This is a genomic window from Jatrophihabitans sp. YIM 134969 (assembly GCF_054456675.1).
Genome location: NZ_JBTJEQ010000002.1, coordinates 172384 through 258634, shown reverse-complemented (window position 1 = coordinate 258634; position 86251 = coordinate 172384). Strand labels below are relative to the sequence as shown.

General features: G+C 73.1%; 81 protein-coding genes and 2 pseudogenes (1 of these 83 cut by a window edge). 44 read left to right on the top strand and 39 right to left on the bottom strand.

All coding sequences use genetic code 11. The features are described from left to right. The 4 genes from ACXR2U_RS02450 to ACXR2U_RS02435 form a co-directional block, all read left to right on the top strand. Positions 1–169, top strand: a 169-nt coding sequence (locus tag ACXR2U_RS02450) for a DUF4129 domain-containing protein (protein ID WP_458823334.1), incomplete at its 5' end; no start/stop codon positions are given. After that, positions 166–1299: a DUF4350 domain-containing protein gene (locus tag ACXR2U_RS02445; protein WP_458823327.1), complete on the top strand. Its 1134-nt coding sequence runs from the start codon at positions 166–168 to the stop codon at positions 1297–1299. The genes ACXR2U_RS02450 and ACXR2U_RS02445, both read left to right, overlap by 4 nt. Further along, positions 1287–2291: an AAA family ATPase gene (locus ACXR2U_RS02440; protein WP_458823326.1), complete on the top strand. Its 1005-nt coding sequence runs from the start codon at positions 1287–1289 to the stop codon at positions 2289–2291. Before ACXR2U_RS02445 ends, ACXR2U_RS02440 begins: the two co-directional genes overlap by 13 nt. A gap of 1 nt (position 2292) precedes the next feature. After that, complete coding sequence (locus ACXR2U_RS02435) at positions 2293–3585, top strand: DUF58 domain-containing protein (protein WP_458823325.1); 1293 nt, start codon at positions 2293–2295, stop codon at positions 3583–3585. Between the two features lie 56 nt (positions 3586–3641). On the opposite strand, the gene ACXR2U_RS02430 is transcribed toward ACXR2U_RS02435, so the two are convergent. Continuing rightward, entirely contained in the window at positions 3642–4652 is a 1011-nt protein-coding gene (locus ACXR2U_RS02430; protein ID WP_458823324.1) for a stage II sporulation protein M, read from the bottom strand. Positions 4653–4688: 36 nt separating this feature from the next. On the opposite strand from ACXR2U_RS02430, the gene ACXR2U_RS02425 reads away from it, so the two are divergent. Next, positions 4689–5438 (top strand): RDD family protein, encoded by a 750-nt coding sequence (locus ACXR2U_RS02425; RefSeq protein ID WP_458823323.1) that lies wholly within the window; start codon positions 4689–4691, stop codon positions 5436–5438. An 11-nt stretch (positions 5439–5449) separates the two neighbouring features. Then, entirely contained in the window at positions 5450–7147 is a 1698-nt protein-coding gene (locus ACXR2U_RS02420; protein WP_458823322.1) for a nitrite/sulfite reductase, read from the top strand. Here the strand turns inward: ACXR2U_RS02420 and ACXR2U_RS02415 are convergent. Next, on the bottom strand, positions 7144–7575 hold the full coding sequence (locus tag ACXR2U_RS02415) for a VOC family protein (RefSeq protein ID WP_458823321.1): 432 nt from the start codon (positions 7573–7575) through the stop codon (positions 7144–7146). The genes ACXR2U_RS02420 and ACXR2U_RS02415 overlap by 4 nt on opposite strands. 59 nt (positions 7576–7634) lie before the next feature. On the opposite strand from ACXR2U_RS02415, the gene ACXR2U_RS02410 reads away from it, so the two are divergent. Continuing rightward, positions 7635–8255, top strand: coding sequence for an L-threonylcarbamoyladenylate synthase (locus ACXR2U_RS02410; RefSeq protein ID WP_458823320.1), 621 nt, complete (start codon positions 7635–7637; stop codon positions 8253–8255). A 6-nt stretch (positions 8256–8261) separates the two neighbouring features. Here the strand turns inward: ACXR2U_RS02410 and ACXR2U_RS02405 are convergent, their stop codons facing one another. Then, positions 8262–9008, bottom strand: coding sequence for a class I SAM-dependent methyltransferase (locus tag ACXR2U_RS02405; RefSeq protein WP_458823319.1), 747 nt, complete (start codon positions 9006–9008; stop codon positions 8262–8264). 122 nt (positions 9009–9130) lie between these two features. On the opposite strand from ACXR2U_RS02405, the gene ACXR2U_RS02400 reads away from it, so the two are divergent. Both ACXR2U_RS02400 and ACXR2U_RS02395 read left to right on the top strand, forming a co-directional pair. After that, positions 9131–9328: a hypothetical protein gene (locus ACXR2U_RS02400; RefSeq protein ID WP_458823318.1), complete on the top strand. Its 198-nt coding sequence runs from the start codon at positions 9131–9133 to the stop codon at positions 9326–9328. Further along, positions 9312–9695: a hypothetical protein gene (locus tag ACXR2U_RS02395; RefSeq protein WP_458823317.1), complete on the top strand. Its 384-nt coding sequence runs from the start codon at positions 9312–9314 to the stop codon at positions 9693–9695. Before ACXR2U_RS02400 ends, ACXR2U_RS02395 begins: the two co-directional genes overlap by 17 nt. Here the strand turns inward: ACXR2U_RS02395 and ACXR2U_RS02390 are convergent. Next, entirely contained in the window at positions 9614–10015 is a 402-nt protein-coding gene (locus ACXR2U_RS02390) for an acyl-CoA thioesterase (protein WP_458823316.1), read from the bottom strand. The two genes, ACXR2U_RS02395 and ACXR2U_RS02390, sit on opposite strands and share 82 nt — an antisense overlap. A gap of 23 nt (positions 10016–10038) precedes the next feature. Further along, positions 10039–10929 carry a diacylglycerol/lipid kinase family protein gene (locus ACXR2U_RS02385; protein ID WP_458823315.1) on the bottom strand — a complete coding sequence of 297 codons (891 nt, stop codon included), beginning with the start codon at positions 10927–10929 and terminating at the stop codon, positions 10039–10041. A gap of 119 nt (positions 10930–11048) precedes the next feature. Between ACXR2U_RS02385 and ACXR2U_RS02380 the strand changes: the two genes are divergently transcribed. The 3 genes from ACXR2U_RS02380 (at position 11049) to ACXR2U_RS02370 (ending at position 15189) form a co-directional block, all read left to right on the top strand. Then, positions 11049–11147 (top strand): putative leader peptide, encoded by a 99-nt coding sequence (locus tag ACXR2U_RS02380; protein WP_458823314.1) that lies wholly within the window; start codon positions 11049–11051, stop codon positions 11145–11147. Between the two features lie 45 nt (positions 11148–11192). Continuing rightward, on the top strand, positions 11193–11927 hold the full coding sequence (locus tag ACXR2U_RS02375) for a phosphoadenylyl-sulfate reductase (protein WP_458823313.1): 735 nt from the start codon (positions 11193–11195) through the stop codon (positions 11925–11927). A 133-nt stretch (positions 11928–12060) separates the two neighbouring features. After that, a complete protein-coding gene (locus tag ACXR2U_RS02370; RefSeq protein ID WP_458823312.1) occupies positions 12061–15189 on the top strand; it encodes a fibronectin type III domain-containing protein in 3129 nt (1042 codons plus the stop codon). Between the two features lie 10 nt (positions 15190–15199). Here the strand turns inward: ACXR2U_RS02370 and ACXR2U_RS02365 are convergent, their stop codons facing one another. Continuing rightward, a complete protein-coding gene (locus ACXR2U_RS02365; protein ID WP_458823311.1) occupies positions 15200–15400 on the bottom strand; it encodes a hypothetical protein in 201 nt (66 codons plus the stop codon). Continuing rightward, the gene (locus ACXR2U_RS02360) at positions 15397–16194 is read right to left on the bottom strand and encodes a phosphotransferase (protein ID WP_458823310.1); all 798 of its coding nucleotides are present in this window, start codon (positions 16192–16194) and stop codon (positions 15397–15399) included. The genes ACXR2U_RS02365 and ACXR2U_RS02360 overlap by 4 nt, the downstream gene beginning before the upstream one ends. Before the next feature lie 206 nt (positions 16195–16400). Here ACXR2U_RS02360 and ACXR2U_RS02355 point away from each other — a divergent pair, with 206 nt between their 5' ends. From ACXR2U_RS02355 to ACXR2U_RS02345, 3 genes are all read left to right on the top strand, one after another. Beyond that, positions 16401–17576 carry a hypothetical protein gene (locus ACXR2U_RS02355; RefSeq protein ID WP_458823309.1) on the top strand — a complete coding sequence of 392 codons (1176 nt, stop codon included), beginning with the start codon at positions 16401–16403 and terminating at the stop codon, positions 17574–17576. Between the two features lie 179 nt (positions 17577–17755). Beyond that, complete coding sequence (locus ACXR2U_RS02350; RefSeq protein ID WP_458823308.1) at positions 17756–18085, top strand: hypothetical protein; 330 nt, start codon at positions 17756–17758, stop codon at positions 18083–18085. A 30-nt stretch (positions 18086–18115) separates the two neighbouring features. Next, positions 18116–18691, top strand: coding sequence for a hypothetical protein (locus tag ACXR2U_RS02345; protein ID WP_458823307.1), 576 nt, complete (start codon positions 18116–18118; stop codon positions 18689–18691). 72 nt (positions 18692–18763) lie between these two features. Here the strand turns inward: ACXR2U_RS02345 and uvsE are convergent, their stop codons facing one another. The 4 genes and pseudogenes from uvsE to ACXR2U_RS02325 form a co-directional block, all read right to left on the bottom strand. Next, on the bottom strand, positions 18764–19663 hold the full coding sequence (gene uvsE / locus ACXR2U_RS02340; protein ID WP_458823306.1) for a UV DNA damage repair endonuclease UvsE: 900 nt from the start codon (positions 19661–19663) through the stop codon (positions 18764–18766). A 113-nt stretch (positions 19664–19776) separates the two neighbouring features. Beyond that, the gene (gene ahcY / locus ACXR2U_RS02335) at positions 19777–21279 is read right to left on the bottom strand and encodes an adenosylhomocysteinase (protein WP_458823333.1); all 1503 of its coding nucleotides are present in this window, start codon (positions 21277–21279) and stop codon (positions 19777–19779) included. Between the two features lie 216 nt (positions 21280–21495). Then, positions 21496–21660 (bottom strand): annotated as a pseudogene (locus ACXR2U_RS02330) (helix-turn-helix domain-containing protein); the annotation flags it as partial. A gap of 112 nt (positions 21661–21772) precedes the next feature. Beyond that, complete coding sequence (locus ACXR2U_RS02325; RefSeq protein ID WP_458823332.1) at positions 21773–23374, bottom strand: chloride channel protein; 1602 nt, start codon at positions 23372–23374, stop codon at positions 21773–21775. Positions 23375–23572: 198 nt separating this feature from the next. On the opposite strand from ACXR2U_RS02325, the gene ACXR2U_RS02320 reads away from it, so the two are divergent. After that, entirely contained in the window at positions 23573–24031 is a 459-nt protein-coding gene (locus tag ACXR2U_RS02320) for a MarR family winged helix-turn-helix transcriptional regulator (protein WP_458823305.1), read from the top strand. A gap of 13 nt (positions 24032–24044) precedes the next feature. Here ACXR2U_RS02320 and manA read toward each other — a convergent pair whose 3' ends face one another. The 5 genes from manA to ACXR2U_RS02295 form a co-directional block, all read right to left on the bottom strand. After that, the gene (gene manA / locus ACXR2U_RS02315) at positions 24045–25241 is read right to left on the bottom strand and encodes a mannose-6-phosphate isomerase, class I (protein WP_458823331.1); all 1197 of its coding nucleotides are present in this window, start codon (positions 25239–25241) and stop codon (positions 24045–24047) included. A 14-nt stretch (positions 25242–25255) separates the two neighbouring features. After that, positions 25256–26419, bottom strand: coding sequence for an SIS domain-containing protein (locus ACXR2U_RS02310; RefSeq protein ID WP_458823304.1), 1164 nt, complete (start codon positions 26417–26419; stop codon positions 25256–25258). After that, positions 26416–26607, bottom strand: a complete 192-nt coding sequence (locus ACXR2U_RS02305) for a Trm112 family protein (protein ID WP_458823303.1) — start codon at positions 26605–26607, stop codon at positions 26416–26418. The genes ACXR2U_RS02310 and ACXR2U_RS02305 overlap by 4 nt, the downstream gene beginning before the upstream one ends. Further along, on the bottom strand, positions 26604–27995 hold the full coding sequence (locus ACXR2U_RS02300) for a phosphomannomutase/phosphoglucomutase (RefSeq protein WP_458823302.1): 1392 nt from the start codon (positions 27993–27995) through the stop codon (positions 26604–26606). The genes ACXR2U_RS02305 and ACXR2U_RS02300 overlap by 4 nt, the downstream gene beginning before the upstream one ends. Before the next feature lie 138 nt (positions 27996–28133). Further along, a complete protein-coding gene (locus ACXR2U_RS02295) occupies positions 28134–28592 on the bottom strand; it encodes a DUF3499 domain-containing protein (RefSeq protein WP_458823301.1) in 459 nt (152 codons plus the stop codon). Positions 28593–28673: 81 nt separating this feature from the next. On the opposite strand from ACXR2U_RS02295, the gene ACXR2U_RS02290 reads away from it, so the two are divergent. Further along, positions 28674–29177 (top strand): metallopeptidase family protein, encoded by a 504-nt coding sequence (locus tag ACXR2U_RS02290; protein WP_458823300.1) that lies wholly within the window; start codon positions 28674–28676, stop codon positions 29175–29177. Between the two features lie 45 nt (positions 29178–29222). Here ACXR2U_RS02290 and ACXR2U_RS02285 read toward each other — a convergent pair whose 3' ends face one another. Continuing rightward, positions 29223–29606 (bottom strand): WhiB family transcriptional regulator, encoded by a 384-nt coding sequence (locus tag ACXR2U_RS02285; RefSeq protein WP_458823299.1) that lies wholly within the window; start codon positions 29604–29606, stop codon positions 29223–29225. Between the two features lie 163 nt (positions 29607–29769). Between ACXR2U_RS02285 and ACXR2U_RS02280 the strand changes: the two genes are divergently transcribed. The 6 genes from ACXR2U_RS02280 to ACXR2U_RS02255 are packed head-to-tail and all read left to right on the top strand — an operon-like array spanning position 29770 to position 34374. Next, positions 29770–30057 (top strand): DUF4031 domain-containing protein, encoded by a 288-nt coding sequence (locus ACXR2U_RS02280; protein WP_458823298.1) that lies wholly within the window; start codon positions 29770–29772, stop codon positions 30055–30057. Beyond that, a complete protein-coding gene (locus ACXR2U_RS02275) occupies positions 30054–30725 on the top strand; it encodes a GPP34 family phosphoprotein (RefSeq protein WP_458823297.1) in 672 nt (223 codons plus the stop codon). Before ACXR2U_RS02280 ends, ACXR2U_RS02275 begins: the two co-directional genes overlap by 4 nt. 25 nt (positions 30726–30750) lie before the next feature. After that, positions 30751–31707: a 2-phospho-L-lactate transferase gene (gene cofD, locus ACXR2U_RS02270; RefSeq protein ID WP_458823296.1), complete on the top strand. Its 957-nt coding sequence runs from the start codon at positions 30751–30753 to the stop codon at positions 31705–31707. Further along, positions 31697–33019 carry a coenzyme F420-0:L-glutamate ligase gene (locus ACXR2U_RS02265; RefSeq protein ID WP_458823295.1) on the top strand — a complete coding sequence of 441 codons (1323 nt, stop codon included), beginning with the start codon at positions 31697–31699 and terminating at the stop codon, positions 33017–33019. Before cofD ends, ACXR2U_RS02265 begins: the two co-directional genes overlap by 11 nt. Next, on the top strand, positions 33016–33891 hold the full coding sequence (locus ACXR2U_RS02260; protein WP_458823294.1) for a serine hydrolase domain-containing protein: 876 nt from the start codon (positions 33016–33018) through the stop codon (positions 33889–33891). The genes ACXR2U_RS02265 and ACXR2U_RS02260 overlap by 4 nt, the downstream gene beginning before the upstream one ends. A gap of 15 nt (positions 33892–33906) precedes the next feature. Further along, positions 33907–34374, top strand: coding sequence for a DUF6941 family protein (locus ACXR2U_RS02255; RefSeq protein ID WP_458823293.1), 468 nt, complete (start codon positions 33907–33909; stop codon positions 34372–34374). A gap of 57 nt (positions 34375–34431) precedes the next feature. Here ACXR2U_RS02255 and ACXR2U_RS02250 read toward each other — a convergent pair whose 3' ends face one another. After that, the gene (locus ACXR2U_RS02250) at positions 34432–35097 is read right to left on the bottom strand and encodes a maleylpyruvate isomerase family mycothiol-dependent enzyme (protein ID WP_458823292.1); all 666 of its coding nucleotides are present in this window, start codon (positions 35095–35097) and stop codon (positions 34432–34434) included. Between the two features lie 38 nt (positions 35098–35135). On the opposite strand from ACXR2U_RS02250, the gene ACXR2U_RS02245 reads away from it, so the two are divergent. Both ACXR2U_RS02245 and ACXR2U_RS02240 read left to right on the top strand, forming a co-directional pair. Beyond that, positions 35136–37496, top strand: coding sequence for an FUSC family protein (locus ACXR2U_RS02245; protein ID WP_458823291.1), 2361 nt, complete (start codon positions 35136–35138; stop codon positions 37494–37496). An 81-nt stretch (positions 37497–37577) separates the two neighbouring features. Further along, on the top strand, positions 37578–38441 hold the full coding sequence (locus tag ACXR2U_RS02240; RefSeq protein WP_458823290.1) for a hypothetical protein: 864 nt from the start codon (positions 37578–37580) through the stop codon (positions 38439–38441). Positions 38442–38511: 70 nt separating this feature from the next. Here ACXR2U_RS02240 and ACXR2U_RS02235 read toward each other — a convergent pair whose 3' ends face one another. The 4 genes from ACXR2U_RS02235 to ACXR2U_RS02220 are packed head-to-tail and all read right to left on the bottom strand — an operon-like array spanning position 38512 to position 42543. Further along, positions 38512–39429, bottom strand: a complete 918-nt coding sequence (locus ACXR2U_RS02235; protein WP_458823289.1) for a DNA-3-methyladenine glycosylase family protein — start codon at positions 39427–39429, stop codon at positions 38512–38514. Positions 39430–39431: 2 nt separating this feature from the next. Continuing rightward, positions 39432–40505 (bottom strand): mannose-1-phosphate guanylyltransferase, encoded by a 1074-nt coding sequence (gene manB, locus ACXR2U_RS02230; RefSeq protein ID WP_458823288.1) that lies wholly within the window; start codon positions 40503–40505, stop codon positions 39432–39434. Next, positions 40502–41434 carry a glycosyltransferase family 2 protein gene (locus tag ACXR2U_RS02225; protein ID WP_458823287.1) on the bottom strand — a complete coding sequence of 311 codons (933 nt, stop codon included), beginning with the start codon at positions 41432–41434 and terminating at the stop codon, positions 40502–40504. Before ACXR2U_RS02225 ends, manB begins: the two co-directional genes overlap by 4 nt. Beyond that, positions 41431–42543 (bottom strand): glycosyltransferase family 4 protein, encoded by a 1113-nt coding sequence (locus tag ACXR2U_RS02220; RefSeq protein ID WP_458823286.1) that lies wholly within the window; start codon positions 42541–42543, stop codon positions 41431–41433. Before ACXR2U_RS02220 ends, ACXR2U_RS02225 begins: the two co-directional genes overlap by 4 nt. Before the next feature lie 107 nt (positions 42544–42650). Between ACXR2U_RS02220 and ACXR2U_RS02215 the strand changes: the two genes are divergently transcribed. The 3 genes and pseudogenes from ACXR2U_RS02215 to ACXR2U_RS02205 all read left to right on the top strand — a co-directional run bounded on the left by ACXR2U_RS02215 (position 42651) and on the right by ACXR2U_RS02205 (position 44525). After that, positions 42651–43733 (top strand): glycosyltransferase, encoded by a 1083-nt coding sequence (locus ACXR2U_RS02215; RefSeq protein ID WP_458823285.1) that lies wholly within the window; start codon positions 42651–42653, stop codon positions 43731–43733. Beyond that, positions 43730–44134: pseudogene (locus tag ACXR2U_RS02210) on the top strand (class I SAM-dependent methyltransferase); the annotation flags it as partial. The gene ACXR2U_RS02215 and the pseudogene ACXR2U_RS02210, both read left to right, overlap by 4 nt. A gap of 103 nt (positions 44135–44237) precedes the next feature. Further along, entirely contained in the window at positions 44238–44525 is a 288-nt protein-coding gene (locus ACXR2U_RS02205; RefSeq protein ID WP_458823284.1) for a hypothetical protein, read from the top strand. On the opposite strand, the gene ACXR2U_RS02200 is transcribed toward ACXR2U_RS02205, so the two are convergent. Next, on the bottom strand, positions 44513–45091 hold the full coding sequence (locus tag ACXR2U_RS02200; protein ID WP_458823283.1) for a hypothetical protein: 579 nt from the start codon (positions 45089–45091) through the stop codon (positions 44513–44515). The genes ACXR2U_RS02205 and ACXR2U_RS02200 overlap by 13 nt on opposite strands. Before the next feature lie 529 nt (positions 45092–45620). Here ACXR2U_RS02200 and ACXR2U_RS02195 point away from each other — a divergent pair. Then, positions 45621–46937: an HNH endonuclease gene (locus ACXR2U_RS02195; protein ID WP_458823282.1), complete on the top strand. Its 1317-nt coding sequence runs from the start codon at positions 45621–45623 to the stop codon at positions 46935–46937. On the opposite strand, the gene ACXR2U_RS02190 is transcribed toward ACXR2U_RS02195, so the two are convergent. The 11 genes from ACXR2U_RS02190 to ACXR2U_RS02140 all read right to left on the bottom strand — a co-directional run bounded on the left by ACXR2U_RS02190 (position 46889) and on the right by ACXR2U_RS02140 (position 61655). Beyond that, positions 46889–47212, bottom strand: coding sequence for a hypothetical protein (locus ACXR2U_RS02190; protein ID WP_458823281.1), 324 nt, complete (start codon positions 47210–47212; stop codon positions 46889–46891). The two genes, ACXR2U_RS02195 and ACXR2U_RS02190, sit on opposite strands and share 49 nt — an antisense overlap. Then, positions 47209–48195, bottom strand: a complete 987-nt coding sequence (locus ACXR2U_RS02185; RefSeq protein WP_458823280.1) for a lysylphosphatidylglycerol synthase domain-containing protein — start codon at positions 48193–48195, stop codon at positions 47209–47211. The genes ACXR2U_RS02190 and ACXR2U_RS02185 overlap by 4 nt, the downstream gene beginning before the upstream one ends. After that, a complete protein-coding gene (locus ACXR2U_RS02180) occupies positions 48185–49174 on the bottom strand; it encodes a glycosyltransferase family 2 protein (RefSeq protein WP_458823279.1) in 990 nt (329 codons plus the stop codon). The genes ACXR2U_RS02185 and ACXR2U_RS02180 overlap by 11 nt, the downstream gene beginning before the upstream one ends. Before the next feature lie 88 nt (positions 49175–49262). Beyond that, the gene (locus ACXR2U_RS02175; protein ID WP_458823278.1) at positions 49263–50396 is read right to left on the bottom strand and encodes a glycosyltransferase; all 1134 of its coding nucleotides are present in this window, start codon (positions 50394–50396) and stop codon (positions 49263–49265) included. 16 nt (positions 50397–50412) lie between these two features. Next, positions 50413–52551 (bottom strand): hypothetical protein, encoded by a 2139-nt coding sequence (locus ACXR2U_RS02170; protein WP_458823277.1) that lies wholly within the window; start codon positions 52549–52551, stop codon positions 50413–50415. Between the two features lies 1 nt (position 52552). Beyond that, complete coding sequence (locus ACXR2U_RS02165; protein ID WP_458823276.1) at positions 52553–53614, bottom strand: class I SAM-dependent methyltransferase; 1062 nt, start codon at positions 53612–53614, stop codon at positions 52553–52555. Positions 53615–53663: 49 nt separating this feature from the next. Further along, positions 53664–55883: a hypothetical protein gene (locus tag ACXR2U_RS02160; protein WP_458823275.1), complete on the bottom strand. Its 2220-nt coding sequence runs from the start codon at positions 55881–55883 to the stop codon at positions 53664–53666. A 101-nt stretch (positions 55884–55984) separates the two neighbouring features. After that, positions 55985–57316 (bottom strand): transglycosylase family protein, encoded by a 1332-nt coding sequence (locus ACXR2U_RS02155; RefSeq protein ID WP_458823274.1) that lies wholly within the window; start codon positions 57314–57316, stop codon positions 55985–55987. Positions 57317–57510: 194 nt separating this feature from the next. Beyond that, entirely contained in the window at positions 57511–59628 is a 2118-nt protein-coding gene (locus ACXR2U_RS02150) for a hypothetical protein (RefSeq protein ID WP_458823273.1), read from the bottom strand. Between the two features lie 64 nt (positions 59629–59692). Next, positions 59693–60646, bottom strand: coding sequence for a GDP-mannose 4,6-dehydratase (locus tag ACXR2U_RS02145; protein ID WP_458823272.1), 954 nt, complete (start codon positions 60644–60646; stop codon positions 59693–59695). A 4-nt stretch (positions 60647–60650) separates the two neighbouring features. Then, positions 60651–61655, bottom strand: coding sequence for a GDP-mannose 4,6-dehydratase (locus ACXR2U_RS02140; RefSeq protein WP_458823271.1), 1005 nt, complete (start codon positions 61653–61655; stop codon positions 60651–60653). A 134-nt stretch (positions 61656–61789) separates the two neighbouring features. Here ACXR2U_RS02140 and ACXR2U_RS02135 point away from each other — a divergent pair, with 134 nt between their 5' ends. From ACXR2U_RS02135 to ACXR2U_RS02095, 9 genes are all read left to right on the top strand, one after another. Further along, complete coding sequence (locus tag ACXR2U_RS02135; protein WP_458823270.1) at positions 61790–62743, top strand: FkbM family methyltransferase; 954 nt, start codon at positions 61790–61792, stop codon at positions 62741–62743. Continuing rightward, positions 62740–64272, top strand: coding sequence for a glycosyltransferase (locus ACXR2U_RS02130; protein WP_458823269.1), 1533 nt, complete (start codon positions 62740–62742; stop codon positions 64270–64272). The genes ACXR2U_RS02135 and ACXR2U_RS02130 overlap by 4 nt, the downstream gene beginning before the upstream one ends. 1 nt (position 64273) lies before the next feature. Continuing rightward, entirely contained in the window at positions 64274–65869 is a 1596-nt protein-coding gene (locus tag ACXR2U_RS02125) for a glycosyltransferase family 4 protein (RefSeq protein ID WP_458823268.1), read from the top strand. After that, complete coding sequence (locus ACXR2U_RS02120; RefSeq protein ID WP_458823267.1) at positions 65866–66813, top strand: ABC transporter permease; 948 nt, start codon at positions 65866–65868, stop codon at positions 66811–66813. Before ACXR2U_RS02125 ends, ACXR2U_RS02120 begins: the two co-directional genes overlap by 4 nt. After that, positions 66762–68009 (top strand): ABC transporter ATP-binding protein, encoded by a 1248-nt coding sequence (locus tag ACXR2U_RS02115; protein ID WP_458823266.1) that lies wholly within the window; start codon positions 66762–66764, stop codon positions 68007–68009. Before ACXR2U_RS02120 ends, ACXR2U_RS02115 begins: the two co-directional genes overlap by 52 nt. Further along, a complete protein-coding gene (locus ACXR2U_RS02110; protein WP_458823265.1) occupies positions 68009–69103 on the top strand; it encodes a glycosyltransferase family 4 protein in 1095 nt (364 codons plus the stop codon). The genes ACXR2U_RS02115 and ACXR2U_RS02110 overlap by 1 nt, the downstream gene beginning before the upstream one ends. Positions 69104–69285: 182 nt before the next feature. Continuing rightward, a complete protein-coding gene (locus ACXR2U_RS02105; RefSeq protein WP_458823264.1) occupies positions 69286–71349 on the top strand; it encodes a hypothetical protein in 2064 nt (687 codons plus the stop codon). After that, entirely contained in the window at positions 71346–72005 is a 660-nt protein-coding gene (locus tag ACXR2U_RS02100; RefSeq protein ID WP_458823263.1) for a DUF4232 domain-containing protein, read from the top strand. Before ACXR2U_RS02105 ends, ACXR2U_RS02100 begins: the two co-directional genes overlap by 4 nt. Positions 72006–72145: 140 nt before the next feature. Next, on the top strand, positions 72146–73951 hold the full coding sequence (locus ACXR2U_RS02095) for a hypothetical protein (protein ID WP_458823262.1): 1806 nt from the start codon (positions 72146–72148) through the stop codon (positions 73949–73951). A 205-nt stretch (positions 73952–74156) separates the two neighbouring features. Here the strand turns inward: ACXR2U_RS02095 and rfbD are convergent, their stop codons facing one another. From rfbD to rfbA, 4 genes are read right to left on the bottom strand one after another with little or no spacing between them, the layout of a single operon-like run. Then, entirely contained in the window at positions 74157–75032 is an 876-nt protein-coding gene (rfbD, locus tag ACXR2U_RS02090; protein WP_458823261.1) for a dTDP-4-dehydrorhamnose reductase, read from the bottom strand. Then, a complete protein-coding gene (gene rfbB / locus ACXR2U_RS02085) occupies positions 75029–76027 on the bottom strand; it encodes a dTDP-glucose 4,6-dehydratase (RefSeq protein WP_458823260.1) in 999 nt (332 codons plus the stop codon). Before rfbB ends, rfbD begins: the two co-directional genes overlap by 4 nt. Beyond that, positions 76024–76602, bottom strand: a complete 579-nt coding sequence (locus ACXR2U_RS02080) for a dTDP-4-dehydrorhamnose 3,5-epimerase family protein (protein WP_458823330.1) — start codon at positions 76600–76602, stop codon at positions 76024–76026. The genes rfbB and ACXR2U_RS02080 overlap by 4 nt, the downstream gene beginning before the upstream one ends. Next, positions 76599–77492, bottom strand: coding sequence for a glucose-1-phosphate thymidylyltransferase RfbA (rfbA, locus tag ACXR2U_RS02075; RefSeq protein ID WP_458823259.1), 894 nt, complete (start codon positions 77490–77492; stop codon positions 76599–76601). The genes ACXR2U_RS02080 and rfbA overlap by 4 nt, the downstream gene beginning before the upstream one ends. Positions 77493–77606: 114 nt before the next feature. On the opposite strand from rfbA, the gene ACXR2U_RS02070 reads away from it, so the two are divergent. From ACXR2U_RS02070 to ACXR2U_RS02050, 5 genes are all read left to right on the top strand, one after another. Beyond that, positions 77607–79148 (top strand): LCP family protein, encoded by a 1542-nt coding sequence (locus ACXR2U_RS02070; RefSeq protein WP_458823258.1) that lies wholly within the window; start codon positions 77607–77609, stop codon positions 79146–79148. After that, the gene (locus tag ACXR2U_RS02065) at positions 79148–79885 is read left to right on the top strand and encodes a TIGR03089 family protein (RefSeq protein ID WP_458823257.1); all 738 of its coding nucleotides are present in this window, start codon (positions 79148–79150) and stop codon (positions 79883–79885) included. Before ACXR2U_RS02070 ends, ACXR2U_RS02065 begins: the two co-directional genes overlap by 1 nt. 181 nt (positions 79886–80066) lie before the next feature. Further along, positions 80067–81581, top strand: coding sequence for a DUF1800 domain-containing protein (locus ACXR2U_RS02060; RefSeq protein WP_458823256.1), 1515 nt, complete (start codon positions 80067–80069; stop codon positions 81579–81581). Positions 81582–81628: 47 nt separating this feature from the next. Then, entirely contained in the window at positions 81629–82951 is a 1323-nt protein-coding gene (locus ACXR2U_RS02055; protein WP_458823255.1) for a DUF1501 domain-containing protein, read from the top strand. Between the two features lie 47 nt (positions 82952–82998). Beyond that, the gene (locus ACXR2U_RS02050) at positions 82999–84750 is read left to right on the top strand and encodes an FAD-dependent oxidoreductase (protein ID WP_458823254.1); all 1752 of its coding nucleotides are present in this window, start codon (positions 82999–83001) and stop codon (positions 84748–84750) included. Positions 84751–84771: 21 nt separating this feature from the next. Here ACXR2U_RS02050 and ACXR2U_RS02045 read toward each other — a convergent pair whose 3' ends face one another. Continuing rightward, positions 84772–85197, bottom strand: coding sequence for an ATP-binding protein (locus ACXR2U_RS02045; RefSeq protein ID WP_458823253.1), 426 nt, complete (start codon positions 85195–85197; stop codon positions 84772–84774). Between the two features lie 46 nt (positions 85198–85243). On the opposite strand from ACXR2U_RS02045, the gene ACXR2U_RS02040 reads away from it, so the two are divergent. Next, positions 85244–86251, top strand: partial view of an MFS transporter gene (locus ACXR2U_RS02040; RefSeq protein WP_458823252.1) — the 5' portion only. 309 nt of this gene lie beyond the right edge of the window; 1008 of the gene's 1317 nt are visible here — the first part of the coding sequence; the start codon lies at positions 85244–85246; its stop codon lies off the right edge, out of view.

The following is an 86251-nucleotide window of genomic DNA, read 5'->3' as shown; positions in this document are numbered from 1 at the left end:
CGAGGGCGGGGCGGCCGTCCCCGACGCCGCCGGTCCCCTGGGCGGGGCGGCGCGGGTGTTCGACGAGACCTGGTTCGGGGCCCGCCCGGCGACCTCCGCCGACGTCGAGACGGCCCGCGCCGGCCTCGAGGCGGTCCGCCGCACCCGCGCGTCCTCAGAACGCCCGTGACGACCACGCTCGAACGTCGCCCCACCCGGGCTCGACGCGGGCTGGTCGTGCTGGTCGTGGTCGTGCTGCTGGCGGTGGCCGCGATCGTCCTGCTGGGCCGCTCCGACACCGACGGCGACGAACCGCTGTCGATCACCAGCACCCGACCCGACGGCGCCCGGGCCCTCGCCCGGTTGCTCGACGCGCGCGGCACGAACGTCCGGGAGGTGGACTCGCTCGCCGACGCGCGCGGCGGTGGCGACGCCCGCACCGTGTTCGTCCTCGCCTCCAACGACTACGCCCCCGACCGGCTCGCCGCCCTCGCCGCCGACACCTCCGGACCGCTCGTCCTGCTCGCGCCCGGGAACGCCGCGCTCGCCGCGGTCCGGTCCGACCTGGTGCGCACCACCGACACCCTGCCCGTGACGGGAACGGTCGCACCCGGCTGCGACGACCCGGCCGCGGCGGCCGCGGGTCCGGTGGCGTTCTCGTCCGCCTCGACCTACGACGGCCCCACGCCCGCGACCGTCTGCTACACCGGCGCCTTCGCCCGTGACGGTCGGGTCTCCGTACTGGGCGACCCCGGAGGGTTGGTCAACGCCCGCCTGGACGCGACCGGTACCGCGGCACTCGCTCTCGACGTGCTGGGGACGACCTCGGAGCTGGTGATCGTGCGCCCGGGTGCCGACGCCGACACCGGGCCCACCGGCTCGGTCTGGTCGGCCCTGCCCGACCACGCCGAGACCGCTGCCTCGTGGCTACTGGGGGTGGGGCTGCTGGTCGTGCTGTGGCGCGGCCGGCGCCTGGGGACGCCGGTGGCCGAACCACTGCCGGTCGTCGTGCGGGCCGACGAGATCGTCCGCGGCCGCGCCCGGCTGTACGAACGCACCGGCGACACCGCCCGCGCGGCGGCACTGTTGCGCCATGCAACGACGACCCGGCTGCGACGCCAGCTGACCTTGCCCCCGGGAACCCCGCCGCCGGTCGTGGCCCACGAGGCTGCACGGGCGCTCGGCGCGCCGGTCCCCGAGGGCCTGCTCGCCGGCCCGCCGCCCGTGGACGGCGACGACCTGCTGCGCCTCGCCCGTGACCTCGCCGACCTCGAGGACCGCCTCCGCACCGTGGGCGGTCGGGCAGGATGGACGTCGTGACCGGCCCCGCGACCACCGCGACCACCGAGACCCCTCACGACCCCGCCACCGCCGCCGGGCCGTGGCGGGCCGTGCACCGCGAGGTGGCCAAGGTCGTGCTGGGCCAGGACGGCGTCATCAGCGGCGTGCTGGTCGGGCTGCTCGCAGGTGGTCACGTGCTGCTCGAGGGGGTCCCGGGCACGGCCAAGACCATGCTGGTCCGCGCGCTCGCCGTCGCCAGCGGGCTCGGGACCAGCCGGGTGCAGTTCACCCCCGACCTCATGCCCTCGGACGTCACGGGTTCGTTGGTGTTCGACCAGAGGGCCGGCGCCTTCGAGTACCGGCCCGGTCCAGTGTTCACCAACCTGCTGCTCGCCGACGAGATCAACCGCACGCCGCCCAAGACCCAGGCCTCCCTGCTGGAGGCGATGGAGGAGCGGCAGGTCACGGTCGACGGCGTGTCCCGCCCGCTGCCCGACCCGTTCTGCGTGGTCGCGACCCAGAACCCGGTCGAGTACGAGGGCACGTACCCGCTGCCCGAGGCGCAGCTCGACCGTTTCCTCGTGCAACTGACCGTTCCGCTGCCCGATGCCGCCGCCGAGCGCAACATGCTCGCCGCGCATGTCGCCGGGTTCGACCCCCGTGACCTCGCCGCCGCGGGCGTGCGGGCGGTCACGGGGCCGGAGGAACTGCGCGCCGGCATCACCGCGGTGCGAACGTTGCACTGTGCACCGGAGATCCTGGACTACGTCGTGGCGCTGGTCCGGGCCACCCGTGACGCCCCGGCCGTCGCCCTCGGCGTGTCACCCCGGGGAGCCACGGCCCTGCTGGCCGCCGCCCGCGCGTGGGCTTTCCTCTCCTCGCGCGCCTACGTCACACCCGACGACGTCCAGGCCATGGCCCGGCCGGTGCTGCGGCACCGGATGGTGCTGCGGCCGGAAGCCGAACTCGAGGGCGCCACCACCACCGCCGTGCTCGACGCGGTCCTCGCGGCCGTCCGCGCGCCGCGCTGACGTGCTGCTGACCGGCCGGCTGGTCGCGCTCGCCGCGCTCGGTGTCGTCGCCGCGTTCTGGTCGCCGATCGCGCTCGGCGTGTGGGCCAGTGTCCTGGTACTGGCCGTCACCGTCGACCTCGCCCTCGCCGCGCCGGTGGCCCGGATCGCCGCCGAACGCCGACCCGCCGGCCCGACCCGGCTCGGCGAGCTCACCACCGCGACCGTTGCTGTGCGCAACGGATCGCGTCGCACCGCGCGGCTGCGGCTGCGTGACCGGTGGGTGCCGTCGGCCGGCGCCGACCCGGCCGTGTCGCGGTGGCGCCTCGCCGCGGGCGAGACGCGTGAGCTCACGACCGCGCTGCGTCCCACCCGCCGCGGCCGTCGACCGGCCGTCGAGGTCGCCGTGGCCTCCCTCGGCCCCCTCGGCGTTGCCGGCCGCCAGCGGCGCCGGCCGCTGCCCGGGGCGGCGCTGGTGCTGCCGGCCTTCCCCTCACGACGTCTGATCCCGGCCAAGCTCGCCCGGCTGCGCGAACTGGAGGGCAGCGTCACCGCCCGCCGGGCGGGGCGCGGCACCGAGTTCGACGCCCTGCGCGCGTACGTGCCGGGCGACGACGCCACGGCCGTCGACTGGCGCGCCACCGCCCGCTCGACCGGCGTCGTGGTGCGGACCTTCCGACCCGAGCAGGACCGCCGGGTACTGGTCGTCCTCGACACCGGCCGGGGTTCGGCGGCCCGGCTCGGCGACGAACCCCGCCTCGACGCCGCCATCGACGCCGCGCTGCTGCTCGTCGCCGTCGTCACCCGTGCCGGCGACCGGGCCGGGCTGGTCGCGGTCGACCGCGAGACCCAGGCGAGCCTCGGGGTGGCGGGCGGCCGTGACCGGCTGCGGCGCGCGTCGGCGCTGACCGCGGGCCTCGAACCGCGGCTGGTCGAGACCGACCCCACGGCCGTGCTCGGGGCGGTGTCCACGGTCGCGGGCCGGCGGGCACTGGTGGTGCTGTTCACCGCGCTCGACGAGGGCCCGCGTGCGGCCACCACCGCCGTCGTGCGGGGTCTGGTCCGCGACCACACCCTGGTCGTCGCCGCGGTCACCGATCCGGTCGCCGACCGGGCCGCGGCCGCCGTCCGCGCCGACGGCGCCGAACCCGCCGACGCCTACCTCGCCGCGGCCGCGACCCTGCAGGCCGAGCAGCGGGCGGACTTCGCCCGGCGGTTGCAGGCGCTGGGCGCCCGGGTGGTCGAGGCGCCCCCCGACACGTTCGCCGGGGCCGTCACCGACGCCTACCTCGACCACCGCACCGGCCGCCGCTGACCAAATTCTGTGTACTCCTGCGGCCACAGGCTGCAGAAGTACACAGGACTTGGTCGTCAGGCGTGGGCGACGACGTCCTCACGTTCGCCGGCGGCGACGTCGGCCGACTCGCCCCGTAGGGCGGCGCGGCGACCGAGCACGAAGACGTAGACGAGGAACGCGAGTTCGACGGCGATGCCGGTGCCGATGCGCGCCCAGGTCGGCAGACCCGAGGGCGTCACGAAGGCCTCGACCGCACCGGACACCGCCAGCACGCCGACCAGCCCGAGCGCGACGACCAGGGTGCTGCGACCGGTCTCGGCCAACGCCTGGGCGCGGCTGCGGGCGCCGGGTGCCACCCAGGCCCAGCCGAGCCGCAGACCCGACCCGGTCGCGACGAACACCGCGGTGAGCTCGAGCAGGCCGTGCGGCAGGATCAGGCCGAAGAAGACCTCGCCCTTGCCCGCGGCGATCATCGCCCCGCCGATCAACCCGACGTTGGAGATGTTGGCCCACAGCACCACCACGGTGCCGACGAGCGTGACCCCGAGGACCAGCCCCAGTGCCGAGACCAGGGCGTTGTTGAGCCACACCTGCGCGGCGAAGCTCTGCGCCGGGTTGGCCGAGTAGTAGTCGGCGAAGTCGTGGTCGACCAGCTGCCGCACGTTCTCGCTGGGGATGGCGCGGTAAAGCCGGTCCTGGTGGCCGCTGACGTACCAGATCATCGCGGCGGCCACGACGACGTTCGCCGCCGCCGTGCCGACCCACCACCGCCACGACTCGTAGACCGCCAGCGGGAACGCGACGGTGACCCCGTGGCCGAACGCCCGCCAACCACGACGGCGCGGGGCGCCCCCGAGGACCGCCGCCCGTGCGGTGGCGACCGTGGCCGAGAGCAGGCGGACGGTCTCCGGGTCACCGCCGTGGGCGCGGACCTGCAGCAGGTCCGAGCTCGCCTGCTGGTAGCGGGCGACCAGTTCGTCGGCCCCGTGGGCGTCGAGCGAGCGGGCGGTGGCGAGCTGACGCAACCGCTCCCACCCGCCGGCGCGGGCCGCGACGAAGGCGTCGAGGTCGAACGACGCCACCATGGGCCAGAGAATAGGTGCCTGCGCGAGGATGGGTGGGTGCAGACTCTGGTGTCCGGAGAGGGCGTCGAGCTCGACCTGCCGCTCGCCGGACCGGGCTCGCGGGTGGTCGCCGGGGCCATCGACCTCGCCGTCCAGGTCATCGCGCTGTTCGTGGTCGTCACGGTGACCCTCGCCGCGGCCTCGCGGGCCGACGGCGCGGCCCTCACCGCGTTCTTCATCCTCGTGACCGTGGCGGTCTTCGGCGCCTACCCGATCGTCGCGGAGTGGCTGTCCCGGGGACGCACCCTCGGCAAGCTCGCGATGGGTCTGCGGGTGGTGCGTGACGACGCCGGCCCCATCGGCTTCCGCCAGGCCTTCGTGCGCGGCGTGTGCTCGCTGGTGCTGGAGAAGCCCGGGTTGCTGGTGCCGCTGGGGACGGCCGCCGGGCTGGTGACGGCGTCGTCGTCACCGTCGTGGAAGCGCATCGGCGACCTGCTCGCGGGCACCGTGGTCGTCCAGGACCGGCGCACGGTCATCCGGCCGGCGGTGCCCGTGGTCCCCGACGCCTACCTGTGGCCGTGGGTCACCTCAGCCGACCTCTCCCGCATCGACGACGACCTCGCCCTCGCGCTCCGCGCCTTCGTCACCCGGGCGACCGGCTACCGCGCGCCGGCGCGCGCCGCGGTCGAGGCCGACCTCGCCCGACGGGTGGCGGCGGTGGTGTCACCGCCCCCTCCGCCCACGCCGCCGGGGGTGCTGCTGGTGACGGTCCTCGCAGAACGACGGCGCCGTGCGGGGTCTCTGTAACCTCGATCGTCGTGTCGACCGATGCGCCAGCCGCGCCCCGCACCCCCCGCGCCGGCCGGGCGGCCAAGCCCCGGGCCCAAGGCCAGTGGGCGCTCGGCTACCGCGAACCGCTGAACCCCAACGAACGCACCAAGCGTGACGACGACGGTCTGAACGTGCGGGCCCGGATCGAGCAGATCTACAGCAAGCGCGGGTTCGACTCGATCGACCCGTCGGACCTGCGCGGGCGGATGCGCTGGTACGGCCTGTACACCCAGCGCGCCGAAGGCATCCCGGGCGGACGCACCGCCGTCCTCGAGCCCGAGGAACTCGACGCGCCCTACTTCATGCTCCGCGTCCGGATCGACGGCGGGAAGCTCACCTCCGACCAGTTGCGCGTGATCGGCGAGATCTCCACGCGGTACGGCCGCGACGTCGCCGACGTCACCGACCGCCAGAACGTCCAGCTGCACTGGATCCGCATCGAGGACGTCCCCGCCATCTGGGAGGCGCTCGAGGGCGTCGGCCTCTCCACCACCGAGGCCTGCGGCGACACCCCGCGCGTCATGCTCGCCTGCCCGTTGGACGGCGTGGCCGCCGACGAGATCCTCGAGGCCGGTCCGGCCCTGCGCGAGACCGTCGACGCCTACCTCGGTGACCCGCAGTTCTCGAACCTGCCGCGCAAGTTCAAGACCTCGATCTCCGGGTGCGCGCACCACTGCACGAACCACGAGATCAACGACGTCGCGTTCGAGGGCGTGCGCCTGCCCGACGGCACCACGGGTTTCGACCTCTGGGTCGGCGGCGGCCTGTCGACCAACCCGATGTTCGCCCAGCGGCTCGGGGTGTTCGTGCGGCCCGACGAGGTGCGTGAGGTCTGGGCGGGCGTGTGCGGCCTGTTCCGCGACTACGGGTACCGACGGTCGCGCAACCACGCCCGCATCAAGTTCCTGATGGCCGACTGGGGTCCGGAGAAGTTCCGGCAGGTGCTGCAGGACGAGTTCCTCGGCCGCGAGCTCCCCGACGGCCCCGCGGTGGAGATGCTCCCCGGCCCGCGCGACCACGTCGGCGTCACCGAACAGAAGGACGGCCGGTTCGCCGTGGGCGCCACCGGTCAGGCCGGTCGCTCGTCCGGCGCGACCCTCACCGCGATCGCGGCGCTCGCCGACCGCTACGGCTCGGGTCGCATCCGCACCACGGCCCAGCAGGGCCTGGTGCTGCTCGACGTCGAGGCGGCCGACGTCGACACCGTCGTCGCCGAACTCGACGCCCTCGGCTGGGCGGCCCGGCCGTCGGCGTTCCGACGCGGCACGATCGCCTGCACCGGCATCGAGTTCTGCAAGCTCGCGATCGTCGAGACCAAGGGCCGGGCCAACTGGCTGCGCGGCGAGCTCGAGCAGCGGCTGCCCGACTTCGACACCCCGGTGACCGTCAACGTCAACGGCTGCCCCAACTCCTGCGCCCGGTTCCAGGTCGCCGACCTCGGCTTCAAGGGCCTGGTGGCGCGTGGGCCGGACGGCGAGGACGTCGAGGCGTTCCAGGTGCACCTCGGCGGCGAGCTCGCCGGCCGGGCCGCACTCGGTCGCAAGTTCCGCGGCCTGAAGGTGAACGCCGACGACCTGCCCGACTACGCCGAGCGGGTGCTGCGCGGCTACCTCGAGCGCCGCACCTCGAGCGACGAGACGTTCGCCGACTACGTCGGCCGCGCCGACGAGGACTGGCTGCTCTAGGAGATCCAGCGGTAGAACTCGACCAGGTTGCCGTCCAGGTCCAGGGTCGAGAACTCGTAGGTGCCGAAGTCGGTCGTCGTGATGCCGTCGCCGGAAAGTCCGTGCAGCACGGCGGTGCGGCGGTACTCGGCGAACAGGGCGTCGACGTCGGCGGTCTCGACCCGGCAGCTCGCGGTGCCCGCCAGGAAGCTCTCGGCACCCGAGCGCACCGGTCGCTCGCTGAGGTCCGACCGCTCCTGCCAGCTGGCGTCGTCGGCCCGCCACAGGTGGATGCGGGCGGCGTCGCGGACCAGCACCGCGAACCCGTCGTCGCGGTGCACGCACTCGAAGCCGTAGCGCTGCTCGTAGAAGTCGACCGCCGCCGGGATCTCGCGCACCGGCAACGCCGGCACCGTCTGTCCGAGACCCGCCGCCGCCCGGTCCGCCACGGCCCCAGCGTGGCAGAACCCGCCCCGCGGCGGAACCGCCGCGTCCTACGCTGACCGGCGTGGCCCGCTACCTCGACGTGCACCCGCGCGACCCGCAGCCGCGGCTGATCGCGCAGGCGGTGTCCGTGCTCCGGGACGACGGCCTGCTCGCCTACCCCACCGACTCCGGCTACGCGTTGGGCTGCACCCTGGACAGCCACACCGGCACCGAGCGGATCCGGCGCCTGCGCGATCTCGACGACCGGCACCACTTCACGCTGGTGTGCTCGGACTTCGCGCAACTCGGCGAGTTCGTGCAGATGGACAACCCGGAGTTCCGCGCGGTGAAGGCGGCGACACCCGGGCCGTACACGTTCATCCTGCGGGCGACCCGCGAGGTGCCGCGCCGGTTCGCCCACCCGAAGAAGCGCACGGTCGGCGTCCGCATCCCCGACTTCCCGGTCGTGCAGGCGCTGCTGCGCGAACTGGGCGCACCGCTGGTCTCCAGCACGTTCATCCCGCCGGGCTCGGACGAACCGCTGACGGACGGCTGGACCGTGCAGGACGACTACGGCCACGCGCTCGACGCGGTCATCGACTGCGGCGAGTGCGGGCGCGAGCCGACCACGGTCGTCGACTGGTCCGACGGCACCCCCGAGGTCACCCGGGTCGGTGCGGGCGATCCCGACCGGTTCGGCTGAGGCGGTTCACCCGCGTTTGCGGGCGCAGACCACGAGAACCAGGTGAGCCGACTGCGGCAGGAACTTCTCCACCACCGACACCGTGCTGGCCAGGGCGGGCCACGGCCGGACGTAGGTGTCGAGGCCCGGTCGGTGCACCGAGGTCCACGTGAACCGGTCGTCGAGCAAGGCGGCGAGGTCCGCGCGCCGGTTCATCCGGTAGCGGGTCGGGAACGTGTCCTCGGGTGCCTTGGTGGGCTGCAGCCGCCGCAGCGCACCGACGTGCATCCGCTGCGGCACGGTGCGCGCCGCGAGCGCCATCGGCGACCACCGGGACACCGTGCGGGCGAGGAACACCCCACCGGGGCGCAGGACCCGGTCCAGTTCGTCGACGAAACCGTGCGGGTCGTCGACGTGCTCGAGGACCCAGTCGGCGACCACCAGGTCGGCGCTCGCGTCCTCCGCGGGCCACGCGCCGCCGGTCATGAGACGGAACTCGTCGACGACCCGGTTGGCGGCGGCGTCCGGGTCGACGTCCATGCCCACCACGTGTCGGCCGGGGGCGCGCAGGTCGTGCAGCGACCGGCCGGCGCCCCACGCGCCGACCATCGCGCCGCGTCCGCACCCGACGTCGTAGATCGTCGTGCAGTCCAGCGCGACGGTCTGGGCCATGGTCCAGAACGTCAGCGAACTGTCGGTCGTCGCACGCGGGTTGTCGAACATCAGCCCGGCGCCCGCGGGCGGGGCGGACGGGCGGTCGGTCGTGGCTGTCACCGGTTCTCCTCGCACGCACGGTTGAGACGCACGCGAAGTTAGCCGCGATCCGGCGATCCCGATATTCGGTCCGGCAGACTCTTCCGGCCGGGCCGATGCGGCGGTTCTCTACAGTCGCGCGGGTGAGTGAACGCGCGGCGCCGTTCTACTGCCCGTACTGCGGCGAGGAGACCATCCGACCGTTCGGCGGCCTCGAGGACCCGCACGGTCAGTGGCGGTGTGACTCCTGCCGCCGCGCGTTCCGGTTGCGGATGATCGGGCTGACCCGTTCCGGTTCGGGCGACGACGCGGCAGGATCGGAGCATGAGCCCACGCCCTGACTGGCGACTGTTGCGCGATGCACTGGTCGACTCGTACCGGCGGTCCTGGGACTCCGACGACGGCTCCTGGCTGTCGATCGGGTCGAAGCGTTCGGCGCTGTCGATCGGATCGGTCGGCTCGTTCGGGTCCGTCGGATCGGTCGGGTCGTTCTGTTCCGTGCTCAGCGTCGGGTCGTCGTTCTCGATCGGTTCGATCGGCAGCTGGCAGTCGTCGTTCTCGATGCTGTCGGCCCAGTCGCGCGGTTCGACGTTGTCGTGGCGGTCGAAGGGATCGGTGCTGAGCGCTCAGTCGTCCGACGCCGTGAGAGCCGACCGGATGTCGTCGGGCACCGGCACCGGGGTGCCGTCGGAGCCGACCGACACGTAGACCGTCTCGACCTCGCAGCAGACGCGCTCCCCGACGCGGATGGTGAACGACAGCGTGAGGCTGCTGCGCCCGATCCTCGTGCAGGTCACGTCCACGGCGACCGTCTCCCGCCACGCCACCGACGACCGCCAGGTCAACGTCGTGGTGACCAGCCGGACGTTGCGGGTGAACTCGACCAGGTCGCGCCCGGCTGCGGGCAACGCGGCGAAGTACGCCGCCATCGCCTCGTCGCACCAGGTCAGGTAGTGCGCGTTGAAGACGACCTCCTGCGCGTCGACCTCGACGAAACGCACGGGAGCGGACCAGGTGGCGGTGGGCACCGCCCGATCCTGACAGCCGGCGCCTACCGCACGGTGAGCAGTGCCCCCGGTGCGATGCCGATGGTGACGTCGGCGCGGGCGGGGAGCTCGCGCACCTCGCCGTCGAGCTGCAACGGGGTGACGTCGGTGGTGCGGAACGCGTACCGCTGCATCCCCCGCCGCCCGGGCAGGCGCCCGGTCGCGGCACGCACGAGCACGCCCGGGTACCGCCACACCGGCAGGTGGCCGAGTTCGATCACCTCGAAGCGACCGTCGTCGGGTTCGGCCTCGGCGTCGAGGGTCACGTACTTCGCCATGCCGCTCACGGTCGAGGCGACGATCGCGTCGAACTGACGGCGACGGCCGTCCCGTTCGAGGACGACCGGCACCAGCCGGCGGAGCACACGCAGGGTCGTGAGCACCTCACCGATCGAGCCCTTGCCACCGCTCTCCTCGAGCCCGACCGCCACGGCGGCCGTGACCCCGATCCCGATGTAGGAGTGCGCGTACTCCGTCGACGCGTCCGACCGTTGCACCGTGAGCAGGTCGAGCCGGCTGAGGTCGTCGTCAGCGACGGCGTCGACGAGCGGACGCCTGGCCGTCGTGCGCCGGTGGTCGTTGGCGTTGCCCGCGGGCAGCACGGCGGCGGCCACCCCGGCGGCCGACCCACCCGCGTCGAGCACGCCGTTGACGACGTCGTGGTAGCCGCCGTCCCCACTCGCCGAGACGACGAGTACGACGGCGTCGGGTGTCCCGCCCGCCCCGTGCCGGGCGGCGAGCTCCCGGCCGTGGCCCGCCCGCTCGGTGGCGACCAGCTCGACCGGCAGGTCCGGTCGGGCCGTGTGCAACCGTTCCTGGAACTCGCGGGCCGACCGTTCGCCGTCGCCTGAGCTGTGCGGGTTGAAGACGACCACGACGCGTGCGATGCGAGCCACGGACCGCAGCGTAGAGGGCTGATTCCCGGCCAGAACGACCGGAAACACAGGGATCGGGTGGCGGCGTGACCTGCTGCACCGACCCGTGACGCGGGCCCCGGTTGTGGAACACTGGAGTCGTGCCTGCCGACGTCGCCCCCACCAGCACCATGCTGGTCGCGCGTCTGCACGTCGATCTCCAGCGTGTGTCGAGCGCGGTGTGTCGACCGGTCTCCTGACCGGTCCACCCGTCCCCTCGCACCCCTCCCGGAGATCCACCCCTCATGACCGCCGTCATCGCGCCTGCACGTCACTCCCCCGTCACCGGATTCGACACCGAGCAGCTGCGCGCCTACGCCCTGCAGGCCGGTGAGCGCCTCGACGGCGCCCCGGCCCGGACCGTCCTGGAGTGGGCCGCCGGCACCTTCGGCGAGCGTCTCTGCGTGACCGCGTCCATGGCCGACGCCGTGCTGTCGCACCTGGCGTCCGAGGTCATGCCGGGCGTGGACGTCGTGTTCGTCGACACCGGCTACCACTTCGTCGAGACCATCGGCACGCGCGACGCCGTCACCTCGAGCCTGCCGATCACGCTGGTCACTGCGAAGCCCGACCTGACCGTCGCGGAGCAGGACGCGCAGTTCGGAGCGCGGCTGTTCGAGCGCGACCCCGACGCCTGCTGCACGATGCGCAAGGTCACCCCGCTCAACCGCACGCTGCGCGGCTACACCGCGTGGGCGAGTGGCGTGCGCCGCGACGAGTCGCCGTCGCGCGCCGGCGCGAAGGCCATCGAGTGGGACGCCAAGCGCGACATGGTCAAGATCAACCCGATCGTGGCCTGGACCGAGGCGGACGTCGACGCCTACATCGCCGCGAACAACATCCTGGTCAACCCGTTGCTGTCCGACGGCTACGGCTCGGTCGGCTGCGAGCCCTGCACCCGCCGCCTGCAGCCCGGGGAGAGCGCTCGCGACGGCCGCTGGGCCGGCACGACCAAGACCGAGTGCGGCATCAACCTCTAGCCGCGTGACCGGGTTGACACGACCCGAACACGACTGACGCCGAAGCGTCGGTGGCCGCTGTTAACGTCGCGGCCGCTCACGCCACCGGCTGTTCCGGGGTCCCCAGGCGTGCTTGGAGTCTGGAGTCCCACCCGTGGTGCGCACGTCCCGTCCCGTCCTCCTGGTGGTCCTCGCCGCCGTGGTCGCCGCCCTGGTCGGAACGGTGACGGCCACGCCCGCCGCGGCCGCGCCGCCGGTCCCGTCCACGCCGGGTGCGTTCGTCGGTCTCACGCCCAGCCGGGTCCTCGACACCCGCTCCGGCCTCGGCGCCCCGCAGGCCCCGGCTGTGGGCGGTCGCGCGCTCCACGTCAGCGTCGCGGGCCGCGGTGGCGTGCCGACCGGCGCCGGCGCCGTCGTCCTCACCCTCACCGTGGTCGGCAAGGCCGCGGGTGGCTACCTCAGCGCCTACCCGACCGGCGCCGCCGTTCCGACCGCCTCGGTCGTCAACTGGACCACCGGTCAGGTCGTGGCCGGGCAGGCCACCGTCACGCTCGGCACCGGCGGCGCGGTCGACCTGCTGGTGAGCAGCGGCAAGCCGGTCGACCTCGTCGCCGACGTGTCCGGCTACTTCCTCGGGGGCACCCCGAACGCGCCCGGGGCCTACGTCGGCCGCACCCCCACCCGTCTGCTCGACACCCGCGCGGGCGTCGGCGGCCCCCGAGGCGCCCTCGCCAAGGGCGCCACGACCACCGTCGCGATCGCCGGACGGGGCGGTCTGCCCGCCGCGACCGGCATCAGTGCCGTCACCGGAACCCTCACCGCCGTGCGGTCGACGACCTCGGGCTACCTCACCGTCTGGGGCGGCGGCGACAAGCCGACGGTGTCGTCGCTGAACTTCGCCGCGGGCCAGGTCGTGTCGAACCAGGTCACGGTCCCGGTCGACGCCTCGGGCGCGGTCCGCGTGTTCGCCGGCGGCGGCCCGGTCGACGTCGTCCTCGACGTCACCGGGTTCGTCATCGGCGGTGCGGCCACCGAGCCCGGCACCTTCGTCGCACTCCCGCCCGCCCGCGCCTTCGACTCCCGCACGTCGGGGCCGCTCCCGATCGACCAGGAGATCCCGCTGACCCTGCCGGGCACGGGCGGGGTCCCGACCACCCGTGTCGCGGCCGTCGTCGCCAACCTGACCGTGACCAACGCCGGGGCGACGGGCTACCTGACCACGTACCCCGCTGGGGGTGCGCGGCCGGCCACGTCGAACCTCAACTGGACTGCGGGCCGCACCGTCGCGAACCAGGCCACGCTGACGGTCGGCGACGGCGGCGCGGACGTGCTCTACCTCGCGACCACCCGCGGGGTGTCGGTCGTCGTGGACGTCTCGGGCTACTACCTCCCGGCGCTGCCGGCCACGCCCCAGGACCTCACGGCCACGCCGACCACCACCTCCGTGACGTTGCAGTGGACCGAGCCCGGCGCCGACGTCGGCTACCCGGAGTCCTTCGACGTCCGCCGCCTGCCCGGCAGCGTGCCGCCCGCCTCGCGCACCGACGGCACACCCGTCTCCGGCGTCCCGAGCGACACGGGGGTGGTCGACACCGGGCTGACGCCCGGAACCACCTACAGCTACGCGGTCTTCGCGGTCGACCGCACCCACGTGAACTTCTCGGCGCCGGCCACCGTGACCGTCACGACCCTGCCGCCGGACCTCACTCCCCCGGGTCCGGACACCGCGCTCATCACTTCATCGGTCGGCACCACGACCGTGACACTGCACTGGACGCGTCCGGCCGACGCCGACTACGCGGACACCGTGCTGCGGTCCGCGGTCGGGACGACCCCGCCCGGTCCGCCCACCGGCAACCCTGTCGGCGTCGGCGGTCGTACTGACACCGTGATCGTCCAGAGCCTCGCGTCCGGAGCGACGTACACGTTCGCCGCGTACGCCCGCGACTCGTCTGGCAACGTCAGCCCCACTGCTTCGACCACGACCTTCACCACGGCTGGTACCCAGGGCGTTGTCGGGACCACAGTGCCGGTGCCGCCTGGTGCCTTCGACCCGCAGAAGCAGGTCACGGGCCAGGATTGCCCGCCGTCTGGGTCGTGTGTGGTCGTTGCGGGCTACTACGACGAGACCGCCGCGCGGCACGGACTTCTCCTGATCGGCGTGGTGGGCGTCGACGGCACGGTGAGCTCCACCCCGGTGCCCCTGCCGTCCACCGCGGCGTCGTTCACCAAACCGGTCGCCGCCGTGTCCTGCGCCGCGGACGCCGACTGCGAGATCGTCGGGACCTATGTCGACGACGCGACCGGCGATCGCCGCGCATTCGCGGCGCACTGGAACGGCGCTGCCGCTGCGTCTGCCCTGCTGCCCACCGTGGATGTCGACGCGCGCGCGATCGACTGCCCCGTGACGGGCAACTGCGTCGCAGTGGGCGGCCGGAGCGCCGCCTCCGCCGAGCAACCGTGGGCCGCTCGGCTCGCCGGCGGAGCGTGGACCGACGCGACGTTCAACACCAGCGCCGCATCGGTGACCTACGCGCTCGGCTCGGTCGCGTGCGCCACCGCCACATCGTGCGCGGCCACCGGCGACAGCGCCTCGACCTCCGGGGCGCCCGCGGCGCTCGTAGCGTCGACCACCACCGGCGCGAACTGGACCGCCCGCACCCTGCCTGCTCCCTCGGGCTCGACGGGGTGGACGGGCCTGGGTCGGGTCACCTGCCCTGTCACCGGCATCTGCGCCGCCGGCGGCCGCTACGCGTCCCCGTCGAGCTCGACCACCAGCGCACCTGCGTTGTTGAGTTGGCGCGCGGGCACCTGGTCGACGGAACTGTTGCCCACCACCTCCGCCGATGCAACCGACGTCACCGACGTCGCGTGCAGCAGCGCCCTGTGCTCGGTCCTCGTCGGGTTGGGGACCGCGTCAGTCCTGCTGACCCGCCCGGTGACGGGCGGAACGTGGACGATCCGAACCCAATCCGCTTTGCCGGCCGGTGCCACCACGGAGACAAAGGGGCTCAGCGGCATCGCTTGCACCGCCGACGGCCGCTGTGGCGGCGTGGGTGCTTGGACGGACAGTGCCCATGTCAGTCACGGCTTCGTCGCCGCACTGTCGACGAACTCGTCGAATTCGGCCACCACGGTCGAGCCCTCCGTCGCCGCCCGGCTGGGTGGGGCCGCTCTGAGCGACCCGGTTTGTACCGCGGACGGACAATGCGTCGCGACCGGCAACTACCTGGCCACCACGGAGGACGCGTGGGTTGCGTCGTTCCGGATTGTCGGAGGGTGAGGCGTCGCGGTCAGACGCCGCCGCCTCCGCCGCCCATGCCACCGATGATGTTGGCGGCAGCACCGCGTTCGATGAGCCGGGCTGTCTTCTCCTGGTCGGTGAGTTCGCGGAGCGGGATCTCGATGTCCCGCTCGCTGCGCCGGGTCCAGACGTAGAGACCGACGAGCAGGGCGAGCATGACGACCCCGCCGATGATGCCGAGCACGATCACGACGACCTCCGCTTGACGCTGGGCGTCTGACCGTACGCCTGCCCGCTCGGTGCGTCTCCCCACAGCGCGCGGTAGTACCGCATCCGCACGGGATCCGCCTCGACGCCGTACGCGGCGAGCAGCGGCACCTCGTAGCCCGGACCGAAGTTCCAGACCGTGCTCCAGGTGGCGACGGCGAGGTCGGCCCACCTGTCGGCCACACCGAGCGCGCCGAGGTCGACGTGACCGGTCACCTCGCCGTCCTCGTCGAGGAGCGTGTTCGGCACGCACGGATCGCCGTGGCACACGACCAGCCTGTCGACCGGCGGCGTCGGCCCGAGCTCACGCTGCAGGTCCTGGACGGCGCGGCCGGACTCGGCCGCGAGGCGCGGCAGTCGGGTCGCAGGGCCCCAGTCGTAGAGGCACTTCTCGACCGGCAGGGCGTCGTGCAGCAGCCGCAGTCCGCGGCCCACGGCCCGGGCGGCGGCGCGAGGGTCGGACTTCCAGCGGGTGGCAACCGCCGACTTCCCCGGCAGACCGGCGGTGTGCAACCAGGCCGCCGTCTCGTCGCGTCCGGTGCCGAGCACCTTCGGCACGGCGGTGTACGGCGCCGCCCACCGCAACCGTCGGACCTCCGCCCCGATGTCGGCGAGCGGGTGGTGCGGCTGCCACTTGACGAACTCGCGGCCGTCGCCGTCGCCGACCTCGAACGTCAACCCGCCGAGCTGGTTGCGCCACACGCACCGGGTGGGACGGCCGGCCGCGATCGTGGTGACCGCCGGCGGGACCTCGACGTGCGTGCCCGGGAAGCTCATCGACCTCCACGCTAGTCATCGACGGCCGGCCACCCGATCGTTGCACCCTGCAACCAGCGGGTGCCGGCGATGTTCGGGTTCGATCTGGCAATCGTGTGCCACGCCGGATGAGGTCACGAATCGGACACGGCGTGGAACGGGACGGCCGGCCTCGGCGTCTACCGACGTCTCGCGCACCGCGGGACCACGACCAGGAGGACCCGCCAGTGCTCACCTCAGCTCGTCTCCGCGCGACCCTCGTCGCGTCCACCCTCGCGGCCGTCGCCGTGACCGGCCTCGTCGAGGCGCCGTCCAGCTCGGCCGCCGCACCACCGCCCGGCGGCTCGATCGTGCCCATCGCCCCGGTCCGGGTGCTCGACACCCGCGCCAGCACGGGCCTGCTCACCCGGGGGACGATCAGGCCGCTCCAGGCCCTGCCCGGCGTCGCCCGCGCCGACGTGACCGCGGTGCTCATCAACGTCACGGTGGTCAACGCGACCGCCCCCGGGTGGATCCGGGTCGGCGAGGGCGCCGGAACCTCGAGCAGCAACTTCGTGGCGGGGGCACCGTCCGCCACCCTCGCCATGGTGCCGATCCCGACGGCGTCGCCCTCCGGGAACGTAGCCTTCGTCGCCTCGACGGGGGTCGACGTCGTCGCCGACGTCGAGGGATACGTCACCAGCGCGAGCGCCGCCACCACGTCGACGTTCACCCCCGTCGCCCCGAAGCGCATCGCCGACACCCGGTCGGACACCGGGCTGGTGCCGTTCAGCGCGAACGGCACGCAGCTCCTCGACGTCCGTTCGCGTGCCGGGCTGCCGGCGAACGCCACCGCCGTCGTCGCGAACCTCGTCGCGATCAAGCCGACCGCCACCACGACCTACCTCACCGCGTACCCCAGCGGCATCGCCCGTCCCACCGCCTCCACCCTCAACCTCTCCCGCGGCACGACCGTGGCGAACCGCGTCGTGCTGCCGCTCCGCGCTGACGGCCGCGTGGCGATCTACAACTACGCCGGTCGGACCGACGTCCTCGTCGACGTCAACGGGTACCTCGCTCCGGATGGGACCGGCTCGTATTTCGTGCCGTCCCCCGGCATCCGGATCGACGACACCAGCGGCGAGGGTGCGAACGTCAAGCTCCCGGCCCACGGCTCGGCCACGACCACCGGCGCCTGGGTGACACTCGCGTCGGCCTCGGACTTCGACGGCTACCTGCTGGCCGGCCCCACCCTGACGCTGCCGGCGAAGTACTCCGACCTCAACACCATCCAGGGCCGGGCGGTGGCCAACTCCGGCCCCGTGAGCCTGGCATCGGACGGCTACTTCCGCGTCGCGTCGGTGCCGACCAGCCGGTTCGTCGTCGACTTCAACGGTTGGTTCCAGAAGGCCGCTGGCGCCTGATCGTTGCATGAACCAACGGTGCCCGCGGCCTCCGGACCGCGGGCACCGTTGCGTTGTGCAACCGATCGCAGCACGAGTTCGGTCACGAATCAGCAACGCAAGCAACGGATTCGCCTCGAGCGCGACTCTCTGCTGACGGCCTCGCACCACCGCGAGCCGCAATCCCGGGAGGACCCGCCGTGAACCTGCTCCGCCGCCCCGTCACCCTCTTCGTCACCGCAGCCGCCGCGTCGATCACCCTCGGCTCGCTGCTCGGTGTCGCCGCCCACAGCGACGCCGCCACACCCACGCCATCGGCTGCCACCGCGGTCACCGCCGGCAACCCGAAGGTGCCGAACGCGACGTCAGCAGCCGGACCGGTGTTCCTGCGCCCGGGCGAGAGCCTGCGCTCCGACGACCGGTCGCGTTCGTGGCTGGAGAGCGGCGGCCTCGCCGCCGGCTCCGAGAACGTCCTCGCCACGACGACCGGTTTCACCCTCGAGCTCGAAGGCAACGGCGACCTCGTCTAATACCAGCTCACCGCTACCGGACGGGCCGCGGTGTGGTCGGCGGGCACCCGCTCGGCCACACCCACCAGCCTGCAGTTCCAGCGCGACGGCAACGTCGTGCTGCGCGACAGCGCCGGTAAGGCCTTGTGGGCGACCGGAACCGCCGGGAAGCCTGCGGCGTACTTCGATGTCTACGGCAACGGTCAGGTCGTCACGCAGGACGTGGCCGGCCACATCCTCTCGGCACACGGTCGAGCGGAGACCGGCATCCCCGGCGTCGTCATCAACCGGGCCAGCACGCCGGCGACGTTCACCGACGCCGGACCGTTCCGCTCGCTGGCGGTCCAGTCCGACGGGAACGTCGTCGTGTACGACGTCGTCACCCCGCGCCACGTGGTGTGGTCGACGGGCACCGCGGGTGCGGGCCCGGTGCGGCTGATCGCGCAGAACGACGGCAACCTCGTCCTGCGTCAGATCGCGACCGGCCGCGCGGTGTGGGCGTCGGACAGTCACGGACCTCAGGCTTACTACCAGTTCGACCTCCAGGACGACGGCAACATCGTCCTCTACCGCACCGACGGCATCCGACGCGTGCAGGCCGTCTGGTCGACCGGCACCCGTCGCTGATCGCGGCACCTGACACCACTCACGCAGAGGACCCGCCATGCTCGCACTCCGCTCCGCTCGGAGTCCGGTGGACTACCCCGCGTGGCGCTGCACGAGGTCCATGGCGACGAGCGCGCTGCGTTCCTTGTCCTTGATCTCCAGCACCACGTCGACGTCCACGCCCGCGGTGCGGACCTGGTGCAACCAGGCCGAGAAGTACTCCGGGACGATCTCCGCGGCGTGCGTGCCGAGCCGTTTCGAGAGGTCCTGCGAGGAGTAGTCCACCAGAGGCGGGCCGTCATCCGTGCCCCACGTCGCGGCGGCGCGGGCGACGGCCCCGCTCACGTCGTAGACCTCGTCGGTCACGGCCAGGTGGAGGTTGTCGAGCAGGACCGGGACACCGCAGCGCTCGGTGATCCACACGACCTCGGACCAGCCGATCCCGAAGTCGTCGTTCTCCAGCACCAACCGGTCCCGGATCCGCTGGGGCAGCGCGTCGTACCGCTCGACGAACCGGGACAGCGACGCCGCCATGTCGCCGTACGCGCCGCCGCCGTGGATCTGGAACTTGTGCGTGGCGTCGAGGCCCATCGCCTCGAGGACGTCGCAGTGGTAACCGAGGTCGTCGACGCTGCGGGCGTGGGTCTGCTCGTTCGGCGAGTTGATCAGGGTGTACTGGCCCGGGTGGAAGGACAGTCGCATCCCGTACGCCTGGACGTACGCCCCGATCTCGGCGAACACCTCGGCGAACTCCGTGCGCCAGTCGACGTCGACGACCGGGTGCGCACCGAACGGCACGAGGTCGGAGGTGACGCGGTGCATGAGCAGGCCGTGTTCGACGTTCCACTCCAGGATCGCCTGCAGGCCCGAGAGGTTCGCGGCCAGCGTGTCGCGGAAGCGCTGCGGTGACCACGACTTGAGCATGAAGCGGGCGTGGCTGCGCACACCTTCGTCGGCCAGGGTCCGGTTGATGGCCGCGTAGCCGATGCGCACGCCTCCCACGGTAGGACCCCGGGAACACCGCCGCGCCCGACCCCTCGGGAGGGGCCGGGCGCGGCGGCGGTGTGGTGCAGGGTGCAACGGTCAGTCAGACCGAGGCGGGCGACTCAGTAGCGGTAGGTGTCCGGCTTGAACGGACCCGCGACGTCGACGCCGATGTACTCGGCCTGCGCCTTGGAGAGCGTCGTGAGCTTGGCGCCCACGGCGTCGAGGTGCAGACGGGCGACCTTCTCGTCCAGGTGCTTCGGGAGGACGAAGACCTGCGGGGTGCCGCCGTCGGCCGGCTGGTACTGGTCGTTCTTGGTGATGATCTCGATCTGCGCGATGGTCTGGTTCGAGAACGACGCCGACATCACGAAGCTCGGGTGACCGGTGGCGTTGCCGAGGTTCAGCAGCCGACCCTCGGACAGCACGATGATCGTGTGGCCGTCGGGGAAACGCCACTCGTGGACCTGCGGCTTGATCTCGTTCTTGACGATGCCCGGCACCTGCGCGAGGCCGGCCATGTCGATCTCGTTGTCGAAGTGACCGATGTTGCCGACGATCGCCTGGTGCTTCATCCGGCCCATGTGCTCGGCCATGATGATGTCCTTGTTGCCGGTCGTGGTGATGAAGATGTCGGCGCGGTCGACGACGTCCTCGAGCCGGACGACCTCGAGGCCGTCCATGGCCGCCTGCAGCGCGCAGATCGGGTCGACCTCGGTGACGACGACTCGGGCGCCCTGGCCACGCAGCGACTCGACCGAGCCCTTGCCGACGTCGCCGTAGCCGCAAACCACGGCGAGCTTGCCGGCGATCATCGTGTCGGTGCCACGGTTGATGCCGTCGATGAGCGAGTGGCGGCAGCCGTACTTGTTGTCGAACTTGGACTTGGTGACCGAGTCGTTGACGTTGATCGCCGGGAACAGCAGCGTGCCGTTCTTGGCGAACTCGAGCAGGCGGTGGACACCGGTGGTGGTCTCCTCCGTGACGCCGACGACGCCGCGGGCCATGGTGGTGAACCGCTGCGGGTCGGAGGCGAGGCTCCGACGCAGGGTCTCGAGGATCACGCGGTACTCCTCGGAGTCCGACGCGTCGGCCTGCGGAACCGCGCCCGCACCCTCGAACTCGACGCCCATGTGGATGAGCAGGGTGGCGTCACCACCGTCGTCGACGATGGAGTCCGGGCCGGAGCCATCGGGCCAGCGCAGCAGCTGCTCGGTGCACCACCAGTACTCCTCCAGCGTCTCGCCCTTCCAGGCGAAGACCGGGACACCCTGGGGGTTCTCGACGGTCCCGTTCGGGCCGACGACGACGGCCGCGGCCGCGTGGTCCTGGGTGGAGAAGATGTTGCAGCTGACCCAGCGCACGTCGGCGCCGAGGGCCGCGAGGGTCTCGATGAGGACGGCGGTCTGCACGGTCATGTGCAGCGAGCCCGCGATCTTCTTGCCCTTGAGCGGCTGCTTCGGGCCGAACTCCTCGCGCAGGGCCATGAGGCCCGGCATCTCGTGCTCGGCGAGGCGGATCTCGTTGCGGCCGAAGGCGGCGAGCGAGAGGTCGGCGACCTTGAAGTCGCTCACCGAACCCGCGGTGTCGGGCGTGAGCTGGACGCCGGTGGTGGTCGAGGTCATGTGCTGGACTCCTGTCGTCGGTGGTTCCGGGTGCGTCGGCGCGACCGCGGGAGTCGGCGCCGGGTAGTCGTTGTCGTCGAGGGTCAGCCGCCGGTAGAGCCCGGCGACCTCGGGTGCCTCGGGGCGGTGCAGGGCACCGAACCAGGCGTCGACGTCGGCGGCCAGGGCGGGATCGGTGCGCACGCGCCGTTCGTAGCCGAGGTCGGTGATGCCGAGTCCGTGCGTGTCGAGCAGCGTCCGCAACTTCACGAGCCGGTCGACCTGTCGATCGCCGTAGAGCCGGTGGCCGCCCGGGGACCGGAGCGCGGGCACGAGGCCCGCCTGCTCGAGGTACCGGAGCATCCGCTGGGACCACCCCGTGGCCTCGGCGACCTGCTGCATGGTCATCGGTTTCATGGCGGGACCCAAGTTACCACGATCGTGTCAGATTCCGCGCGACAGACCGACGTGACACCGGTCGCGGTCTGCCGCACCGGACCCGCCGGCCGGCCGGTCAGACCGGGCTGTGACTCAGCACCCGCAGGAGGTCGCGCTGGCGCACCCACCCGGTGACGCCCGCGGTGTCGCCGACCGCCACGGCGCCCGCGCCCTGCTCGAGGCGGGTCAGGACGGCCCCGAGCTCGGAGCCCGCCGCGACCGGGTCCGCCGGTCCGGTCACGGCGCCGACCGGCGCGGTGTCACCCGCCGCCAGCGCACTCATGACGTCGTGGGCCGAGACCACCCCGCGGAAGGTCCCGTCGGCCCGGACCACGGGCAGGTGGGTCTCGGACCCGTCGGCGAACCGGGCGGCGGCGAGGTGCAGGTCGTCGGTGTCGACGACCGGTTCGGGCACCTCGACCACGAAGTCCGAGACCGGCCGCCGCCGCAACCGGGCATCGGCGGGCTCGTCGATGTCGATGCCCCGGCGCAGCAGCTTGCGGGTGTAGACCGTGTCGGCCGAGACGAGGTGGCTGATCCCGGTGGCCAGCACGATCGCGAGCATCAGCGGCAGGATGATCGAGTACTCGCCGGTGAGCTCGAACAGGATCACGACGGCGGTGATCGGCGCCCGGGCGGCCCCGGCGAACACCGCACCCATGCCGATGAGCGCGTAGGCGCCGACCGATCCGCCGCTCGAGGGCGCGACCGCGTGGACGACCTCACCGAAGGCCGCCCCGGCCATGGCACCGCAGAACAGGCTCGGGGCGAAGACTCCACCGGAACCGCCGATGCCGATGGTGAGGCTGCACGCGACGAGCTTGCCGACCAGCAGCAGCACCAGGAACGCGATGCCGTACCCGCCCGCCACCGCGCGTCCGAGCACCGGGTAGCCGACCCCGTACATCTGCGGCAGCACCAGCAACAGCGCGCCGAGCAGGAGTCCGCCGACGGCGGGCCGCAGCCACTCGGGACCACGCCAGGCCCAGTCGCAGGCGTCCTCGATCGCGTACAGCACCCGAGAGAACGCGACGCCCACCAGGCCCGCGAGCAACCCCAGCAGCGCGAACAGCGGGTACTGCGCGAGGTGGTCGACGTGGAACGTCGGCAACGTCAGGAACGGCGTGTCGCCCAGGACGGACCGGCCGATCACGCTCGCGGTCACCGAGGACAGCGCGACCATGCCGAACGCCTCGGCCTCCCACCGCCGCAGGATGAGCTCCATCGCGAAGAAGACGCCGGCCAGCGGCGCGTTGAACGTGGCCGCGATCCCGCCGGCCGCACCGCACGCGACCAGCAGCGTGATCCGGCGTTCGTCGAGCCGGAACAGCTGGGCCACGCTGGAACCGAGGGCGGAGCCGATCTGCACGATCGGTCCCTCACGGCCGACCGAGCCGCCGCCGCCGATGCACAACGCCGAGGCGACCGCCTTCACGAGCGCCACCTGCGGGCGGATCCGTCCGCCGTTGCGGGCGACCGCGACCATCACCTCCGGCACGCCGTGGCCACGGGCCTCCCGCGCGAACCGGTACACGAGCGGTCCGTAGAAGATGCCGGCGACGACCGGGGCGAGGACGACGAACCACCGCCCCAGCCAGGGGATCTGCGGGTTCGCCACGTGGCCACGCCCGGCGTAGTCGGTGAACCCGGTGAACAGGTGGGTGACGCCCTCGATCATGAACCGGAAGACCACGGCTCCGAGCCCGGCTCCCACGCCGATCACCAGTGCCAGGGCGACCAGACCCAGCCGACGCGAACGCAGGCTCTGAATCCGGGACACGGGCACGCGAACAAGAGTCACACTTGCAGTATGCAATCGTTGTACTGTCTCATCAAGAAGATGCGACCATGGTCATGACCACCGACGGAGGACCTCGTGCCGGAAACGCCCGACCCGCTCGATGAGATCGTCGAAGCCGTGCTCGCGAGCTCGCGTGCCCTGGTGGCGCTCTCGGCACGGTCCATCGCGGGCGCCCAGGGCGTGACGCTCCCCCAGTACCGGATGCTGGTCGTGCTGTCGGAACGCACCTCGACGTTGACCGAGCTCGCGGCCCAACTCGACGTCGCCCCGTCGACGGCGCTGCGGATGGTCGACCGACTCGAGGCCGCCGGGCTCGTCGACCGCGCCGTGCGGCCCGAGAACCGCCGCGAGACCCAGTTGAGCCTGACGACGGCCGGTCGGCGAACCGTGCGGACCGTCACGAACCGTCGCCGCCGCGATCTGCGGTCGGTCGTGGAGCTCATCGAACCCGCGCGGCGCGAGGACGTCGCGCGGGCGATGGCGGCGTTCGCCGAGGCGGCCGAGCGGGCCTGGCCCACCGGCGGCGACTCGTGAGCCGCGGACGTGACTAGCGGACGACGCGGGGCCCGACCGTGGCCCGGAAGACCGTCCCGGTGCCGGTGAGCAGCACCGCCCGCCCGGCCGGCACGAACGCCGCCCGGCCCGGGGTGAGCGTGACGTCGGCGTCGCCACCCCGCGCGACCACCCGCCCGCCGGTCGCCAGCAGCAGCTGCGGTCCCCCGGAACTGACGTCGTGGGCCTCCGGCCCGATCTCCAGACGCAGGAGTTCGAAGTCGTCGACCGGAACGGGGTACACGACGTCGCCGTAGGCGTCCAGCGAGGGCCACGGCTGCCCCGGCACCGGGTCGAACGAGGCGATCCGCAGCAGTTCCGCGGCGTCGACGTGCTTGGGCGTCAGCCCGCAGCGCAGGACGTTGTCACTGTTGGCGAGGATCTCCACGCCGAAACCCTGGACGTAGGCGTGGATCTGACCCGCGGCCAGGAAGACGGCCTCGCCCGGCTCGAGCCGGACCAGGTTGAGCAGCAGCGCCACGACCGGGCCGATCTCGTCGGGTGACTGCTCGGCGAGGCGGGTCGTGCACCGGGCGACCGGCGCGTACCGGCCGTTCGGCCAGGTCTCGAGGTAGCGACGCGCCCCGGCCGCGGCCGCGGCGACCAGCACCGGCGCCTCCCCCGCGGGAACGTCCAACAGGTAGGTCATCGCGGCCCGAAGATCCGTTGCACCCTGCAGCACTTCCAGCAAGGGGTCCAGTTCGGGCGTCTCGAACTCACGGACCAGCTCGGCGGTCTCGGCCGGGTCGCGGAACCCGCACAGCGCCTCGAACGGGGTCAGCGCGCACAGCAGTTCGGGCTTGTGGTTGTCGTCCTGGTAGTTGCGGTGCGCCGCGCCGATCGGGACGCCGGTCGCGTTCTCGCGCGCGTACCCCTTGCGGGCCTGCGCCAGGTTCGGGTGGACCTGCAGCGACAGGGCCTTCTCGGCCGCGAGCAGCTTGAGCAGGAACGGCAGACGTCCCGCGAACGCGGTGTCGACCCGCGCACCGAGCATCCCGACCGGGTCGGCCGCCACCAGCTCGTCCAGCCCGACCGACGCCGTGCCGTCGTGCCACTGCGACGGCGCGCCGGGGTGGGCACCCACCCACAGCTCCGCCACCGGCACGCCGGACGGCTCGTCGCCCAACAGCTCCGGGATCGCCGTGGCCGAACCCCAGGCGTAGTCGCGGGCGGTGGTGGCGAGCGCCAACACGTCGGGCACGGGGATCACGTCATCTCTCCAGGCTGCGGTGCGGACGGGTCGAGGTCGCGGAGCAACGCCAGGTAGGCCGCGGTGAACAGCCCGAGCTGCACCGCCACGGCCCACCGCACGAGCGGGTCGCCGCCGGGCACGGTGTCGAGGGTCGAGGCCCGCACGCCCGCCACCTCGGCGGCGCGGGTCACGACGCGCGCGGCGGCGAACGCCTCGCGCTCGTCGGCACCCCGGAGAGACGGGCCCGGTTCGGCGCCGGCGTCGGGCACCCCGAACCCGGGATCGTCGGGGGCGTCCTCACTGCCGATGAGCACCACCCGCGGCCGGGCGACCGGCTCGTCGACCCGGTCGCGGAAGAAGTCCTCCTCGGTCCGTCCGCCCGGGGTCACGAACACGGCAGTGGCCTGGGCGACGTCCTCGGGCAGGTGCAGCGCCACCGCGGGCGACCCGGCGAACAACCGCAACGCCGAGGCGAAGCGGTCGGCCGCGACAGCGGAGAGTGGCCCCGCCCCCACCAGCACCGGCTGGGCCTCGGTGAACTCCTCGGCGAGCGACCGGGCGGGGTTGGCGAAGGCGTCGGCGTCGGGGCGGCACGAGTGGGCGACGTCGTCGAGGGCGTCGGCGATCTCGGTGAGCAACCGCGGCCCGACGGTGGTCAGACCCCAGCGCCCGGCGGCGATGAGCACCGGCCCGAGCGCGGTCCACCCCGCGGCACGCCGGGGCGTGTCGGCGGGCAGGTCGACGACCACCCCCCGACCGGCGGCCGCGGCCACGGGCGAGCCGGCGGGCGCCACGACGAGCAGCGAGCACCCCCGGCGTGCCGCCTGCGCGGTCAACGCGACCAGACGCGGGTGACGGCCGTCGAGGCTGACCACGACAGCGGCGTCCGCGGCACCGGCGAACCGGGGCAGCTGCGGGGTGCGCACCACGCTCACCGGCGCGACGGGCGCGGCGAGGACGGTGAGCAGGTCGGCCACCAGCGAGGTCGGCTCGTCGGTCGCGACCAGCACCGATCGCGGTGGGCCGCCGAGGTCCAGCCGGTCGGGGTCCCAGTCGCGGAACCGGCCCGCGCCGACCTCGTCCGCGCGTCGCACCTGGGCGCCCGCGTGCGCGAGGTGCCAGAGCAGCCGGCCGCGGTCTCGCGCGAGCAGCGACTCGGTGTCGACGGGCGCGCTCACGAGGTGACCGGTACGCCCAGGCCGTTCGGGCCGGGAACGGCGTCGTCGGGCAGCAGCACCGGGATGCCGTCGCGGACCGGGAACCGGCTGCGGCAGACGGTGCAGACCAGCTCGTCGCCGTCGCGTTCCAGCGGCGCGTGGTCGGGGCTCGGGCAGGCGAGCAGGTCCAGCAGGTCGTCGGCGTTCATCCGCGGATGACGCCCAGCGCCTCATCGCGCAGTGCCGTCATGGCCGCGGCGTCCGGTGCCTCGACGTTGAGGCGCAGCAGCGGCTCGGTGTTCGACGCCCGCACGTTGAGCCAGCTGCCACCCTCGAGGTCGATCGTGAGACCGTCGAGTTCGTCGACGGCGGTGGTCCGGTCGGCGAAGTGCTCACGGACCGCGGCGCTGCGGGCGGCCTGGTCGTCGACCGTCGAGTTGATCTCGCCCGAGGCGACGTAACGCTCGTACTTCTCCGCCAGCACCGACAGCGGCTGGTCCTGCTCACCGAGCGCCGCGAGCACGTGCATCGCCGCGAGCATGCCGGTGTCGGCGAACCAGAAGTCGCGGAAGTAGTAGTGCGCGGAGTGCTCGCCGCCGAACACCGCGTTGGTGCGGGCCATCTCGGCCTTGATGTAGCTGTGGCCGACCCGGGTGCGCACCGGGTTGCCGCCGTGCTCGGTGACGATCTCGGGCACCGCGCGGGAGGTGATGAGGTTGTGGATCACCGTGCTGCCGGGGGCCCGCGCGAGTTCACGCTCGGCCACCAACGCGGTGATCGCGCTGGGCGAGACCGCCGCGCCGTTCTCGTCGACGACGAAGCACCGGTCGGCGTCACCGTCGAACGCGAGACCGATGTCGCCGCGGGCCTCGACGACACCCTTCTGCAGGTCGACCAGGTTGGCGGGTTCGAGCGGGTTCGCCTCGTGGTTGGGGAACGACCCGTCGAGTTCGAAGTACATCGGCACGATCGTCACCGGCAACGCCCCGAGCGGACTGTCGGCGTCGAGCACGGCTGGCACGGTGTAGCCCGCCATGCCGTTGCCGGCGTCGACGACGACCCGCAGCGGCCGGATGCCCGAGAGGTCGACGAGCGAACGCAGGTGCTTCGCGTAGTCCACCAGGACGCTGGTCTCCTCGACCGTGCCCTCACGGTCGGCCGCGACGAGGCTCTGACTGTCTTCGAGGTAGCTCTGGGCGCGTTCGCGGATCTCGACCAGACCCGTGTCGTTGCCGACCGGCGCCGCGCCGGGGCGGCACATCTTGATGCCGTTGTACTGCGCCGGGTTGTGACTGGCAGTGAACATCGCGCCGGGCAGCTGCATCGCGCCGGACGCGTAGTACAGCAGGTCGGTGGAGCCCAGGCCGACGTCGACGACGTCCGCCCCGCGCAGCGTCGCCCCCGCCGCGAAGGCCGCCACGAGATCGGGCCCCGACGGCCGCATGTCGCGGGCGACCACGATCCGGCGGGTCGGGGCGTCCGCGAGCACGACGTCGACGAACGCGGCCCCGATGGCGCGGGCGACGTCGGCGTCGAGTTGGTCCGGGACGACGCCGCGGACGTCGTAGGCCTTGACGATGGTGGCGAGGTCGATCACGGGTCCGATCCTGCCAGGCGCGTGTGGCGGGCGGATCACGCGACGGGGTCGCAGCGACGACGGACACGCCACCCACCGGCCGTCGGCGCCGCCCTCCCGGGAGGACGAGGTGCCACGGTCGGGGTCAGGCCTCGGGCGTCACTCGACCGGCGTCGGCACGATCCGCAGGTGGCCGCGGCGCGAGCGCGAGCCGGCCGGAGCGGGCAGGGGCGGGCCTGCCGGGCGCGGCGAGCCGTAGGACCGGACGGGGCCACCGGGGCGCACGGGACGGCCGCCACGTCCGGCCTCGGCCGGGACGACGACCTCGGCGGGCACGACGAGGTCGACCCGGGCCGCCTCGCGCACGGCGTCGGCGAGGGCCTCCAGGTCGTCGGGCTGCGGAGCGGGAACGGGGAAGTCGCCCTGGTGACGCAGGACCTCCCAGCCGCGCGGCACCGTGAGGCGGAGCGCGTGCTCCTCGCACAGGTCGTACGAGTGCGGTTCGGCCACGGTGGCGAGCGGGCCGACCACGGCCGTGGAGTCCGAGTACACGTAGGTGAGCGTGGCCACGGCCGCGCGTCCGCACCCGGAGCGGGAGCAGCGGCGAGGAGACGTCACGGCTCGCGACCCTAGCCGCGGCGCAGCTTCTGGTCCGGCAGACTCGCGGGAGACGTGAGATCCGCCAGTAGGCTCGGCCCCGTGACGCGCAGCCTGACCCGCGAGTCCGGGAACGGGCGCCCGAGCCGGCGGCGGCGCCGCGACCGGCACGGCCGGGGGCGCCGCGGCGTGCTCGCCCCGCCGGAGGTGCCGATCGCCCGCAGCCGCGCCGAGCAGTTCGACGACCTCGTGCTGGACGCCGTCGAGGACCTCGAGCACACCTGGGCCGAGGAGATCGCCTCGTTGCAGTTCGCGGTCGAGGAGGTGCCGGGGCCGGTCGAGGACGAGTTCTCCGCCGACGTCGTCGCCGACAAGGGGATCGTGCTCGCGCAGTTGCACCGGGGCCAGCCCGACACCCGCTCGCGCCGTGACCGGCGCGCCGACCCGGACGGCGGTGACACCGGCCCGGTGGTGGTGATCTACCGACGCCCGGTCGAGGCCCGCACCGAGGAGGGCGAGGACCGGGCCGACCTGGTGTTCAGCCTGGTCGTCGAACTGGTCGCCGAGTGGCTCGGACGCGACACCGACGAGATCGACCCACGCTGAGCCCGCGCGCTCCGGAGGCCCCCGCACTCCGGAGCGGCGCGGGTGTCAGATCGCGCGGCGCTTGAGTCGCCGGCGCTCGCGCTCGGACAGTCCGCCCCAGATGCCGAACCGTTCGTCGTTGTCGAGGGCGTAGCCCAGGCACTCGGCCTTGACCTCGCAGCCGGTGCAGACGCGCTTGGCCTCGCGGGTCGAGCCGCCCTTCTCCGGGAAGAAGGCCTCGGGGTCGGTCTGGGCGCACAGGGCACGTTCCTGCCAGCTGGACTCGTCCGGCAGGCCGAACAGGGCGGTGAGGTCCTCGTCGCCCCACGAGGCGGGCACGACGGTGGGCAGCGGCAGGAACGGGTCGTGCCGGCCGACGAAGTGGGCCTCGGGCCCTTCCGCGGGGCGCGGGGACTCGGACGGGCCGTGCTCCTGGGGGTCCTGGTGCATGGTCGTGGTCTCCTCCGCTCGAGACGTGTCGCCCTGGACTTCCGCGACCGGACCGGATCCGGCTCCGAACGACACGCCTCGAATTACACACGTGTCGTTCCCCGTCCGTCAAGCCGAGGGGTGATATCCGACCTGTGAGGGCCTGGCTAATCTGGGCCCTGCGATGACCTGCTACGTCGACACCGTCCGCCAGTACCCCGAGGCCGGCCTGCGCTTCGACGCCTACTGCCACCTGCTGGCCGACGACCGCGAGGAACTGCACGCCCTGGCCGCGCGTCTCGGCATGCCCCGCCGGGCGTTCCAGGACCACCCGTGGCGTTGGCACTACGACCTGCCCGCCCCGTTGCGTCCGGCCGCGGTCGACGCGGGTGCGGTGGTCGTCGACTTCCACGCCGTGGCCCGGCTGCTGCGCGCCCGCCGCACCGCCGTCGCGGCGGGAGGCGCGCGGTGAGCGCCGCGAGTCCCCTCGAGCCCGAGTCGACCGGCGAGATCGTCACCGGCGACCGGATCGCGACCGACCTGCTGCGCGCGTCGGTCGGCACCACCGGCGAACTGGTCACCCGCCGCGGTCTCGCCGTGTGCCTGCGCGGGGCACTGCTGGCCGACCTCGCCCTCGCGGGCGCGCTGGCCGACACCGGCTTCGGGCCCACCCCCACCGGCGAGTCGCCCCCGGACGACCGGATCCTCGCCGCCGTGCACCGCACGGTGCAGGCCCGGCCGTCGGTGGCGTGGCGACGGTGGTTCCGGCACGTCGACGTCGACCTCGCGGCCCTCGCCGACGAACTGGTCGAGCTCGACCGCTGGACCGAGACCAGTCGGGGGATGACCCGCCGGGTCGTGCTGGACCGTGACGCCGGCGGCGCCGTGGTCCTCGGCCGTCGGGCCCGCGCCGTCGGCCTCGGATCCGAACCCGCGGCCTCGGCACGCGAGGCCGTGCTGGGTGTGCTGGTCGCCAGTTGGACCGGCGCACACGGCGAGGGCCGTCCCCGTGACACCGTCAAGTTGCCCTCGGTGCTCGCCGGGTTCGACGACGTCCCCGGCGAGTCGCGCCAGGCGGCGCACGCCGCGGTCGGCACCGCGCAGGTGATGCTGAAGAAGGCCCGCCGCCGCTGGCGGTAGCGGGACCCCACTACCGTCGGTCGCCGTGCGGGTCACGGTGCTGGCGGGCGGGATCGGCGGGGCGCGGTTCCTGCGAGGTGTGCGGCACGCGCTGCCCGGCCATCAGATCACCGCGGTGGTCAACACCGGCGACGACATCAGCGTGTTCGGCCTGCGCGTGTGCCCCGACCTCGACTCGGTGATGTACACCCTCGGCGACGGCATCGACCGGGAACGCGGGTGGGGCCGGGCGCAGGAGACCTGGACCGTCATGGAGGAACTGGCCGCCTACGAGGCGCCGCCGTCCTGGTTCAACCTCGGCGACCGCGACATCGCCACCCACCTGGTGCGCACCCAGATGCTCAGTGCGGGCTACGGCCTCGCGGACGTCACGGCCGCGTTGTGCGTGCGGTGGCAACCGGGCGTGCGACTGCTACCGATGACCGAGCAGCGCTGCGAGACCCACGTGGTGGTCGAGGACGCGGAGGCGCCGAGCGGCCAGCGGGTCATCCACTTCGAGCAGTGGTGGATCGAGCACCGCGCGAAGCTGCCGGCGCGGTCGTTCGTGCAGATCGGGCTCGACGACGCCGTGGCCGGCCCCGGCGTGCTCGAGGCGATCACCGAGGCCGACGTCGTCCTGGTCGCACCGAGCAACCCCGTCGTGAGCATCGGCACGATCCTCGCGGTCCCGGGCATCGCCGACGCCGTCCGGAACACCGCAGCGCCGGTGGTCGGGGTGTCACCGATCATCGACGGCCGGCCGGTGCGCGGCATGGCCGACGCCTGCCTGCCGGTCATCGGCGTCGAGGTCAGCGCGCAGGGCGTGGCGGCGCACTACGGTGCCCGCGCCCACGGCGGGCTGCTCGACGGTTTCCTCGTGGCCGAGGGCGACTCCGCCGTCGTGGACGGGCTCTCCGTGCGCGCGGTGCCGCTGCTCATGAGCGACGACGACCGCACCGCGCAGATGGTCCGCGAGGCCCTGGCGGTCGCCGGTGTCGACTGACACCGGCAGGAGCAACCCGGTCGACCACGCCGCCGGCCGGGTCGAGATCCTGCCGGTCACCGGGATCGGTGAGGTCGTCCCGGGTGACGACCTCGCGGCGGTCGTCGGCGACGCCGCACCCTGGTTGCGCTCGGGTGACGTCGTCGTCGTCACCTCGAAGATCGTGTCCAAGGCCGAGGGCCGCCTGGTGCCGGTCGGTGACGACCGTGAGGCGACCCGCCGCGCCGCCATCGACGGCGAGACGGCGCGGGTCGTCGCCACCCGCGGCGAGCTGAGGATCGTCGAGACCCACCAGGGGTTCGTCATGGCGGCCGCGGGTGTCGACGCGTCGAACGTCGCGTCCGACCAGATCGCCCTGCTGCCGGTCGACCCCGACGCGTCGGCGCGGGCCCTGCGGGCCGGACTGCGCGCGCGACTCGGGGTCGACGTCGCCGTCGTGGTCAGCGACTCCTTCGGCCGGCCGTGGCGGGCCGGGATCACCGATGTCGCCCTCGGTGTCGCCGGGCTCGACCCGATCGCCGACGCCCGCGGCGCGATCGATGCACACGGCAACGAACTGGTCGTCACCGAGGTCGCCGTGGCCGACGAGATCGCCGCCGCCGGCGACCTGGTCAAGGGCAAGCTCGGTGGCATCCCGGTCGCCGTCGTGCGCGGCCCGCGGGTCACGACCGACGACGGGCCGGGCGGGCGGGCGCTGGTGCGCACCGGCCCGCTCGACATGTTCGCCCTGGGCACGACCGAGGCGATCGCACTCGGCCGCCGCGGTGGCGAGGAACCGGGACCGTTGCACAGGGATGCGGTCGCGGTCCTCGACACCGTGGACGGTCAGCGTTCGCTGGTCGAGGCCTACCGGGGGTTTCTCGCCGCGCGGGCCGACGCCGTGTGGCGCTCCTGCGAGCCGGGACACGTGACGGCCTCGGCGTTGATCGTCTCCCCCGACGCCTCGCAGGTCCTGCTGGTGGCGCACCCGCGGATCGGGATGTGGGTGCAGACCGGCGGCCACCTCGAACCGTCCGACCCCACGGTGGCCGCGGCCGCACTGCGGGAGGCGACCGAGGAGTCCGGCATCGAGGGCCTCGACCTCGACCCACGCCCGATCGATCTCGACGTGCACGGGCTGACGTGTTCGCTCGGCGTGCCGACCCGGCACTTCGACGTGCGGTTCGTGGCCGTCGCCCCGGCCGGCGCGGTGCCCGTGCGCAGCGAGGAGTCCGACGACGTCGCCTGGTTCCCCTGGGACGCCCTGCCGTCCGGGGTCAGCGAGGACGTCCCGCGCCTGGTCGCCGCCGCCCGGGCCCGGCTGGCCTCGTGAGCCGTTTCGACGCGGCCCTGGCCCAGCTCGCCGGCTGGCCGGTCCCGCACGCCGCGGCCGTCGTCGTCGCCGCCGACCGGACGGTCGAGACGGCGGGTGAGGTCGAGCGGGAGTTCCCCCTGGCGTCCGTGACCAAGCCGCTGGCGGCGCTGGCCACGCTCGTGGCCGTCGAGGAGGAGGCGGTCACGCTCGACGGCCCGCTGCCGTCCGAGGTGCTCGCCGGGCTGCCCCCCGAACCGCCCGGGGAACTGACGCTGCGCCACCTGCTGGCGCACGCGTCCGGCCTCGACCCCGAGGGCACCCGCTGGCAGGCCGCACCCGCGACCCGCCGCATCTACTCCAACGGCGGCTTCGACGCCGTGGCGGCGACGGTCGCCGCGGCCACCGACATGACGTTCGGCGCGTACTTCCACGAGGCGCTGGTGCGTCCGCTCGACCTGCACGCCACCCGGCTCGACGGGTCGGCCGCGAAGGACGGCGTCGCGAGCGCCGCCGACATCGCCGTCGTCATCAGCCAGTTCCTCGTGCCCGGCGGTCTGAGCCAGCGCGAACTGTTGCACCCGACAACGCTGACCGCGGCGGTCGAGGTCCAGTGGCCGGGGCTGCGCGGCGTCCTGCCGGGGTTCGGCGGCCAGCCCGACAACGCCTGGGGGCTGGGCCTGGAGGTCCGCGACCACAAGAGCCCGCACTGGACGGGTGGAGGCAACTCCCCCGGCACCTTCGGCCACTTCGGCCAGAGCGGCACGATGACCTGGATCGACCCCGTGGCGGGCGTCGGCGTGGTCGCCCTGACCGACCGTGCGTTCGGGCCGTGGGCCGCCGAGGTGTGGCCCCGGTTCTCGGACGCGGTGCTGCAGGCCGCCGCCGCGTAGGGCACGATCGGAGTCGTGCCGACCATCGAGTACGCGACCGTCGCCAACCACGCCGAGGCGCTCAACGGCCTGCTCTACCTGCAGGGTGCGGGCTGGACCGACATGCAGGTGCCGTTCACCCCGCAGAACCAGCCGGCGCCCGTCCACCTCGGTATCGGGGTCTCTGTGCTGGTGGGCTGGAACGAGACCGACCAGCAGTTCCCGATGCAGGTCGCGATCATCGACGAGGACGGCCAGCAGCTGGTCTCGGTCGAGGCCCAGGTCCAGGCCGGCCGCCCGCAGGGCCTGCCGCCGGGCAGCGACCTGCGCACCGTGCTCGCGATCAACGCCGAGATGCAGTTCCCGAAGGACGGCGGCTACGAGCTGCGCACTGAACTCGGCGAGCAGGTCGTCACCGTCGCGTTCCGGGTGCACTTCCCCACCCCGCCCGCGGGCGGCCCCGCCGGCAGCGCGACCTCGATCGACCTCCCGCCGGGCATCTAAGACCGGATTCTGTGTACTTCTGCAGCCTGAGAGCGCAGGAGTACACAGAATTCGGCTCTAGATGGTGAGGTCGGTCTCCGGCAGGGCTCCGATGCCCGCGAACAGCGGCAGGTAGGGGCGGACGTCACCCTCGACCACCCACGAGCTGATCTGGGCGGCGGAGCGCCGCGCGGTCAGCGCGCGGAACAGGTCGAAGCCCGACGCCTCGAGGACGACCGCGACCGGGCCGTCGCCCGCCACGCACTCCCACGCCGGGCTGACCAGCGCGATCGCGGGCAGCCCGGCCTCGCCGACGCGCGGGCCGAACCGGCCCGCCATCCGGTCGCGGACGGTCTCCAGGCCCTCGTTCTCCTCGGCTCCCGGCGCCTCGAGCGCGCCGCGCAGGTCCTGCTCGTGGATGACGACGTCGTTGAGCGGCCGGGTGCCGCGGGCCGTCATCCACTGCACCAGCGGACCGGTGAGGCCCTGCCACTCCGCGACGAGCGCGGCGAGGTCACGGTCCCGCCGGGCGTCGACCTGCGCCTGCGTCCACGCCGGGTTGTGGTCGTCCGGCTCGTCACCGGCCACGACGTCCGCGCCGAGCCCGACCATGTGGGCCAGCAGGTCCTTCGCCGTCCAGTCCGGGCACGCCGGCACCCGTACCGACGCCTGGGCGTCGTCCCGCTCGGCCACCAGCCCGATCACCCGGTCCTGCGCCTGCTGCCACTGCGCGATCTCGTCCACCGTGCATGCCTACCCCATCGGTTGGGAGAATGGACGGTGTGACCGCCGCCCCGCCCCGCGCTGCGGCTCCGCTCACCGACGGTGACCTGACGGCCCTGCCGTCGTCGCGGTCCCCCCGCGGGTGGTGGCGGGCCGCCGTGGACCGGCTGGCCGGTTCAGATCCCGGTCTCACCCAGCTGCGTACCGCGGTGCAGGCCCTCGCGGCCATGACGCTCTCGGTGGCCGGCGCGGGGGCGTTCGTCGCCCTCACCGGCGCCCTGCAGGTCGACCCCGCCGGTCTGCCGAGGGCCGTGGTGGCGGCGCAGCACCACGGGGCACTGGTGATCGCCCTGCTGGTCGCGGGTCTGCTCGCGATGCAGGCGACGTTCTCCGTGCACGACACCAGCCTGCGCAGCGGCGCGCTGCTCTCGGCGACCCTGCCCCTGCCGATGCTCGCGACGATGGCGGTGGGGATCGCGCTCGCGCCGTACCACGCCCTGTCGCTGGTGTGGCTCGTGGTCGCGCTCGTCATCGGCGTGTACCTGCGGCGGTTCGGCCCGCGAGGGTTCGCCTACGGCCTGCTGACCTTCCAGGGCGCGTTCCTCGGGTACTTCCTCGCCGCGCAGCTCTCGCTCGGTTCACTCGGGTGGATCGCCGCGATCATGGTGATCGGGGTCGTGGCGTCACTGGTCGCCCGCTACGGGCTGCTGCGCCAGGACCCGCACCGCACCCTGCTGCGGATGTGGACGTCGTGGCGGGCACGTGCGCAACGCCTGCTGGAACTGGCCACCGAGCTGACCGACACCGAGTGCAACGATCGTCACCGGGCCTCGTTGCACGACTCGATCGGCCGCCAGCTCACCCGGCTCAACGAGTCGACGCTCATGATCGACGCCCAACTCGGTCAACCCGACGCGAGCCGCGCCGCGCTCGTGCTGCACCAGCGACTGTTCGACATGGAGCTCGCGCTCACCAACGTCTGCCGGTTCGCGGTCGCGGTCACCGACCGGTGCCCGGACTCCGACGTCCACCACGCGGTCCGTCAGGTGCTGCTCGACCTGCGGTCGGTGGACCACACGGCCGCGGTGCACGACGTCAGCGCCGTCCGCGACCTGCGCCCGGACGACCCCACCACGGCCGTCCTGCTCGACCGGTTCGGCCAGTCGGTCGAGGCGCTCGCCGGCGCCCGCCGGGAGTGGCTGGCCGTCTCACGGGCCGAGTTCAGCGGCGACACCGACACCGCGGCGGCCGTCCCCAGCGACCCGGACACCGCGACCCACGACTTCACCCCGGCCGTCGACCTGGTCTCCGGTTGGCTACCCGGGTCCGGTCCGGTGAGCGACGAGGCGACCAAGCTCCCCGGTCCGCGCCACTGGTGGCAGGGCGTGGGGCTCTCGGGTCCGGCGCGCGCGGCGATCCAGGTCGGGGTCGCGGCGACCATCTCCGTCCTGGTCGGCGGGCTGCTCTCGGACCGGCGGCTGTACTGGGCGCTGCTCGCGACGTTCCTCGCGTTCCTCGCGACCAGCAACAGCGGTGAGCAGGTCCGCAAGGCGCTGTTCCGGGTCGGCGGCACCCTGGTCGGGATCGTGCTCGGCGCGGTGATCGTGCACCTCATCGGCGGGAACCTGCCCGCGTCGGTCGTCATCATCGGGGTGGCGCTGTTCTTCGGGATCTACCTGATCCGCGTCAACTACACGTTCATGGTCATCGGCATCACGATCACGATGTCCCTGCTCTACGTCCAACTCGGCGAGTACAGCTGGAGCCTGCTCGTGCTCCGGTTGGAGGAGACCGCGATCGGTGTCGGGGCCGTGGTCGTGACGGTCCTGCTCGTGGTCCCCCTCCGCCCGCAGCGGGTGCTGACCGCAGGTGTCCTGCTGTGGTTCCGCGCGCTGAACGCCGTGGTCGACGACGCCCTGACCACGCTGGCCGGCGGTACACGGGTCACCCGGCTCGGGGTCCGCAACCTCGACGCCGCCTACCAGTCCCTCGTGGTCACGGCGCGTCCGTTGCAACATGCAACGTTCGGGCGCAACAGTTCCCAGCTGCGCGAGATCCTCGCCGTCGCCACCGCCGCCCGCAACTACGCCCGCAACCTCGCCACCGGTGCGCGCCCCTGGACCGACCCCGCCGTACTGGCCGCCCTCGAACCGGCCGCGGCCCGGATGCGGGACTCGCTCGCGGTCATCGACCGACGGTTGGAACAGCGGGAGTTCGCGCCCTACGTCCGGTCCGCGGCGCTGTTCAACGCCGTCGACCGCGCTCTGCCGGACGACGACCGCCGCTCCCACCTCGTCCTCCGCGACCTCATGCTGCTCGACGGCGCGTTGGCCCGCCTCGCCACGTCCCTGCGGCTGCCGGTCGAGGACCTCGACACCACACCCCCGGTGGCTGAGAGTTCAACCTTCCGGTCGCCTTAGCGTCACCTTGAGGGTCGGCCCAGCAGTCTTGGCGTCGCGCCGGAACCGGCGCCCCGGACTCCCCCAGCGGAAGGCTCGACCATGTTCCTCACGTCCCACCCCCTCGCGACGCGGTTCGCCCGCACCGGCGTGCTGCTGCTCGGCGCGGGTGCCGTGCTCGGCGCCGCCCTCGCCGTCGCTCCCGCGGCGACGGCCAAGGCCGCCTCGACCGGTGACTTCGCCGTCACGGTCAACGGCACCACCTACAACCCGGCCCCGGGCCGCGACGTCAAGCTCGAGGACGTGCGTCCCGGCACCGCCCGCATCCAGGTCCGCGGCGTCCACGTCGGGTTCGCGGTCGACCCCGCCACCTTCGGCGTCTACGACTACACGCTCACCGGCGCGGCGAACCCCGACCGCATGGTCACCACGCCGACCGTGATCTTCAGCTCGAAGGTCCCGACGCTGACCCCGGCCCAGACCGCGGGCGCCCGCATCAGCCGGCTCGAGGTGAAGGACGACTCGCTCGTGCTGATCCTGCAGACCGGCGCCGGCAAGTTGAAGGTCCAGGCGAAGGACGCCCCGACCGGCGGCATCTTCCAGATGGAGCCGGAGTTCGGCGGGACCACCGAGGTCGTCCACACCCTCGGCCCGACGCTGTTCTACTTCGTCAACCCGTTCACCGGCAAGATCAACTTCGGCAACGGCGTCGGCCCGGACTCCACCCACCAGATGCTGCTCGGCAAGGACAGCCCGCAGGTCGCGACCAAGACCTACCAGGACGGTGCCGTGACCAAGTGGGTCGTCACCTCCGGCGGCCGCGTGGGCGGCGTGCTCGGCGAGGACGCCATCGAGCTCTCGCAGGGCGCGACCAACTGCACGCAGAACTGCCAGGCGCAGAACCGCATCCGCGGCTCGCTCCCCGTCCCGCCCCTGCCGACCAACCCCACCCCGATCGGCGGCTGACCCCGCCCGCACTTCCCGATCCTGCGAGATCTGGCGTCGTCACGACGCCAGATCTCGCAGGATCGTGTCGTCAGAGGGCGCGGAGGTCCTGCGGGGCGTAGCGGGGGCCGTACTTCGGGGCGCGGATGCCCGACGCCTCCACCAGGCGCACCACCCGCTGCCGCTGACCCCGCCACGGTTCGAGGGCGGCGAGCATCTCCTCGTCGCTGCCCCGGGCCCGGCCGGTGAGCACGTGCACGACGGAGTTCGGGATGTGGAAGTCGCCAACACTCACGGTGTCGGGGCAGCCGAGCGCACGCTGGATCGTCTCGGCGGCGGTCCACGCCCCGATCCCCGGCAGCAACTGCAGGCGCGCCGACGCCGCGGCCGAGGTCATCGCGGCGCACTCCTCCAGCCGCGCCGCCACCGCGCACACCGCGCGGATCGCCCGCATCCGCTTGGCGTCGACGCCGAACCGGTGCCAGTCCCACGTCGGGACCTCCCGGATCGTCGCCGGTGTCGGCGGTGTGCGCATCGACTCCGGCACCACGGTGGCGGGCCCGGGCGCGGGCTCGCCGTACCGGTACAACAGCGACCGCCAGGCCGAGCGGGCCTCGCCGCCCGTGACCTTCTGCTCGAGGATCGCCGGCACCAGCGCGTCCAGGACGAGGCCGGTGCGGGTCAGCCGCATGCCGAGCCGGGAACGGCGCACCTGGTCGAGCACCGGGACGGCGCTCACGTCGAGGGTCGACCAGTCGTCGCCCTCCCCCAGCAGCGCCGGGACCCCGCCCAGGACGTCGTCGGCGCCCGGACCCCAGGCGTCCGCCGTCACGCTGCCGTCGGCGAGCTGCGCGAGTGCGAGGGTGGCCGGGCCGGAAACGGTGCGGGTCACCCGGACGAACGTCCCACCCACCCAGCGATGAGCCGGGTCGCCCCGGCCGCGCACGAGCGGCGCCAGCGTCGCCCGGAGATCGAGCGGCGCCGACGGCCGGTACGTGCGGGTGGTCACGGTCAGCCGACGTCGGCGCTGAACCGCACGGCGGTGTCGGGCAGGGTGACGCCCGGCCAGACCCGTGCACCGTGCACCAGTTCGTTGTGGGCGCCGACGACCGCGTCGTCGCCGATGACCGCATCGGTGATCACCGAGTGCGGGCCGATGCGGGCGCCGCGGCCGATCACGCTGCGGGTGACGACACATCCCTCGCCGACCGACGCGCCGTCGAAGACCATGCCCGACGCGATGCGAGCCCCTTCCCCCACCGACGCGCCGGTGCCGACGACCGTGCCACCGGTCAGCCGTGCGGTCGGGTCCACCGTTGCACCCTGCAACACGAGGGACTCGCCGGTCGGACCGGGGAGGGCCGCGGTCGGAGCGATGCCCCGCACCAGGTCGGCGGAGCCCGCCACGAAGTCACCGGGCGTGCCGAGGTCGCGCCAGTAGGTGGTGTCGACGAACCCGAACACCTTGGCTCCGGCCTCCAACAGCCCCGGGAACGTCTCGCGTTCCACCGACACGGCCCGACCGGCCGGGATGGCCTCGAGCACCGAGCGCTTGAACACGTAGGTGCCGGCGTTGATCTGGTCCGTGGGCGGATCCTGGGTCTTCTCGAGGAAGGCGGTGACCCGGCCGTCGTCGTCGGTCGGCACGCAGCCGAACGCCGTCGGGTCGGCCACGCGGGTCAGGTACAGCGTGACGTCGGCATCGGCCGTGCGGTGCGCGTCGAGCAGGGCGGGCAACGAGACCCCGGACAGGACGTCGCCGTTGAAGACCAGCGCGGTGTCGCCGCGCAGCTTCGACGCCACGTTGCGGATCCCGCCACCGGTGCCGAGCGGTTCGGTCTCGACGACGTAGTCGATGTCCAGCCCCAGCGCGGCGCCGTCGCCGAAGAACTCCTCGAAGACCGAAGCCTTGTACGACGTACCGAGCACCACGTGCTCGATACCGGCCGCGGCGATCCGCGACAGCAGATGCGCCAGGAACGGCACGCCGGCGGTCGGCAGCATCGGTTTCGGCGCGGACAGGGTCAGCGGGCGCAGGCGGGTGCCCTGGCCACCGACCAGGACGACGGCGTCGACATCGCTCACGGGGTTTCCTCCGGGGTGTTCTGGGGCGTCGGGGAGTGCGGGTCGGTCGGGGCGTCCGACCCTGATCCTGCCAAACGGGCGCCCGCCGCCACCGCCCGCGACCGCACGGCGAGCACGGCGCGGGCGTAGAGCCCCGCGTGCAGCAGCGCCCGCAGGGGCCGTCGCCACGGGCCGGGGTACCGCTGTTGGATGTAGAGCCACGCACTGTCGTGGTGGGCCCTGGCCATCCGCCGGGGGTCGCGACCGGTGGCGGTGCCGCCGACGTGGGTGACGACCGCGTCGGGTACGTAGAGGTTGACCCCGAGGTGGCCGAGCCGTTCGCCGAGGTCGACGTCCTCGAAGTACATGAAGTATCTAGGGTCGAACCCCCCGACCGCGTCGAAGGCGTCGCGTCGCACGAGCAGGCACGAACCTGACAGCCACCCGGCCTCGCGCTCGTGCAACCCCTCGCGCTCGCGGCGGTACCGACGGGTCCACGGGTTGCCGGGCCACCACCACCCGAAGAGGGCGTGGCCCGCGCCGGTGGTGAGGTCGGGCAGGTCGCGCGCCGACGGGTAGACGACGCCCGCCGCGGTCTGGATCCGTGGGCCGAGCGAGACGGCGTCCGGACGCCGGCGGGCGGCGGCCAACAGGGTGTCGAGCGAACCCGGACCCCAGGTGAGGTCCTGGTTGGCGATGACGACGTGGTCGGCGGTCGTGGCGGCCACGCCGAGGTTGGCCGCGCGGCCGTAGCCGAGGTTGCCGCCGGTGGGCAGCAGGGTGACGCCCGGGCGGGTCGCCGCCCGCTCCACCGAGCCGTCGGTCGAGCCGTTGTCGGCGAGCACGACCTCGTAGGGCTCGCTCACGGCGTCGGCCAGGGAGTCGAGCAGGTCGTCGATCTCGTGTCCGGGGAAGTACGTCACCACCACGACCGCGACTGCGGGGCTCATGCGGCCGCCGCCCGGTAGGCGTCGGCGTGCAGCGCGGCGCACCGGGCCCAGGTGAACCCGGCGGCCCGGGCCACCGCATGCTCGCGCAAAGCAGTGGTGTCGGTGTCGAGCAGCTCGCTCAACCCGGCCGCGATGGCGTCCGGACCGGTCTCGCAGTAGGCGACGGCGTCGCCGCCGACCTCGGGCAGCGACAGCTTCCGCGTGGTCAGGACCGCGCCACCCGACGCCATGGCCTCCAGGACGGGCAGCCCGAAACCCTCGCCGAGGCTGGGGTAGGCGGTCACCGCCGCGCCGCCGAGCAGCGCCGGCAGCTGATCGAGCTCGAGGTAACCGGGGCGCACCAGCTGCAGCGACGATGGCACCGCGTCGACGGCCGCGTCGATCCCGGGGTCCCAGCCGGCGCCACCGGCCAGGACGAGGGCGGGCGGGGTGGCGCGGTCGCGGCAGGCCCGAACCCACCCTTCGACCAGGGCCGGCACGTTCTTGCGCGGTTCGAGGGTGCCGAGGAACCCGACGAACTCGCCGTCGACACCGAGCCGGGCCCGCAGGGCGTCGACCTCCGTGCCCGAGGGCGGCCGGAACAGGTCGTGGTCGACCCCGTGCGGCGCGACCGTGACCCGGGTGGCGTCGAGGCGCACGTGGGCGGCGACGTCGTCACGGGTCGCGGCCGACGGCACGACCAGACCGGCCGCACGCCGGGCCGCGATCCTGGTCCAGGAGCGGAAGAAGGGCCCCTTGACCCGCGAGTGCCACTGCGGCCCGGAGAAGAACGTTGCATCATGCAACGTCACCACGACCGGGCAGGGGGCAGCGAGGGGCAATGTGTAGTGCGGGCTGTGCAGCACGTCCGCACGCAGCCGTCGGGCCAACCGCGGCAGACCGGTCTGCTCCCAGGCGAACCGCGCCGCGGTGCGGGCGGTGGCGGCCGGCGCGGCGACGCTCTCGACCGGCGCCGCGGCCAGGACGTCGTCGCCCGGCGCGTGGACGACCACCAGGTCGACGTCCGGGGCCGCCCCGGCCGCGAAGGCCGCGACCAGGCCGTCGACGTAGCGACCCACGCCACCGCGGTCGGCGGGGATGGCGGTGGCGTCGAGCAGCACGCGCGCCATCCCGCTGACCTCCCTCGACCGTCGACCGGTGCCGCCCCGACCCGGGCGGACCGATGCCGGAGGGTACCGACGCCCCCGTCGCCGACCCCTCACGGCAGACTGGCCCGATGCGCATCGCGGGGTTCGGCACCTACGACACGGGCGCCCACCCCCGGGTCGCCGTGCTCTTAGAGGGCCTCGCCGCGCACGGCCACGAGGTCCGCGAGATCAACGCGCCCTGGGCGTTCGACACCGCCGCCCGGGTCAAGTCGCTCGGCTCGCCGCTGCCGCTGCTCACGGCGTTGCCCAAGCTGCTCGCGGCCTGGTTCCGGCTGGTCGTCGCCTCGCGGCGGGGGCCGCGCCCCGACGTCGTGGTCGTCGGCCACCTCGGGCACCTCGACGTGCTGCTGGCGCGGGTGCTGTTCCGCCGGGCAACGCTGGTTCTCGACCTGTTGATCTTCCTCGGCGACACCGCCCGCGACCGCGGCGCGAAGGCGGGGCTGGTCCCCCGGGTGCTGGACCGGTTGGACCGTGTCGCGATCGCGGCGGCCGACGTCGTCGTGGTCGACACCGACGAGCACCGCGACCTGATGCCGGCCCGTCACCGGGACAAGACCGTCGTGGTCCCCGTCGGCGCGCCGCAGGCGTGGTTCGACGCGCGCGAGAACGACCCGGTCGTCGACGGCCCGTTGCAGGTCGTGTTCTTCGGCCTGTTCACCCCGCTGCAGGGCGCGCCGGTGATCGCCGAGGCCCTCGAACGTGCAGGGTCCCGGGCCGCCCTCAAGGCCACGATGATCGGCAGCGGCCAGGACCTCGAGGCGGCGAAGGCGGCGGCGCCGGGTGACCACATCCGCTGGATCGACCGGGTGGCGTCGACCGAACTGCCGGCCGTGGTCGCCGCGCACGACGTCTGCCTCGGCATCGTGGGGACGTCCGAGAAGGGGCTGCGCGTCGTCCCCAACAAGGTCTACCAAGGTGCGGCGGCCGGGTGCGTGGTCGTCACGTCCGACACCGCCCCCCAACGTCGGGCGCTCGGCGACGACGCCGTGCTCGTCCCGCCCGGTGACGCCGAGGCCCTCGCCGACGCCCTGGTCGCGCTCGCGGGCGACCGTGAGCGCCTCGCCACCGTCCGCGCCGCCTGCTCGGCCCGCGCCGACCGTGACTTCCGTCCTGCTGCTGTCGTCCGTCCCCTCCTGGAGGTCCTCTCATGAGCACGCGTGCCGCGCCCGCCCCGCTCGCCCCGAACGCCCGCCTGCGCTGGTCGGTGGTCGCGCGGCAGGTCGAGGCCATCGCGCCCCGCACCGTGCTGGAGATCGGCTGCGGCGGCGGCGCGTTCGGCGCCCGCATCGCCGAGCGGCCGGGGGTCGAGTACCTCGGGGTCGAGCCCGACCCGACCTCGTGCGAGGTCGCGCGGGGGCGCATCGAGCCGCGCGGCGGAGCGGTGCGCAACGAGGCGTCCTCCGACCTGCCGGCGGGTTCGGAGTTCGACCTGGTCTGCGCGTTCGAGGTCCTCGAACACCTCGAGGACGACGTCGCCGCGCTCGAGGAGTGGACCACCCACGTGCGCCCCGGCGGCCACCTGCTGCTGTCGGTGCCGGCGTTCCAGGCGCGCTTCAACCCGTGGGACACCATGGTCGGCCACTACCGCCGCTACGAGCCGGCCGGGCCTGCGCGCGCTGCTGCAGGACGCGGGCTACGTCGACGTCGACGTCACGGTGTACGGGTGGCCGCTCGGCCTCGCGACGGAGAACGTCCGCGGCCGGATCGCCGGCCGTCGCCTCGCGGGCGGTGCCGTCGCCGGCAGCACCGCCGAGGGCGCGGCCGCTCCCGACGACGCCTTCGCCGAGCGCACCGCCAGCAGCGCCCGCCAGCTCCAGCCTTCCGACGTGCTCGGCCCGGTCGTCACCCTCGCCGTCAGCCCCTTCGCCGCCCTCCAGCGCCTGCGTCCGAACGCCGGCACCGGGTTGGTCGCCGTGGGCCGACGGCCGACTCAGCCGCGGTAGACCGGCGGCGGGACCGTGGGATCCGCGGCCACGACGTCCAGCCCCGGGTCAGCCCGCAGCGCGGCGAGCGCGTCCTCGGAGCAGCCGATGGCCGCCCAGTGGAGGTCGACGTCACTGGTGAACAGCCAGCTGCGGTCGGCGGGCCAGACCAGCGCCGGCGGCAGCGACGCGCTGCCGGGCAGGTCGGGCCAATCGGCCACGTCGGCCAACGCTCCCGTGACCAGGGCGTGGCGACGGTGCGGCATCTCGACCATGGGCCCCGCCCCGACCGCCGGCGGCAGCCCGCCGTAGCCCTCCCACACGCTGAACAGGCACCGCTCCGGGGTCCCGGTGAAGCGAGCGAGCACGGTCAGAGCACGTCGGGCCTGGTCGAGATCGGCGGGATGGTCCTCCGGCATCTCGTCCCACGACTCCGCGTGGTCCGGACGGGTCGGGTCGGGGATGTAGCGGAGCCGCCCGTACGCCGGGAACGCGTCCACGTTCACCGGCATCAGCCAGTTGCCCACTGCCGCCGGCCGAGTGAGCCAGTCGGCGGCCTCGACCTCGGTCGAGAACCGCAGGGTCACGATCCACACGGTAACGCCGTCGGTGACGCGCTTTTCCTGTCACGACGAGGCCACCAGGAACGCGCGCGTTCGGCGCCGTGGCGAGGTTCGCGTGCGGACCGGCACTCGCTCGACTGCGCGGCGCCGTGCGTCGAGGGTGGGGCCGACGAGAAATCAGCGACACGTCCGCTGAGGCGTATGGAGCGACGTCTCGCCGCCGTCGCGGATCGCCGCGGTCCTCGGTCCCGGATTCGTTGCCGCGTCGGGGCGGGCCTCGAAGAAGCTCGATGCACACCGACGCCTCATCGACACCGTGAAGCGGTGGCTCGACGTTCTCCAGTTCCTGCTGTCGACCCCGGTTGGAATCGACACCGTCAACGACGGCTCCGACCACTCGTGACGAGGCGCTGCAGCCGGACCTCGGGAACGCCCCACAGCAGCCGTTCGGCGGTCGGGAGTCGGCAAGTGACACCTCGGCAGGACTCTACTTCCAGCAGGGAAAACCCCGCTGGACATTGACTTCCCGACCCCATCCAGTAGAATCGAACGCATGTCGAACACCGTTGCGGACCGGATGGCGCGGATCGCCACGCTGGACGCGCAACGGTGCCGACTCGCCGCCGAGATCGCCCGCGAGACCGCAGCCCTCGCCGCCCAACACCGCGCCGCGATCGAGGTGGAGATCGCGACCGTGCCGAAGCCCGGTGTGGGTCGGGCGCGGCGGCGGGAGCACGCCCGGCGGCAACTGGTCGCCCAACTCGGTCAGGCGTTGAAGCTGAGCCCGTGGCACGCGGGGCAGTACCTGCGCTGGGCGGTCGAAGCACCCACCGACACCCCGGGCACGTTCGCCCTGCTCGAGCGCGGGGAGTTGTCGGAACGGCGGGCGCGGATCGTGTTCGACCAGGTCGCACCCCTGGAGCAGGTCGACCGGCAGATCGTCGACGCCGGCATCGCGGCGAACCTCGACGGCTGGGGCGACCGGACCCTGACCCGCCGCACCCGCGCCGCCGTGCACGAACTCGACCCCGCCGGCGCCTGCGCCCGCGCCGCGAGAGCCGCCAGCGAACGCCGCGTGTCCACCCGCCCGGCACCCGACGCCATGGCCTGGCACACGCTGCTCGCCCCGATGGTGCAGGTCGTCGCCTGCCGCGCCGCGCTCGAGCAGGCCGTCAAGGACGCCCGAGTGCACGGCGACCAGCGCCCCGCTGGGCAGATCATGGCCGACACCGTCGTCGAACGGATCACCGGACAGACGACCGCGAACGCCGTCCCGCTCGCAGTGCAGCTGGTCATCACCGACCGCACCTTGCTCGGTGCCGGCGACGCACCCGCCCGCCTCGTCGACGGATCACCGATCCCCGCACCGCTGGCCCGGGCGATGGTGCTCGACACCGGCCACGACAGCCCAGCCCACCGGGTCCGCCGCCTGTTCTGCGACCCCGCCGGCCGGCTCATCACCGCCGAGACCGCATCCCGTCAGTTCACGAAAGCCATGGCCGACTTCGTCGCGTTGCGTAACGAGGACACCTGCACCACCGCGTACTGCGACGCCCCCATCGGACACGTCGACCACCACCAACCCCACACCCACGGCGGCCCCACCAGCCTGACCAACGCCCGCGGGATGTGTGTCTGGTGCAACGAGACCAAAGCCGACCGGATCCCCGACACGGCCGAACGAACACCGACGGCGCCGACCCGACCACCCCGCCGACGACACCGCCGATCGAAGCTCGAACGCCTCGCGAAACGCCGGATCGCTGCCGCCCGACGACCCCACGCCACCGTCGAGTTCTTCCTCGACCACGACCTGCTGCGTCAGACGGGCTCGGTGAACGTCACCGGCTTGCCGGCGGCCCGGGCGTGAGCGATCTCGCGGCGGACGGCGTCGCCCAGGTAGCCGCCGGGGTCCACCACCACGACGCGGTCGGCGAGCTCGATCTTGCGCAGGTGCAGCTCACCCAGCGCGCGTCGTTGCGCGTCGGACAGTGCTTCGGCGGCGTCCCGGCCGGCGGCGTCGGCAGCGAACGCCGGCGCCACCACGATGGCCCCGGCGAGCGTCAGCTCGCGGTTCACCGCGGCCAACTCGGCCGCGAACCGGGCCGAGCCGCAGAGACACACGATCTCCGGACGTGACGTCACGACGTCGGGTCGGCGACCTTGCCCCAGGCGGCGCCGACACCGGCGGCTCCGAGGTCGACGACCACCAACGTGAGGCGGGCGGCGATGGCCACCAGCAACGCGACCGCGGAGGGCACGGTGGCCGAGAGCGCCAGCACGAACGCCGTCTCACGGACCCCCGCGCCGGCCGGGAACGGGATGGCGAGCACGCCCACACAGATCGCGAAGGCGCCCGCGCCGAAGGCCGCCACGGCCGTCTCGGCCCCGGAGTAGCCGGCGGCGACGCACAGCAGGTAGGTCTGCAGGCCGAACCCCACCCAGGCGAGCAGCGCCCAGCCCGAACTGCGCAGGGTGGCAGGGACCGGGACCCGCTCCCCCAGCGGCGCGCGGCGCAGCAGCGAGAGCAGCTTGTCGACGGCCGCGGGCAGCACCCGCGGCAGCAGCAGCACGAGCAGGACGGGCGCGGCGATGAGCAGCCACCAGAACCGGGCGAACGCCTCGGCGCCCGACCACGGCAACGTCACGCAGGCGATCAGCAGGCCGGTGACCAGACCGATGACCAGGGCGAACAGGTTGGCGGTGAGCATCGTGCGCGGCGCCGCCTGCCAACGGCGGCCGGCCGTCATCTGCCCGACCGCGGGCCAGACCGACCCGGGCAGGTACTTGCCGAGCTGGGTCACGAAGAACACCCGCAGCCCCGCGCCGAGCGGCGCGCGCACCCGCAGCCCGTGCAGGACGGCCACCCAGGACACGCCGTTCAGGGTCGTGGCGATCGCCGCCGGGATCGCCGACAGCGCGATGACCCACCACGACAGCACGTCGGCGGCGTCGGCCAGTTCGTGACGGTCGCGGTAGAGCACGAGGGCCGCCGCGGCGACCACCACGACGAGCGCGAAGACCGTGACGACCCGGCGCAGCCGCGACGGTGGCGCCGGGGCGGGAACGGCGACGTCCGGGTCGGCGCCCGCGACGACGGAGGAAGGGGCCGGTGGCTCAGCCGTCATCGTCGCGCGAGCGCACGATGAGGTCGGCGAGCAGGGCGATGGCGCCGATGAGCAGACCGCCGATGAGCAGGAGCAGGGTCGAGGTCGCGATGCCGACCGGACGCAGCCGCACGAGGTCCACGATCGCCTTCACGAACCCGATCGCGATCAGCCACAGGGCGATCGGCATGAGGACCTTGATCGGGTTGAAGTACATGACCATCCGCAGCACCTGCAGGATGTACCGGTAGGCGTCGCGGACGAAGTGGAACTTGCTGGTACCCGCGCGCTGGGCGTAGTCGATCGCCAGGTAGTCGACCTCGTGCTGGTTCGACAGGAACGACAGCGTGAGGGTCGTGACGCACGAGAACCCGGGCGGCAGCAGCCGCAGGTACGGCAGCGACACCTGACGACGGAACGCGCGCAGGCCGCTGTTGAGGTCGGGGATCTTGGTCCCGGCGAGGACCTCGGCGATCTTGCGGATGATCCACTTGGCCGGGACGCGCAGGAACTTGTGCGTGCCCTGCTCGCTGGTGCGGGCGCCGACCACCTGGTCCGAGTGCGGGTTGTCGTCGAGGTACTTGACGAACTCGGGGATCCGCTCGTTCGGGTAGGTCATGTCGGCGTCGGTCCACACCACGATGCGACCGCGCGCCTCGCGGGTCCCGATGCGGCGGGCCGTACCGGAACCGCCGTTGCGCGGGAACGCCAGCACGCGCATGTCGGGGTTGGTCTTCTCGTTGGCCTCGAGGATGGCGAGCGTGCCGTCGGTCGACTTGTCGTCGATGCCGAGCAGTTCCCAGCTGTAGCCGCTGGCACGCATCGCGACCGTGATGCGGTCGATCTCCTGCTGGAGGTGGTCCTGCTCGTTGTAGCAGGGCAGGACCACGGTGACGTCGAGGGTCTCCTCGACGAGGCGCTCGGCGCTCACGGGCGTGGGCAGCGTGGTGAACGCAGGTCCACCAGCCGGCGGAACGGTCCTCGCGGGCTGGGTGGTCATCGGGTGGTGGTGACGTCGACGTGGTGGAACACGGGGCGCGAGTCTAACCGCCCCCGGAACGATCCCCGACCACCACGCGGAGTGTCGCTCACACGGTTCCGGGTGCCCGCAGCCGCCGGTACAGCGTCCAGGCCCGCGTGGCGACGGTGTCCCAGCTGAACGCGTCGGCCCGCTCCCGGGCCGCCGCGCACCGGCGGACGCGCTCCGCGGGGTCGTGGTCGAGCGCGTCGACGGCGTCGGCCAGCGCCAGGGCGTCGCCCACGGGGACGACGGCTGCGGCGCACCCACCGGCGACCTCGACCAGCGCGGGCACGTCGGTGACCACCACCGGGGTCCCCACGGCCATGGCCTCGGCGACCGGCAACCCGAAGCCCTCGGCGCGGCTGGGCACCAGCACGGCCCGCGCCCGGGCCATGAGCACCCCGAGGTCGACGTCCGCGAGGCGGCCCAGCGGACGGACGTCCTCCGGGTCCAGTCCGGCCTTGGCCGCGAGCGTGCCGACCTCGACCCCGCCCCAGCCGGTGGCGCCGACCAGCACGAGCAGCGGGCGCCGCTCGGCCGGCAGGGCCGCGAGGGCCTCCATGGCGACGTCGACGCCCTTGCGTGGCTCCAACGTGCCGACCACGAGGACGAACGGCCGGTCGACCCCGAGTTCGAGCAGGGTGGTGTCGGCGTCCTCGGCCGCGGCGGCCTCGATCAGCCCGGTGCTCACGCCCGCGCCGAGCACGTGCAGCTTGTCGGGGTCCAGCTGCGGCAGGACCTCGCGCAGCGCGCCCGCGACGGCGTCGGTGGGCACGGTGACGGCCGCGGCGTGCTCGGCCGCCCGGGCGCCCATCTCGCGGTGCCAGGCCGCGCCGTGGGCGGTGAGGGTCTCGGGGTGGGTCCACGGGACGACGTCGTGCACCGTGACCACCAGGGGGACGTCGTGCACCGGCGGCATCAGCAGGGTCGGGGCGTGCACGAGGTGCGAGGCGCGCGGCGTCGGGCCGGTGCCGCGGGCCCACGCCCGGGCGAGCACCGGCGCGGGCAACGACAGGCGGTGGGGGCCCTCGACGTGGGGCAGACGCGCGGCCTCGGTGTGACGGTGGGCGGCGACCCAGCTCACCACCTCGTCCCCGTCGGAGCCGGTCCGGGCGAGGGCCGCGGCGAGCTCCCGGGCGTACCGCCCGGTGCCCCCGGGCACCGGTGCCAGTGCCTGTTCGAGGACGACGGAGACACGCACGGTCGCCAAAGGTACGTCAGCCGACCCTGGCCCCCCACACGAGCAGCGACTGTGAGTCGTAGCTGTCGGGCAGCCGGCTGATGGTCGCCTCGAGCTTGCGGTCGTTGGTGACGTCGGCGATCTGCTGCACCGGCGCCGAGCCGTCGACGGCCGTCTCGACCCCCTGCTGCGACGAACCCAGCACCCACAGCGTGCGTCCCTGAGCCCGAGCGGCGTCGGACACGGCGGCGAGCTCGGTGGGCGTGGGGTCGGTGACCGAGAACCGCGTCGCGGGGACCCCGCAGAAGCTGCGCACCGTCTGGGTCAGCACGATGCCGTCGACGTCGGGATACACGAACACGACGGCGGCGTCGGGGCCGAGGGTGTCGCAGGTCTTGTCGATCGCCGGCAGGTACCCGACCTGGGTCTCGAAGTCGCGGACCGGCCCCAGCACGCCCAGGGGGAACGCGATGAACGCGGCCACCGCGGCCACGGCCACGGCCCGTTGCAGCCACGGCCGCCACGGCGCGAACCGCAACAGCGCCAGCACCGCCTCGACGGCGACGACCGCGGCCAGCACGAACAGCGGGAACACGGCCGGCACGTACCGGCGCATCGCCCAGACCTGCTCAGGGGTGTTCGACACGTTGTAGAGGTAGAGCGCGGCGGCCGGGCCGGTGGTGGCGAGCACGATCAGCGACGCCCGCCGCCCGCGGATCGCCGCGGTGGTGAGCAGGCCGAGCCCGACGACGGCGAGCGCCAGCGTGATCGGCCCGAGGTACCAGCCGAACCAGGTCATCGTGTCCTGCGAGTACGTCAGTCGCGGCGAGACCGGGATGCCCTCCTGCCGCTGCAGCCCGGCCGTCGTGGTGTTGCTGATCCCGAGTGGGTGCTGCAGCGCGGGCCGCAGCGCCCACACCAGCGCCAACGCCCCGGACACGAACAGCCCCGCGCCCACCGCGAACCGGTCGCGGACGCGGCTGACGAGCCACCCGAGGCCGGGGATCCGCGGCCCGATCACCATCACGACCAGGCCGACGACGAGCGAGGCCACGAGCAACATCCGCAGGCCGTCGACGCTGGACTTCAACGCGGCGTAGTAGCCGCCGGCACGTTCCTGGACGTCGATCGAGCCGAGCACCACCGGCGGGACCGCCGCCAGCAGGGCCGTCCCCACCCAGGCGGCGGCGAAGCGGCGGCCCGACCCGCGGCTGGACGCGCAGAAGGCGAGGGCGGCGACGACCGGCAGCACGCCGAGGTAGAGCAGGGCGTCGACCCGCACCATGACGGTCGCGCCGAGCGCGAGCCCGCCGAGCGCGGCCAGGCCGAGCCGGCGGCGCTCCCACGCCGTGAGCAGCAGCCACATCGCGGACCACAGCAGCAGCTGGGTGAACGGCTCGGAGTAGGTGTCACGCGAGAACAGCAGCTGCGGCAGCGTCAGCGCCAGGCCGGTGAGCCCCGCGACGACGAGCCACGGACGCCGGCACAACCGCACCCCGACGGCGTAGACCATGAGCAGGCCGACCCCGCCGACCACGCCGTTGACCGCGAACATCACCCGGTCCCCGCCGATGCCCTGCGCCACCGCCAGCAGCACCGAGAACAGGTGGTTGAACTGGAACTCGAGGAACCCGCCGGGTTCGGGGTACATGCCGGCCGAGGCGAAGTTGGTGGTCCTGCTGACCGACACCCACGGGTCACCCGCCTGCACCCGCAACGTCCCGGTGCGCGCGAGCCACCGCCCGGCGACGGCGTACACACCGGGGTCGCGGTCGACGAACACGTAGTGCCCCGCGCGCAGGCTGTTGAACAGCACCGATCCCAGGGCGACGACGCACATCGCGAGCGTCGGCAGGTGCGCGGACCTCCCCTCGCGGGTCCGCACCGAGCCGGGCAGCGCCAGCGCGACGAACAGCACCGTGCCGAGCAGGCCCCAGAGCAGCGCCGGCACCAGGCCGTAGCGGCCGAGCAGCGCCAGCAGCAGGCCGGCGCCGGTCACGCAGACCAGCGCCGCGACGACGACGACCAGACCCCACTCGAACCACACCGGCAGCAACGCGTCGGGCCTGGCCTCGGCGGTGACGTCGCCCCCGGTCACGGGCGGCTCGGTCGACGCGGGGTCCGGTCGGTCCGACCCGGCCGCCGGGTCCAGGACGTCGTCGCGCTGGGTGGTCACGTCAGACGTCGACGATGACGCCGGCGGGGTAGCTGCGGAACAGGAAGTTCGGCAGTCCCTCACGCGGCGGACGGACCTTGCGGGCCTTGACGAACAGGTAGTGACCCAGGTCGTTCTTGCGGTACTCGATGAGCGGCGCGACCTCGTCGTACTTCGGCCAGCTCTCCGCGTGCACCGGGTGACCGTCGGCGGTGAACGAGGTCTCGACCTCGAAACCGAGGAACTCCAGCAGCAGGTGCAGTTCGTGCCGGGTGTACTCGCGGTTGTGACGGCCGTACGGCCCGTATCCCGAGTACGGGTCGTACATGTTGGCGCCGTTGACCAGCGTCAGCACGTTGATGATGCGGGCGACGTTCGGCGTCGTGAGCACGAGCACGCCGTTCGGCTTGAGGATGCGCTGGATCTCCCGCAGTGTCGCCGTGGGGTCCATGAGCAGGTGCTCGAGCATCTCGCAGAACAGCACGACGTCGAGGCTGTCGTCGCCGTAGGGGAACGGGTCCTCCTCGACGTTGAACATCTCCGAGGTGCGGACCTGCTCGACCCGTTCGCTCTCGCCGTCGGGCAGGAACGAGACCTTCTCCTCGATGGTCCCGTTGTGGCCGAAGTAGTTGGCGAGGGTGAGCTCGAGGCCGGTGTAGCGGTCGAGCAGGTAGGTGGTGAAGTACGGGTTCGCGCCCAGCTCCAGAGCGGTGCCGTGCTCGTCACGCACCAGCGACCAGGTGTGCAGGAACCGGTGGAAGGAATCGGTCACGTAGTCGTTCATGTGACCCTCGGGCTCGCCGCCGATGGACCAGCTGCGGAAGGTCTTCTCGATCGACTCGACGCTCACGCCGTCGGGGTGCGGCAGAGGCGGCGGCACCCACACGGGGGCACCCGTGGCGGGCGCGGGCGGCGGGGCCGGGACGGGGGTACCGAGCGAGTCGAGCACCCGCACGCTCGCACCCGAGAGCGCGCGCTGCACCGGTGCCGGGCTCTTCTGGACGGCCCGGCGCAGACCTCGGAACGCCGTGCGACGCGCGTTCTCGACAGCGGCCGGGCGGCCGGCGGACGCGGCGTTGGTCATGTGTCTCCCCTGGTGTGACGGCGCGGCGAATCTATCCCATCCGGGCGGTTCACCCCGGTACCCGCACGCCGTAGACGGCCCGGTCCCACACCACGTGGTAGGTCGGTGGACGGCTCAGGGTGTCGGCCAGATCGTCGCGGTTGACCCGGCGTCCGAGCAGTTGCACCTCGGTCCGCGGGCCGAGCACGTCGATGATGGGATCAGGCGCCGAGTCGACCAGCCACAACGTGCGGCCCTGTGCGCGCCACGCCGTGGCGGCGCGCTCGACCTGGTCCGCGGTCGGCACGCTCGTGGTCGTGGCGACCGGGACGTGGCAGAAGTCGCGCAGCACCTGGGGGTACGTCAGCGAACCGTAGGTCTCGCGGGTGAACAGGACGACGGCGTCGGGCCCGATCGCGCGGCAGGTGGACACGAACATGGCCTCGGAGCCCCGCCGCGGCGAGAAGTCCCACACCCGCGCGAGCGTCCCGAACGGGAAGGCCAGCACCGCGACGACCACGAGCGCGGCACCCACGCGGCGCCACCGGTCCCCCACCGCACCGAGGGCCGGCCGCAGCGTCGCGGGCAACGACCGGGGCACGGCGGCGAGCGCGGTCGCCAGCCCGAGCGCGGCCAGCGGCAGGGTCGCGGGCACGTACCGGCGCACGCCGAACAACTGGTCGGGGGTGTTGGACAGCCGGTACAGGTACAGGGCCGAACCGACACCCGCCACCGCGAGCACGACCAGCGCCGCCGACCGGCCCCGCGCGGTGGCGCGCACCAGCAACCCCACCCCGACCACGGCCAGGGCGAGCGCGAGCGGCCCGAGGTACCAGGACAGCCACACCATGCTCTGCTCGTTGTAGAGCCGGCCCGGCTCGATGCCGAGGCCCTCTTTCTGCTGCAGACCCAGCACGGTCGGGTTGGGCGGGCCCATCGGGCGGTCGACGGCGGGTCGCACCGCCCAGGCCAGGACCAACGCCAGGACGACGACGACGGCGGCGACCCGGCCGATCAGGGCGCGGTGCCGCGCGATCCGCGCGACGACGCGAGATGCCAGTGGGCGCAGGGGTTTCGCGGCCAGCACGAGCACGACGCCGATGACGACCGACGCCGCCGTTGCTTTCTGCAACGGTTGGATCTGTGGCGCGAGGTTGTGGTAGTACTGCCCGGCTCGGGCGACGACGTCGACGGTCCCGATCGCGACCGGTGCCGCTGCCCCGAGCAACGCCGCGCCGGTGAGGGTGGCGACGCGCCGCCAGCGGTCCGGCCCCGAGGCCAGGGCGACCGCCGCCGCGGCGAGCGGCAGCACCAGCAGGTAGACCAACGAGTCGACCCGGGCCATCGCCGAGGCACCCAGGACGAGTCCGCCGAGCAGGCCGAGGACGAACGGCGCGCGGTCCCAGGCCGTCACCAGCAGCCAGGTACCGGCCCAGACCAGCAGCATCGTGACGGCCTCGGAGAACGTGGCCCGGGCGACGTAGACGACCGGCAGTGACAGCCCGAGGCCCACGACGGCCACCAGCGTCGGCCACGGCCGGCGGGTGAGCCGGACCCCGACCACGTAGACGGCGAGCAGGGCGACGGCGCCGATGACAGCGTTGGCACCGAGCATCGCGCCCTCGCCGCCGAGGGCCCGCACCTGGGCGAGCAGCACCGGCAGCAGGTGGTCGAACTGGAACTCCAGGTGGTCGCCCTCGGAGTAGACCGCTGCCGAGGCGCCGGTGACCGACAGCCCGGTCGGGGCCCACGCGTCGTCGAACGGGATCTGCAGGCTCCCGTGCTCCGAGATCCACCGCGCGGCCATGGCGTACGCGGCCGGGTCGCGGTCGATGTTGATCCACGCGCCGGCGCGCCAGGCGTTCACGACCGCCGATGTCAGGACGACGACCACGGCCACGACCGCGGGCCGGGTGCCACCGGACCGGTCGGGACGGGTACCCGGACGACCGGCGAGCGCGCGGGCGCCGAACACGGTGAGGGCTGCGGCGAGGGGCAGGCCCACGCCGAGCGACAGGCCGGCCGAGTACACGCCGCCGGCGGCCAGCGCGAGCCCGAACCCGCCGCAGCACACCACCACCAGGACGACCGCCAGCAGTCCGGTCTCCAGCCAGGCCGGGACGGGCACGGCGCTCGCGGGGGTACCCGGGTGAGGGGTCGCGGGGGTGCCGGTCGTGCCGGTGGTCCCGGCGCTGGCCGCGGTCGTGGTGACGGCGACGTTCACCGGGGCCACGGGGGTCCCGGCGGTCTCGAGGGTCCCGGAACCCGGGCCGGCGTGGTCCCGCGGCACGGCGGCACCCTAACGGGTGCGGCCGCCCGGCAGGGCGTCCGCTCCGGAGTGGCGCGGTTCAGCTCACGCCGCGGGGGTCGACCGGTGGGGGCGGCGACCGGTCACAGGTAGCGCCCGCACACCGGCCACGGCGCCCGGCCCCGGGCCAGGTACAGCGTGGCGGCGACCGCCGTCTGCACCGCGGGCGTCGCGTCGACCGGGTTCCCGGTGCCGCCGTTCGACGCCCAGGTCGACAGGTCGAACTGGTAGAGGCCGTAGTAGCCCGCCGGGTTCACGGCGCGGGGGTTGCCGCCCGACTCGCACTGCGCGAGCCCCGCCCAGTTCGGTGCGCCCTCGATCCACACCGGCGACCGACCGGCGTTGCCGAGGTAGGCGAACCCGGCGCCGCTCACCTGCAGGAACGTCGCCGTCGTTCCCGCGGTCTTGCTCGTCCACAGCGCCGCACCCGCGGTGGAGCGGATCACGAGGTTGCCGTCGGACTGCATCCACGCGTACGCACCGGGCGAGCGGGTGCCGCTCGCCCACACCGCGGCGTTCGTGGCGTCACGACGGACCAGGTTGCCGTCGGCCTGCATGGTGAGCGACGCGGTGCCGCGCGTGATCGCCTGACCGCTGCGCAGCAGCTGGTTGCGCCACACCACGCCGGTCTTGGCCGGGGTGCGCCACGCCACCGTGGTGCCCTGCGCCACCGTCGCCTCGGCGAGGGTGCCCGCGGTGAGGACCGCCCCGGACCTCCCGGCCGTCCTGGTCTGGAACGCGACCGCGCCCGCCGTCGTGCGCAGGACGAGGTTGCCGTCGGTCTGCATCGTCAACGCCTGCATGGTGCCGCGGGTCGACGTCGTCCAGACCACGGCCTTGGTCGTGCTGTACAGCACGAGGTTGCCGTCGGTCTGCAGCGAGAGCCGGTACTGCAGGTCCTTCGAGTACACCGACTGCCCCGGCCGCAACGCGGCTCCGGTCCCGACCACGTCGAAGCGCGGGTGAGCACCCCAGTACTCGCTGCCGTTCGTCCGCGCGGTGTAGAGCGCGGCGTCGTTGCGCAGGATCAGCGCCGACGGGTCCGACGCGAACTGCGAGGTACTCCACACGGCGGCGTTGGCGGCGTTGCGCAGGACGAGGTTGCCGTCGGTCTGCAGGGTCAGGCGGCTGCCGCCCCGGCCGCCGGTCGAGGAGGTCCAGACCGGTCGTCCGCCCGCGTACTCGACCAGGTTGCCGTCGCTCTGCAGTTGGAGCGAGAACACGCCGTTGGCCGATCGCAGCGCGTCGCCGACCCCCATCGACGCCCCTGCCGCCAGCCGGTCGCCGAGCACCGCACCCGCGGTGGCCGGAGGCGCCGCGACGACCGCGGTCAGCAGCGACCCGGCGACGGCGCCCACCACGGCGAGCGTGGGCGCGGCGAGGGCGGCGTCGGACCGGCGACGTCGTGGGCGCATGCGTTCTCGTTCCTGTCGACGGCGCGGCCCACCCGGTGACGGGCGGTCCACGCCCGGCACGGGCGGCCGACACGCCGAGGAACCCGGGGTGCCGGTCGGGAGACGCGGACCATGCTAGGCGCAGACGTCACTCTGTCCACTCCAGTCACACGGGGCTTCACCGCCGCCTCACCGCCCCGCCGGGCGGGACCGGATCAGGACGTGGGGACGGGGACGCCGAAGAACGTGATGGTGAACGGCGTGTACGTCTGCGGCGGGTGCGTGAGCGTCATCGTGGGGTCGCGGGTGTACTGCGCCCCGGCGAAGGTGACGACGCTGGCGGCCCCGAAGAGGTTGCCGATGTACGTCGACCCGGAGTCGACGACCCAGAGCGTGCGTCCGCGGGAGGCCATGACCCGGGCCGCCTGGCGCAGTTCGGCGGCCGTGACCATCCGGGTCGACCCGGCGACGGGCACGTCGCACCACGACCGGAAGGTCTGTTGGCCGGTGGTCTGGCCGTAGCTGGGGTACGGGAAGACGATCGCGGCGTCGGGGCCGATGCCGTCGCACACCGAGGTGACGGCCGCGAGCAGGCCCTGGTGGGGTTGGAGGTCGCGCAGCGGGCCGGTCGTCGCCACCGGCGACAGCGCGAGCCCGAGCGCGGCGACGGCCGACCCCACCCGCACCAGACCGCGCCGGGTCGGACCGAGAGCCCGCTGGAGCAGGTCGGAGCCCGCCGCGAGCGCCACCACGGCGGCGAGGGCGAGCAGCGGGAAGATCGCCGGGACGAAGCGGCGCATGCCGAACAGGTGGTCCGGGGTGACCGACGGCTTGTAGAGGTAGTAGGCGGAGGCGAAGCCGACGGTGCCGAGCACGATGACCGCGGCGGAGGCACCGCGCAGACCGCGCCGCACCATGACCCCGAGGCCGACGGCCGCGAGTGCCACGGTCGCGCCGCCGAGGTACCAGACCATCCAGTCCAGGCTGTGCTCGTAGTAGAGCCGACCGTCGTCGAGGGGCACCACCCCCTCGCGCTTCTGCAGGGTCTCGATGAGGTGGATCCCACCGCCCCGCACCTCCTGCAGCGCCGGGCGCAACGCCCAGACCAAGGTGAACACGATCGTCGTGGCCACACCGACCACGGTGGTCACCAGGTCGAGCCGCATACCGATACCGTTGCGTACTGCAACGGTCACACGGCGCAACGGCCGCGCCAGCAGGATCCCGACGAACCCGATGACCGCCGCGGCGGCCGTGGCCTTCTGCAACGGCACGATCTGGTTGCGCAGGACCCGGAAGTAGCTGCCCGACACGTTCATGACCTCGACCGTGCCGACCACGACCGGGACGATCGCGAACACCGCCGCGCACCCCGCGAGGACCGCGACCCGTCGCCACCGTTCGTCGCGGCCGAGCAGGAGCGCCGCGACACCGGCGAGGACCAGGAGCGGGAGCAGGTAGACCAGGGCGTCGATCCGGGCCATGACCACCCCGCCGAGGGCCAGTCCCGCGAGGGCGCCCAACACGGCAGGTGACCGGTCCCAGGCCACCGTCAGCAGCCAGACCGCCCCCCACACGAGGAACAGCGTCAGCGGCTCCGACCACGGTCCGCGGGCGACGTTGACCGTCGGCAGCGCGAGGGCCACGGTCGCGACGGCCGCCAGCGTCAGCCAGGGGCGGCCGGTGAGCCGGACGCCGGCCGCGTACAGCGCGAGCAGGCCCAATCCCAGCAGGACGGCACTCGCCCGCAGCAGCGCCCGGTCGCCGCCGATCGCCCCCGCCTGGGCGAACACCATCGCGGTCAGGTGGTTGAAGTGGGTCTGGATCGCGCCGTCGACGTCGTCGACCCCGAAGGAGTTGCCGGTGAGCGGGAGCCCGGTGCCCACCCAGTCCGCGGCCCAGGGCGACGTCAGCCCGGTGTGCCGCGTGAGCCACTTCGCCGCGACGGCGTAGATCCCGGGGTCGCGGTCGATGAGGATCCACGTGCCGGCGAAGTGCTGGTTCCAGAAGGTGACCGCACCGACCAGGACGAGCGCGGCGAGCGTCGGCGCGGTCGTCCGCGACCGGTCGGGGCGGCGTGGGGCCCTTCCCCGCAGCGCGAGCCCGCCCGCGACGGAGAGGGCCACGGCGACCGGCACCCCGATGCCCGCGGCCAGCCCGAACGAGTAGTGGTTCTCGTACGCGAGGGCGACCCCGAGACCGCCGACGCAGATGAGCGCCACGACGGCGAACAGCAGTCCGGCCTCGAACCACAGCGGCAGACCGGGCGGCCGCACGGGAGCGGGCGAGGTGGTCTCCTCCTGCTCGTCACGTTCGAGCAGATCGGTGGACACGGGCGGCACGATAACGCGACGGCACGTGGATCCCGCGGACGACGCTGCGCGCGCCGACCGACGTTCACCTGACGTCCGCCGCCACCATCCGCGCGACGATCTCCTCGAACCCGACGGTGGGTTCCCATCCGAGCACCGTGCGGGCGCGCGAGGCGTCGCCCCGCTGCTCCACGGCGTCGACCGGCCGCACGAAGGCGGGGTCGGTGCGCACGTAGGGCTCCCACGGCAGGTCGACCGCGGCGAAGGCCGCGGCCACGAAGTCCTGGACGCTGTGCGAGACCCCGGTGGCCACGACGTAGTCGTCGGGCTCGGGGTGGGCCACGACCGCCGTCATGGCCTCGACGTAGTCCGGCGCCCAGCCCCAGTCGCGGCGGGCGTCGAGGTTGCCGAGCACCAGTTCGCTGGCCCGGCCCGCCGCGATGTCCGCGGCACCCTGGGTGATCTTGCGGGTGACGAACACGGGCGGACGCCGCGGCGACTCGTGGTTGAACAGGACGACGTTCGACGCGTGCATCCCCCGCGCGCGGTACACCCCGACCAGCAGGTGCGCGTAGGCCTTGCTCGCGCCGTACGGCGAGGTCGGCCGGATCGGGGTGGACTCGTCCTGCGGGGAGGTCGCGGGCGCGCCGAAGATCTCGGCCGTCGAGGCGTGCAGCACCCGGGGTGCGGTGCCGTGGGCCGCGGCCCACTCGGAGACGGTCTGCAGCAGCACACCCGCACCGACGGCGTTGACCTGTTGCACCGCGAGCGGGCGCTCCCACGACAACGCGACCGAACTGATCCCCGCGAGGTGGAACACCTGGTCCGGCCCGGCGGCGTCGAGCGTCGCGCGGACCGCCGCGACGTCGTCGAGCTCGCCGCGGTGCAGAGTCACCTCCGGGTACCTCTCGGTGAACGCGGCCGCGGCGTCGTCACCACTGCGGACGTACCCGTGCACCTCGAGCCCACGGGCGAGGAGCGACTCCGTGAGGTACGTGCCGTCCTGACCGGTGATCCCGGTGACGAGGGCGGTGGTCACGGAGTCAGGAGGACGCGCTGGCGGCGGCGTTCGCGAGCGTCGTCTGCTCGGCGACGTCGGAGTCCACCATCATCTCGACCAACTCGCGGAACGAGATCGTCGGCTCCCAGTCGAGCTTCTCCTTGGCCTTGCTCGCGTCGCCGATGAGCAGGTCGACCTCGGCGGGGCGGAGGAAGCGCGGGTCCTGGAAGACGTAGGGCTCCCAGTCGTCGATCCCCACCCGCGCGAACGCGATGTCGAGGTACTCCCGGATGGAGTGCGTCTCCCCCGTGGCGACCACGTAGTCGTCGCCCTCGGGCTGCTGCAGCATGCGCCACATGGCGTCGACGTAGTCGCCGGCGAAACCCCAGTCGCGCTTGGCGTCGAGGTTCCCCAGCGCGATCTTGTCCTGCAGGCCGAGCGAGATCCGCGCGACGGCCTGGCTGATCTTGCGGGTGACGAACTCCGGCCCGCGCCGCGGCGACTCGTGGTTGAACAGGATCCCCGAGCTCGCGTGCATGCCGTACGACTCGCGGTAGTTGATGGTCATGTAGTGCCCGTAGACCTTGGCCACGCCGTAGGGCGAGCGCGGCCACAGCAGCGTCGCCTCGCTCTGCGGGACCTGCTGCACCTTGCCGAACATCTCCGAGCTCGACGCCTGGTAGTAGCGGACCTTCGAGATGTCGTCACCGGCGTGCAGGCGCACGGCGTCGAGCAGGTTCAACACGCCGAGACCCGTGACGTCCGAGGTCAGCCGGGCGTTCTCCCACGAGTACGCGACGAACGACACGGCGCCGAGGTTGTAGACCTCCTCGGGCTGCGCCTCGCCGAGGGCGCGCAGCAGGCTCGGGAGGTCGGTGAGGTCACCGGTGAGGACCTTCACGTCGGGCAGCAGCCGCTCGACCATGGCTCGCTTGGGGTTGTTCTGTCCGCGGACGAGGCCGTAGACCTCGTACCCCTTCGACAGCAGCAGTTCGGACAGGTACAGACCGTCCTGGCCGGTCACCCCGGTGATCAACGCGCGCGGCATGGTGTCCTCTCGTACGGCAGTGTGGCGGCCCGACCGTACCGGACCCCTGGGCCCGCTCCTGCCCACGGCGCGGGGCGTGGAGGCCCTGAGCGCCTGTCCTCCGGTGGCCCCGAGCGCCGCTACTCTGGCCGATCGTGACCAGCCCCTTCGACTCGTACGCCCAGAACGGCGAGGACGTCGTCCTCATGCGCGCCTTCGGGCACCTCGAGGAGGGGACGTACGTCGACGTCGGCGCCAACGACCCGGTCCACTTCAACCTGACCTACGCCTTCTACCAGCGGGGCTGGTCCGGCGTCGCGGTCGAACCCGTCGCGGAGTTCGCCGACGCCCTGCGGGCCAAGCGTTCGCGCGACACCGTGGTCGAGGCCGCGGTCACCGACGACGAGGCCGAGACGGTCACCCTCCACACCATCCCGGGCACCGGGCTCTCCACGACCGTGGGCGACATCGCCGGCGGCCACGCCGAGCACGGCTGGACCTCGACCACCACCGAGGTGCCGGCGCTGCGGCTCGACACCGTGATCGAGCAGGCGGGTCTCGCCGACCGGCCGATCCACGTCGTCAACGTCGACGTCGAGGGCGCCGAGCGGTCGGTGCTGGCGTCGATCGACCTCGAGAAGTTCCGCCCGTGGGTCTTCGTGGTCGAGTCCACGCTGCCGCTGACCACCCACCAGAGCCACGACTCGTGGGAGACGCTGCTCACCGACCACGGCTACACCGCCACGCTGTTCGACGGTCTGTCGCGGTACTACGTCGCCGACGAACACCTCGAGGAGATCGGGCACCAGCTGTCCTATCCCGCCTGTGTCCTCGACAACTTCACCACCGAGAAGCAGCGGGCGGACGCCGCGTTGTCGGAGCAGCGTCGCGCCGAGATCGACCAGCTGACCACCGACCTCATCCGCTGGCGCAACGCCGCGCTGACCCGCTGGCAGGAGGCGTCGTCGGCGTCCGCGCTCGCCTACGGCGGCGAACTCGGCAAGACCCGCCACGAGCTGTTCCAGATGCGCCAGACCATCTCGTGGCGCGTCACGCGTCCGATCCGCACGGTGCGCACGCTGATGAAGACGCTGCGGGTGGGCCGGTGACCGTCGTCATCGCCCCACGCTCCGCGAGCGGCGGCCTCGACCCGGGCGACGTCGTCCGCCAGCGGTTGACGCAGATCGCGCCGCCCCTGCTCGGTGAGCAGGCCGCCGCGGCCGGCGAGACCGCCGACCTGCTCGACACGCTGGTCGGGTCGGTGCTCGCCGACCCGCAGCCCGACCGCGTCTGGCTGCTGCTGGTCGGGTTGTCCGGGTGCTTCCCCGACGACGCTCTCATGCGTCGGGCCCTGCGCACGCTGGAGATCTCCGACCGGGTCGGGGCGACCCTGTGGCTGCTCGACACCGCGATGACCCTCGCGACGGAGGCGGGGACGGTCGACTGGCCGATGGCGGTCGTCACCGACGGTGTCGTCCTCGACGTCACCCACTCCGCCGAGCACGACCTGCACACCGGCATCCAGCGCGTCGTGCGCAGCACCTTGCCGATCTGGGCCCGTAGCCACACGTTCGAGACCTGCGCGGTCGTCGAGGGCGGGTTCGCGATGCGCCGCCTGCACGAGCGCGAGGCCGACCGGGTGCTGCGGTGGGCCGACACCCACGCCGACGCCGCCGACCAGCACACCTCCGGGCTGCGTCAGCTCGAACCGGACCCGCTGGCCGACGTCCTGGTCGTGCCGTGGCGCTCGACCGTGGTGCTCATGGAGGTGCCCTCCCGGGACACCTGCGACCGGCTCGCCGCGCTCGGCGAGTGGTCCGGCAACCGCCTGGTCGCGGTCGGCTACGACGCCATCCCGATCGTGAGCTCGCTCATCGTGCCGCTGGCCGAACCCAACCGGTTCGTGCACTACCTGACCGCGATCAAGCACACCGACGTCGTCGCCGGCATCAGCGTCTCGGCCACACAGGAGTTCCGCGGGTTCGCGAACATGCTGCCGAGCCAGGGCATCACCGGCCCGCGCGTGATCGAGTGCGCGCTGCCCGTCGACGACGGCGGCCGACCCGAGCCCGGCACCCCCGCCGCCCTGCACCACGACGACCCGTTGGTGGTGTGCGTCGGCAGCTTCGAGCCGCGCAAGAACCAGCAGGCCGTCCTGTACGCGGCCGAGGTGCTGTGGCGCGAGGGACTGCGGTTCCGGCTGCGGTTCATCGGCGGTTCGGCGTGGGGCAACACCGTCGCCCGCGAGGTCGCCCGGCTCGCCCGGCGCGGCCGCGCGGTCGAGATGCGGACCGCGGTGTCCGACGACGAACTCGAGGCGAGCTACCGCGAGGCCCGGTTCACCGTCTTCGTCTCCCGCCACGAGGGGTACGGCCTGCCGTTGGCCGAGTCGCTCGCCCGCGGCGTCCCGGCCGTCACCAGCGACTTCGGCAGCCAGCGCGAGATCGCCCACGACGGCGGCGCGCTCACCGTCGACCCCCGTGACGACGACGCCCTGGTCGACGCCATGCGCTCGCTGCTGGTCGACGACACCCTGCTCGAGGACCTCCGGCGCCAGATCGCGGCCCGTCCGCGCCGGACCTGGAGCGACTACGCGGACGAGCTGTGGTCCGTCCTCGGTCTGCCGGCGGAGGTCTGACGTGCCCGGAACCCTGCGCGCCCTCGCGGCTCTGCCCGCCCGCCTCCCGGTGGCGGGCCCCCGCCGCCTCGCGGCCGACATCGACCTGCTCGGCGGCGAGCGCCGCCGCGCCGTGCGGTCCCGCCTCGCCACGCTCGCCCACGTCCTCGACCCGTCGCGGCCGCCGACCGCCGACACCCGACGCACCGTCGAGCTGGTCGAGACGGTCGTCGACGTCCTGGACCCCGCCGACGCCGACCAGGTGTGGCTCGCCGCGGCCGTCGTCGGCGGCCGGATGCCGTCGTCGGTGCAGGTGCTCGCGGCGCGTCGCCGGGCCCGCCTCGACGGCGTCGCCGCGGCCCTGGCCGAACTGGTCCCCCGCGTCCAGCTCGAGTGGCCGCCGCCGGACGGCCGGTTCTCCCCGCTGGCCGCGGAGTGGCCGGACGTCGAGGTCGTCACCGGCGAGGTGCTGGTCGACGTCTTCCACACCGCGGACACCGACCTCGCCACCGGCATCCAGCGCGTGACCCGCGAGTCGGTGCGCCGGTGGGCCCGCGACCACGACGTCACGCTCGTCTCGTGGACCTCGACGTTCACCGGCCTCAAGCCGCTGACCGGTGCGGCGCGCGAGCGCGCGCTGACCGGCACCCCCGCCCAGTCGCAGGACGGCCGTCCCACCGTCACCATCCCGTGGCGCTGCAGCTACGTCCTGCCGGAACTGGCCGCCGAGCCCGACCGCACGACCGCCATCGAGGCGATGGTCGAGTACTCCTGCGTGCGCAGCGCGATGATCGGCTTCGACTGCGTGCCGGTCACCTCGGCCGAGACCGTCGGCGAGGGCATGGGCGGCGGGTTCTCGACCATGCTCGGCGCCGCCTCGCAGCTGGACCGGGTCGCGGCGATCAGCGAGGCCGCAGCGGGTGAGTACGGCGGGTGGCGCGAGATGCTCGCCGGCACGGGCCTGCCCGGCCCGGAGATCCGTGCGATCTCCCTGCCCGACGAAGCCGTCCCGGTCGAGCAGGCCGCGGTCGATGCCGCCCGCTCGGCGCTGGGCATCCCGTCGCTGCCCCTGGTCCTCGTGGTCGGCTCGCACGAGCCCCGCAAGAACCACCTGGCCGTGCTGCACGCCGCGGACCTGTGCTGGCGCAAGGGGTTGCGGTTCAACCTGGTGTTCGTCGGCGGCAACGCCTGGCGCGGCGAGGAGTTCACCGCGCGGCTGCACCAGCTGCAGGACCAGGGCCGGTCGGTGCAGGCGGTCTCGGGCGTCTCCGACGCCGTGCTCGCCGGCTCCTACGCCCTCGCCCGCTTCACCGTCTTCCCCTCGCTCAACGAAGGATTCGGCCTGCCCATCGTGGAATCACTCGCCCAGGGCACGCCGGTCGTCACGTCGGGCTACGGCAGCATGGCCGAGATCGCCGCCGGCGGTGGAGCCGTCACCGTCGACCCCCGCCGCGACGATGACATCGCCTCCGCGATCGAGCGTCTGCTCACCGACGACGACCTGCTCGAGGAACTCGCCGAACAGGCCCGCAACCGCGCCGTCCGCACGTGGGACCAGTACGCCGCCGAGACCTGGTCGTTCTTCATGGCGGACGACCGGTCCGGAGCGACCTCGTGACCGACCTCGAGATGCCGCGGCCGGAGTCCAGCGCGCAGGCGCGGGCGCTCGCGGAACGCACCGCGTCGCTGCAGGACCTGCCGATGCGACCAGCGGGACCGCGGTCGGGCTTCTTCACCGGCACCGCGCAGTCGGTCCGTGACATCTGGGCCTACCGCGAACTGCTCGGCCTGCTCACGCGGCGCGAGCTGAAGTCGCGGTACAAGGACAGCGTCCTGGGGTTCTTCTGGAGCCTCATGCGCCCGCTGTCGCAGCTGCTCATCTACTACGTGGCCCTGGGCAAGTTCCTCGGGGCGCAACGCGCGATCGACGACTACGCGATCTTCGTGTTCACCGGCCTGACGGCCTGGTCGCTGTTCTCCGAGATCGTGCAGTCGGGCACCGGTTCGATCGTGAGCAACGGCGGGCTGGTCAAGAAGATCTACCTGCCGCGCGAGGTGTTCCCGCTCGCCGCGATCGGCTCGGCGCTGTTCAACTTCGCCATCCAGTTCGTGGTGCTCGTCGGTGCGACCGTCCTGGTCGGCGCCGTACCGCTCGACCGCGACCTGCTGTACCTGCCGCTGGGTCTGCTGGTGCTGTTGCTCTGGGCGACGGCCGCGGCGTTCCTGCTCTCAGCGGTCAACGTCTACCTGCGCGACATCCAGTACCTGGTCGAGATCGCGCTCATGATCCTGTTCTGGACCACGCCGACGGTCTACTCGTGGGAGCAGGTCGCCCGGACCCTGCAGAACCACCCGGTGCTGCTGGACCTCTACAACGCCAACCCGCTCGTCGACATCACACTGGCGTTCCAACGGGCGATGTGGAAGGCCGGCGACGGCGCCCCGGCCCCCGACCACATCTGGCTGAACCTGCTGGTGCTCGCGGGCGTCGGCGCCGTCCTGCTCTTCCTGTGCCAGCGGGTCTTCACCCGCCTGCAGAACAACTTCGCGCAGGAGCTCTGAGCCCCATCACCACCGTCGTCGACGTCCGGGACGTCTCCAAGCGCTTCGTCATCCGCAAGGAGAAGTCCCTCAAGGAACGCCTGGTCAACCTCGGCCGCTCCCAGCAGTTCAAGGAGGACTTCTGGGCGCTGCGCGACGTCAACCTCGACATCACGTCGGGCTCGACCGTCGGGCTGGTCGGGCCGAACGGCTCGGGCAAGAGCACCTTGCTCAAGTGCATCGGCGGCATCATCCAGCCGACCTCGGGCCAGGTGCTGCTGCGCGGCCGGCTCGCGGCCCTGCTCGAACTGGGCGCCGGGTTCCACCCCGACCTCACCGGCCGCGAGAACGTCTTCCTCAACGCCTCGATCCTCGGGCTCTCGCGCGAGCAGACCGAGCGCTACTTCGACGCGATCGTCGACTTCTCCGGCATCGAGCGGTTCATCGACACCCAGGTGAAGTTCTACTCGTCGGGCATGTACGTGCGGCTCGCCTTCGCCGTCGCCGTGCACGTCGACCCCGACATCCTGCTGGTCGACGAGGTCCTCGCCGTCGGCGACGAACCGTTCCAGCGCAAGTGCATGGACCGCATCCGCGGGTTCCAGAAGGAGGGACGCACCATCGTGTTCGTCTCCCACTCCCTGGACCAGGTCGCGGAGCTGTGCGACCGTGCGGTGGTGCTCGAGCACGGCAACGTCATCGCCGACGGCGCCCCGGTCGACAGCCTGCGCGTGCTGCGCGCCGAGTTCGACAGCACCCGCAGCGAGGAACTCGCCCGCGAGCGGGCGTCCGCGACCACGGTCCGCGGCGAGGCGCGCATCCTCGACGTCCGGGTGGCCGGCCACGCCGGGCCGGACGTCGCGGTGCTCAAACCCGGCGACGCCCTCGAGCTGGAGGTCGACGTCGAGGCCGACGGCGCCGCCCCGCTCACGGACTGGATCCTCGGCGTGGGCATCGACAGCATGCTCGGACAGGTCCTGTTCGGCACCAACACCGCCATGATGAACGTCGACCTGCCGTCGGTGACCGGTCGCCGGACCTTCCGGGTCCGGTTGCCCAAGGTGTGGCTCGGTGAGGGTCAGTACAGCGTCCACGGCGCGATCGCCGAGAGCCGCGGCCCCGAGATCGACCGTCGCCCCGAGGCCGCCACGTTCCGGGTCGCCGGCAACGGCCACAGCATCGGCTACGTCTTCGGCGAACCCGAACTGCTGCCGTAGTGCGCATCGGGCTCGACGCCACCCCGCTGCTCGGCGCCCGCACCGGCGTCGGCGTCTACGTCGAGCACCTGCTGGCCGGGCTCGCGACGACCGAGCCCGACGTCGTCGCCACGGCCTTCACGCTGCGCGGGGCGTCGGCCCTGCGGACCGCCGTGGCCGAGGTGGCACCGACCGCCGTGGTCCGCGCCCGGCCGGCGCCGGCGCGGGTGCTGCGCGCGGCCTGGCTGCGCGCCGACCAGCCGACGGTCGGGTTGCTCACCGGCCGCCTCGACCTGTTCCACGGCACCAACTTCGTGCTGCCGCCGACCGGGCGGGCGCGGGGGGTGGTCACCGTGCACGACCTGTCCTACGTGCGGCACCCCGAGACCGTCACCCGCGACAGCCTGGAGTACAGGCGCCTCGTCCCGCGCGGGCTGCGGCGGGCCGACGCCGTCTGCACCCCGAGCGAGGCGGTCGCGGCCGAGGTGGTTGCCGAGTACGGCCTCGACCCGGCGCGGGTGTTCGCCACGCCGCTGGGGGTCGACCCGTCGTGGTTCGAGGTCGAGGCCGGCCGCCCCGACGGCGTCCCGGACGGCCGGTACCTGCTGGCCGTCGGCACCCTCGAGCCCCGCAAGAACCTCCCGCTGCTGGTCGCGGCGCACGGGGAGCTCTGGCGCGCGGGTGTCGAGGTGCCGCTGCTGGTGACCGGCTCGCCCGGGTGGGGCCCGGCACTGTCCCTCGACACCGCACCCGCGGGCTCGGTGCGCCTGCTCGGCTACCGACCGCGGGCCGAGTTGCAACAGCTGGTCGCCGGGGCCGCGGCTCTGGCTTTCCCCAGCCGGTACGAAGGATTCGGGCTGCCGCCACTGGAGGCGCTGGCGGCCGGCACCCCGGCGGTGACCTCCGACCTGCCGGTCCTGCGCGAAGTGCTGGGCGACCACGCCCGCTTCGTCGCGGCCGACGACGCCACGGCGTGGACCGACGCCCTGCAAGCCGTCCTCGTCGATCCGCCGACCGCTGCGGCCCGCGCCGCCGGCCGCGACCACGCCCGTACCTTCACCTGGGCGGGCACGGTCGAGCGCACCCGCGCCGCGTACGCCGCCGCGCTGTCTTGACCTCGGAAGAAGCTCTGCCGGGCGACTTCTCGTTCACTTCCGTCACATGCGCCTCGTGCGCAACAACCAGGTCACAGTCCGACAGATGGCACTGCGCGGGCCGAAACGCCGTGTGACAGTGGGTCGACCGAGCGGCCCACCCCCGTACGGGCCGCGCGAGACATCGCGGAGAACCCACCCCCATGCCCCACTCCCCCCGCCCGCACCGCCGTGCCACCGCACGGGTCGCAGGCGTCCTGGTCGCCGCCGTCCTCGCCACCGCCGGGACCCTGACCGCTGCCGGCCCGGCCGCCGCGGCCGGGCCGAACTCGCTCGCCGCGGGCGCGGTGCTCGCCACGAACTCGAGCCTGACCTCGAGCAACGGCACGTACCGCCTGACGATGCAGAGCGACGGCAACCTCGCCCTCTACGGCGCCCGGGGCGCGATGTGGTCGACCAAGACCACCGGCACCGGCGTGCGGCTGTGGATGCAGAGCGACGGCAACGCCGTGATGCGCAACGCGGCCAACGCCGCCGTCTGGACGAGCCGCACCGCGGGCTCGGGCGCCACCAAGCTGCTGCTGCAGGACGACGGCGACGTCTCGATCATCACCGCGAACGGGGTGGTGAAGTGGCACAGCAACACCGCCGTGGTGCCGACCCCGGTCTCGCTCGGGTCGTCGGTCCCCGCGGGCACCCCGCTGACGCCGTCGGCGTTCCTCACCTCACCGGCGGGCACGGTCACCGCGAGGTTCGACACCGCGGGCGTGTTCACGATCCGCACCGAGGACCGGGTGCTCTGGACCGCTCCGTCGGGCGGCCAGCCCGGCAAGCGGTTCCTGTTCCAGACCGACGGCAACGTCGTGCTCTACGGCCTCACCGTCGCGCTCTGGACCGCGAGCACCCGGAACGCCACTCCCGGCACGATGACGATGCAGGACGACGGCAACCTCATCGCCCGCAGCACGTCGGGCGCGATCGTGTGGTCCTCGCGCAGCCCCATCCCGCAGCCGCCGCCGGCCGCGACCTCGCCCGACCGGCTGAAGCTGGGTCAGGCGCTGTCACCCGGTCAGATGCTCAAGAGCGGCACGGCCACGATCACCCAGCAGACCGACGGCAACCTCGTCATCCGCAGCGCCGGCACCGCGATCTGGACCAGCAACACCGCCGGGTGGGGCGCGGTCACCTCGACCATGCAGAGCGACGGCAACTTCGTCGTCCGGGCGTCGAACGGGCAGGCGCTGTGGAGCACCGGGACGCGCGGGGCGTACATCATGCTCCAGACCGACGGCAACCTCGTGGTCCGCTCCTCGACCAACGTGGCGCTGTGGGCCAGCAAGAGCCGTCCCCGGCCGCCGGTCACGTTCCCGCCGACCAGCGCGCCGCCGCCGGTCGCGGTCAGCCGGTACCTGCGCAACCTCGACGGCTCCTCGGCCGACCTGACGTTCATGCGCACCGCCGGCTGCAGCGACGCCCGCGCCGTGCCCAACGGCAAGAAGTACCTGACGTTCCTCGCCTTCGGCGCCCAGAGCACGCACGCGCCGGGCGGCTGGGGTGTGAACCTCACGGCGTCGACCGGGCTGATCAGCAACACCGCCGTGGTCAACGCGGTGAAGTCCTACGTCGACGGCTACCGCGGCTGCATGCAGCCGTACTCGCACCTCACCGTGGCCGTGGGCACCAACAACGACGGCGAGGACGCCGGGCTGGGCGCGGTCGGCGGGAAGATCTGGGCCGACCAGGTCGTCGACCCGATCGCGGCGTACGTCAACCCCGGCGGCCGGGTCACGATCGCCGCGGCCAACGACATCGAACCGGGCTTCGCCGGCTCGCCCGCCCAGGCCGTCAGCTGGATGCAGGGGTTCCTCGCCAACAGCGGGGCGCCGTTCGTCAACACCGGGTCCGCCGACGGCTGCCCGCAGACCCTCGGCAGCACGGCGACCTGCAACTTCGGGTGGACGCCGAAGGTCCTCTACGACCTGACCTATGGGATGATGGCCGCCCGCTCGCTGCCGCTGGTGCAGATCTACTTCACCTCGATGGCCCGGCAGTGGGCGAACATCAGCCTCATCGGCCGCAACGCCACCGGTCGGGCCATGACCTTCGCGGGTCCCCTCACCGAGGTGACCGCCTGCCGGCAGGCGGGCAGCTGCACGAGCATGGGCGCGGTCGACGCCTGGCACACGCTGTGGAACCAGCTGCGGGCCGACTCCCGCACGGCGATCAGCAACCTGGCCTACCTGACCGACCTGCGGATCGACTGGTGACCCGTCGCGCGGCGAGCGGCGTCGCGCTGCTCGGCGCCCTCGGGGTGCTCGCCCTCGCGGGCTGCACCAGCGGCGGCGGCACGGCCGGCGGGTCGACCGCCGCGACGACCTCGGCCGTGCCGACGACGTCGAGCCCGACCTCGTCGTCACCCCTGCCGTCCGACAGCGACACGGCGACGACCTCGGCCCCGCCGACGCCGACCTCGTCGGCGCCCACGTCGACCGCGCCGACCGGCCCCACCGGGAGCCCGACGGCGCCCGCGCTCGCCGCGTGCGCCGACCTCGACGTCACCGCGACCCGGGTGCCCGGCGCGGCGGGCATCACCTACGGGCTCATCAGCGTCACCAACCGCGGGACCTCGCGCTGCGGGCTGCCGGGCGTGCCCGCCCTGCGGTTGCTCGATGCCAGCCGCGGCCCGGTGACGGCGGTCGCGGCCGCCGTCGGGGCGGGCGGGGCCGCGGGCGCGTTGGAGCCCGGTGCGACGGCGAGCACCCTGCTGCAGGACAGCTCCAGCACCTGCCAGGCGAACAGCCGCAGTGCCTTCGTCGAGGTGCAGGCCACGACCGCGGCACCGAAGGTCGTCGTCGCGCTGTCGCTGCCGCCGTGCACGCTGTCGGTGCGCCCGTTCACGCCGGGGACGCAACCCACTCCCTGACACTGTCTTGAGCAGACGTCGAGGGTTCTTGACCGGCTCCCTGAGTTCGACTTGCGGATCTGAACCGGGGCGACCTAGCGTCCCCGGAGACCTCAGGAGCCCGTCTCCACCCGGTTGACCCCCGACCTCCGGAGTCCGCGATGCCGCGTCCCACCCCCGCCCGCCGTCCCCGCCCCGTCCTGACGCTGGTGGTCACCGCCCTCGCCGGGGGCGCCGCCCTGGTCGGCACGAGCGCGGTGGGCGTCCCGGCCACGGCGGCCACCACCGCGGCCACGGCCGGGCCGTGGACCAGCGCGGACGGCCGCTTCACCGCCGGGGTGGAGAGCAACGGCAACTTCGTCCTGCGCTACCGCGGCTCGGCGAGCCCCGACGCGCTGTGGCAGACCCGCACCAGCGGCCACCCGGGCGCGTCCCTGGCGATGCAGAGCGACGGCAACCTGGTGCTGCGCGACGGCGCCACGGTGCTCTGGTCGAGCGGCACGGCCGGTCACCCCGGTGTCGTGCCGGGTGTCACCAACACCGGCGAGCTCTGGATCTCGAGCAGCACGGCGGGTGTGGTGTGGCGCAGCGGCACGGCGGGCGCGACGTCGGGTCTCGACGGCGCTTCGGCCGACCCGCGGTTCACCAAGGTGTGGACCCACGTCCTCGGCGCCCCCGGCTCGTCCGCCGCGCTCGCCTCGCCCGGGGTCGGCACCCTCGACTCCGCGGGCACGTCGGTGGTCTTCGGCACCCGCGCGGGCGGCCTCAACGCGTTCCACACCTCGAACGGCGCCAGCGTCGCCGGCTGGCCGGTCAGCACGGGCGGCGTCGCCGTCGACTCCACACCCGCGATCGCCGGGACCGGTGCGGGCTCCCGCATCTACGTCGGCGTGGGGACGTCGGCACGGCCGAGCGCCGGCGGCATCTCGGCGTGGTCCGGCACCGGCACACCGCTGTGGACGGTGCGCCCGCGGGCGTTGCCGACCGGGACGGCGACGGTCGGTGTCATGAGCTCGGTCGCGGTCGGGAACCTCCAGTCGGGACTGGACATCGTCGGCGGCGCCATGGGCCAGATGGGCTACGCGCTCGGTTCCGGCGGCGGCCCGCTGCGCGGGTTCCCGTGGTTCCAGGCCGACACGAACTTCAGCACCCCCGCGCTCGCCGACCTCACCGGCGACGGCCGCGACGAGGTGATCATGGGCGGCGACTCCACCGCGGGCCTGGCGTACGGGCGGCAGTACACCAACGGCGGGCACATCCGGATCGTCAAGAACACCGGCGCCGCCGGGGCTTCGTCACCCGCGCTGGCCCTGGTGTGCGAGCGCAACACCAACCAGGTCGTGCAGTCCTCCCCCGCTGTCGGCCGGTTCCTGTCCGGCGGTGCCGTCGGGATCGTGGTCGGCACCGGCACCCACTACGCCGGCGCGTCCGACACCAACGCCCTGTTCGCGCTCGACACCCGGTGCGGCGTCAAGTGGCGGGCGGTGCTCAACGGCGCGACCGGCGCCAGCCCGTCGCTGATCGATGTCGACGGCAACGGTTCGCTCGAGGTCGTCACCGCCGCGAGCCACGGCACGAACAGCAGCGTCTACGTCCTCGACGGCGCCACCGGCCGGGCCCGGTGGAACGCGACCGTGAGCGGTCGGGTGTTCGGCCAGATCACGAGCATCGACATCGCCGGGCGCCGCAGCCTGCTCGTCGGTCACACCGGCGGGGTCACCGTCCTCGACGCCGCGACCGGCCGGGTCACCGGCCAGCTCGCGCCGGGCGTCGGCGTCCAGAACACCCCCGCCGTCACCCTCGACCCGGGCGGCAGGATCGGGGTCACCGTGATCGGCTACAACGGTCAAGGCCGCGGCGTCGCGCTGCACTTCCAGCTCAACGGCGCGACCGCCACCACGGTCACCGGCCCGGGCCAGTGGCCGATGTTCCACCGCGACTCCCGCCTCCGCGGCTCCACCCTCTGACCCGCCGCCCACCACCACCCCGCACGCCCGGCACGCCCCCTCGGAGACCCACCACCCCAGATCTGGTGAGTGGTCACTTCTCCCGTCGAGTGGTCAGCAATTCGTGACCACTCACCGGGGAAGGTGACCACTCGGCAGATTCGGGGGGCGACACAGGTGACCACTCGCCAGATTCCGGGGGCGGGACAGGTGCCCACTCACCGGTTCAGGACGAGGAGGACTCGGCGACGACGGCGGCGAGGGCCTCGGTCCACGGACGCAGGGGGGTGAGACCGGCGGAGTCCCAGGCGGTGGGAGAGAGCACCGACCAGGCGGGACGGGGCGCCGGGCGGACGAACGCCTCGGACGTGGTCGGGTGCACGCGGTCGGGGTCGGCGCCGACGGCGGCGAACGTCGCGCGGGCGAGGTCGTACCAGGAGGCCACGCCGCTGTTGACGGCGTGCAGCACGGGGGTCACGTGCGTGCCGGTGGCGAGCAGCCGACCGAGTTCCACCAGTCCGACGGCGAGGTCGGGCGCGGCGGTCGGCGAACCCACCTGGTCGGAGACGACGTCGATCGTGTCCTTCTCGCGTTCCAACCGTTGCATCGTGCCCACGAAGTTCGGGCCGGGGCCACCGAAGATCCACGCCGACCGGACGACCACCGATGCACTCGGCAACAGTCGCAGCACTTCCTGCTCACCGGCGAGCTTGGACGCGCCGTAGACCGTGCGCGGGCCGGTCGGGTCGGCCGGTTCGTACGGTCGGTCGGCGTCGCCGGCGAAGACGTAGTCGGTCGAGACGTGCACCAACCGCCCGCGGTGCCGGGCCAGCGTCGCGGCCAGGTGCGCCGGGCCGTCACGGTTCACCGCGTAGGCGGCGTCGACGTCGGTCTCGGCGGCGTCGACCGCGGTGTGCGCCGCGGCGTTGACGACGACGTCCGGACGCACCTCGACCACCGTGCGTTCCACGGCGGCCGCATCGGTGACGTCGAGGTCGGTGCTGCCGAGCGCGACGACCTCGGTCTCACCGACCGCCGCCAGTGCATCGACCAGCCGCGACCCGAGTTGCCCCCGGGCGCCGGTGACCAGCCAGCGGGTCACTGGCCTGCCACGGAGTAGCGGGCCTCGACGTCGGCCTTGGCCGGGCTCCACCAGTCGCGGTTCGCGTCGTACCAGCCGACGGTCTGCCGCAGCCCGGCCTCGATGTCGGCGTAGCGCGGTGCCCACCCGAGCTCGGCGCGCAGCGCGCTGGCGTCGATCGCGTAGCGCAGGTCGTGGCCCGCGCGGTCGGCGACCAGGTCGTACCCGTCGGGGTCGTTGCCGGTGATCTCCAGCAGCAGCCGCACGATGGTGAGGTTGTCGCGCTCACCGTCGGCGCCGATGAGGTAGGTCTCGCCGACCCGGCCACGGTCGATGATGTCCCACACCGCGTGGTTGTGGTCGTCGACGTGGATCCAGTCGCGCACGTTGGCGCCGGTGCCGTACACCTTCGGCCGCAAGCCCGACAGGATGTTGGTGATCTGCCGCGGGATGAACTTCTCGATGTGTTGCCACGGCCCGTAGTTGTTCGAGCAGTTCGAGATCGTCGCCTGCACCCCGAACGACCGCACCCACGCGCGCACCAGGAGGTCCGAACCGGCCTTGGTGGAGGAGTACGGGCTCGACGGGTTGTACGGGGTCTGGGCCGTGAACTTCGCGGGATCGTCGAGTTCGAGATCGCCGTAGACCTCGTCGGTGGAGATGTGGTGGTAGCGCACGCCGGTGCGGCGCACCGCCTCGAGCAAGGTGAACGTGCCGACGAGGTTGGTCTGCACGAACGGCGAGGGGTCACGCAGCGAGTTGTCGTTGTGCGACTCGGCGGCGAAGTGCACCACCAGGTCCGAGGCCTCGACCAGCGGGTCGACCACGGCGGCGTCGGCGACGTCGCCCTCGACCAGGCGCACCCGGTCGTCGGTCGGTACGACGGCCCGCGAGGCGGCGTAGGTCATCTTGTCCAGCACGGTGATCTCGACGTCGGGGCGTTCCGCGAGGGTCAGCCGGACGAAGTTCCCCCCGATGAACCCGGCGCCGCCGGTCACGAGAATGCGTTGCGTCATGCAACAGTCCCTTCGGAGAGCGACGCGAACAGCGGTGCCGAGGCGTCCTTGGCCGACACGCGGCTGGGGTCGGTGGGGTCGAGCGGCAGGGGCCAGTCGATGCCGAGCGCCGGGTCGAGCGGGGTGACGGCCACACCGGCCATCCCCGGACGCCACTCGCTGTCGAAGCAGTAGAGGTACTGGCAACCGCCGTCGGAGACGGCCTGGAACCCGTTCAGGACCCCCGCCGGCACGAGCACCTGGGTGCCGACGGCGAGCGGGACGGTCACGACCGCGCCGTGGGTGGCCGAGCCGGGGCGGGCGTCGACGTACGCCCCGAACGCCTCACCGGCCGCGATGCCGACGAGCTTGGTCATGGCCTCGCCGTGCAGACCACGCACGCCGCCCGTGTGCGTCCAGGTCATGTTGACCTGCTCCCAACGGTCGGGCACCGGCACGCCGGCCTCGGCGAAACCGCTGGTCCGGAAGAACTCCCGCACCGTGCCCCGCTCGTCCGTGACGGCCTTGGTGGTGATGACCAGCAGCCCGTCGATGGCCGTCGTGGCCACCGCCATCGGCACGATCTTCACCATCAGAGCCGGCCCGCCGCGTAGTCCTCGGCCACCCGCACCACGTAGGCGCCGTAGCTCGACTTGCCCATCTCCGCACCGAGTCGGAGCGCCTGCTCGACGTCGATCCACCCGCGCCGCAGGGCGATCTCCTCCAGGCACGCGATCTGGACGCCCTGCCGATGCTGCAGCACCTGCACGAACTGCCCGGCCTCGAGCAGGGAGTCCATCGTCCCGGTGTCGAGCCAGGCCATGCCCCGGCCGAGGTCGACCAGCCGCGCCGAGCCGCGCTCCACGTAGACGCGGTTGAGGTCGGTGATCTCCAACTCGCCGCGGGCGGAGGGCGTGAGGTCGCGGGCGATCTCGACGACGTCGGAGTCGTAGAAGTAGAGGCCGGTGACGGCGAGGTTGGTCTTCGGCTGGGCCGGCTTCTCCTCGATGTCGGTGAGCATGCCGTCGCGGTCGACGCTCGCGATGCCGTACCGCTCGGGGTCGCCGACCCGGTAGCCGAACAGCGTGCAGCCGCCGCCCGCCTCGATGCCCGCGACCGCCTGCTGCAGCGTCCCGCCGAAGCCGTGGCCGAAGAAGATGTTGTCGCCCAGCACCAGCGCGGCCGGCCCGCCCGCCACGTGGTCCGCGCCGATGTGGAACGCCTGCGCGAGGCCGTCCGGCGACGGCTGGGCCGCGTACGTCAGTGAGACGCCCCACTGGCTGCCGTCACCGAGCAGCCGCTGGAACTGCTCCTGGTCGTGCGGGGTCGTGATGATCAGGATGTCGCGGATCCCGGCCAGCATGAGCACCGAGATCGGGTAGTAGACCATCGGCTTGTCGAAGACCGGCAACAGCTGCTTGGACACCGCCCGGGTGATCGGGTGCAGTCGGGTCCCGGAGCCGCCGGCCAGCACGATGCCCTTCACGTCTCGGGAGGTTATCGGACCGGCCCGGACCCGGCCGGGCGACGACGTCCTCCGACCCTCCCGGCAGAGGCGGGATGACCGGTTCTCAGCGACCCCGGCTCTACCCTGGCCCGCATGGCACGTCACCCGGGACCGGATCCTCGGCGCCCGCTCGACGACCGGGGCGCGGCGCCCCTGCCCCCCGACCTCGACCCCCGCGGCCGGCGCGCGTCGCGACGTGACGTCGCGGTGCCGGGCCGGCGGCGTCGGATCGCCGTCCGCCGCACCACGACGCTGGTGCGCATCGCCGCCGCGGCTCTCTCGCTGGTCATCCTGGTGGGCAGCGGTTACGCCTGGGCCACCTACCAGAAGTTCACCTCGAACATCGCCACGGGCGACGACCTGGACTCCGGCGGCGCGGACCTCGACGGCAAGGACCAGAACATCCTGCTGATCGGCAACGACAGCCGCGCCGGCGCCACCCCCGCCGAGTTGCAGGAGCTCTCGACCGAGGACGACGGCGGCAGCGTCAACACCGACACGATGATCCTGTTGCACGTGCCGGCCGACGGCTCGCGCGCCAGCCTCATCTCGTTCCCCCGCGACTCCTACGTCGACATCCCGGGGTACGGCGAGAACCGCATCAACGCGGCGTACAGCAACGCCTACAACCAGGCCAAGTCCGACGGTGGGGACGAGATCGCCGCCCAGAGCGCCGGCATCAAGCTGACGGCCGAGACGATCAGCCAGCTGACCGGCCTCAAGATCGACCACTACCTGCAGGTCAACCTGCTCGGCTTCTACCGCATCAGCGTCGCGCTCGGCGGCATCGACGTGTGCCTCAACGCCGCGCAGCAGGACCCGTTCTCGGGCATCGACCTCCCGGCCGGCGTGAGCCGCATCGAGGGCAAGCAGGCCCTGGCCTTCGTGCGGCAGCGCCACGGCCTGCCGCGCGGCGACCTCGACCGCATCGCCCGCCAGCAGTACTTCCTCGGTGCCGTGTTCCGGAAGGTGAGCTCCGCCGGCACGCTCGTCAACCCCTTCAAGCTCAACGACCTCGTCGACGCCGTGAGCTCGTCGTTGCTGAAGGACAAGAGCCTGGACCTGCTGTCGCTCGCCCGCCAGGTCCAGGACCTGCGGGCCGGCAACATCACGTTCGCGACCATCCCGACCACCGGCAACGAGACCGTGGACGGGCAGGACGTCCTCGGCGTCGACCCGGCCCAGGTGCAGCAGGAGGTCCAGCAGATCATCGGCAACACCGCCGACACCGTCGCCAAGGCCGCGCCCGTCGCGCCCGGCAGCTTCAGCGTCGACGTGCTCAACGGCAGCGACACGGGCGGCGTCGCGCAGTCCAACGCCGACCTCCTGACGTCCGCGGGCTACCAGGTCGGGACGATCGGGAACTTCGACGGCGGCGCCGACGCCACCCAGATCCGCTTCCCGGCGGGCCAGGCGGGCCAGGCCAAGACCCTGGCGAAGGTGGTCCCCGGCGCGACCTACGTGCAGACCTCCTCGGTCAGCACGGTCACGCTGGTCATCGGCGCGAACGGCGTCGGCGTGAAGGACCCGAGCGCCGCCGCCTCCACCACGGCCGCCGCGCCGCCGCCGGAGACGGCCGCCACGAGTGCGTCGGCCAGCACCCGCGCCGCGTCCGACATCTCCTGCATCAACTGATGGCCGACACCCCCGAGGCGCTGTTCGCCGCCGTGCTGCGCGAGCGGCCCGACGTCCCGCTCGTCACCTGGTACGACGAGACACCCGGGCGTGCCGCGCGGGTGGAGCTCTCGGCCCGTTCGGTCGCGAACTGGGCGGCCAAGACCGCCGGGCTCCTCGGCGACGAACTCGGCCTCGGACCGGGCGACCGGGTGTTCGTCGACCCGGTCGGCCACTGGCTGCTGCCCGGTCTGCTCGCCGGGATCTGGGTCGCAGGCGCCGAGGTCGTCACCACCGCGGACACGGCCGTCGACGCCGCGGTGGTGGTCCGCGGCGGCGCCGTCACGGTCGACGCCGACGAGGTGTTCACGTTCGATCCCTCCTCGCCGCTGCAGCTCGGCGCACCCGACGACGCCCCGGGATCCCCGCCCGGCTCCCGCGACCTGCCTACGGCCCTGCGTCCCCACCCCGACCGGCTCGGGCCGGCCCGGGGGGCTGCGAGCGACCCCGCCCTGGACGGCGCGACCCGCGCCGACCTCGTGGCCGCCGCCACCGCCCGCGCCGCCGACCTCGGACTCACCGCGGCCGCGGGCCGGCTGCTGTGGAGCGGGCCGCTCTCGGGAGGCGACGTCACGACCGTGGTGGTCGGCCCGTGGACGGTCGCGGGCTCCCTCGTGCTCGTCACCGGCGACGCCCCCCTCGGCGCGGAACGGGCGCAGGCCCTGGCCACGACCGAGGGCGCCGACGTCGTCACCTGAGGCGACAGTTCGCCCGGAGATGCCCGGTTCGGCCTTGAGAACCTGCGTTTCCGTACCGGGAAACGGTTAGCCGATCATGAGGCCGGGGTATCCGGTCGGAACCCACCGCACGACCTGTTCCCCCGAACAGCGCACAACCCGTCCCCCCGTACTGCACTGACACCATCCCCCGAGGTGATCCGTGGCAGCCACCCCTGCCCCCCTGATCCGTGCCACCGCCGCCGAGGCGATCGCCGCCGTCAAGGCGTCCGGCGCGGCCAAGCGCACTTCCGGGCCCCTGGCCTGGAACCCGACCCGCCACCTGCTGTCCCGCTTCGCGTTCGGCCCGGTGAAGGGCACGACGACCGTCGTCCCCGACACCTGGTTCGACGCGCAGGTGGCGCTCGGCAAGAAGAAGCCCGGCACCTCGGCGATGCCCGCCCTGGCGACCCTCTACCCGTACCTCGGCATGCGGCCGCCGCAGACCCGAGCGGCACTCAAGGCCGGAGGCAACGAGTACGGCTGGGACTCGATGGACCAGCTCAGCAAGGCGACGATCGCCCTGCAGACGTGGAGCCCCGCCCAGCTGTACGAGACGGTCGTCGACTTCTTCTCCAACAAGCTCAACGTCGCGAACTTCAGCGACGGTGTGTGGGCCACGCGGGCCTCCTACGACCGCGACGTGATCCGCACGTACGCGTTCGGCAAGTACCGCGACATGCTCCTCGCCGCCATGAAGCACCCGGCGATGCTGGCGTACCTCAACAACGACGTGTCGACGTACGACGCCCCCAACGAGAACCTCGGCCGGGAACTGCTGGAACTGCACACGGTCGGGATCGAGGCGGGTTACACGCAGACCGACGTCGTGAACTCGGCCCGCATCCTCACCGGGCGCGGCATCGACTACCGGGTCTCGGACTACGCCTGGAGTCAGGGCGCGCACTGGCTCGGCAAGGTCAAGGTGCTCGGCTTCAGCCACCTCAACAACAGCCCGGCGAAGGGCGAGTCGGTCGGCGACCTCTACCTGAAGTACCTGGCGAACCACCCGATGACGGCGGCGAAACTCGCCCGGCAGCTGTGCGTGCGGTTCGTCTCCGACACCCCCAGCGCCGAACTGGTGCAGGCCGTGGCGGCGGCGTACCTCGCGAACGACACCGCGATCGTGCCGATGCTGAAGACGATCATGCGCTCGACCGAGTTCTGGGAGAGCCGTGGCCAGAAGACCCGGCGGCCGCAGGAGAACCTCCTCGCCACCGTCCGCGCCCTCGGCCTGACCCCCGTGGACCAGGCGGGCCGGCTCGACGACGCCGTCGCCGACCTGTCGTGGTCGCTGCAGACCACCGGCCAGCGCCCGCTCGCCTGGCCCGCCCCGAACGGCTACCCCGACGTCGCCGCGGCGTGGAGGTCCTCGGGAAACCTGCTGACGATGTGGCGCAACCAGTTCGGCCTGGCCCAGAACTGGATGTCCGACGACTTCGGCGACATCCCCGACGGCTGGTTCCTCGGCGGCCTCGCCCCGCTCACCGTCGGCGCCTCGCTCGACGCGATCGCGACCACGCTGCTGGGCCAACCGTTGTCCGCGAGTGACCGCCTGGCCCTGCTGCTCTACCTGGGCGAGAACGAACTGCTCCCCCTCACCCGCAGCCGCATGCAGTGGGAGGCGGCCAACGTCGCCGCGCTCATCCTCCACAGCGCTCCCCACGCCTACCGCTGACCGCCACCGCTCCCCCGCACCACCCTCCACCCCCGAGGAGAACCCCCGTGACCACCACCGACATGCTCGGCACCACCGGGCTCACCGCCCACGCCGATGCTGTGTGCAACGATCTTCGCGAGCAGGAACGCCTGTGGAGCCGCGGCTTCACCCGTCGTCGTTTCCTGCAGGGCGTGGGCATGGCCGGGGTCGCGGCGCTCGGGACCCAACTGGTCACGACCCGCGCGGCGTTCGCCGACCCCGCGACGAGCAACGGCAACACGCTGGTCGTGATCTTCCTGCGCGGCGGCTGCGACTGGCTGCGCGTGCTCGTCCCCGACGCTCCCTCGCTCGGTGGCGACTACCTGCGTGCGGTGCGCCCGGGCCTGGTCCCGGGTTCGAGCGCGTTGCGCCCGCTGGACGGCGCCGGCGGCTGGGCCGCCAACGGACGGTTGTCGCCTCTGCTCCCGCTGTGGGGATCGGGCGAGCTGGCCTTCGTCCCGGCCGTCGCGACCAGTCCGACCCGCAGCCACTTCGACGCGCAGCGCTTCCTCGAGACCGGCGGCGCGCCGACCTCGACCAACGGTTGGCTCGACCGGCTGCTCACCAGCCTCGGACCGGGCACGACGTTCCGCGCCGTGGCCTCGGGCTACAGCACGCCGGTGTCCATGCTCGGCACCGAGCAGAAGCTGACCATGGCCACCCTGCAGGACTTCGCCATGCCGTCCTGGGGCGACGACTACGAGACCCGCGCCGTGGAGGCGATGGCGAGCCTCTACCGCGGTCTGCCGGGGTCGCTGCCCGAGGACGTCGCCACGACCGTGCAGGCGCTCGACACCGCCGCGGCGGCTCGCGCCGCGGCGGGGGCACAGAACGGCGCCGCGTACCCGAGCAACAACGAGTTCGCCCGGTCGCTCGCCGATCTCGCCACCATGCTGCGGGCCGAGGTCGGGCTGCAGGTCGCGACCGTCGACGTCGGCGGCTGGGACACCCACACCGACGAGGCGAACGACCTGGACAACAACGTCGACGCCGTCGCCCGGTCGCTCGCGGCGTTCATGACCGACCTCGGCCCGCAGCGTCGCTCGCGCGTCACGGTCGCGGTCATGAGCGAGTTCGGACGTCGGGTCGCCCAGAACGGCAGCGGCGGGTCCGACCACGGCTACGGCGGCCTGATGTGGCTGCTGGGCGGCGGGCTGGCCTCGGCGCAGGTCGCCGGCACCTGGAAGCCGCTGTCCGACGGCGTGCTCGACCAGGGCGACGTCGCGGCGCTGAACTCGCCGTTCGACGTCCTCGGTGAACTCGCCACCGTCCGCCTCGGCGCGGGGTCGCTGTCCGGGGTGTTCCCCGGTGCCTCGCTGGGGACCCTCGGCATCGCCCGCGCCGCCTGACCACGCGGTACTGGCGGTATCGGTTACCCGTGGGTAACGTCGCGCGGGTGACGCACTACGACGTCCTGGTGATCGGCTCCGGCTTCGGCGGGAGCGTCACCGCGCTGCGGCTGGTCGAGAAGGGCTACACGGTCGGCGTGCTCGAGGCCGGCCGTCGCTTCACCCCCGAGACGTTGCCGAAGAACTCCTGGGACGTCCGCAACTTCCTCTGGGCGCCGCACCTGGGCTGCACCGGGATCCAACGCATCCACCTGCTCAAGGACGTCGTCATCCTCGCGGGCGCGGGGGTCGGCGGCGGCTCGCTCAACTACGCCAACACCCTCTACGAACCCGGCCGGGCCTTCTTCGAGGACCCGCAGTGGGCGCACATCACCGACTGGAAGTCCGAGCTCGGCCCCCACTACGCCCAGGCCCGGCGGATGCTCGGGGTCGTCACCAACCCGACCACGACGCCGATGGACCTCGAGATGCGCCGCCTGGCTGAGCAGGCCGGGCGGGCCGAGACCTACACCCCCACCGACGTCGGGGTGTTCTTCGGCCGCGACGGCCGCGAGGAACCCGGCGTCACCGTGCCCGACCCGTTCTTCGGCGGGATGGGTCCGGAGCGCACGGGCTGCATCCAGTGCGGCGAGTGCATGACCGGGTGCCGGCACGGCGCGAAGAACACCCTCGACCTGGGCTACCTGGCCCTGGCCGAACGCGGCGGGGCCGTGGTCCACCCGCTCACCACGGTCAAGGACGTCCGTCCCCGCACCGGCGGCGGTTACGAGGTGACGACCGTGCCCACCGGACGGTTCCGCCGGGGCCGCACCTTCACCGCCGACCAGGTGGTGTTCGCCGCCGGCACGTACGGAACGCAGACCCTGCTGCACCGGCTCAAGAGCAGCGGCTCACTGCCCGGCATCTCCGACCGCCTCGGTGAACTCACCCGCACCAACTCCGAGGCGCTGCTCGGGGTGAAGGCCCGCGACCGCGCCGCCGACTACCGCTCGGGCGTCGCCATCACGTCGTCCTGGTTCCCCGACGACGACACGCACATCGAGCCCTGCCGCTACGGCGAGGGCAGCAACCTCATGGGCCTCATGGTCACCCAGCTGACTGACGGCGGCACCCGTCGGCAGCGGTGGAAGCAGTGGCTCCATGACGCCGTGCGCCGCAGCCCCCGCGAGATGGCCGACCTGCAGCTGACGATGAAGCGCTGGTCGAACCGGACGATCATCCTGCTGGTCATGCAGTCGCTCAACAACTCCATCACGGTGTCGCGCACCCGCCTGGGCCGCCTCACCTCCCGGCAGGGCATCGGCGAGCCGAACCCGACCTCGATCCCCGCGGGTGTCGCCGCCACCCGGCAGCTGGCCGAGAACGTCGACGGCGTCGCGGGCGGCACGTGGGGCGAGCTGTTCAACATCCCGATGACCGCCCACTTCATCGGCGGCTGCGCGATCGGCGACTCCCCCGCCACCGGTGTCATCGACCCCTACCACCGGCTCTACGGCCACGAGGGCGTCCACGTCGTCGACGGCTCGGCGCTGTCGGCCAACCTCGGCGTCAACCCGTCGCTGTCGATCACCGCCCAGGCCGAACGCGCGATTTCGCTGTGGCCGAGCAATGGCGAGGCCGACCCCCGGCCCGCCCTGGGCGAGCCCTACCGCCGCCTCGAGCCGGTCGACCCGGTCGCGCCGGTCGTCCCGCCGACCGCCGTCGGCGCCCTGCGCCGCGGACCGGTGCCGGTCGCCCTGGACATCACCCGCCACCAGCCCGGCGGACGACCGCTGGCCGAGGCGCCCTCGTCCGGCTGACCGGCTCCCCGAGGGCCCGCCCTACGTCGGCGCGTGCTCGCAGTTGAACCGGGCCGCGACCCCGGCCGGCACGGGCAGCCGCACCCACACCTCCTTGCCGGTGCCCTTCTCCCGCACACCCCACTCGGCGGCGACGCGGGCGATCACCGCGAGTCCCCGGCCGGCGATCTCGGTCGGTTCGGGTTCCGGGAGGGCCTGCGGGCGTCCGGGCATGTCGTCCCGGACACCGACCACCACCTCGTCGACGTGCGACTCGACCCGCAACACGACCGACGGCGCACCCGCCCGCAGCGCGTTGGTGAGCAGCTCGGAGCCGACCAGCACGGCGTCGTCGACCAGCCGGCCCGGCTCGGAGAACGACCGCGTCAGCGTCGACTCGATCTCCGCGCGTCCGGCGGCAGCGGCCGACCCGGTGGCGGGCAGCGTCACGACGAACTCGCGGCACACAGAGGCAAAAGTAGTCTGAACGACGGGCAAAAGTAGGCTGAGCAGCGTGTCCGGCGCAGTGGGAAACGCCACGGCCGTCCGCGGGTGGCTCGTGGCGTGCAGCGTCTACCTGCTCGCGGTGTTGCACAGGACATCACTCGGCGTGGCCGGTCTGCTCGCGGTGCAACGGTTCCACATCACGTCGGCGCAGTTGTCCGTGTTCGTCCTGGTGCAGCTGGGTCTGTACGCCGCCGGACAGATCCCCGCCGGGTTGCTCGTCGACCGGTTCGGCCCGCGCCGGCTGTTGCTCGCTGCGGCCGCGGCCATGACCGTCGCCCAGGCCCTGTTCGCGATCGCACCGAACTACCCGCTGGCCCTGCTCGCGCGTGGGGTGCTGGGAATCGGCGACGCGATGACGTTCGTCAGCGTCCTGCGCTTCGCCGCCACCCGCATGCCGCCGGCGCGGTACCCGCTCGTGGTCGCGCTGACCGGCACCTTCGGGATCGTCGGCAACATGATCGCGACGTTCCCGCTGGCCGTCGCCCTGCGCGACCTCGGGTGGGCGACCTGCTTCACCGCCCTCGCGGCGCTGTCGGCCGTGACCTTCGCGCTGGTGTGGGTGCTCCTGCCGGGTGCGCCACCCCGCCGGTTCGCCGGTGGCGCGGCCGCGTGGCGGGCGGTCCGGATCCGGTTGGCCCGCTCGGTGCGGGCGGCGTGGGCCGTCCCCGGCACGCGGGTCGGGTTCTGGACCCACTTCACCGGAACGTCGGCGACGACGGCGTTCGGCGTGCTCTGGGGTCAGCCGTACCTGGTGACCGCGGTCGGCATGACCCCCGAGACCGCGAGCCTGGTCCTGCTGCTGACCGTCGCGGTGTCGGCGGCGGGCGGGCCGTCGCTCGGGGCGCTGTTGACCCGGCGGCCGTCGGTGCGGGTGCCGGTGGCGGTCGTGGTGGGCGTCGGGACGGTCGTGGGCTGGCTGGTCGTGCTGGCGCCGGCCCACCCGTCCGCGGCCGTGGTCGTGGTGGTCGTCGCGTTCACCGCGCTCGGGGGGCCGTCGTCGATGATCGCGTTCAGC

Coding starts and splice junctions, on each gene's coding strand:
- ACXR2U_RS02065 (WP_458823257.1), top strand. CDS start 79,148: ATGGCCGACACCCCCGAGGCGCTGTTCGCCGCCGTGCTGCGCGAGCGG.
- ACXR2U_RS02165 (WP_458823276.1), bottom strand. CDS start 53,614: ATGACCAACGCCGCGTCCGCCGGCCGCCCGGCCGCTGTCGAGAACGCG.
- ACXR2U_RS02285 (WP_458823299.1), bottom strand. CDS start 29,606: ATGCACCAGGACCCCCAGGAGCACGGCCCGTCCGAGTCCCCGCGCCCC.
- ACXR2U_RS02440 (WP_458823326.1), top strand. CDS start 1,287: ATGGACGTCGTGACCGGCCCCGCGACCACCGCGACCACCGAGACCCCT.
- ACXR2U_RS02360 (WP_458823310.1), bottom strand. CDS start 16,194: ATGAGCTTCCCGGGCACGCACGTCGAGGTCCCGCCGGCGGTCACCACG.
- ACXR2U_RS02430 (WP_458823324.1), bottom strand. CDS start 4,652: ATGGTGGCGTCGTTCGACCTCGACGCCTTCGTCGCGGCCCGCGCCGGC.
- ACXR2U_RS02185 (WP_458823280.1), bottom strand. CDS start 48,195: ATGACGGCTGAGCCACCGGCCCCTTCCTCCGTCGTCGCGGGCGCCGAC.
- ACXR2U_RS02095 (WP_458823262.1), top strand. CDS start 72,146: ATGCCGCGTCCCACCCCCGCCCGCCGTCCCCGCCCCGTCCTGACGCTG.
- ACXR2U_RS02240 (WP_458823290.1), top strand. CDS start 37,578: ATGTTCCTCACGTCCCACCCCCTCGCGACGCGGTTCGCCCGCACCGGC.
- ACXR2U_RS02215 (WP_458823285.1), top strand. CDS start 42,651: ATGCGCATCGCGGGGTTCGGCACCTACGACACGGGCGCCCACCCCCGG.
- ACXR2U_RS02395 (WP_458823317.1), top strand. CDS start 9,312: ATGAGCCCACGCCCTGACTGGCGACTGTTGCGCGATGCACTGGTCGAC.
- ACXR2U_RS02375 (WP_458823313.1), top strand. CDS start 11,193: ATGACCGCCGTCATCGCGCCTGCACGTCACTCCCCCGTCACCGGATTC.
- ACXR2U_RS02070 (WP_458823258.1), top strand. CDS start 77,607: ATGGCACGTCACCCGGGACCGGATCCTCGGCGCCCGCTCGACGACCGG.
- ACXR2U_RS02105 (WP_458823264.1), top strand. CDS start 69,286: ATGCCCCACTCCCCCCGCCCGCACCGCCGTGCCACCGCACGGGTCGCA.
- ahcY (WP_458823333.1), bottom strand. CDS start 21,279: ATGACCTCGACCACCACCGGCGTCCAGCTCACGCCCGACACCGCGGGT.
- ACXR2U_RS02180 (WP_458823279.1), bottom strand. CDS start 49,174: ATGACCACCCAGCCCGCGAGGACCGTTCCGCCGGCTGGTGGACCTGCG.
- ACXR2U_RS02280 (WP_458823298.1), top strand. CDS start 29,770: ATGACCTGCTACGTCGACACCGTCCGCCAGTACCCCGAGGCCGGCCTG.
- ACXR2U_RS02140 (WP_458823271.1), bottom strand. CDS start 61,655: ATGCCGCGCGCGTTGATCACCGGGGTGACCGGCCAGGACGGTCTGTAC.
- ACXR2U_RS02220 (WP_458823286.1), bottom strand. CDS start 42,543: ATGGCGCGCGTGCTGCTCGACGCCACCGCCATCCCCGCCGACCGCGGT.
- ACXR2U_RS02325 (WP_458823332.1), bottom strand. CDS start 23,374: ATGATCGAGGGCGTCACCCACCTGTTCACCGGGTTCACCGACTACGCC.
- ACXR2U_RS02155 (WP_458823274.1), bottom strand. CDS start 57,316: ATGCGCCCACGACGTCGCCGGTCCGACGCCGCCCTCGCCGCGCCCACG.
- ACXR2U_RS02195 (WP_458823282.1), top strand. CDS start 45,621: ATGTCGAACACCGTTGCGGACCGGATGGCGCGGATCGCCACGCTGGAC.
- ACXR2U_RS02305 (WP_458823303.1), bottom strand. CDS start 26,607: ATGAACGCCGACGACCTGCTGGACCTGCTCGCCTGCCCGAGCCCCGAC.
- rfbB (WP_458823260.1), bottom strand. CDS start 76,027: ATGACGCAACGCATTCTCGTGACCGGCGGCGCCGGGTTCATCGGGGGG.
- ACXR2U_RS02225 (WP_458823287.1), bottom strand. CDS start 41,434: ATGAGCCCCGCAGTCGCGGTCGTGGTGGTGACGTACTTCCCCGGACAC.